The 115343-nt window shown below is 65.9% G+C and carries 110 protein-coding genes, 1 tRNA gene and 1 other RNA gene (2 of these 112 only partly in view); 39 read left to right on the plus strand and 73 right to left on the minus strand.

What is annotated here, in order from left to right; all coding sequences use genetic code 11:
* A protein-coding gene (locus tag IT361_10440; protein ID MCC6318097.1) for a hypothetical protein crosses the window boundary here: on the plus strand, positions 1 to 363 show its 3' portion. Its footprint begins 207 nt before the window's first position; the window shows 363 of its 570 coding nt (coding positions 208–570); the start codon falls outside the window, past its left edge; it ends in the stop codon at positions 361 to 363.
* A 63-nt stretch (positions 364 to 426) separates the two neighbouring features.
* On the opposite strand, the gene IT361_10445 is transcribed toward IT361_10440, so the two are convergent.
* Positions 427 to 1809, minus strand: a complete 1383-nt coding sequence (locus IT361_10445; GenBank protein MCC6318098.1) for a phosphodiester glycosidase family protein — start codon at positions 1807 to 1809, stop codon at positions 427 to 429.
* Between the two features lie 120 nt (positions 1810 to 1929).
* Between IT361_10445 and IT361_10450 the strand changes: the two genes are divergently transcribed.
* Entirely contained in the window at positions 1930 to 4725 is a 2796-nt protein-coding gene (locus tag IT361_10450) for a TonB-dependent receptor (protein MCC6318099.1), read from the plus strand.
* An 88-nt stretch (positions 4726 to 4813) separates the two neighbouring features.
* On the opposite strand, the gene IT361_10455 is transcribed toward IT361_10450, so the two are convergent.
* Complete coding sequence (locus tag IT361_10455) at positions 4814 to 6442, minus strand: hypothetical protein (protein MCC6318100.1); 1629 nt, start codon at positions 6440 to 6442, stop codon at positions 4814 to 4816.
* 81 nt (positions 6443 to 6523) lie between these two features.
* Between IT361_10455 and IT361_10460 the strand changes: the two genes are divergently transcribed.
* Both IT361_10460 and IT361_10465 read left to right on the plus strand, forming a co-directional pair.
* Positions 6524 to 7576, plus strand: coding sequence for a proline racemase family protein (locus tag IT361_10460; GenBank protein MCC6318101.1), 1053 nt, complete (start codon positions 6524 to 6526; stop codon positions 7574 to 7576).
* Between the two features lie 27 nt (positions 7577 to 7603).
* Positions 7604 to 8365, plus strand: a complete 762-nt coding sequence (locus tag IT361_10465) for a creatininase family protein (GenBank protein ID MCC6318102.1) — start codon at positions 7604 to 7606, stop codon at positions 8363 to 8365.
* A gap of 1 nt (position 8366) precedes the next feature.
* Here IT361_10465 and IT361_10470 read toward each other — a convergent pair whose 3' ends face one another.
* Both IT361_10470 and IT361_10475 read right to left on the minus strand, forming a co-directional pair.
* Positions 8367 to 10424 (minus strand): protein kinase, encoded by a 2058-nt coding sequence (locus IT361_10470; GenBank protein ID MCC6318103.1) that lies wholly within the window; start codon positions 10422 to 10424, stop codon positions 8367 to 8369.
* Positions 10399 to 11070, minus strand: a complete 672-nt coding sequence (locus IT361_10475) for a methylamine utilization protein (protein MCC6318104.1) — start codon at positions 11068 to 11070, stop codon at positions 10399 to 10401. Before IT361_10475 ends, IT361_10470 begins: the two co-directional genes overlap by 26 nt.
* Between IT361_10475 and IT361_10480 the strand changes: the two genes are divergently transcribed.
* Genes IT361_10480 through IT361_10490 form a run of 3 tightly spaced genes read left to right on the plus strand, consistent with a single transcriptional unit; the run spans position 11069 to position 14925 of the window.
* The gene (locus tag IT361_10480; protein MCC6318105.1) at positions 11069 to 12292 is read left to right on the plus strand and encodes a hypothetical protein; all 1224 of its coding nucleotides are present in this window, start codon (positions 11069 to 11071) and stop codon (positions 12290 to 12292) included. The two genes, IT361_10475 and IT361_10480, sit on opposite strands and share 2 nt — an antisense overlap.
* 34 nt (positions 12293 to 12326) lie before the next feature.
* Complete coding sequence (locus tag IT361_10485; protein MCC6318106.1) at positions 12327 to 13157, plus strand: hypothetical protein; 831 nt, start codon at positions 12327 to 12329, stop codon at positions 13155 to 13157.
* A gap of 19 nt (positions 13158 to 13176) precedes the next feature.
* Complete coding sequence (locus IT361_10490; GenBank protein ID MCC6318107.1) at positions 13177 to 14925, plus strand: M28 family peptidase; 1749 nt, start codon at positions 13177 to 13179, stop codon at positions 14923 to 14925.
* Here IT361_10490 and IT361_10495 read toward each other — a convergent pair.
* Positions 14922 to 15707 (minus strand): class I SAM-dependent methyltransferase, encoded by a 786-nt coding sequence (locus IT361_10495; GenBank protein ID MCC6318108.1) that lies wholly within the window; start codon positions 15705 to 15707, stop codon positions 14922 to 14924. The genes IT361_10490 and IT361_10495 overlap by 4 nt on opposite strands.
* A 355-nt stretch (positions 15708 to 16062) precedes the next feature.
* Here IT361_10495 and IT361_10500 point away from each other — a divergent pair, with 355 nt between their 5' ends.
* A complete protein-coding gene (locus IT361_10500) occupies positions 16063 to 17283 on the plus strand; it encodes a metallophosphoesterase (GenBank protein MCC6318109.1) in 1221 nt (406 codons plus the stop codon).
* A 124-nt stretch (positions 17284 to 17407) separates the two neighbouring features.
* Here the strand turns inward: IT361_10500 and IT361_10505 are convergent, their stop codons facing one another.
* The 8 genes from IT361_10505 to IT361_10540 form a co-directional block, all read right to left on the minus strand.
* Positions 17408 to 18343, minus strand: a complete 936-nt coding sequence (locus tag IT361_10505; protein ID MCC6318110.1) for a hypothetical protein — start codon at positions 18341 to 18343, stop codon at positions 17408 to 17410.
* 112 nt (positions 18344 to 18455) lie between these two features.
* Positions 18456 to 18842: a PIN domain-containing protein gene (locus IT361_10510; protein ID MCC6318111.1), complete on the minus strand. Its 387-nt coding sequence runs from the start codon at positions 18840 to 18842 to the stop codon at positions 18456 to 18458.
* Positions 18839 to 19126: a prevent-host-death protein gene (locus IT361_10515; GenBank protein MCC6318112.1), complete on the minus strand. Its 288-nt coding sequence runs from the start codon at positions 19124 to 19126 to the stop codon at positions 18839 to 18841. The genes IT361_10510 and IT361_10515 overlap by 4 nt, the downstream gene beginning before the upstream one ends.
* 219 nt (positions 19127 to 19345) lie before the next feature.
* Complete coding sequence (locus tag IT361_10520; GenBank protein MCC6318113.1) at positions 19346 to 19714, minus strand: nuclear transport factor 2 family protein; 369 nt, start codon at positions 19712 to 19714, stop codon at positions 19346 to 19348.
* A 142-nt stretch (positions 19715 to 19856) separates the two neighbouring features.
* Entirely contained in the window at positions 19857 to 20327 is a 471-nt protein-coding gene (locus IT361_10525; GenBank protein ID MCC6318114.1) for a MarR family transcriptional regulator, read from the minus strand.
* Positions 20328 to 20454: 127 nt separating this feature from the next.
* Positions 20455 to 20652, minus strand: coding sequence for a hypothetical protein (locus IT361_10530; GenBank protein ID MCC6318115.1), 198 nt, complete (start codon positions 20650 to 20652; stop codon positions 20455 to 20457).
* A 151-nt stretch (positions 20653 to 20803) separates the two neighbouring features.
* The gene (locus IT361_10535) at positions 20804 to 21556 is read right to left on the minus strand and encodes a hypothetical protein (protein ID MCC6318116.1); all 753 of its coding nucleotides are present in this window, start codon (positions 21554 to 21556) and stop codon (positions 20804 to 20806) included.
* Positions 21557 to 21788: 232 nt separating this feature from the next.
* Positions 21789 to 22712, minus strand: a complete 924-nt coding sequence (locus IT361_10540) for an alpha/beta hydrolase (protein ID MCC6318117.1) — start codon at positions 22710 to 22712, stop codon at positions 21789 to 21791.
* A 391-nt stretch (positions 22713 to 23103) separates the two neighbouring features.
* On the opposite strand from IT361_10540, the gene IT361_10545 reads away from it, so the two are divergent.
* A complete protein-coding gene (locus tag IT361_10545) occupies positions 23104 to 24189 on the plus strand; it encodes a homoserine O-succinyltransferase (GenBank protein ID MCC6318118.1) in 1086 nt (361 codons plus the stop codon).
* On the opposite strand, the gene IT361_10550 is transcribed toward IT361_10545, so the two are convergent.
* The 8 genes from IT361_10550 to IT361_10585 form a co-directional block, all read right to left on the minus strand.
* Positions 24190 to 25359, minus strand: coding sequence for a PLP-dependent transferase (locus tag IT361_10550; GenBank protein MCC6318119.1), 1170 nt, complete (start codon positions 25357 to 25359; stop codon positions 24190 to 24192). It abuts the gene before it with no gap.
* 337 nt (positions 25360 to 25696) lie between these two features.
* The gene (locus IT361_10555) at positions 25697 to 26035 is read right to left on the minus strand and encodes a type II toxin-antitoxin system PemK/MazF family toxin (protein MCC6318120.1); all 339 of its coding nucleotides are present in this window, start codon (positions 26033 to 26035) and stop codon (positions 25697 to 25699) included.
* The gene (locus IT361_10560) at positions 26020 to 26262 is read right to left on the minus strand and encodes a ribbon-helix-helix protein, CopG family (protein MCC6318121.1); all 243 of its coding nucleotides are present in this window, start codon (positions 26260 to 26262) and stop codon (positions 26020 to 26022) included. Before IT361_10560 ends, IT361_10555 begins: the two co-directional genes overlap by 16 nt.
* A gap of 246 nt (positions 26263 to 26508) precedes the next feature.
* Positions 26509 to 26775: a HigA family addiction module antidote protein gene (locus tag IT361_10565; protein ID MCC6318122.1), complete on the minus strand. Its 267-nt coding sequence runs from the start codon at positions 26773 to 26775 to the stop codon at positions 26509 to 26511.
* A gap of 80 nt (positions 26776 to 26855) precedes the next feature.
* Positions 26856 to 27302 (minus strand): nuclear transport factor 2 family protein, encoded by a 447-nt coding sequence (locus IT361_10570; GenBank protein ID MCC6318123.1) that lies wholly within the window; start codon positions 27300 to 27302, stop codon positions 26856 to 26858.
* 529 nt (positions 27303 to 27831) lie between these two features.
* Positions 27832 to 27904: transfer RNA gene (locus tag IT361_10575), tRNA-Phe, on the minus strand.
* Positions 27905 to 28038: 134 nt separating this feature from the next.
* Positions 28039 to 28332, minus strand: coding sequence for a hypothetical protein (locus tag IT361_10580; protein ID MCC6318124.1), 294 nt, complete (start codon positions 28330 to 28332; stop codon positions 28039 to 28041).
* Positions 28329 to 28946: a PepSY domain-containing protein gene (locus tag IT361_10585; protein MCC6318125.1), complete on the minus strand. Its 618-nt coding sequence runs from the start codon at positions 28944 to 28946 to the stop codon at positions 28329 to 28331. Before IT361_10585 ends, IT361_10580 begins: the two co-directional genes overlap by 4 nt.
* Before the next feature lie 314 nt (positions 28947 to 29260).
* Between IT361_10585 and IT361_10590 the strand changes: the two genes are divergently transcribed.
* Positions 29261 to 30625, plus strand: coding sequence for an insulinase family protein (locus tag IT361_10590; GenBank protein MCC6318126.1), 1365 nt, complete (start codon positions 29261 to 29263; stop codon positions 30623 to 30625).
* A complete protein-coding gene (locus tag IT361_10595; GenBank protein ID MCC6318127.1) occupies positions 30622 to 32097 on the plus strand; it encodes an insulinase family protein in 1476 nt (491 codons plus the stop codon). The genes IT361_10590 and IT361_10595 overlap by 4 nt, the downstream gene beginning before the upstream one ends.
* 5 nt (positions 32098 to 32102) lie before the next feature.
* Here IT361_10595 and IT361_10600 read toward each other — a convergent pair whose 3' ends face one another.
* The 18 genes from IT361_10600 to IT361_10685 all read right to left on the minus strand — a co-directional run bounded on the left by IT361_10600 (position 32103) and on the right by IT361_10685 (position 50269).
* On the minus strand, positions 32103 to 33614 hold the full coding sequence (locus tag IT361_10600) for a M28 family peptidase (GenBank protein ID MCC6318128.1): 1512 nt from the start codon (positions 33612 to 33614) through the stop codon (positions 32103 to 32105).
* Between the two features lie 46 nt (positions 33615 to 33660).
* Positions 33661 to 34056 (minus strand): NADPH-dependent 7-cyano-7-deazaguanine reductase QueF, encoded by a 396-nt coding sequence (queF, locus tag IT361_10605; protein MCC6318129.1) that lies wholly within the window; start codon positions 34054 to 34056, stop codon positions 33661 to 33663.
* Positions 34057 to 34325: 269 nt separating this feature from the next.
* Positions 34326 to 35234: a rhomboid family intramembrane serine protease gene (locus IT361_10610; GenBank protein ID MCC6318130.1), complete on the minus strand. Its 909-nt coding sequence runs from the start codon at positions 35232 to 35234 to the stop codon at positions 34326 to 34328.
* A gap of 82 nt (positions 35235 to 35316) precedes the next feature.
* Positions 35317 to 35976: a hypothetical protein gene (locus IT361_10615; GenBank protein ID MCC6318131.1), complete on the minus strand. Its 660-nt coding sequence runs from the start codon at positions 35974 to 35976 to the stop codon at positions 35317 to 35319.
* A gap of 17 nt (positions 35977 to 35993) precedes the next feature.
* Complete coding sequence (locus IT361_10620) at positions 35994 to 36992, minus strand: D-alanine--D-alanine ligase (GenBank protein ID MCC6318132.1); 999 nt, start codon at positions 36990 to 36992, stop codon at positions 35994 to 35996.
* A gap of 58 nt (positions 36993 to 37050) precedes the next feature.
* The gene (locus IT361_10625) at positions 37051 to 37485 is read right to left on the minus strand and encodes an energy transducer TonB (protein MCC6318133.1); all 435 of its coding nucleotides are present in this window, start codon (positions 37483 to 37485) and stop codon (positions 37051 to 37053) included.
* A 21-nt stretch (positions 37486 to 37506) separates the two neighbouring features.
* Positions 37507 to 40131 (minus strand): DNA mismatch repair protein MutS, encoded by a 2625-nt coding sequence (gene mutS, locus IT361_10630; GenBank protein MCC6318134.1) that lies wholly within the window; start codon positions 40129 to 40131, stop codon positions 37507 to 37509.
* 20 nt (positions 40132 to 40151) lie between these two features.
* The gene (locus tag IT361_10635) at positions 40152 to 41042 is read right to left on the minus strand and encodes an SPOR domain-containing protein (GenBank protein ID MCC6318135.1); all 891 of its coding nucleotides are present in this window, start codon (positions 41040 to 41042) and stop codon (positions 40152 to 40154) included.
* A complete protein-coding gene (holA, locus tag IT361_10640; GenBank protein ID MCC6318136.1) occupies positions 41029 to 42081 on the minus strand; it encodes a DNA polymerase III subunit delta in 1053 nt (350 codons plus the stop codon). The genes IT361_10635 and holA overlap by 14 nt, the downstream gene beginning before the upstream one ends.
* Positions 42082 to 42125: 44 nt before the next feature.
* Positions 42126 to 42704, minus strand: a complete 579-nt coding sequence (locus IT361_10645) for a zf-HC2 domain-containing protein (protein ID MCC6318137.1) — start codon at positions 42702 to 42704, stop codon at positions 42126 to 42128.
* A gap of 175 nt (positions 42705 to 42879) precedes the next feature.
* On the minus strand, positions 42880 to 43518 hold the full coding sequence (locus IT361_10650) for a sigma-70 family RNA polymerase sigma factor (GenBank protein ID MCC6318138.1): 639 nt from the start codon (positions 43516 to 43518) through the stop codon (positions 42880 to 42882).
* A 254-nt stretch (positions 43519 to 43772) separates the two neighbouring features.
* Complete coding sequence (locus IT361_10655; GenBank protein ID MCC6318139.1) at positions 43773 to 44318, minus strand: NUDIX hydrolase; 546 nt, start codon at positions 44316 to 44318, stop codon at positions 43773 to 43775.
* Positions 44319 to 44377: 59 nt separating this feature from the next.
* Complete coding sequence (locus tag IT361_10660; protein ID MCC6318140.1) at positions 44378 to 45718, minus strand: insulinase family protein; 1341 nt, start codon at positions 45716 to 45718, stop codon at positions 44378 to 44380.
* Entirely contained in the window at positions 45715 to 46998 is a 1284-nt protein-coding gene (locus IT361_10665) for an insulinase family protein (protein MCC6318141.1), read from the minus strand. The genes IT361_10660 and IT361_10665 overlap by 4 nt, the downstream gene beginning before the upstream one ends.
* 12 nt (positions 46999 to 47010) lie before the next feature.
* Positions 47011 to 47637: a hypothetical protein gene (locus tag IT361_10670; GenBank protein ID MCC6318142.1), complete on the minus strand. Its 627-nt coding sequence runs from the start codon at positions 47635 to 47637 to the stop codon at positions 47011 to 47013.
* On the minus strand, positions 47625 to 48227 hold the full coding sequence (locus tag IT361_10675; GenBank protein MCC6318143.1) for a YdcF family protein: 603 nt from the start codon (positions 48225 to 48227) through the stop codon (positions 47625 to 47627). The genes IT361_10670 and IT361_10675 overlap by 13 nt, the downstream gene beginning before the upstream one ends.
* Positions 48228 to 48278: 51 nt before the next feature.
* Positions 48279 to 48866, minus strand: a complete 588-nt coding sequence (locus tag IT361_10680) for a TetR/AcrR family transcriptional regulator (protein MCC6318144.1) — start codon at positions 48864 to 48866, stop codon at positions 48279 to 48281.
* A gap of 14 nt (positions 48867 to 48880) precedes the next feature.
* Positions 48881 to 50269: an MBL fold metallo-hydrolase gene (locus tag IT361_10685; GenBank protein MCC6318145.1), complete on the minus strand. Its 1389-nt coding sequence runs from the start codon at positions 50267 to 50269 to the stop codon at positions 48881 to 48883.
* Positions 50270 to 50325: 56 nt separating this feature from the next.
* On the opposite strand from IT361_10685, the gene upp reads away from it, so the two are divergent.
* Both upp and IT361_10695 read left to right on the plus strand, forming a co-directional pair.
* On the plus strand, positions 50326 to 50973 hold the full coding sequence (upp, locus tag IT361_10690; GenBank protein MCC6318146.1) for a uracil phosphoribosyltransferase: 648 nt from the start codon (positions 50326 to 50328) through the stop codon (positions 50971 to 50973).
* Between the two features lie 126 nt (positions 50974 to 51099).
* Positions 51100 to 52038: a hypothetical protein gene (locus IT361_10695; protein ID MCC6318147.1), complete on the plus strand. Its 939-nt coding sequence runs from the start codon at positions 51100 to 51102 to the stop codon at positions 52036 to 52038.
* A gap of 4 nt (positions 52039 to 52042) precedes the next feature.
* Here the strand turns inward: IT361_10695 and mnmE are convergent, their stop codons facing one another.
* From mnmE to rpmH, 5 genes are all read right to left on the minus strand, one after another.
* Complete coding sequence (gene mnmE / locus IT361_10700) at positions 52043 to 53392, minus strand: tRNA uridine-5-carboxymethylaminomethyl(34) synthesis GTPase MnmE (protein MCC6318148.1); 1350 nt, start codon at positions 53390 to 53392, stop codon at positions 52043 to 52045.
* A gap of 91 nt (positions 53393 to 53483) precedes the next feature.
* Complete coding sequence (gene yidC, locus IT361_10705) at positions 53484 to 55172, minus strand: membrane protein insertase YidC (protein ID MCC6318149.1); 1689 nt, start codon at positions 55170 to 55172, stop codon at positions 53484 to 53486.
* Positions 55173 to 55187: 15 nt separating this feature from the next.
* Entirely contained in the window at positions 55188 to 55397 is a 210-nt protein-coding gene (gene yidD, locus IT361_10710) for a membrane protein insertion efficiency factor YidD (GenBank protein MCC6318150.1), read from the minus strand.
* A complete protein-coding gene (rnpA, locus tag IT361_10715) occupies positions 55397 to 55750 on the minus strand; it encodes a ribonuclease P protein component (protein MCC6318151.1) in 354 nt (117 codons plus the stop codon). Before rnpA ends, yidD begins: the two co-directional genes overlap by 1 nt.
* Positions 55751 to 55753: 3 nt before the next feature.
* Positions 55754 to 55918, minus strand: a complete 165-nt coding sequence (gene rpmH / locus IT361_10720) for a 50S ribosomal protein L34 (GenBank protein ID MCC6318152.1) — start codon at positions 55916 to 55918, stop codon at positions 55754 to 55756.
* A gap of 162 nt (positions 55919 to 56080) precedes the next feature.
* Between rpmH and dnaA the strand changes: the two genes are divergently transcribed.
* Positions 56081 to 57454, plus strand: coding sequence for a chromosomal replication initiator protein DnaA (gene dnaA / locus IT361_10725; protein MCC6318153.1), 1374 nt, complete (start codon positions 56081 to 56083; stop codon positions 57452 to 57454).
* Positions 57455 to 57684: 230 nt separating this feature from the next.
* The gene (gene dnaN / locus IT361_10730) at positions 57685 to 58791 is read left to right on the plus strand and encodes a DNA polymerase III subunit beta (GenBank protein MCC6318154.1); all 1107 of its coding nucleotides are present in this window, start codon (positions 57685 to 57687) and stop codon (positions 58789 to 58791) included.
* An 827-nt stretch (positions 58792 to 59618) separates the two neighbouring features.
* Here the strand turns inward: dnaN and rnpB are convergent.
* Positions 59619 to 60020: RNase P RNA component class A (gene rnpB / locus IT361_10735), an RNA gene on the minus strand.
* A gap of 181 nt (positions 60021 to 60201) precedes the next feature.
* Between rnpB and IT361_10740 the strand changes: the two genes are divergently transcribed.
* Positions 60202 to 61131: a helix-turn-helix domain-containing protein gene (locus IT361_10740; protein ID MCC6318155.1), complete on the plus strand. Its 930-nt coding sequence runs from the start codon at positions 60202 to 60204 to the stop codon at positions 61129 to 61131.
* Here IT361_10740 and pyrE read toward each other — a convergent pair.
* Together pyrE and IT361_10750 are read right to left on the minus strand one after the other, a co-directional pair.
* Complete coding sequence (gene pyrE / locus IT361_10745) at positions 61055 to 61588, minus strand: orotate phosphoribosyltransferase (GenBank protein ID MCC6318156.1); 534 nt, start codon at positions 61586 to 61588, stop codon at positions 61055 to 61057. The two genes, IT361_10740 and pyrE, sit on opposite strands and share 77 nt — an antisense overlap.
* A gap of 32 nt (positions 61589 to 61620) precedes the next feature.
* Positions 61621 to 62541, minus strand: coding sequence for a serine/threonine protein kinase (locus IT361_10750; protein MCC6318157.1), 921 nt, complete (start codon positions 62539 to 62541; stop codon positions 61621 to 61623).
* A 308-nt stretch (positions 62542 to 62849) separates the two neighbouring features.
* Here IT361_10750 and IT361_10755 point away from each other — a divergent pair, with 308 nt between their 5' ends.
* The 3 genes from IT361_10755 to IT361_10765 all read left to right on the plus strand — a co-directional run bounded on the left by IT361_10755 (position 62850) and on the right by IT361_10765 (position 67644).
* A complete protein-coding gene (locus IT361_10755; GenBank protein ID MCC6318158.1) occupies positions 62850 to 64085 on the plus strand; it encodes a GWxTD domain-containing protein in 1236 nt (411 codons plus the stop codon).
* 99 nt (positions 64086 to 64184) lie between these two features.
* Positions 64185 to 67055: a DNA polymerase I gene (gene polA, locus IT361_10760; protein MCC6318159.1), complete on the plus strand. Its 2871-nt coding sequence runs from the start codon at positions 64185 to 64187 to the stop codon at positions 67053 to 67055.
* 193 nt (positions 67056 to 67248) lie between these two features.
* Positions 67249 to 67644 carry a prepilin-type N-terminal cleavage/methylation domain-containing protein gene (locus tag IT361_10765; protein MCC6318160.1) on the plus strand — a complete coding sequence of 132 codons (396 nt, stop codon included), beginning with the start codon at positions 67249 to 67251 and terminating at the stop codon, positions 67642 to 67644.
* Positions 67645 to 67969: 325 nt separating this feature from the next.
* Here the strand turns inward: IT361_10765 and IT361_10770 are convergent, their stop codons facing one another.
* Complete coding sequence (locus tag IT361_10770) at positions 67970 to 69319, minus strand: 1-acyl-sn-glycerol-3-phosphate acyltransferase (protein MCC6318161.1); 1350 nt, start codon at positions 69317 to 69319, stop codon at positions 67970 to 67972.
* Positions 69320 to 69334: 15 nt separating this feature from the next.
* Positions 69335 to 70702 carry an MFS transporter gene (locus IT361_10775; protein MCC6318162.1) on the minus strand — a complete coding sequence of 456 codons (1368 nt, stop codon included), beginning with the start codon at positions 70700 to 70702 and terminating at the stop codon, positions 69335 to 69337.
* Positions 70703 to 70770: 68 nt separating this feature from the next.
* On the opposite strand from IT361_10775, the gene IT361_10780 reads away from it, so the two are divergent.
* On the plus strand, positions 70771 to 71703 hold the full coding sequence (locus IT361_10780; GenBank protein MCC6318163.1) for a hypothetical protein: 933 nt from the start codon (positions 70771 to 70773) through the stop codon (positions 71701 to 71703).
* Positions 71704 to 71712: 9 nt separating this feature from the next.
* On the opposite strand, the gene IT361_10785 is transcribed toward IT361_10780, so the two are convergent.
* From IT361_10785 to mnmG, 12 genes are all read right to left on the minus strand, one after another.
* Entirely contained in the window at positions 71713 to 72630 is a 918-nt protein-coding gene (locus IT361_10785; GenBank protein ID MCC6318164.1) for an ABC transporter permease, read from the minus strand.
* Entirely contained in the window at positions 72627 to 73673 is a 1047-nt protein-coding gene (locus tag IT361_10790; GenBank protein MCC6318165.1) for an ABC transporter permease, read from the minus strand. The genes IT361_10785 and IT361_10790 overlap by 4 nt, the downstream gene beginning before the upstream one ends.
* Before the next feature lie 13 nt (positions 73674 to 73686).
* Positions 73687 to 74109 (minus strand): hypothetical protein, encoded by a 423-nt coding sequence (locus tag IT361_10795; protein ID MCC6318166.1) that lies wholly within the window; start codon positions 74107 to 74109, stop codon positions 73687 to 73689.
* A gap of 13 nt (positions 74110 to 74122) precedes the next feature.
* Positions 74123 to 75301 carry an MFS transporter gene (locus IT361_10800; protein MCC6318167.1) on the minus strand — a complete coding sequence of 393 codons (1179 nt, stop codon included), beginning with the start codon at positions 75299 to 75301 and terminating at the stop codon, positions 74123 to 74125.
* Between the two features lie 44 nt (positions 75302 to 75345).
* A complete protein-coding gene (locus IT361_10805; protein MCC6318168.1) occupies positions 75346 to 76728 on the minus strand; it encodes an ATP-binding cassette domain-containing protein in 1383 nt (460 codons plus the stop codon).
* 44 nt (positions 76729 to 76772) lie between these two features.
* Positions 76773 to 77546, minus strand: a complete 774-nt coding sequence (locus IT361_10810) for a Nif3-like dinuclear metal center hexameric protein (protein MCC6318169.1) — start codon at positions 77544 to 77546, stop codon at positions 76773 to 76775.
* Positions 77547 to 77548: 2 nt separating this feature from the next.
* Complete coding sequence (locus IT361_10815) at positions 77549 to 78577, minus strand: BMP family protein (protein MCC6318170.1); 1029 nt, start codon at positions 78575 to 78577, stop codon at positions 77549 to 77551.
* Between the two features lie 33 nt (positions 78578 to 78610).
* Complete coding sequence (locus IT361_10820; GenBank protein MCC6318171.1) at positions 78611 to 79060, minus strand: polymer-forming cytoskeletal protein; 450 nt, start codon at positions 79058 to 79060, stop codon at positions 78611 to 78613.
* A gap of 29 nt (positions 79061 to 79089) precedes the next feature.
* Entirely contained in the window at positions 79090 to 80031 is a 942-nt protein-coding gene (locus IT361_10825; GenBank protein ID MCC6318172.1) for a ParB/RepB/Spo0J family partition protein, read from the minus strand.
* A 39-nt stretch (positions 80032 to 80070) separates the two neighbouring features.
* Positions 80071 to 80889 carry a ParA family protein gene (locus IT361_10830; GenBank protein MCC6318173.1) on the minus strand — a complete coding sequence of 273 codons (819 nt, stop codon included), beginning with the start codon at positions 80887 to 80889 and terminating at the stop codon, positions 80071 to 80073.
* Positions 80890 to 82168: 1279 nt separating this feature from the next.
* Positions 82169 to 84178 (minus strand): hypothetical protein, encoded by a 2010-nt coding sequence (locus IT361_10835; protein MCC6318174.1) that lies wholly within the window; start codon positions 84176 to 84178, stop codon positions 82169 to 82171.
* A complete protein-coding gene (gene mnmG, locus IT361_10840) occupies positions 84168 to 86117 on the minus strand; it encodes a tRNA uridine-5-carboxymethylaminomethyl(34) synthesis enzyme MnmG (GenBank protein ID MCC6318175.1) in 1950 nt (649 codons plus the stop codon). Before mnmG ends, IT361_10835 begins: the two co-directional genes overlap by 11 nt.
* Positions 86118 to 86201: 84 nt before the next feature.
* Between mnmG and IT361_10845 the strand changes: the two genes are divergently transcribed.
* Positions 86202 to 86453, plus strand: coding sequence for a hypothetical protein (locus IT361_10845; GenBank protein MCC6318176.1), 252 nt, complete (start codon positions 86202 to 86204; stop codon positions 86451 to 86453).
* Here the strand turns inward: IT361_10845 and IT361_10850 are convergent.
* The 3 genes from IT361_10850 to IT361_10860 all read right to left on the minus strand — a co-directional run bounded on the left by IT361_10850 (position 86450) and on the right by IT361_10860 (position 88351).
* On the minus strand, positions 86450 to 86725 hold the full coding sequence (locus IT361_10850) for a hypothetical protein (protein MCC6318177.1): 276 nt from the start codon (positions 86723 to 86725) through the stop codon (positions 86450 to 86452). The genes IT361_10845 and IT361_10850 overlap by 4 nt on opposite strands.
* A gap of 5 nt (positions 86726 to 86730) precedes the next feature.
* Positions 86731 to 87291 carry a hypothetical protein gene (locus IT361_10855; GenBank protein MCC6318178.1) on the minus strand — a complete coding sequence of 187 codons (561 nt, stop codon included), beginning with the start codon at positions 87289 to 87291 and terminating at the stop codon, positions 86731 to 86733.
* 76 nt (positions 87292 to 87367) lie between these two features.
* Entirely contained in the window at positions 87368 to 88351 is a 984-nt protein-coding gene (locus IT361_10860; protein ID MCC6318179.1) for an alpha/beta hydrolase, read from the minus strand.
* A 112-nt stretch (positions 88352 to 88463) separates the two neighbouring features.
* Between IT361_10860 and IT361_10865 the strand changes: the two genes are divergently transcribed.
* The 3 genes from IT361_10865 (at position 88464) to IT361_10875 (ending at position 91923) form a co-directional block, all read left to right on the plus strand.
* On the plus strand, positions 88464 to 88826 hold the full coding sequence (locus tag IT361_10865) for an arsenate reductase (protein MCC6318180.1): 363 nt from the start codon (positions 88464 to 88466) through the stop codon (positions 88824 to 88826).
* Positions 88823 to 90790: an ABC-F family ATP-binding cassette domain-containing protein gene (locus IT361_10870; protein MCC6318181.1), complete on the plus strand. Its 1968-nt coding sequence runs from the start codon at positions 88823 to 88825 to the stop codon at positions 90788 to 90790. Before IT361_10865 ends, IT361_10870 begins: the two co-directional genes overlap by 4 nt.
* Positions 90791 to 90915: 125 nt before the next feature.
* A complete protein-coding gene (locus tag IT361_10875) occupies positions 90916 to 91923 on the plus strand; it encodes a TerC/Alx family metal homeostasis membrane protein (GenBank protein ID MCC6318182.1) in 1008 nt (335 codons plus the stop codon).
* Between the two features lie 139 nt (positions 91924 to 92062).
* On the opposite strand, the gene IT361_10880 is transcribed toward IT361_10875, so the two are convergent.
* Positions 92063 to 92275, minus strand: a complete 213-nt coding sequence (locus IT361_10880; protein ID MCC6318183.1) for a cold-shock protein — start codon at positions 92273 to 92275, stop codon at positions 92063 to 92065.
* A gap of 209 nt (positions 92276 to 92484) precedes the next feature.
* The gene (locus tag IT361_10885) at positions 92485 to 92832 is read right to left on the minus strand and encodes a hypothetical protein (protein ID MCC6318184.1); all 348 of its coding nucleotides are present in this window, start codon (positions 92830 to 92832) and stop codon (positions 92485 to 92487) included.
* Positions 92833 to 92996: 164 nt separating this feature from the next.
* Between IT361_10885 and ispG the strand changes: the two genes are divergently transcribed.
* Complete coding sequence (gene ispG / locus IT361_10890; protein ID MCC6318185.1) at positions 92997 to 94220, plus strand: flavodoxin-dependent (E)-4-hydroxy-3-methylbut-2-enyl-diphosphate synthase; 1224 nt, start codon at positions 92997 to 92999, stop codon at positions 94218 to 94220.
* Here the strand turns inward: ispG and IT361_10895 are convergent.
* From IT361_10895 to IT361_10905, 3 genes are all read right to left on the minus strand, one after another.
* A complete protein-coding gene (locus tag IT361_10895) occupies positions 94217 to 94819 on the minus strand; it encodes an HD domain-containing protein (protein MCC6318186.1) in 603 nt (200 codons plus the stop codon). The genes ispG and IT361_10895 overlap by 4 nt on opposite strands.
* Before the next feature lie 58 nt (positions 94820 to 94877).
* Positions 94878 to 96554 (minus strand): hypothetical protein, encoded by a 1677-nt coding sequence (locus IT361_10900; GenBank protein ID MCC6318187.1) that lies wholly within the window; start codon positions 96552 to 96554, stop codon positions 94878 to 94880.
* 113 nt (positions 96555 to 96667) lie between these two features.
* Positions 96668 to 97162, minus strand: coding sequence for a hypothetical protein (locus tag IT361_10905; GenBank protein MCC6318188.1), 495 nt, complete (start codon positions 97160 to 97162; stop codon positions 96668 to 96670).
* Positions 97163 to 97552: 390 nt separating this feature from the next.
* On the opposite strand from IT361_10905, the gene IT361_10910 reads away from it, so the two are divergent.
* Genes IT361_10910 through IT361_10950 form a run of 9 tightly spaced genes read left to right on the plus strand, consistent with a single transcriptional unit; the run spans position 97553 to position 104765 of the window.
* Positions 97553 to 98419 (plus strand): ATP phosphoribosyltransferase, encoded by an 867-nt coding sequence (locus tag IT361_10910; protein ID MCC6318189.1) that lies wholly within the window; start codon positions 97553 to 97555, stop codon positions 98417 to 98419.
* A complete protein-coding gene (gene hisD / locus IT361_10915; GenBank protein MCC6318190.1) occupies positions 98416 to 99723 on the plus strand; it encodes a histidinol dehydrogenase in 1308 nt (435 codons plus the stop codon). Before IT361_10910 ends, hisD begins: the two co-directional genes overlap by 4 nt.
* On the plus strand, positions 99720 to 100775 hold the full coding sequence (locus IT361_10920) for a histidinol-phosphate aminotransferase family protein (GenBank protein ID MCC6318191.1): 1056 nt from the start codon (positions 99720 to 99722) through the stop codon (positions 100773 to 100775). Before hisD ends, IT361_10920 begins: the two co-directional genes overlap by 4 nt.
* Positions 100766 to 101362 carry an imidazole glycerol phosphate synthase subunit HisH gene (gene hisH / locus IT361_10925; GenBank protein ID MCC6318192.1) on the plus strand — a complete coding sequence of 199 codons (597 nt, stop codon included), beginning with the start codon at positions 100766 to 100768 and terminating at the stop codon, positions 101360 to 101362. Before IT361_10920 ends, hisH begins: the two co-directional genes overlap by 10 nt.
* Positions 101359 to 102072, plus strand: coding sequence for a 1-(5-phosphoribosyl)-5-[(5-phosphoribosylamino)methylideneamino] imidazole-4-carboxamide isomerase (locus IT361_10930; GenBank protein ID MCC6318193.1), 714 nt, complete (start codon positions 101359 to 101361; stop codon positions 102070 to 102072). The genes hisH and IT361_10930 overlap by 4 nt, the downstream gene beginning before the upstream one ends.
* On the plus strand, positions 102069 to 102611 hold the full coding sequence (locus IT361_10935) for an imidazoleglycerol-phosphate dehydratase (GenBank protein ID MCC6318194.1): 543 nt from the start codon (positions 102069 to 102071) through the stop codon (positions 102609 to 102611). Before IT361_10930 ends, IT361_10935 begins: the two co-directional genes overlap by 4 nt.
* A gap of 2 nt (positions 102612 to 102613) precedes the next feature.
* On the plus strand, positions 102614 to 103372 hold the full coding sequence (gene hisF / locus IT361_10940) for an imidazole glycerol phosphate synthase subunit HisF (protein MCC6318195.1): 759 nt from the start codon (positions 102614 to 102616) through the stop codon (positions 103370 to 103372).
* Positions 103369 to 104154 carry a histidinol phosphate phosphatase gene (locus tag IT361_10945; GenBank protein ID MCC6318196.1) on the plus strand — a complete coding sequence of 262 codons (786 nt, stop codon included), beginning with the start codon at positions 103369 to 103371 and terminating at the stop codon, positions 104152 to 104154. The genes hisF and IT361_10945 overlap by 4 nt, the downstream gene beginning before the upstream one ends.
* Positions 104151 to 104765 carry a bifunctional phosphoribosyl-AMP cyclohydrolase/phosphoribosyl-ATP diphosphatase HisIE gene (locus IT361_10950; GenBank protein ID MCC6318197.1) on the plus strand — a complete coding sequence of 205 codons (615 nt, stop codon included), beginning with the start codon at positions 104151 to 104153 and terminating at the stop codon, positions 104763 to 104765. The genes IT361_10945 and IT361_10950 overlap by 4 nt, the downstream gene beginning before the upstream one ends.
* Before the next feature lie 11 nt (positions 104766 to 104776).
* Here the strand turns inward: IT361_10950 and IT361_10955 are convergent, their stop codons facing one another.
* Together IT361_10955 and IT361_10960 are read right to left on the minus strand one after the other, a co-directional pair.
* Positions 104777 to 106090, minus strand: a complete 1314-nt coding sequence (locus tag IT361_10955; GenBank protein ID MCC6318198.1) for an insulinase family protein — start codon at positions 106088 to 106090, stop codon at positions 104777 to 104779.
* The gene (locus IT361_10960; GenBank protein MCC6318199.1) at positions 106087 to 107484 is read right to left on the minus strand and encodes an insulinase family protein; all 1398 of its coding nucleotides are present in this window, start codon (positions 107482 to 107484) and stop codon (positions 106087 to 106089) included. The genes IT361_10955 and IT361_10960 overlap by 4 nt, the downstream gene beginning before the upstream one ends.
* A gap of 107 nt (positions 107485 to 107591) precedes the next feature.
* Here IT361_10960 and murB point away from each other — a divergent pair, with 107 nt between their 5' ends.
* Positions 107592 to 108548: a UDP-N-acetylmuramate dehydrogenase gene (gene murB / locus IT361_10965; protein ID MCC6318200.1), complete on the plus strand. Its 957-nt coding sequence runs from the start codon at positions 107592 to 107594 to the stop codon at positions 108546 to 108548.
* 127 nt (positions 108549 to 108675) lie between these two features.
* Positions 108676 to 109425 carry a CHAP domain-containing protein gene (locus IT361_10970; protein MCC6318201.1) on the plus strand — a complete coding sequence of 250 codons (750 nt, stop codon included), beginning with the start codon at positions 108676 to 108678 and terminating at the stop codon, positions 109423 to 109425.
* Here the strand turns inward: IT361_10970 and IT361_10975 are convergent.
* A complete protein-coding gene (locus IT361_10975) occupies positions 109422 to 110591 on the minus strand; it encodes an aminotransferase class I/II-fold pyridoxal phosphate-dependent enzyme (GenBank protein ID MCC6318202.1) in 1170 nt (389 codons plus the stop codon). The genes IT361_10970 and IT361_10975 overlap by 4 nt on opposite strands.
* Here IT361_10975 and IT361_10980 point away from each other — a divergent pair.
* The 3 genes from IT361_10980 to IT361_10990 all read left to right on the plus strand — a co-directional run bounded on the left by IT361_10980 (position 110590) and on the right by IT361_10990 (position 114793).
* Complete coding sequence (locus IT361_10980; GenBank protein ID MCC6318203.1) at positions 110590 to 111936, plus strand: dicarboxylate/amino acid:cation symporter; 1347 nt, start codon at positions 110590 to 110592, stop codon at positions 111934 to 111936. The two genes, IT361_10975 and IT361_10980, sit on opposite strands and share 2 nt — an antisense overlap.
* 572 nt (positions 111937 to 112508) lie before the next feature.
* On the plus strand, positions 112509 to 113447 hold the full coding sequence (locus tag IT361_10985) for a hypothetical protein (protein ID MCC6318204.1): 939 nt from the start codon (positions 112509 to 112511) through the stop codon (positions 113445 to 113447).
* Between the two features lie 137 nt (positions 113448 to 113584).
* Positions 113585 to 114793, plus strand: coding sequence for a hypothetical protein (locus IT361_10990; protein ID MCC6318205.1), 1209 nt, complete (start codon positions 113585 to 113587; stop codon positions 114791 to 114793).
* A gap of 24 nt (positions 114794 to 114817) precedes the next feature.
* On the opposite strand, the gene IT361_10995 is transcribed toward IT361_10990, so the two are convergent.
* Positions 114818 to 115343, minus strand: partial view of a fasciclin domain-containing protein gene (locus tag IT361_10995; protein MCC6318206.1) — the 3' portion only. The gene runs 17 nt beyond the window's last position; 526 of the gene's 543 nt are visible here — the last part of the coding sequence; the start codon falls outside the window, past its right edge; it ends in the stop codon at positions 114818 to 114820.

Genomic DNA, 115343 nt, shown 5'->3' on the forward strand with positions numbered 1-115343 from the left:
ATCGAAGACGCCGCCGGCCGCGGGATCTGGTCGCTGCACGTCAACGACATCACCCGGCTCGAACGCAGCGACGGCGAACGTCGGGTCAACAGGCCCTACATCATTCGCGGGGCACTGGTGGGGACCGCGGCCGGCGCCGCTGGTGGATTCCTGATCGCCGCGTCGCTCAAGCCCAGCGACAGCAGCAAGAAGTACAGCCGCGCCGCGAGCGGAATCGCCGGAGCGGCCGTGGGCGCGCTGTTGGGCGGAATCGTGGGGTCGCGCTTTGGCGCCGAGCGATGGACCGGCGTCGCATTGCCACGCCGCGTCTCGGTACTGCCTCAAGGCCACGGGATCGGCGTTCGGTTCGGCTTCGACTTCTGACGCTCCCGGCACTACGCACGGCGCCCTGCCTGGAGCGGGGCGCCGTTGGTGCTTCAGGCAGCGTCAGCGCGTTGCGGGCGAGACAAACAGCGCGTTGCCAACCGCGCGCTCGCCGCCGGGGTCGGACGGATAGTTGACGACGTGCCCGCGGATCCAGAGCGCCGACGACCCACCGCCGTCGAGGTTCATGGCGTCCCACGCGCCAAGCGTGATCAGCTCGGCGCCAAGTTCGCCCAGGGACATGCCGACGCTCCACGGTCGCCGTCCGTCGACCACGACCATGTAGAGCGTCCGGCCGTCGCGCGAGATGCCTAACGCGCTCCGCGGATGTCGCGCTTCCGAAAACCGCGGGAACGTGCCCTCGACGCTGTCGGCCACCACGCCGACGTTGCGACCGGCGTCGACCACTCGTGGCCACCCGCCCACGATCGCGCGCGGTGTCCTTCGGAAACCGGAGATGCCGGCGACGAGCTTGACCGTCGAACGACGCGCCGCGACCTCGCGCACGAAAGCGAGGGCTTCGTCGCCGGTGGCGCTGAGCACGGCACCATGGGCCGGAATCGCGGTGCCACCGCCCATCGTCGGCACGCGAGAGGTCACACGATAGAGAATCGTGTCGCCTCGCTGACCCAGGCGCGTGAGCACGATCTCGGCCGCGTGGCGCGTGGCCTGCGCCGCAAGGCGATGCGCGCTGTCGGAACGCGTGGCCGCCGTGGACGGCGGGCGAACCGTGTCCACACGCATGCCGGCCGGCGTGGCGTCAGGATCGCGCGGCCCCTCGCCGCCGATGCGCGCCGAGGTATCCTGCGGCGTGCGTACGCCGTACCACGGCGTGTACACGACCAGTCCCGCCCGACCCGCCGGACGATAGTTGATGCCCACGAGACGCCGAGCGGCCGACGCACTCACCACCGTGCCATCGAGCTCGAACCGACCGATCCGGGGGCCACCACGCGCGTCGATCGCGAACTGCGTGTGGGCGTTGTCGAACCCATCGTGCGGAGAATCCGTCGAGAGCGCACCCTTCACCCACGCGCCGCCGATCACGTGGTTGTTCTCCACTTCGCCGGAGCGCAGGTCGAAAAAGTCGGCGTTGATGCCGACCAGCGGCGCGCGGCCGGCCGCCGCAAGGCGAGCCGCCATCGCACTCACGCGCTCGCGACCGAAAAAGGCGCCTAACGCGCGCGCCGCATCGACGATGAGTCCCTGCGCGTGCAGATCCACCTCGACGACATGCACCACCCATGGCCCGCGCGGGTCCACGAGGCATCGATACACAAGCCCGGGAGCCACGGTGTCGACCGTCGTAGCCGCCACCGGGGCGCGGAGGGTGTCCGCCAGACACTGGCGCGGCGTCCACTCCGACTGTCCCTGCATCGCCCGGGGAACGGCGGCACTCAACAGGGCAATGGCGACCACCCCGCGCATCCTGGCACCGAGCGTCATGGAAATCCTCACTCGCTGAGCAGCGTGGGATTGTAACTTGGTGACACTCACTCTTCACCGTGCGGATTCGCCACCCGGATCGATCCGCGCTCACCCTACCATACAGGAGACGAAACCGCGATGCGACGTTTCGTTGGCTGGACCCTTGCCCTGGCCGTCTGCTCCGGTGCGCTCGCGCCCGCAGCCGTAGCCCAGAACACCATCACCCTCGAAGGACTGGTCCAGTCGCAGGACGGGCAACCCGTCAGCGGCGGCCAGGTCGTCGTCACCAACACGAGCACATCCGAACGGCGCACGGCGACGACGCGCCCCACTGGCGAGTTCCGCGTGCTCGGCCTCTTCTCGGGCACCTACACGGTCGAAGTCCGTGCCCTCGGCTACAAGCCGGTGCAGGACTCGGTGCAGCTCATCATCGGCCAGCGCGCCAGACTGAACATCACCATGGAACGCGGCGCGGCCGAGCTCGCCGGAGTGTCGGTGACCGCGGAGCGCGTCAGGCAGGTGGAAGTGCAGCGCGTCTCCATCTCGGCGCCCGTGCTCAAGGAGGAGATCGAGAACCTTCCAATGAACTCGCGCGGCGTGATGAACCTCGCCGCCATCGCTCCGGGCGTGAAGAGCTATGCCCCGCAGTCGGGCCGCGCGCTTCCGTCGTCCGGCGGCGCACCTGACCTGCGCTTCATCAACCTGTACATGGACGGCGTCGAGATGAAGTCGCTGTTCAACGGCAACCTGGTCGGCATCCCGCAGACCGGATCGCCGCTGCCTCAGGAAGCGCTCGAAGAGTTCCGGGTCTACGTAAACCCGTACGACGCCGAGTATTCCCGCGCCGCCTCGTACGTGATCTCCGCGGTGAGCCGCCGCGGGACCGACAAGTGGGAAGGGTCGGCGTTCGGCTTCTACCAGGGCAAGGACTACATCGCCCGGACGTTCATCCAGCAGCGCAACAACACGCAGCTGCCCAAGTACGGGCGCCAGCAGTTCGGGCTCAACCTTCGTGGCCCGTTGGCGCGCGGCAAGCTGTTCTTCGCCGGCAGCTACGAAGGTACGATGACCGACAACTACATCGATGTCGTGCCCGCAACGACGTTCCAGCCGTGGCAGCAGTTCCGCGGATCGTTCCTCGCGCCGCAGCGCAACCACACCGTGTTCGGCCGCCTCACCGCCACGCCGACCGACAAGAGCACTTACGACGTCATGTGGTCGACGCGCATTCTCGATGGTGAAGGCAACTTTGGCGGGCGTTCGGCGCGCGAGGCCGGCATCTCGCAGGAGTACCTGATCAACACGGCGCAGCTGCGCCATCGCTGGCTGCCGACGACCAACCTCGTGAACGAGCTGTCGCTGCAGTACGTGCAGTGGGATCACACCGAGGCGCCGCTCGTCGCCGGACCAACGAAGAGCTATCCCGGCATCATCACCGGCACGGCAGGCTTCCCGCTCGAGCTGCGCGAGAAGCACTACCGCATCGTGAACCGGTCGACCTACAACCTCGACAACGTGGGCGGCAGCCACCTCATCAAGTTCGGTGGCGAACTCTCCCGCATCAGCGCCTCGCAGTTCCTCCCGAACAATCGCGACGGCGCCTTCACATTCACGACGGATACGTCCACGAACCCGGCGTCGGCGTCGGTGGCGATCGGCTTCACGAACCCCACGGGCGTCTCCGATGCCCGGGCGTCCGCGACGGGTCACACGGTGGGCTTCTACGTCAATGACGAGTGGCGGCCGATCCCGAACCTCGCCATCAACATCGGTCTGCGCTACGACGCCGAGCTCAACACGCTGAACAACGAGTACACGGTGCCGTGGGCAAGCGACCCGGTGCTGAGCAACGTCGCTTCCCTGCAACCGTACCTCAATCGCGGCGATCGCGAGAACGACCTGAACAACGTCTCGCCGCGCCTCTCGTTCATGCTCGATCCGTTCAAGACCAATCGCACGTTCCTGCGCGGTGGTTTTGCGATCATGTTCGACCGCGTGACGTCGTTCATCGGCTTCCAGGAGCGGCTGAACTCGGAGTGGCGCACGTACAACTTCGTGAACCCCGGGACGACCGACCCGGCGGTGCTGCGTCAGCGGGTGGCCCAGGGCGGCGTGAACGCGGCCGCGCAGCCCATCCTCGTCAAGCACCTCATGAAGACGCCGGAGAACCGCCAGTTCTCGCTCGGCATCGGGCACCAGTTCACCGAAGCCCTCGGCTTCAACGTGGACTACGTGCGGCAGGACATCAGGAATCTGTACGTGCGGATGAACGCGAACTGGTTCAGCCGCTCGCAGAATCGCCGTATCCTCACGCCGACGTTTGGCGACATCATCCTGTGGGATGACTTTGGCCGCGCGAAGTTCAACGGTCTCGTCACCCAGGGCACGTACAGCAAGAACGGCCAGCGCGTGAACCTCGCCTACACACTCGGCTTCTACGAGTCGGAGTTCGACGGCAACATCTCGGCGGTGTTCCCCAACCGCTCGTCGTTCGAGATGCAGCCCACATCGGGCGACGAGCGCCATCGCTTCGTGGTCTCGACGATCAATCGCCTGCCGTTCGGCATCCAGTTCTCGTCGGTCGGCACGTTTGCCTCGCCGCGACCGTTTGCCGTCACCGACGGACGGCAGGTGAACGACAACAACGTCACCTTCGACGACTTCCCGAACGGCAAGCGTACGCAGCGCCCGGACAACAGCTGGGAGAACTGGTACAAGACGTTCGACCTGCGCCTGCAGCGTGCCCTCGTGCAGCGCGGGACGCAGAAGATCACGCTGATGGCCGAGGTGTTCAACCTCTTCAACAGCAAGAACATCTCGGCGTTCGGCGGGCAACAGTTCCAGGCCAACGGCAACGCCATTCCCACGTTCGGCCAGTCGACCGGCGCCTTCGCGGCCCGCCAGGCGCAGCTCGGCCTCCGCGTGGACTTCTAGGCTCCCGTTTTCCACAGGAGCAGAGCGGGCGGGGTGGCGAGATCCTTCGCCATCCCGCCCGCGTCACATCCGGGCTCGCCGAGCGTGCCTAACGAAGGCCGGTCAGGCGCGTGCGCCCGTTGGCGTCCACCTCCCACGCCACGTCGGCCGCACCCGCGGCGGCACGCGCCAGCGCGGCGCCACGTTCCGACGGCGGAAGCGCGTCGAGCACCGGCAGCGAAGCCGGCGGCACCTGCGCCACGATTCGCGCGTCGAGTTCCTCGGCGAGCGGCATCAACGGAAGCGCCGGCCCAACCACGAGCACCGTTCGCCGGGGAAATCCGCGTGACGTGCGCTCGGTCCCGGTACGCATCTCCTCCACGTACGGAGGCGTCAGCGCGGCCAGCCGCTGCTCGTACACCGCGACGCGACCCGTGCCCACCAGCGCGACCACGAGCGGCAGTGCCACCAGTGCCGCTCGCCAACCACGCGCCACGGTCTGGCGAGCCGTCGCCACTCGTGGCGCAAACACCACGGCCGCGGCGCACATCATGACGAAAGGCGCCAGCGTTCGTGTGACCGCCTGAACCGCGAGAAACTGCCCCAAACCTGCACATGCCGCGAGCAGAAGCGCCGGATCGGCGAGTCCCGTCACCGGCCGCCACGGTCGCCGCGCTCGCCAGTGCCACAGCGCCAGCGCCAGCAGCGGCCCCAGCACCAGGTAGCTCAACGTGTATTGCGCCGCCACCCGCACGTTGCGCGCGACGATGCCAGCGTAGCGCGTCGCGGTGAGTGGCGTTGACGCCATCGAACGAACGCCACGCGACCACCCGTCGGGGTCGGACCATGGCGCGTATGTCCACACGCTGTCGCCAAACCGCACCCGGGTGATCGAGTCACCGCGAGGCAGCGCGATCTTCTCGTAGGCCACGTGCGTTCCGCGGTGCGTGTCCGGCGACTGACTGTCACAGTCACGCAGGTACCAGCACGCGTTCAGCGCCCCGGTAACGCCAAGCGTTGGTCGACCGGCCTTCACGCTCAGGGGCGCGACCCACGTCAGTACGCCAACGCTCACGGGAACGAGGTAATGAGCCAGCGTCCGGATTTGGCGCAGCGAGGGTCGCAGCCAGAGCAGCAGCACGGTGCTCACCGCGAGCCAGGGCCAGAGTGAGGTCTTGGCAAGAAAGCCTGCACCCAGCCACGCGCCGGCAACTCCCCATCGAACGTTCTCGCCGTCTGCAAGTACCGTAGCCCATCCCGTGAGGCATACCACGAGCAGAATGTCGGGCGTGATGGCGCTCAGCCGAACGAGCACGAACACCGCAACCGCATACGCTCCCCACGCCGCCGCGACGCGCACGATGTGGCTGCCATCGTCATCACCAGAGGTCATGAAGCGGCGCAACGCACGGGAGAGGAGCCAGGCTCCCGCGATCGCGGCGAGGCCGTTGACCAGATGCGCCGTGACGATCGTGGGTCCGGCCACCGCAAGGAGCGCCGAGTAGAGCGGCGACCAGTACCCCTGCACGGCATCCGACCACCGGCCCATGCGCATCGCGCGCGCGAGGTCGAGGTACGCCACGCCGTCCGGGTTGACCGCGTCGCGCGAGATCCACGTCAGCACCACGGCGAGCGCGATGGTGGCCGCGAGGCACAGCACGTTGAGCGTGCCGGCGCCCTGGGAAACCGGCGCCGCTGACGCGTGACGGTGCGAACGTCGAGAGGAGCGAGCAGCCATGCGGGAGATCGAGGGGATGCGCATTGGTGTCGCGGCGCGACACGAAGTAGCATTGGGGCCTCTCTCTCCGCAACGCGTCCCGTGCAGATCTCCAGCGTCATTCACGCCGTCGACGTCCACGCCTGTGGAGAGCCCGGCCGCGTGATCGTGGGCGGCGTCGCCCCCGTGCCCGGCGCGACGATGTTCGATCGGATGCGCTGGATCGAAACCAACGCCGATCACATCCGGCGCCGCATGCTCAACGAACCACGCGGCTATCCGGCGCTGTGCTGCAACGTGCTCGTCCCACCCACACATCCCGATGCGCACGCCGGCTTCGTGATCATGGAGCACGAGGAGTACCCGGGCATGTCGGGCTCCAACACGATCTGCGTGGTCACCGTGCTGCTGGAAACGGGCATCCTGCCCATGCATGAGCCGGTGACGGAACTGGTCCTCGAAGCGCCGGCTGGGCTCATCCGCGTGCGCGCCGACTGCGCCGCCGGCAAGGTCACCCGCGTGACCTTCCGCAACGTGCCGGCCTTCGCCGTACACCTGGACGCGTCGATCGAGGTGCCCCACCTCGGCACCGTGCGCGTCGACGTCGCCTATGGCGGGATGTTCTACGCCATCGCCGACGCCACACAGTTCGGCCTGCGCCTTACCCCCGACGAAGGCCGCGACATCGTGCGCATCGGCGCCCTCGTGCGCGCAGCCGCCAACGAGCAACTGCCGGTCGCCCATCCCGACCAGCCGGGATTCACCGGGATCACCATCAGCCAGCTCGCGGGACCGGCGCATGACCCGGCACACCACGGGCGCAACGCGGTGGTTGTCGCCACCGGCGCGGTCGATTTTGCGCGACCATCCACCTTCACGGGTGCGATCGATCGATCACCCTGCGGCACCGGCACCTGCGCACGTCTGGCGACGCTGCACGCGCGCGGCCGCCTCACCCGCGCGCAGCCCTTCCATCACGAAAGCGTCCTCGGCACGGTGTTCACCGGCGAGATCGTCGACGAGTGCCGCGTTGGCGATCACGACGCCATCGTCCCCACGCTGAGCGGCCGTGGGTGGATCACCGGGTTCAGCCAATACGTGCTCGACCCCACCGACCCCTTTCCCACCGGATTCCGCGTCGGCGATCTCTGGTAGCCGCCGCCCACCCTGTCACTCAATCACATGGCCAGACCATTCGTGCTCGCCGAGACCACGTGGCGCGCCATCAAGGACGTCACCATGGAGGTCGCGGTGCTTCCCTGGGGCGCCACCGAGGCGCACAACTACCACCTGCCGTACGGCGCCGATGTCATCGAGTCCGAGTCCATCGCCATCCTCGCGGCCGAACACGCGTGGAACCGCGGAGCCCGTGTGATCGTGCTCCCCACAGTGCCGTTCGGCGTGCAGACCGGCCAGCTCGACATTCCCTTCTGCCTCAACCTCAACCCCTCGACGCAGCACGCCGTTCTTCGTGATCTCCTCGACGTACTCGGCACACATGGCGTGCGAAAGTTTGTCATCCTGAACGGTCACGGCGGCAATGACTTCCGGCAGATCATCCGCGAGCTGCAACCTGCCACGAGCCTCTTGCTCACGCAGGTGAACTGGTATCAGGCGCTCGATGCGCGTCGCTGGTTCGACGAACCTGGAGACCATGGCGGCGAACTCGAAACGAGCGTCATGCTCCACGTCGCGCCCGACCTCGTGCGGCCGCTGAACGAAGCCGGGCCCGGAAGCGCTCGCATGCCGCTCGTGCGCGCGATGCGCGAGGGCTGGGCCTGGACGCCACGCCGCTGGACACGCGTCACCGATGACACCGGCGTGGGGAACCCGGCGCGCGCTACACGGGAAAAGGGTCAGCGATACGTCGAGGCCCTCACCGTGGCGATCGGGGAGTTCCTCGCAGACCTTGCCGCGGTGGACCCCGAACGACTCTACGAGTAGGTCAGTCGTTCGCGCGCCCGGCGGCGGTTCCCATCGTTCGCATACCCACCGCCTCGAGCGCCGCGAGCATCTCGCGCGCCGAACCGAAGCGCCGATCCGGACGAGGGGCGAGCGCGCTCCGCACGACTGCAGCCAGTGCCGGCGGCAGCTCAGGACGCAGCGTCGTTGGGTCAGGCGCGGACGCGTCAGTCACTGAACGGGCAAAGACCTGCTGCAATGTGAGATCGTCGTGCGGCCCCTTGCCCGTGAGGCATTCGAAGAGGACCGCCCCCGCCGCGTAGATGTCCGCGCGCGCGTCCACCGGATCCCCCGCCAGCTGCTCGGGCGCCATGTACGCGGGGCTGCCGACGATCATGCCGGTCGACGTGAACTTCCGCTGGCCCAGCGTTGCGTTGACAAGTCGCGCAATGCCGAAATCGGTCACCTTGAGCAGGCCGCTCCCGCCCAGCAGCAGGTTGGGTGGCTTGATATCGCGGTGCACGACGCCGACCTCGTGTGCGGCCTCGAGCGCGCGCAGCATCTGCATGCCGATGCTCTGCACCGCGCCCACGGGCAGGCGACCTTCCTGGGCGATGAGATCGTCCAGCGACCGTCCTTCGACCAGCTCCATCGTCAGGTAGTACACGTCGTCGACCACGCCGAGGTCGTGCGTGCGCACCACGTTGCGGTGCGTGATGCGCCGTGCGAGGCGAATCTCCTCACGAAAGCGATCGAGGAGCCCCTGGTCCTGGCGCAGATCCTCGCTGTGGAGCGTCTTGAGCGCCACGGTCTCCCCGAGTTCGCGGTCGACCACGCGATACACGGCGCCCATCCCTCCCGCGCCAAGCAGGCCCACGATTTCGTAGCGATTCGCGAATATTGCCCCCGGGGCAAGCCCGGCGGCCGGCGACGACCCCGGCGCGCGCGCCCGGTGCTCGTGCTGCAGCACAGCGACCAGGTCGTCCTTCGCCCGCAGGTCGTCGAGCAGGGCGTGGAACGCGTCCGCCAGTTCCCCGATCTCACGCGGCGCGTGGTCGGGGAGCGACACGCCGTATTCCCCCTGCCGTGCCCCACGCGTGGCGCGGACCAGTGCGCGAATCGGCGCGGCGATGCGCCGAGAGACCACGAGGCCAGCCCCCAGCGCGAGCAACAGCCCGGCCACAAACGCGACCAACACTGACGTCGGCAGCGGATCCACTGCGGCGAGCGCCTGTCGCCTCGAACGCAACCCTACCAGGAGTCCGACCGTGTCACCGCCCGCGGTCACCAGCGGGTTCGCCGCACCGATGTACCCGTCGTCGAGTCCATCACCCCGTACCTCGACGTGCCCATCGGCGCTGCGCGCACTCAAGGCGCGTTCGAGCGCCGGCCTGGCACTGCCGGCCATCGTGCTCGTGGCCACGTGGGCACGGCGGCTGGAGTCGATCACCGCGAGCACGATCTCCGAGCCGGTCTGTCGGCGCAGGGACGCCGCGTCACGCGTATCCACGGCGAGCGCGGCGATGAGCGCTCCCGCCACGGCGCCGCCACCGGGAGGGCGCATGGGCACGGCGATCGTCTGATAGATCGCGTCGCCCTGGTCTCCCGGCTCGAGCCACGCGCCCGAGGCGCTGTCACCGGCCAGCGCGCGGCGCACGAGTGCGCCACTCGAGAAGTCCTCGCCGGTGCGTTCGGGGTGAAGACTCCACGCGGCCAGCGTTCCCTGTTGGTCCACGAGCATCACCCACGACGCTGCAAGCTGCTGCTGATACTCCTCGGCCTGGTCCAGCAAGCTCGCCAGGTCGCGTCGAGCCAGCGCAGCCTCGTACCGCGAGTAATACGTCGGCACGGCGGCGAGCCCTGCGGCTAGGCGCTGCACGCTCATCGTTCGCTGCCCGAGCGCGTCCTCGATGGCCGCGCGCGTCGTGTTCAGCTCGCGGGCCAGCGACCGCTCGGCGACGGCACGCGCCCGCGTGACGGTCAGCAGAAAGACGAGGCCAAGGGCGCCCGCGACGACCAGCGCGCCAGCAACGAAGATCTGCGAGGCAACGCTGCGGGGTCCCGGACGTGCTGGCTTAGTAGCGGCGGCCCCGTGCGTCATACGATTTGCCGTTCTTGTCGAGGTGCTGCACGAAGGTGTAGCGACGGGCATCGAGCGCCACCACGAGGTCGGCGGCAGCGGGAACCGACACCGGGATCGCGCGTTCGCCCCCACGTTCGTGCCACACCCGCAGCGTGTAGCGACCCGGCGGTACCTGGTCGAACGCAAAGCGACCCCCACGGTCCGGCCTCGTGGCGAACGGCGTGGATTGCACGAGCACAAACGCCGACATGCGTGCGTGGACGTTGCAGTAGATACGCGCGAGCCCGGGCGACTCGAACGTCACCGTTCGCGTCTGATTGCGACCGTAGAGCCCGAGGTCGAACGGCCGGGGCGTGGACGTCGAAAAGACATTGTGATCGAACGGGTCGTGGTTCGGGAACGCGACGGTGGATCCCACCGGCACGATGGTGATCCGAGGCACAAACGTCTTGTCTTCCGTGAGGACCTCGACGCGACGCGCCGGCGCCGCGGCAACCCCGCCCTCGAGCCACACGAGCGCCTCGTCCACGTCGGTCGCGCGACCGGCCCGGTCCAGAACCTCGACGCGCCCGCTCACCGACGTCGACTGTGCGCCGCCGTCAGGCGCCGCACCCCCGATGACAAGGAGCGCCGTGCAGGTGATTCTTCCCAGTGTCATGGCCATGCGTATCTCGTCCGTGCTTCCCGACAACAACATGCAATCCACCGCCGCGTCTCCGCGATGCCCCGTTTGGCTGACTTGCGCGCTCGTCCTGGCGCCGTATGCCGTTCCGGCCGTGCTGCACGCCCAGGACGCGTCACGCGTCGACGTCCGCGTAAGCGCCACGGTGCTGCTCAACACCTTCTTCACCAGCACGCGCACGAACAACTTCGACATTCCGCAGGTCGCGCTGCGCCCCTCGGCGGCCGACTCCCTTGGTGAGGGCGGCGGTGTGGGACTCACCGTGCGCCAGACGCGGGTCGGCGTGCACGCGTTCTGGCCCGACGTGCACGGCGCCGAGGTCCGCGCCGAAGTCGATGCCGACTTCTATGGCGGGCAGCAGCAGAGCGGCTTTGGCGACCTCATGCCGCTCCTTCGGGTGCGGCGCGCAATCGTCGATGTCGCCTGGGACCGCGCCTCGCTGCTCGTGGGTCAGGAGGTTCCCCTCATCGCCGAGTACAATCCGCTTTCGTTTGCCACCGTCGGCTTGTCGGGCCTCTCCAACTCGGGAAACCTGTGGCTCTGGGTTCCGCAGCTCCGCGGCGGAGTACGCCTCGTGCGCACGGAGCAGCTTCGGCTCGATGTCGACGCCGCGATCGTGGGCGCCGGCACCAATGAACCAGCCGGCGAACTGCTCGTGCAACCTGACCGCGCCGAACAGAGCAACCGACCGGCGCTCCAGGCACGCGCGATGCTGCGGTGGGGCACCGCCGAGCGCCCGGGAGATGTGAGCGTAGGGCTGCATCGCGGTTGGCTGGCGACGGCTGGTGATTCATCGCTGGCCTCGTCCGCCGTGACCGCGGCCCTGCGCCTGCCATTGGGCACGCGTGCCACGTTCACGGGCGAGGCCTTCACCGGTCAGGCGCTCACCGGACTTGGTGGCGGCGGCGTAGGCCAGTTCCTCGGCGTGAACAATGTTCCGGTGCAAACCACGGGAGGCTGGGGCCAGCTCGTCGTGGAGCTTCCTCGGCGCGTCGCCGTTGCCGGGGCGTGGGGCATGGACGACCCTGACGACAACGATCTCGACGCCTCCGGACGTCTGCGCAATGTGACCACGATGGGTGCCGTGCACTGGACGCCCGCACCGTTCATCGTTGCGCTCGAAGTCCGACGCATGACGACGACGTACCGCTCCGGTCTGCGATCGGGCACACATGTGAACCTCGCCGTGGGCATCGGGTTCTGACGGGGGACGGCGCGCACACCGTTATCTTGGGCGTGTGCCTCCTTCCACCCTCCTCGTCGATCACGCGCTCTCCACTCGGCTCGAGGCCGCGGAGGGCCTGAGCGGCGCTGACTTCGTGTCCGCCCGCGCCGCCCTTGCCCCGCACGTCGGCGCAACGTCGCTGGAGCTCGGCGGTACGTACGTGCTGTTCGACGGCGCCACCTCTCCAGTGACGCAGACCTTCGCGCTCGGGATGACCGCGCCCGTCACGGCTGACCTGCTCGATGAGATCGAGGCGTTCTTTGCGGCGCGCGGCGCGCCGGTCTTTCACGAGGTCAGTCCGCTCGCCGACGATGGTGTACTCGCGCTGCTCGCTGCCCGTGGCTACACGCCCATCGAGCTGACGAGTGTGATGTTCCGTGAGCTGCACGCCGACGTCGTGTTCTCGCCTGACGCCGTCGGTTCGCCTGTCACCGTGCGGCGCGCGGAGCCCGGCGACCACGACGCGTGGATCGACACGGCGGTTGCTGGCTGGGCCGAGTTCACCGAATACGCTGGCGAGATCCGCGAGCTCTCGCGTATCACCTTCGCCCGTGCGTCCGCGCGCAGCTATCTCGCCATGCTCGGCGGCCGCCCGGTCGCTACCGGAGCGCTCGGCGTCAGCGGGGGTGTCGCCCTGCTGGCCGGTGCGAGTACGATTCCCGAGGCGCGCCGTCAGGGCGCGCAGCTCGCATTGCTCAACGCACGGCTGCGGGATGCCGCGCTCGCGGGCTGCGACGTGGCGATGATGTGCGCCAGGCCCGGGAGCGCCTCGCAGCGCAACGCCGAACGCCACGGATTTCGCATCGCCTACACGCGCATCAAGTGGGGCCGGCGCCCCGCGTGACCCATTGCTTTCCACGATCATGATCACCGCTTCGCGCTCGCTGCTTGCTCTGCTGATCGCCGCGCCCTCTGTTGCGCTCGCTCAGGCCAGTCCGTCTGCAGCGCTCTGGTCGCTGGTGCGTCCGCGATACTCCGGCGAACGCGCTCGAGAGACTGTCGCGTTTCTCGACCAGTATGTGCGCTGGCCCGGCAACCGGGGATTCGACGCGAGCATTGCCCACATCGTGGAGCGGCTCCGCGCCGCCGGTTACGTCGCGGAGTCTGTCGCCACCGCGCGTGACCGGCTGGTCTATCGCGTCGAACGGTACCCGATGACGAACCCCGCGTGGGAGCCGACGGATGCTTCGCTGTCAATCGTTGGGGACACGTCGCCCGTGCTGCAGTTCGCCACCAACCGCAACATGCTCGCGACCAACTCGTATGCCACGCCCGCTGATGGCGTGGAGGCCGAGCTGGTGGACGCCGGTGCGGGCACTGCGGCGCGCCTCGATTCTCTCGACGTGCGCGGCAAGATCGTGCTGGCCGAGTCGGGGATCGGTCGACTGTTCACTGAAGCCGTGGCGCGCCGAGGGGCCGCGGGAGTGCTCGCCTATTCGCTCCCCGCGTACCTGCAGCCCACGAGGAACACCACGTCCATTCAGTTCGGCGGCCTGCCTCGCGGCGCCCCGGCCGGTTCGTGGGGGATCCTCCTGTCGCATGAGGCATTGACCAGGCTGCGCGCCGCCTTGGGTCGCGGTCCCGTGCGGGTGCGGGTCTCGACGAACGTGACGTGGACGCCAAATGCCGTGGAGCAAGCCGTGGTCGCCGAGGTGCGCGGGTCGCGCGCACCCGAGGAGCGATTCGTGTTTTCCGCGCACGTACAGGAGCCCGGTGCGAACGACAATGCATCGGGCGTCGGCGCGCAGGTAGAGATGGCGCGCGTCGCTGCTCAACTCGTGAAGGCCGGACGCGTGAACCCCGCGCGCACCATCACCATGTTGTGGGGCCTCGAGATCACGTCGACACGGCGCTACATCGAGCAGGACTCGGTACGCGCGCGTGGTATTCGCTGGGGGCTTTCGCTCGACATGGTCGGCGAGGACACCGAGAAGACCGGAGGCACCTTCCTCATCGAGAAGATGCCGGATCCCTCCGCGATCTGGACGCGCGGCGACGACAAGCACTCGGAATGGGGTGGCTCGCCGATCACCAAGGACCGCCTGACACCGCACTACTTCAACGACTTCGTGCTGCAGCGCTGTCTGGAGCAGGCGCGCACCAACGGCTGGGTCGTGCGGACGAACCCGTTCGAAGGTGGGAGTGATCATACACCGTTCCTTCAGGCAAAGAAGCCAGGGCTCCTCTTCTGGCATTTCACCGATCAGTTCTACCACACGGATCGCGATCGCCTCGAGATGGTGTCGGCAAGTGAGCTGCGCAACGTTGGCATGTCGGCCCTGGTCAGCGCCCTCGTGCTCACGAGCGCTTCGAGTGCCACGGCGCGCATGGTGATCGACGAAACGGAGCGGGCCGCGATCGCGCGCCTCGCGGTCGAGACCACGCTTGGCGCCGGCGAGCTGGCCAGGGGCGGCGATGCTGCGCTCCAGCGCGACATCATCGAGACGTGGGCGGCCTGGTATCGCGATGCGGTCGGGACCGTGTCCGACATCGAGATCGACGGCCCGTCGCCGGCTGTGCGGCAGCGCATCGCGGCGGCGCAGGCGCGCCTCGACGCTGCGCTACGCACCTCGCTGGCCGGGCTCGGCAAGCGACCGGGAACCAGCGATTAGTTGCTGAAGATGTGCCGCGCGAACGCGGGCGGGCGCTTGCGGTATGCCACGTGGAGCACGTCCGAGCACGAAGCCCACTGCAGGCCGAGCCGCTTCATGAGGGCGTCCATCGCCGCGCGCGAGTAGAGTGACACGTGGCCGTTGCGCGGCGAGGCGTACCACCAGCTGAGCCCCTGCGCGTCGATGTCGGCCGGTTGCAGGAGCGTCGAGAAGAGCAGGAGCCCGCGCTCGCTCAGGAACCAGCGCATGTCCCTGAGCGTCTCGTACGGCGTGGGCGAGTGTTCGAGCACTTCGAATGAGGTGACCAGGTCAAACGTACCCGACGGTCGTGTCGATCCCTCGTGGAACGGGTCGTAGCAGGTGGCGCGGGCAAATCCGCGTTGCGCGAGTTGGCGGACCAGCCGGCCATTGCCGCCGCCGTAGTCGAGCACCGCGATGCCCGGCGTCTGTGCGAACGTGTTTGCGACCATCTCACCGTTCCTGATCGGTCGGCGCTCGACGAAGTCCGGGTCGGCGAGGACGTAGTCGTCGTTGTAGATGTCGCGTTGCCAGTCGCCTGGGGCAAAGTGGTCGAACGCTGCGGTAAAGATGAAGCCGCAGCGAATGCAGCGATGGTATGGCACGGGGCGGTTCGCGTCGCCAAAGACGCGGCCCTTGGAATCCTCGCAGGTCCGGTTGAAGTCGACCGTGCCCATGGCGACAGACGCCTCACCACAGCACTTGCATGCCGTGGTGCCGGGGATGGGTTCGGTGGCGAGTGGTGCGTCGGCGTCCTGGAGCATCCCATGGAAGGATCGGCCCGCGCACGGGCTTCTTGAGGCCGTCTCGCGGATGTGCTCGTCACTTTCAGGGACCGAGTGTCCACGCGCGCCTGCCGGTTGGCGGTGTGGCGGCTTCGGTTCGTCGTTCTCGGAAACCGTTAGGCGCCGGCGCCGAATGAGTGCGCCAGCTCCGGGGCATGCCGAAGAAGGGGCGCGCTGTCGTGAGCGCTGTCGGCCGACAGCGTCCCTCGGGCTTCCTGGCGTTGCCGTTAGGCGCCGGCGCCGTGAAACCGCGCCGACGCCCGGGCAGTACGGTGCGAAGGCCCCTGTCGTGAGCCTCTCGGCCGGCCGTTGCCTTCGGACCTCCTCATCTCTCGTGACCCTCTTGTCTCTCCCCCGTGTCCGCGCCTTTGTGCGCGTCGCCCTCACCGGGATGCGACACTTTGCCGTGTCCATTCTCGTGCTGCTGGCGGCACTGGTGACGTTCGGTTTGGCCATTGGTGCTGAGGCGCACCTGTTCGAGGACCGGTTGGCCTACCAGCTCGATGGCGAGGTTCATGTGTTTTTCGAGGGCGATTCCGCCGTCGCCCACGTGGTGCGCGGTGACAACGACCGCGGCTTTCGCGTCGACACCGCCGCGCTACCGAGCGACGGAGCGGCGAGCGTCCGCGTGGAATGGCCTGCCGACGGCAGTGAGTTTGATGTGCCCGTGATCCAGGAGGTGATGACTCCGGCCGCCGTGTACGATGACAAGGAGCCCATCGTTGCCATCTCCGACCTCGAGAGCGGCTTTGGTGCGCTGCGGACTTTTCTGGTTGCCCACGGTGTCGCTGATGAAAGGCTGAACTGGACCTTCGGCAAGGGGCACCTCGTCGTCGTGGGCGACCTCGTCGACCGCGGCGCATCGACGACCCAGGTTCTATGGGGCGTCTACAAGCTCGAGCAGTCCGCGCGGCAGGCCGGTGGCACGGTGCACGTCATCATCGGCAACCACGAGATCAAGAACCTTCAGGGCAACTATCAGACGGCCAACGAGAAGTACTTCCACATCGCAGGGATACTCGGCAAGCAGCAGCACCAGCTGTTCGACGACAGCTCAATACTGGGCCGATGGCTCGCATCGAAGAACGTCGTGGAAGTCATCGACGGCGTCGCGTTCGTTCACGGTGGCCTGCACCCCGATCTGGGGAAGTACCGGTTGTCGGTCGAAGAGATCAACCGTGTGGTGCGAGCGGGCTATCGCACGCCGTATTACACGCCGGTCACGGCGACGGGGGAGTCGTTCCTGCGCTCCAGCACGACCGGGCCGGCCTGGTACCGCGGGTACCTCAAGGACGACCTCTCGCCGCAGGCGGTGGAACGCGGCCTGAGCGCCGTGGGCGCCAGGGCGGTCGTGGTCGGCCACACCTTGCAGGGCAAAGTGAACGTGCGGCACGGGGGACGGGTCGTCGCCATCGATGTCAGGCATCCAAAGGACTACTTGAGGAGTTTCCCTCTCCGTAGCAGCGAGGGGTTGCTGATCAAGGACGGAGAGTTCAATCGGCTGCTGGAAGGCGGAGGCAAGCGCCCCCTCCGCGTGAGTGTCCAGCGAGATTGAGCCAGCGTTCCATCGTCGGCTCATCGGCCAACCCCTTCAATTGCCGCAGGCGTGCCTAAGGGAATGCGACGGCGGCCACCGCCAGCGCGCGCTGAGCCGGCTCATGGTCGGATCATTGATGCCGCTATCGCTTGCGAGGTGGTGGCATGACCGGACGTTTCGCGCTCCAGTTGAACGTGATGGCGCGGCCAAAGAGCGGCGTCTGTCTGAACTCCGGCTCTCGTGCCCCGGCGCGAACGCGGCCTTCGAGCAGGTCGAGCTGCACGAGCGGCTGCAGCACGAGCACCGCCAGCGGCACCGTGCGCGCCTCGACCGGCAGTTCACCGAGTGAGCGAAACAGCTCGAGCGTGTTGGGATGCAGGACGCGCTTCCAGAGCCATGTTGGCGCACGCCACTTGCCCGCCGTCTCCTCGTGCAATCGGAACATCGTGAACGGAAGCCCGTGCTCGATGGGCTCGAACACCGGTGGCGCCTCCATCTGCTCGCACAGTCGAAGATCTCGCAGGTAGGTCACGAGGAGCGAGTGATAGAGCGCCCCGGCCTGATCGTCGGCAAGCAGTCGACGCGAGGCCTGGCGAGCGACCAGACGCTTCTTGCTCTTGTGCAGGTGCCCAGCGGCGAAGAGCAACGCGAAGACCTCGCTGAACGTGATGTCATCGACATCGGGAGGTCCTGCAATCAGCTCGAGCCGATGGAGGCCGCGATCGCCCACCGCGTTGGCCACCACACTCGCCATCGCTTCCAGGGCGCCGTCTACAAGCACGCCTCGTGACTGTTCTGCGTACCCGCCGCACGCATCGAGATGCGCAAGCAGCGCGCGCGCACCGAGATACCACGCGGAGTTCGCCACGTCCGACAGCGCGAGGTTGGTAGCGACCTGCGACACGGAGTCGTGACCCCACTCGGTGACGAGCAGTGCGCCCATCTGCGTCGGTGAGAGTCCCCCGAAGTCCGCCTGCGGCGCGTCGTTGTATGCGGCCGCGCGGCGAGACAGCCATTCATTTGCGGCATCGATCGATTCGAACGGGATGGACTTCAGCTCGTCGAAGATCGCCTGCATGGGAGCGCCGGGACGCGGTGGGCGAGGCATGATCGACTATAGCACGATTCGCCAACCTTTGCTGTCGAGCTGGTGCGTGCGTAGCCCGTGGTCGAACCCTCCGGGCGTTGACTCAGAGCTCGAAAAGCCTGAATCCCATCGCGCGCGCCGCAGTGGCCATGCGCCCATCGTACGTGGCCACCGTCACGTCCTGCCTGCCATTTCTGAGGTAGTCCACGGTCGACAGGTGCAGTGCGTCGAGCGTTCGCACGACCGTCGGGAAGGGCTCCAGGCTGCGGGCGAGGACCGTGGGCAACAACTCGACCAGGGCAAGCCGCCCAAGCATGTCACGAGCCAGTTGCCCATGCGACTTGCCGAGCCCGAGTGCATTGATGCGATTCCAGAGCTCGTACTCAAGCAGTCGACTGCTGACCAGGAACTCGCCCCACAGCGTGGACGGGGGCACACGAGTCTCCGAGAGCAGGTGCGCGAGTACCACGGATGTGTCGATGTAGATCAACGGTCTGCGCGGTCTCCCTCGAGGCCGGAGAGGATGTGTTCGAGGGCGCCGATAGGCTGGCGATCCGGAGGCCCATCGCGCGTCAGAAGAGGCGGCGTCATGATGCCCTCGCGCACTGCGCTGGCCAGGTATGCATCGCTCACCGACGGCCCGCGGCCGGATGGCGGGCGCAGTTCAGCGACCACCCGGTCGTGATCGGTGACCAGCACGGTCTCGCCGCCAGCCGCGAGCCGTACGTACTCGCTCAGGCGATTCTTGAGAACCTTGAGGCCAACGGATCGCATCTCAAAAAAGAAGCTACGAGAAGCTCCTTTTGCAAGGCTAGCCTCCCAAGGTGCTGCCTCTGACTGCGAGATCGAGTGCCTGACGGACGGCGGAAACCAGCCTGAATATCCTGCACAATACGTTGTGTAGCTGGAGCTTACGGCGCCCCTGCGCAACCGATCCGGCCAGTCGCGGGCGCGGGCTCCAGGAGCCGACGCGCGGTTACGCAACGGTGCCGTCTAACCGGCCGCCCGAGTGGCGGCGCTGTCGTAAACGAAGCGCTCGTGGACGATGCGACCGTTCTTCCACTGCTGGGTGGCCAGCTGGTCGATGACGTAGTGCACCCCGTCGCCCCCGGTGAAGTCCAGCACCCAATTGATGACGGCGCGATCGCGGCCGACGGTGATGGACTTCGCCGTGTTGCCGTGAAGCGTGATGCCGCCAAAGAAGGCGCGCTCGCGGGCAAGGTTGGCGTCCCGCCCGACCACGGGTTCAGCCTGGTTCTCCTGCATCGCTACGTCCGGGTCATAGAACGCGTGCAGTGCGTCGTCGATGCGACCGGCTTCGACCAGGCGAACGAGTTCGTGGACGTTGGGTTCGATGGACATCGGTGAGATCCTCCGTGTTGAGTGCAGTGTTGGCGTAGTTTGGTCGCGCCTCGCCGCTCGCCGGAGCATTGGCTGGATTGCTCCTCGCAACGAGCGTTGCGGAATAGCCCGGGATGGCGCGTCGGACGATGACGGAGTTGCGTCAGCCCCCGCGCGTACGCGCGGCTTCCAGCAGCCCCGAGAGCTGCTCGAGTTGGCGACGGCTCAGGTGCGCCAGCTGATCGCGGTGTACGGCACTCACAGGGCCATCCAGGTCTTTGAGCAGCTGGAGCCCATCCCTCGTGATGGTCGCGAGCACGACTCGGCGATCCGCCGAGTCTCGCGCGCGTTCGACGAGCCTGCGTTGTTCGAGGCGATCCAGGAGCCGCGTCACGTCCGGATCCCGGTTCACCAGCCGTTCCGCGATGGCGCTGCAGGGCAGCCCGTCCTTTCCCGCCCCTCGGAGGACGCGGAGCACGTTGTACTGCGCGAATGACAGGTCCGCGGTGCGCAGGACGGCGACCTCTCCCTGCAGCAGGTCATCCGCGGTACGGAGGAGGTTGAGGAAGACGACCTCTTCAAGGCTGCCGAAGGGCTTGTCCTGGCGGAGGTCGCGCTGAAGGAGCGATTGCATGGCGGGAGGATAGTCGTTGTGAGGCGCTTTTGTCAAGAGGCGACTTGCACGCAGCGATGCACCGGGAGGGGCGCCCCAGGTGGGCTGCAACCCTCGTTGGTCGGTCTGGGCAGCGCCGTACCGTTCGTCAGGCAGCGCCGCGCCGATCGCGGGCGCGCCACCTGGCGAGCAGGTGGTCGGCGAGCGCGTAGGGGCCCAGACCGGCGAAGAAGCCGGAAACTGCGATCACAACGCTCACGGCCGCGGGGATCTGTTCGATTCGCGACAGCGCGGCATTGAGCATGGTGAACGGCAACCAGACCAGGTACATCGGGACGATGAGCACCCGCAGGAGCGTCGCGGGCGTCCCCGCGACGTCGCCAGCGCCTCGCTTTCGACCTCTTACGTCGGTAGGGATGCTCCCACATGCAATCGGCGCTGCCGCCTTTCGGGCACGAACTCTCGCAGCTGCACAGCGCGAACAAGGTGGCGGCCCATCATGTCAACAGCCACGACGCGAACGACCGCCAAGCCGCCGACTCTCCGATCGGCACCCGGACTCCCGACGCCAGCAGCACTGCGAATCCCCAGAGGTACGCACGATGCACACGCCCATGTACGCGGAGGTCGAACACCATGCCCGCCGCAATCGGTAGGAAGCTCCCGAGTACCGGTGCCGCCGGCCCCATGGCGCTCACCGCAGTGATGCGGCTAAGCGTGGCGACGAGCAGGCAGGCGTACGCCCCGACCATCAGGCGCTTGTGAGCGTCGGTGTTGCGGCGCAGCAGAATGCCCGCGGCGACGAACCCGCCAAAGAGTACCATATCGCCCACGGGGACGATCATGAACGACACCGGATCTCCGCCCGCGGGCGCGATCCCTGCGCGTGCCGTCTCAATGGCGACCAACAGCCCAAGTATCACCATCGCCGCCGCCACGACGGCGGCGGCGTAACCGAGTCGGCGATGGAGTGCAACGCGGCGATTCGCAATCAGCAGCGCCTGACCGAGGAACAGTACGACCCAAGCAGTGAACACCGCGCCGTGGACATGGAAGATGCCGGTGAACCGGACTCCAAGCGCCGTATGCGTGACGCCCTCACCGAACGGAGTCCAGTAGTAGGTGGGTCCGAATGCGACGAATACGAGCAGCGCGAGCAGCACGGCCAAGCTCGAGAAGAAGATGCGCTCAGCGGCGTGGCGGGCGTGAGCAGCGTTAGTGTCGAGCGAAGTCGCGGAACCCTGCCTCATGGAAGCTTGCAGTAGAAGGGGACGGTGCTCGGTAACCTGGGCGACGGCCGAGCGTCCGACGTTCACTTGCGGACCGGGTCCACAAGGGCCACTCGCCCTGGCCGTACTCTCAAGAGTCTATCGCGGCCCGGGCGGGGCAGCCAGACACGCCCTCGGGTCAGCCAAGTGCAGTGTGTTGTTAGGCTCACCTCCGCGCGACCACCGTCCCAGGCCCCCCGACCCGCACCAGACACTACTCGTCGATCATCCCAAGCGTTCTGAGCCACGCCTCGGCCAGCGTGGGCCATTGCGCGGCCGAGAGCCCGGTCTGCCGCAGGCCAAAGGCATGTCCCCCCGTGGCGTATACGTGGATCTCCGCCGGCACCCCCGCCTTTCGCAGGGCGGTCGCGTAGAGCAAGGAGTTCTCCACGGGGTTCATGTCGTCATCATACGCGTGGACCAAAAACGTGGGGGGCGTTCGAGCGGTGACCCGAATGTCAGGATTGGGGACGAAGTTCGCGTGTCGGTACGCCATGCGCCCCGGGTACAGCACCAGTGCGAAGTCGGGGCGCGACGTCACGCTGTCGGCGCGGTCGACCGCCTCGTACAGCCGGCGGTAGCGTGTGCTGCTCATGATCGCCATGTGGGCCCCGGCGGAGAACCCCAGCACCCCGATCCGGCTCGGGTCGATGCGCCACTCGCGCGCGCGCGACCGCACCAGGCGCATCGCGCGCTGGGCATCCTCGTGGGCCTGGGCGCACTCGCGATACGCCCCCACATGCTTACATGGCACGCGATACTTCAGGAGGACACATGTCACCCCGGTCGCGGTAAACCACTCGCACACTTCCGTGCCCTCGATATCCATCGCGAGGACATTGAAGCCGCCGCCCGGATAGACGATGACTGCCGCGCCCGGCGTGTCACGCTTCGGCGAATAGATCGTGATCGTCGGACGCGTCACGTTCTCCACGTACACGTAGGGTTTCCCGCCCACCAGCTTCCTGGTCACGCCGTCGGCGTCGACCGCGTAGTGCACCGCTTCGGGTCCGGCAGTCGATCGCGGTCGCTGGGGATCCACGGGCCACAGCTGAAGCTCGACGTGGCCCGGCGGCGGGCGCCAACCCGCCTGGGCGGCCGCGGTGTGCGCGGAGCACGCCAGGACGGTGAGTACCATCGTCACGAAGCGCCAGTGAGGAGTGCTCGTGGTCACGCACGTTTCCGGTTGAGGTCCACCTGCCCCAGCAGGATGACTCGCTTCCTGCTGCTCGGCTGCGCCGAGCTCAACCCACGGCTGCCGGATGCTGATTGCTCGCATTGCCATGATCGACGGGTTGCGGTCCTGTATCTGGTACTTGAGAGAGCTTGGCCTCAACATGGGATCTGCGCCAGCTCGGTGCGGTCTGGGTGGAGTGGACACCGTCCATTGGGACAGCGCAGAGACCCGTCGCCCAATCGAGCTCGGTCGCCTCGCAGAGGCCGGATTCATCCCGGGGGCTTCGCTGCACATCATCAGGCCCCACACTTATGATGTACAGCGTCGCTCCAACACCGGCTGACACTCGCCAATGCCTATCGTTGCCCATACGTCGCTCCCGTCCTTCGAAGACCTGCGCCGAGCCGGTCAGGAGGTGCTGTCGCTCGACGGCGCGCTCCACCAGGACATCCGCGAGCTGCACATCGGGCTACTGAACATGATGCCCGACGCGGCGCTGCGCGTCACGGAACGGCAGTTCCTGCGCATGGTCGGCAACTCCAACAAGATCGCGCAGCTGTATGTGCACCTGTTCACGGTGCCCGGCCTCCAGCGCAACGACGAAACCCGCGCCTACATCAACGAGCACTACACCACGTTCGACGCGTTGCGCAACGACGGGCTCGACGCGCTCATCATCACCGGCGCCAACGTCGCCAATCCCACCCTCGTCGAAGAACCGTTCTGGCAACCGCTCGAGGAGGTCGTCGAGTGGGCGTCGAAGCGGGTGACATCCGTCCTGTGCTCCTGCCTCGCCACGCATTCGCTGCTCAAGCACTTCCACGGGATCGACCGCGTCCTGCTGCCGAGCAAGCGCTGGGGCGTGTATGAACATCGCGTGACGACACCTGAACACCCGCTGCTCCGCGACGTCAACACGCGATTCGACGTCCCACACTCGCGACACAACGACATCGACCGGTCGCAGTTCGAGCGGGCAGGCCTCACCGTGCTCGCCGAGAGCGCGGAAGGCGGCGTGCACCTCGCGGTGAGCGCCGACCAGTTCCGCGTCGTGTACTTCCAGGGTCACCCGGAGTACGACATCAACAGCCTGCTCAAGGAGTACGTGCGCGAAGCGTACCGATGGTTCGCGGGTGAGCGGGACGACGAGCCCCCGTACCCCGAGCACTACTTCTCCGCGGCCGCTGCCGCCTTGGCGGAACGGTGGTGGGAGGAGGCGCGTTCGGCACGGTTGGAGGGTGCGCCGTGTCCAGGCTTTCCAGAGCAGGACGTCTTACAGCTGCTGGACAACACCTGGGGCGACAGCGGCAAGGCGTTCTTCAACAACTGGCTCGGAGCCGTGTATCGGCTCACGCACCGCGATCGAGGGAAGGTCTTCGACGACGGCGTCGACCCGGAGGATCCGCTCGGACTGCTCAAGCGCGGTGCTGGCCGGTGATCACCTGGACGCCATGAGCGCCTGATCGAGATCCGCCACGATATCCTGGGTCGCCTCGAGGCCGACGGACACCCTGACAAGTCCCGGGGTGATGCCGACCGCGAGGCGCTCGTCTTCGCTGAGTTTGGCGTGTGTGGTGGACGCCGGATGCGTCGCGATGGTCCGCGTGTCGCCGAGGTTCGCCGTCAACGAGCAGAGACGGAGTGCGTTCAGGAAGCGCCGCCCCCGATCGATGCCGCCCTTCACGGTGAACGCCACGAGCCCGCCTCCCGCAGCCATCTGTCTGGTCGCAACGTCGAAGTGCGGGTGGGAGCGCAGGAACGGATAGCGAACCTGCTCCAGATCCGCGCTCCGTTCCAGATGTTGCGCAACGGCGAGCGCGCTCGCCGCGTGACGCTCCATGCGGAGCGAGAGCGTCTCGAGGCTCTTGGAGAGCACCCAGGCGTTGAAGGGAGACAACGCAGGTCCGGTGCTCCGGCAAAACGCGTAGATCTGCTGGATGAGATCCTTTCGGCCGACCACAACGCCGCCCATGACGCGCCCCTGCCCGTCGATGAACTTGGTCGCCGAGTGGACGGAGAGGTGCGCCCCGTGCCGGAGGGGCTGCTGGAGAATGGGCGTCGATAGGCAGTTGTCGACGACCAACAGCACGCCCCGCGCCGCCGCGAGCGCGCCGAGCGCGTCCAGGTCGGCGATGTCGAGCCCCGGGTTGGTCGGTGTTTCGACGAAGATCATGCGCGTAGCCGGTGTGATCGCAGCATTCCACGCGTCGATCCCGTCCGCGACGTCCACATAGGTGTGCGTGATCCCGAATCTCGGAACGATCTTCGTGAGGATCGTGTGCGTCGATCCGAAGATCGCGCGCCCCGACACGATGTGGTCGCCGACGCCAAGCAGCCCCGCAAATGTGGCAAAGACGGCTGCCATGCCGGTGGCCGTGGCATATCCCGCCTCGGCGCCCTCGAGATGGCACATCTTGTCGACGAACTCCGTGACGTTCGGATTGGTGAAGCGACTGTAGATGTTGCGTTCGATCTCGTCGGCGAACGCGGCGCGCATCTCTTCGGCATCGTCGAAGACGAAGCTCGAAGTCAGGAAGAGTGGTACGGAGTGCTCCTGATGGGCCGAGCGCTCCGCCTGCGTCCGAATTGCGTCTGTGTCCCTGTGCACCCGGTACCTCCAGCGAGCAGTAGTCGGTTCGTCATCTGGGACGACCCGCGGTCCCAAAGCGGGTCGTTCACCATCGGTCAGACCGTCGTGATCATGGGGATATCATGACGCCGGCATCGCCCATCAGCGCCTGGCGTGCGCGCCCCAGGGCGAACCCGACACACCACCATCCTACCGGTGTTCTCGCGCTTCCGACTCGTCCACTTTGGGGCAACGCGGGATTCGGGATTGTTGGGAGTCGGTGCGGTATAACGACCGTGAATCAACTGCGGCCGCTGCCCAACCAGCGCGAGCGGAGCGAGCCGTCCGCAGTGTAGCTGTCCGTTGCATTCACTTGTTAGGCGCCCAGCAGCTCATTCAGTCCCTCCAGGATCTGCGCCAACTCTTCAGGCGTGGCACGCCCCAGCCGCTTGCCGATACGCTCGACCGCCAGGGTGCGAACCCGGCTGATCTTCACCCACGATCGCTTCGGGAGCCGGGTCGACGTCAGCTCCAGGGTGAGCGGGAATCCGGCCCGCTGAGGTTGACTGGTCAACGCAACCGCTATGACGGTCCCGGATCGTTCATTGAAGACATCCTGGCTGAGGACGAGGACCGGTCGAAGGCCGGCTTGCTCCTGCCCGCGCGTCGGACTCAGCTCGGCCCAGCGTATCTCGCCTCTCAGTATGCCGGCCACGCCGCCACATCCTCCGCGAGGCCTTCTTCCGCCAGCGCCTGCTCTTCCGCGGGGTCCAGCTGCGCGCACGCATCGATCAAGCGGCGCCGCTCCATCCGCTCGAGGTGCGACACAATCGCCGCCTCGATCGCCTGACTGCGGTTCGGGTAGCGCGCATCGCGCACGAGCCGATCGACCTGACGGAGCGTCTGTGTATCCAGCGTGACCGCCACCTTTGCCTTCGGCATCGTCCACCTCCGATGGTAGGAGGATATATCATACCCGAATGCCTCGCAAGGGCCCTCGGGCGTAGCTGAGCCGAGCCGCGGTGAGTCCGGTCTCGGCGGTTGATGTCGTGGGCTTCCTGGGCGCGCGTCGCCTCTCGGAGGTGCGCCTAACGTCAAGTTCAGCAGCTGCCGAAGGAGATAGTGCGAGCGGAGCGAGCAGACCCCACCGGCTGATTGCTGCACGCGCTGTTGGGCTGCCGCGCGCCGCTACGTCGCGCTCCCCGTCCACGGCTTGATGCGGCGCAGCACCAGCGCGAGCGCGCGGGCGGCGACTTCCGTGTCGTACGCCGCCTGCGCCCGCAACCAATAGCCATTCGACAAGCCGAAGAACCGACACAGCTTCAGATCCGTGTCCGCGGTCACCGCACGACGCCCCGCAATGATCTCGCCAATACGCTGGGCGGGCACGTCAATCTCCTTGGCGAGCCGATACTGCGACAGCTGCATCGGCACGAGGAATTCCTCGAGCAGCAGCTCCCCAACGGCCGGCGCGCGACGGTAGCGGGTGCCATTCCCTTGGCACGGTCATCAGCACCAGCCAGCGTTAGGCGGCCCTAGCGTGTCGTGAAGACGCTGAGCTCGACTATCCGCCATCCCGCCGGAAGACGCTCCCACACCGCCAAGTACGTACCCACGGCCTCGGCGCGACCTTGAGGAGTGTCCACGCCAGCCGTCCACCTCCCACGCGAATACGCGAGGTGCTCGGACGCCCGCATCACCTCCACCGTCATGGTGTGCGCTGGGTTGCCGCCGCGGAAGAAGCGCGCCCAAGCCTCGCGATTCGCATCCCGTCCGAGCACGGGCTGCCGACCTTGTGGCGAGACAACGTAAACGGAGTCCGCGAAGTACGCGGCGATCGCCGCGGCATTCGGTTGCTGAGTCGTGCGCGCGAACGCCTGTGCTGCGCCCTCGAAGCTCGCGCTCGGCGCCGCGCTCGGCCCTCGTAGCGCGCATCCGGACGTCGTGACCAGTGCTATCGCCAGGACCCATTGTGTTCGCATCGAATCCTCCTTCCAGTCTCCGGTCGACTGGGTCCGCCTAACGTGAATCGGGCTGCGCTGTGATAAGTCTTCGTAATTGCGCCGAAGCTCTTATCCAACACGCCCGCTGCAGCATACGACACGCTCTCGACCTCGGCAACACGACGCCAAGTCCATCGAAATACGCCTGTTACGCGCCGACGTTCCTGAATGCCCATCGTCTTATGCTGCACGCGAAGTGCGTATGGGGCTCTCATCCTGAGAGCCTCAGCGGGAAACGGCGCAGCGCCGCAGCCTCCTCTCCAGGGCCCCGCAACAGCGCGGCTCCACCCGGGCGGGTGCACACAAGTGTTCACCATCAACCCATTGACGCGGCCGAACGCAGCCCCGGCGGGGACGCGCGCGCAGCCCACGAGCCGTCAGCGGCACGCAGCGCCCGGTCGCTCAGCAGAACTCGCGCACGCACCCGACGCCACGCAAAAGGGCCGGCTCCACGGCCGGCCCTTCGTTGCCCTCTCTCGCTCCAAATTCACACCAAGGCTCATCAAAGTGGCTAGGGACGGAATCGAACCGCCGACACGCGGATTTTCAGTCCGCTGCTCTACCAACTGAGCTACCTAGCCATGCTCACAACCCGTTGCCGCACAACCTCTTACCGATGCGCGACCGATCCCACCACCCCGCCGAAGCTCGGAGAATCTAGTCGACCCCACGCACGATGGGAATGCGCTCCGAGCCCCAGCACCCTCGACGCGAGCTACGCAGCCCCCCGCCTCCCCCGAACCGCTCCCACCACCGCACCAATCGCCGGCGCGACCGCAAACGACCAGTACCCAAACACACCACGCCACACGTCAGCATCCGACCACTCGGCCGCCGGCTTCATCGCCGCGATGCTGCCAATCACCACCGCGACGACGTGACCGAGCACGGCACCCCAGAACGCCTGCCGCCACGCCGGAGAGCGACGCCTGAGCTTGTGACCCGCCCACAACAAGATCGCGGGCACCACGAACACGCCAAACAGCATCACGCCAAGCCCTGGGGTCATGCGGCCTCCTCCGAACCAGCACGCCGGAGTTTGGGCGCGAGCCACAGCCAGTATCCCGAAATCAGCGTCACGACGAGCGCGATGGCCGCAAGATCGCTCAACAGCACATACGACCCGCCAAAGATCTCGCCGGAGTGGAGCTTCTCGAGAAAGACATCGCCCCGCGAACCGACGTGCAGCACGGCACCGGTCGCGATGTCGACTGTTACCTCGGTCGACGCGGCGTCGCGCAACCGCACCTTCACGAACCCGTTGCGCGGTCGCACATCCATGCGGTCGATGTCGCTCACCGCATCGCCACCAGCGCCACGCCGACCGGCGACCTCGGCGAGCGCGATGTCGGCCAGCTGCGCCATCGAGAGCGACGACGCAAACTCGGCCGTCGGCGTGTGCGCCACATCAGGCATAAGCCCCAGGGGGCGCTTGTGGTTGAGCAGAATGCCGCTGACCGCGATCACCAACAGCGCGACGGTGAAGACCACCCCGAGCCAGAGGTGGGCATGAAAGGCGACGCGCGAAATGCTCGCGCGCCGATCCCTCGTCGGACGCGGCCGAGCCTCGGGCCTCGACGGGGGCCGCCCGGAATCAACACCACGTAGCGTACTCGACGTCATCAGCTCCTCTGGAAAGGGGGCCACCCGACCCCTCGAGTGCAACGTGCGGCACGGCTCGGATGCTGACCAGTCCCGAAAGCCCGGACAGACGCGGCCCGCGCCGGAATCGCTCTCGCGCAGCGACCGCTGATGACGTTGGCTGGATCAATCCCGGACCGATCCCAGGTGCCGGCTCCCGCGTCGCCACCGTGAAAGCAATGACGCGCTGAACCTCGCCCTACCGCATTGGCACCGACGACGGCCGTCAGGGCCGCACCGGCGTGGGCACTCCCGGGCGACCTCACGGGTATGTTTCGCCCGACACCAGCCCCTCCGTGATGCGACCCTCTCCCTCGCGAATCGTACTCGCGCTCGCCCTCGCCGCCCCGGCGCTCGGTGCGCAGGGCGTTCGGCTCAAGGTGCCGGCGACCGTCGACACGCTGCCCAATGGCCTCACGCTCATCGTGCACGAGGACCACTCCGTACCCACGGTCTCGACCAACGTGTGGTACCTCGTCGGATCCGGCGACGAAAAGGTCGGGCGCACCGGCTTCGCGCACCTCTTCGAGCACGTGATGTTCATGGGGTCAGAGCACGCACCCTACCCGGAGTTCGACACACGACTCGAAGCCGCCGGCGCCAGCAACAACGGCACGACGAGCGAAGACCGCACGGCCTACTACGAGTGGGGGCCGAGCAATGCGATCCCGCTCATGTTGTGGCTCGAGGCGGATCGGCAGGGCTACCTGCTGCCGACGATGGACAAGGCCAAGCTCGACGCTCAGCGCGACATCGTGAAGAACGAACGACGCCAGGGCGTCGAGAACCAGCCCTACGGCATCAGCGAGGACCTGATCGCGCCAGCGCTGTACCCGCCTGGACACCCGTACTCCTGGCCGGTCATCGGCTCCATGGCCGATCTCTCCGCGGCGTCGCTCGATGACGTGAAGGACTTCTTCCGCACCTACTACGCGCCCAACAACGCGGTCATTGTGGTCGCCGGCGCGGTCAGGACGGATTCCGTGCGCCGAATGGTGCGACGCATGTTCGGCGACATCCCCCGCGGCCCCGCCATCACTCGGGCAACGCCGGCGCCGTTCACGCTGCGCGACACGGTGCTGGTCGCCGAAGACCGCGTGCAGCTCCCGCGCGTGTACATGAACTGGCACACCGTCAAGGCGTTCGACCGCGACGACGCCGCGCTCGAGCTCGTGGCGTACCTGCTGACCGGTGCGCGCAACGCGCGACTCACGCAGGGGCTAGTCTACGAGCAGGAACTCGCCACCGGCGTCAACGCGTTCAACGGATCCAAGAAGCTCGACGGAGATTTCGCGCTCGTCGCCACGGCGCGACCGGGCAAGCACCTCAATGACGTGCGGCGCGCCATCGACTCCACCATCGCCGTGCTCGCCAGCAACGGTCCAACGACGCGCGAACTCGAACAGGCGAGGAATGCCTTCGAGTCGCGGTTCCTCAACCGCCTGGAGTCCGTGAACTCCAAGTCGGAACAGCTGAACGCCTACTACTACTTCACGGGAAAGCCGGATGGGTTCCAGGACGAGCTCGATCGCGTACGCGCCGTCAGCGCCGACGACATCAAACGCGTGGTGCAGCAATACCTCCGCGGCCCGCGCGTCATGCTGAGCATCGTGCCGATGGGCAAGAAGGATCTCGCCGCAACGCGGGAGACCGTGCAATGACCGCCGCATCGACGCGCCGCTCCGGTGGCAGCTTTCACTCCCGTATCGCGCCCTTCACCGCGCTGATGCTCCTTCCGGCCGCCCTCGGCGCTCAAACCCGGTACGATCCCGCCAAGCCGCCGCGCCTGGGAAAGCCGGCGCCGCTCGTCGTCCCGCCCGTGCATCGCTCGATCCTCGCGAACGGTGTCGCGCTCCGCATCGTCGAGCAGCGCGAACTCCCGCTGGTACAGATCACGGCCACGATCGATGGCGGCGCACGGCTCGACGGTCGCACGCCGGGGCTCGCGACGTTTGTCGCTGGCATGCTCGATGAAGGCGCCGGTTCGCGTGACGCCGCCGCGCTCCAGAGCGAACTCGCCTACCTGGGCGCTACGCTGGGCTCGGGTGCGTCGTGGGATGACTTCACCGTCTCCCTCAAGGTTCCCGTGCGGTCGCTGGGACCGGCGCTCGACCTCATGGCCGACGTGTTGCTGCGGCCGACGTTTGCCGCGACCGACGTGCGCCGGCAGCGCGACCTGCGCCTTGCCGCTCTCCTCCAGCAGCGCGATCAGCCTAACGCCGTCGCCGCGCTCGCCTTCAACCAGGTCGTCTATCCGGAGGGGCATCCGTATCACCAGCCGATCGGAGGCGACAGCGCGTCGACCGCCGCGCTCGACTCGACGACCGTGCGGGCGTTCTACGATCGCGCGTATCGGCCGGAACGCACCACGTTCATCGTCGTGGGCGACCTCTCCGTGGCCGACGCGCGCAACGCGATCCAGTCGCGGTTTGGCTCATGGGTCGCGCGATCGACCGCGGCGCCGATCCCGGCCGTCACCAGGGCGCCGACGCCACTCACCGCAACCAGGGTCTACCTCGTCGACAAGCCCGATGCGGCGCAGTCGGTGATCCAGGTCGGCTGGCCTGGTGTGGACCGCCGATCACCGGACTACGCCGCGCTCATGGTCATGAACACCATGCTCGGTGGCTCGTTCACGTCGCGCCTCAACATGAACCTTCGCGAGACGCACGGATATTCGTACGGCGCCCGCTCAGGCTTCACGTTTCGCAAGGCGCCGGGCCCCTTCGTGGCTTCGGCCGCGGTGCGCACCGACGTCACCGACTCATCCCTGGTGGAGTTCTTCCGCGAACTGCGTCGCGTGAGGGACGAGCGTGCCACGGGAGATGACGTGGCGCGCGCCAGGAACTACGTGGAACTGGGACTCCCCGGCTCGCTCGAAGGCACCACGCAGGTCGCCTCACAGGTCGCCGAGCTGCAGACCTTTGGACTCACGCTCGCCGAGTTGCCCCGTTTCGCTGCATTGGTTCGCGCGGTGACGCCTGCCGACGTCCAGCGCGTGGCGCGAACGTACCTCACGCCCGATCGCGCCACGGTGGTCGTGGTTGGTGACCTCGCCAGAACCCGCGCCAGCATCGACGCATTGAAGCTTGGACCCACCGCGGTGCTCGACATCAGGTCCGTGATGCGGTAGATCGCTCAGCGCTCCAGTCTGAACCCGGGATCGAGCCGCGGACGCTCACGCGCGTTGGCCACCAACCACCCGGTGGCGTACATCCACTGCGTCATGCGCGTGAGCTTGCCGATGTCGATGCGCTGCCACTCGTCCCGCGGCGTGTGGTAGTCTGGATGCAGGTTGCTCGAGTACTCGACGGCGGGAATGTTGAGGCGCGCGTAGGGCAGGTGGTCGCTGCGGAAGTACCAGCCCTCCGGATGCGTCGGCCGATCCCAGGTGGAATCGAGCACGAACCGGCCCGTCAGCGCATTGGCACGCAGGGCCATCTCCACCAGGTCGGACGAGTTGCGATGCGGGGGCTGTACGCCGAGCAATGATGCGGTGTCGGGGCTGTTGCGCCCAATCATGTCGGCGTTGAGCACCGCGACGATCTGCTCGCGCGGTACCGTCGGATTGGCCGCGTGGTAGCGCGAGCCGAGGAGCCCGCGCTCCTCGGCGCCGTGCCAGACGAAGAGCGCCGACCGCTCGCCGGGTTGCTTGACGAACGCGCGCGCGATGGCCATCAGCGCCACGCTCACCGTGGCGTTGTCGTCAGCGCCGTTCCAGATCGAGTCACCGTCGACCGGAAAACGCACGCCGTCGTGGTCCTGATGTGCGCTGTACAGCACGTATTCGGCCGGCTTGGACGTACCGCGCACGCGGCCCACGATGTTCACCGACGGGTACACGAAGCTCTCGGTCGTTAGCTGCACCGTGAGCTGCGCGCCACTCCCGCGCACGCGCTCGAGCATGTCGCCGCGCACCAGCAGAACCGGCGGCGTCCGGCGCGGGCGCGTCTGGATGCCTGCGGAGTCCACCCCGTAGGTCCCGCGTGCCGCGTTGGCCGCGTAGAACGGCATGCCCTCCTCGGCGGTCGCGTCCGCGACGAGCACCACGGCGGCCGCGCCACGGCCAAGGAGGCGCGTGGACTGTGCCCGCACCGCCGCGATCGCGTATCGCCAGGAAGCGAGCGACATGTTGCGTCCAGGCGGGTTTGGCGGCGCAACGATGCGTGCGGCGGCGGCCTTGCCGGTGAGATCAACGCCCTGCAACTCGGCGTCGCTCCCCGTGCCGACATAGACCAGCGGGACCGAGAGCGACACGTCCGTCGGCGTGGAGACGATGACGTCCTTCCACATCGCGAGCGGGGCGCCCCCTACCTGAACCTCGCTGGCGTCCGACAGACGGATGCGGCGCATGTTCCACCACTGGTAGTACGTGCCGTCCTTTCCCGCCGGCTCGAGCCCGATGGCACGGATCTGTTCGACCAGCCATCCGCTTGCACGCAACTCGTCCAGCGTGCCTGCCTCGCGCCCTCGCAGGTCGTCGCTGGCAAGAACGGCAATGTCACGACGCAGGTCTTCGCCCCGTATCGCATCGAGCGCCGGCAGCACTCCGTTGGATGCGGGCGCACCGGCAGCGGTGCTCGTCCTTCCCGCGCCGGACGCGCACCCCAGCGTGAGTGCCACGCAAAGAACCGATCCTGATCGCCGCATCAGATGCTCCTGGCATGGCACACCCCACACGCCCCGTCGTTAGGTGCTACGGTCGCGTCCCGACCTCCGCCGAGATGACGGACTTGATCCCGCCGCGCACGTTGAAGTCTCCGGTCACGCGCATCCAGCGCGGCTTCACGCACGCGGCCAGATCATCGAGGATCCGGTTCACCACGCGCTCATAGAAGATCCCGTCGTTGCGGAAGCTCCAGAAGTAGAGCTTGAGACTCTTGAGCTCGACGCACGCCTGGTCCGGGATATAGGTCACACCGATCGTCGCGAAGTCCGGGGCGCCGCCCTTGAGGAGCTCGAGTTCGTCAGCATCGGTTTCTATACCGCCGAGCGGACACAGCGACGTGAACTCCGGGCAGGTCATGTGGACCTCGTAGTTCCGCCCGGGATAAGGATTTGGGAAGGTTTCGAGGAGTTCTGGCCTTGGCATGATGGCGGGCAATGTGGGGGCCTCGGCACCCGGTGGCAATCGTTCCGGGACTGCCCGTGGTGTTGCGCTCGCGAGGGCTGAGCCGTGTATCGAATGGAATCTCGCGGGCGGTATGGACAGCCCGCAGAACCAACCGTACCTTCTCGAAAGGCCGACGCTCTGAGCGCTGGCCATTGCCGCCGCGAGAACGGCGTGGCGGCACCGCCCCTCGGGTCTGACCCGGGGGGCTCTTCTTTGGGGGGTGGCCAGTTGTCGTCGCGCGCGCGGAGCTACTCTCCGCGCAACTCCCGCGATCGTTCCTCGAGCAGGCGACGCTCGCCGCTCGTGAGGCTCTCGAGCCCGTGCTGCGAGATCTTGTCGAGCACGGAGTTGAGGTCGAGTTCGCGCGGACCCGAGGGCTTGGGCTGCGACATCGGCGGCTCCGGCGACGGCCGCCGCGCCATCGACGCGTTGCTGCGCGCCACGATCTCGTCGATACCACCGCGCTGCTCGCGCGCGCCACGCGTCGAACGCGGAATCGCCCGCGGGGATTCGTCGGGCTGGTCGGGCACCGAAGACACCCGCTGCCGAAGCCGACCAAGGCTCGCGCCGGTCCCGGACGAGCGCAGATAGAGCCACGCCGCCGCGATGCCGCCCAGGTGCGCGGCGTATGCCACGCCGCTGCCTCCGCCACCCGAGGCCATGCCCGCAATCAGGTTGATGCCCACGAGCAGCGCGACCATCCACTTCACCTTGAGCGGAATCACGCCAAAGAGCAGAACCTCGTCATCGGGCCACTGCATCGCGTAGGCGAGCGTGACACCAAATACCGCCGCTGACGCACCAACCAGCAACGCCTCACGGGCAAAGATCAGGTGAAACAGCCACCCACCGAGCCCTGAGACCAGGTAGAACTTGGCAAACTCTCCGGTCGACCAGGAGCGCTCGACCCGAGGCCCAAAGACGTAGAGCGTGTACATGTTCAGGGCGAGGTGCCAGAACCCCGCGTGCACGAACATGTAGGTGCCGATCGTCCACCACGATTGCGAGAAATCGCCCGCCTGAAACCCGAGCGCACCCAACATGTTGGGCGCGCCCACCACCGTGAGCTGCAGGAAGTAGATCGCGACGTTGATCGCGATCAACCACTGCACTCCTCGGGTCAGGCTCGGGCGGTCGCTCTCGTCGGTAAAGGGCACGGCGTGTCCGGGTCCATCGGGAAAGCCTCGTACTCTATGTAACGCGGACGTCCGGGCGTGTGTTCCGGACTCCGGGTTCGACTCACCGAACGGTCGCGGGCCCTGACAGACGGTTGGCCACCCGAACGTCCGGGTGACGCGCCATCGCGTGCTCCATGAGCACGCTCCACCGGCGGTCCAGCAGGTGCTTCTCCGTCGACGGACCGGGGTGGATCACCACCGACGCCTGGGCGCTGGCAGCGTGCGACTGCTCGACGATCTGCAAATATTCGGCGTCACTGGTCTCGTCAGTCCCCGCGATCACCACGGCGTGCGCCACGCCCACGTGCGCGGCCGCCCGAACGGTTTCCATGGCGCGCTCGAGCGTGGGTGCCAGAACCGGGGGATCTACGGTCACCTGAACGAGTTGTATGTACTCGTGGAGCACCGCGATCGCTTCGGGACGCTGACCATCCGTGTCGACCATCACGGGCACCTTTCCGGCCACCTGTCGCAAGGCGGCCAACAGGTAGTCCGAGTTACCCAGGGCGTCCCGACCCGCGACGCAGATCGAGTGAATCACCGAGCGCTCGAGTCCGCGCACCAATTCCCTGGCCAGCGCATCCGCTGAATACATCGTGGCGGTCTCGGCCGGCCCGGCAAAGCGCACGAATAACTGCCGCCGACCGGACCAGAGTCCGTGGCGCTGGATCCCCAGTGGAACCCCGGCCAGAGCCGCCGTGAGCATCGGCGTTGATCCCATGGTCGCGTAACTCCTCGTCAGGTCAGGGCCAGCGTCACAATACGTTCGCACAACTCGGGAAACGAGATCCCGGCCGCCGCGGCCGCCTGCGGCACCAGGCTCAATTGCGTCATCCCTGGCAGCGTGTTGGCCTCGAGGCAATAGAACTCTCCGTCGGGGCCCAGTCGGAAATCGATGCGAGCACAGCCACGGAGCTTGAGGATCCGGAACGCCTTGAGCGCCAGGGCCTGGACCCTCGCCGTCTCCGCTTCGGTCAGCGCCGCAGGAAAGATCTCGCGCGCCATCCCGGGCGTGTACTTGCACTCGTAGTCGTAGAGCTCGTGTTCCGGCACGATCTCCCCGACCGGAAGGGCCACGTCGCCCAGCACCGCGACGGTCAGCTCCCGGCCAGGAATGAACTGTTCGATCATCACCTCGTCATCGAACGTGCCAGCCAGCGTGATCGCTGGCTGAAGCTCGTCCGCCGATTTCACGAGCGAGAGACCGACCGTCGACCCCTGCTTCGACGGCTTGACGATGCAGGGGAAGCCGAGCGTCGCGGCCACTGTTGCTGTGTCGGCTGGCGCCATGATCCAGTTCGCCGTTGGCACGCCGGCACGTCGGAACAGGTGCTTTGACAGGTCCTTGTCCATCGCGAGCGCGCTCGCCAGGTGCCCGCTGCCGGTGTAGGGGACGCCGGTGAGGTCGAGCAGCGCCTGGATCGTGCCGTCCTCTCCACGTCCCCCGTGCAACGCCAGCATCACCACGTCGGCGCTCGGCAGTTCCGACATGGCCTGCGGCAGCGAACGATCGAGTCGTGCCAGCGCCTGCGTATCCGGCGGGACGGTGCGCATGACGCCACCGGCGAGCATCGCGGACTGATCGGCGGCACTCAACACGCCGGTGGCCGTATCGATCGCCGTCACCACATGCCCACGTGCGCGCAGCGCTTCGGCCATGCGAAGGCCGGACGCGAGGGACACATCGCGTTCACTCGACGTGCCCCCCATGAGGAGCGTGATCCGCAGGGAGGTCATGCGGCGCGCCGCTGCTCGACTGCAGGCCGTGCGTTCACCAATGGTGAGGTGACGTGCTTCACGGCTTCTTGAGGGTGTCACCCGGCTGGCGGGGCACCGTGGGAATCTTGAACTGAATCGGGAACAACACGGTGTAGGCGATCGGCTTGCCTTTGCGGATCGCGGGGCGAAAGGCGAGCGCACGCGCGCCGTTCACGGCCGACGTGTCAAACTGCGCGTATTTCGCCGGGACTTCCACGCGGGTGCTCTCCGGCACCGGACGCCCGTATTCGTCGATGTGCAGCCGCAGGGTGACACTGTCATCGACCAGCTGCAGGTACAGGCCAATGGGATACTGGAATGGCAGCGAGTCGTTGAGCAGCAACGGGAGCGAGTCGGGTGGCGACGTGTCGGGGCCGCGCAGGCGGTCGAGCGTGCCCTGAACCGCGTCACACCCGCTGAGGGTGACGACCAGGCCAAGGACACCGAGCCACGATGGGAAGGGCGATCGCATGACCCAATGTACTCGCACTCGCTAGCCCTCGCGGGCCTGTCGCACCAGCTCATCGACCAGGCGGAGTGCTTCGAGCGGCGTCATCGCCTCGGGCTCGAGGTCGCGGAGGCGCAGCACCACGGGGTGCGGATCGACCGTGAAGAGCGCAAGCTGCGCCGGCGCGGACTCTGCTTTCACCGGCGCCGGCCGGCGCCGAGCCGCGCCGACCTGCAGGGCGGCGGCGAGCTGTTCCCCTTCGAGCGAACGCAGCACCTCGCGCGCGCGCTGGATGACCGCGTTGGGGAGCCCGGCGAGTCGGCCGACCTCGATCCCGTAGGAGCGATCCGCACCACCGGGCTGCAATCGGTGCAGAAAGAGCACCTGATCGCCCACCTCGCGAACGGCCACGTTGAAGTTCCGCAGCGCGCCCAGCTCGTCGGCCAGTTGCGTGAGTTCGTGGTAGTGCGTGGCAAACACCGTCTTGCATCCCACGCGGTCGTGCAGGTGTTCACTCACGGCCCAGGCGATCGAGACGCCGTCGTAGGTCGACGTGCCGCGACCGATCTCGTCGAGCAGGACCAGGCTCCGCCTGGTGGCGGTATGCAGAATGGCGCTCGTCTCGGCCATTTCCACCATGAACGTCGACTGGCCGCGCACGAGGTTGTCGCTCGCGCCAACGCGCGTGAACAGGCGATCGACGATGCCGAGTCGCGCGCGGGTTGCCGGCACGAACGCCCCGACCTGCGCGATGAGCTGGATGAGACCGATTTGCCGGAGGATGGTCGACTTGCCGGCCATGTTGGGGCCGGTGAGGACGATCAGCCGCGCATCTTCGGTGAGCCGCACGTCGTTCGGAATGAACTTGTCGCGCGGCATCATCCGCTCCACCACCGGGTGTCGCCCTCCCGTGATCTCGAGGTCGAAGCCGTCGGTGATCTCCGGACGCGCGTAGCGCTCGCTGGCCGCCACCTCGGCAAAGGTGGAGAGCACGTCGAGCTGCGCGACCTTGGTCGATACGGCCTGCAGCCGGCGAATCTCCCGGGCGATCGCCACACGCAGCGCTTCGAAGAGTTCGCGCTCGCGCGTTTCGATACGCTCCGTGGCCGTGAGAACCTTCTCCTCGTACTCCTTGAGCGCCGGCGTCACATAGCGCTCGCCGCCCGTCAGCGTCTGGCGGCGCTGATAGTCCGCTGGGACGAGATGGCGATTTGCGTTGGTGATCTCGATGTAGTACCCGAAGACGCGATTGTAGCCGACCTTGAGCGACGGGATGCCCGTGCGCTCGCGCTCCTGCGCCTGGATGCGCGCAATCGCGTCCTTGCCACCGTCGCGCAGCGCACGCAGTTCGTCGAGAGAGCCGTCGACGCCGGCACGAATGGTGTCCGTGTCGCCGATGGCCACGGGCGCATCGTCGACGAGCGTGGCGCCGATCGACCGCGCGAGGTCATCGCACGAATCCCAGGTGGCTGCCAGTTCTGCGAGCCACCCACCGCCCGCGACGCGCTGCGCCGCATCGTGTACCAGCGGCAATCGCCCGAGCGAGGTTCCCAGAGCACCAAGCTCGCGCGGACTCGCGCGGCCGGCGGCCACCTTGCCGGCAAGTCGCTCCACGTCGCGAACACCATCGAGCGCTTCGCGCAGTGCCTCACGCTCCACTGGACGTCCGACGAACGCCTCCACGACGTCGAGCCGAGTCTCGATCGCGGCCCGTTCCACGAGCGGTGCCAGGAGCCATTGACGCATGAGGCGAGCGCCCATCGCCGTTTGCGTCCGATCGAAGACGCCGAACAGCGTTCCCGCTCGCTCTGCCGCTCCGCGTCCGTTGGGCTGCTCGGGTTCACCGCGGAGCGACTCCACCAACTCGAGGTTTCGCCGCGTCATCTCGTCGAGCGGCATCACACCACCCACGCGCTCGAGCGATGGACGCGCGAGATGCGGGATGCCCGATGGCTGCAACTCCCGCAGGTACCGCAGCAGTGCGCCGCCGGCGCCGACCGCGACCATGGCGTCGCTGCCGATGCCGAGCCCGTCGAGCGAGTGCAGTGCGAAGTGGCGCGTGAGCTCTTCGCGAGCCAGTTCGGCATCGAACTCCCACGCGTCGCGCTCCGTGACCAGGGCCCCGTCGGCGCGCGCTGGTGTGTTGGCTCCCACCACCGTCGCCCCGCGCGCCACGACGATCTCTCGCGGTGCAAACCGTGCCAGCACGGCGTCCGCATCGCGTGACGCCGCCAGCGTCAGGGTGAAGGCCCCCGTCGAGACATCCGCCGCAGCAATGCCGTACCAATCATCCACACGGTGGACGGCGCAGAGAAAGTTGTGGCGCGCGCTCTCGAGGAGGTCATCGGCAAACGCAGCGCCGGGCGTGATGGTCTCCACCACCTCGCGCCGCACGATGCCCTTGGCGAGCCTGGGATCCTCCACCTGCTCGCAGATCGCGACGCGAAACCCCTGGTGCACGAGCCGGCGCAGGTATTCGTTCACCGCCTTTACCGGAACGCCGGCGAGGGGAACTTCTGCTGCACCACCGTTGTTGCGACTCGTCAACGTGAGCCCGAGGATGCGCGAGGCGGTCTCCGCATCTTCGTAGAACATCTCGTAGAAGTCCCCCATGCGGAACAGCAGGATCGCGTCCGGATGCCGGGCCTTGATGTCCCGGTACTGCTGCATGAGGGGGGTCCCTTCGCGGCTCACCGTGCCTCGGCCTCGACCACGATGCCGTTGACGCGTGACCGCTTCATGCGGCCCTGTGCCGCCACCGCTTCGTCGCGCGTTGGATAGCGACCTACACGTACGCGGTACGGCGCGCGCACGCCAACGACGCGCACCTGAAATCCGCGCGCCTTGAGACGCGACGAAAGCGCCTCTGCGTCCCGCTTGCGCGCAAACGCCGCGACCTGCACGCTGTACTCCCTTGCGGGTTCAGCGCTCGGCGGGGGACGCGGCGGTGAGGACGACGCCGTGGTGTCAGCCGCCACCGAATCCCGGGGCGGCGACGCCGGCGAGGTCGGCATCATGCATCGGTTGCGCTGGTACTCCACCTGATTGCGCAGCTCCACGTCGTCGCGTGACACGCGTTCGCTGGCCACAAACAGCAGCTGGCACCCCGCCGCGAGATCCCCGTCCTCCAGCGCGAGCTGACCCGCCCAATACGCCGCGCGCGCGACGTGTGTGCCCGTCGGGAATTCGCGCGTGATTCGCTCGTATTGGCTGCGCGCGCCGGCGCGGTCACCCCGCGATTGCCGGAACTGCCCGACCATGTACATCGCGTCTTCGGCACGCGGCGAAAAGGGATACTCGATGCTCACCCGGAGGTAGTCGCGCTCGGCCGCGCCTGCGTCACTGGAGGCGTAGGCCCTCGCATACAGCGCTTCGCCGTATGCCATCGTGCCCGGCGTACGCACGGTCAGCGCGGAATCGGCGAGAGCGCGCGCACCGATTCGGTTTCCCGCGTTCACCAGTTGCTGCACCTGTGCGAACAGCGCATCGCCCTGCTGCGCCGAGGCCCGCGCTACAGGCCAGGCCAGGGTCGCGAGCAACAGCGCGACCGCCCACCGCGAAGCGCGTTCAGCGCGCACCATGACCCGCCGGCGCGCACATCGCGCAAAGCAGTGTCGACAGCAGCTGTTCATCAGAGGACAGACGAGAATCCTTGGCACCCAGGTCGGCGGCGCGCAACGCACGAACGGCGCGCGCGAGGCTCACACGGTCCCAGCGCGCAACGCCCCTGGCCCACGCGCGCGTGGCATCTCCCCAGGGCCGCATCGGTGACATGCCTGTGGCCTTGAGCAGATTCATGAACTCGCCCTGCATCCGATGCGGCGCGAGTCCGCGTTCGCGCGCCGCGACCCCCCATTGCAGGGCCAGCGTCTGCGCCGTGAGGGCCATGATCACGCTCACCGCCGTCGAGCGTGGCTGGGCCAGCACCGGCTCCACGGCCGCCAGGGCGCTGGGCAGGTCACGCACCGCGACGTGGTCGAGCAGTTCGCCTAACGACGCCTCGGCACGCTTTCCGACGACAGTGTCCACCGTACGCTCGTTAATGGACGCGCCGTTCGCGTAGCTCACCACCTTGTCCAGCTCCGCCGCCAGCAGCACCGTGTCGGCACCCGCGTTGCTCACCAGCGCCGACGCCGCCGGTTTGGACAGCGTCACGCCGTGTACCGCGCGCGCGTGCTCGATCAGCCAGGCCTGGAGCGCCTCACCCTCGAGCGGCTCCACCAGCACGGACACGGCCCGGTCGGCGAACGGCTCCTCCTTCTTGGTCCCGGCCAGGGCCACGAGGACGAGCACACTGTCAGGGGAAGGCCGCTCGAGGTAGCGCTCGAGCGTGGCACGCGTGTCCTTCTTGAGGGAACCGGTATCGCGAATTGCCACGGCCCGACGCGACGCCATCATCGGTGGCGTGCGCAGCAGCGATTCCACCTGCTCCGCATTGGCATCGGCGCCGCGAAAGCTGTCAAAGTTGAAGTCGCGCGTCGCCGGCTCCACGACGGCCTGTGACAGGCTTCGCAGAAGGTCATCCTTGCGAAACTCATCCTCACCGTGGATGTAGTACGCGGCTGCGTACCGGCCGCTCTGCATCGCGGCGCGCAAGTCGCGCAGGGCCGTCTTTGTCATGGCCCGGAATATAGAGGCCGCGGCCCGGTGGAACGGTGCCGCGCTCAGCGCGGCTCGGTCGGGTACGTGAGGCCTGCGGTGCGCAGCGTCGTTCCTGCGTCATCGCTCGCGCTAAGACGCAACGGAACTTCCTCCGCCAGCATCAACGCCGGAAAGATCGCCATCCCCGTCGACATGCTTGCCATGAAGGCTGGCGTCGCGTACGGCAGAGACGCCTCGGCAGCATTTCGCGGCGGCGTCATGACCACCGCAGGAAGCCGCACCACACGCGACGACGGCGGGTTACTGCGCCACATGGTGGCGGTCGCGCCAACGACCGCGAGCACGCCGGCGACCACGATCACCGATCCCCAGCGGCCCATGGGCGGGGGGATCGCGGGCCGCCAGGTGGCCGCCCGTCGCTCGGCGGCCAGGCGCTGGGCCAGACGTTCGCCGAAGTCCGCGGACGGTTCGATCGTGTGCAGGTGGCTCCGCGCAACCATCAGGCTGCGACGCACCCGGTGATCCCAGGTCGAACACACAGCACATCGCTCCAGATGTTCGCGCATTCGCCTGACGTCCACCCCGGGGAGGGTGTCATCTACAAACGCCAGATGCCTCTTGCGAAACGCGCGACAATCCATCGACAGGTCCAGGAAGCCAGCGACACTCGTTACCCACCGACGAGCGAGCGGTTCCCAAGTTGCAGCCTCGGCCATACCCCCTCAAGCTCCCGCCTTGCCAACGGTCGGACCGGAATCGAAACGCGGCGCGAGCCCCGGCAGGGACCCGCGCCGCCTGTTTCAACCCCGCGGGACGTCAGCCCAACGCAGGGCCGATGATCGACGCAAAGGCGTTGCGTGCCCGGTTCAGGCGCGACTTTACCGTGCCCAGGTTGCACTTCGTGATCTCGGCGATCTCCTCGTAGGACTTCCCTTCCAGCTCGCGCAGGACAAAGACTTGGCGATGGTGCTCAGGCAGACGGCCCACCGAGTCGTCCACCAGCTCCTTGAGATGGCGCTTCCGGTACAGGTCGTCCGGACGCCCCTGGGGATCCTCGAACTGCAGCGGGCGCTCGTCGTCTTGCCACGTCTTTCGGATCGCCTGGAAGAGCACAAGCGGGTTTCGCGACCGGTTCCGCAGCTCGTTCTTCGCCAGGTTCGACGCAATCGTGTAGATCCAGGTCGAAAACTTCTTGGACCGGTCGAACCGGTGGAGGTGCCGATACACCCGGATGAACACCTCCTGCACGAGGTCTTCCGCGCGCTCACGATCACCGATGGTCCGATAGATGAAGTTCAGGAGACGCGTCTGGTAGCGATCCACGAGTTCCTGAAACGCACGCTCCTCGCCCTCGAGGAACGCGCTCACGACGCCGGAATCATCCAGTCGGCGCAGCTGCTCCCGAACGACAGCGCCGGATGAGACAGGGGCCAGGTTATACGCGACGTCAGACATGATGCTCTCCAGTCAAGGACCGCTTACACCGACGGAGCTGCGTGCGCACTGCGGCGCTTCACGTCGGCAGACTTTCCAAAGGCACGCGCCGTGCCTCTGGAACATTGGTACGCTGCCGAGTGGTAAATGGTTTGCTCCACGATACTTAGACCGACGCACCTCGTCTGTATCCCTTGGGGCCTATCCTTCGGCGTCCCTTGGGGAGGACGATCTGTCAGTGCCCGATTCCGAAAAGTGGACACCGAGGAGTCGGTTCACCCCAGCCGGAAGCCGGCGGCGTAGAGCAGCGCGATGATGGTCTTCCCGTCGCTGATCGATCCGTCCTGAATCAGCCGGAGCGCTTGGGTGATCGACATCCGCTCCACCTCGATGAACTCGTCGTGCTCTCTGCTGGCGGCCCCGACCGTGATGTCCATCGCCATGAACAGGTGGATACGCTCGTCAGTGAATCCGGGCGTCGTGTAGATGGTGGTCAGGTGCTCCACCGTCTCGGCGTCACAACCGGTCTCCTCCCGCAGTTCCCGACGCGCGCACGCCTGCGGTGACTCCCCGACATCCAGTCGCCCAGCAGGGATCTCGTACATGAACTGCTCCGCCGCATAGCGGTATTGGCGGATGAGCATTACCTGCGGGTCCTCGCCCCTGGGGTCCGAGAGAAACGGAACCACCGCCGAGGCGCCGGGATGCCGGATCATTTCCAGCTCGCCCTCGCTGCCGTCGGGGAAGCGCACCTGATCGACGTCGAGGTTGATGATGCGACCGCTGTACGCCCGTCGCGATGCAATGCGTCCTGTGGCCATGTCGATGTCTGCCTCAGTTTCTCCGTTCGCGCCGGGTTCGCGGGCCCTGCACTGGTACCCTAGGCCAGGCGCTCCACGTCGCCCAGGTCCAGCGCGGCCAGCGGTTCACTGACCAGCCGTGCGTCGCCGACGATCACGTGTTGAAGTCGCTCCGGCCGCAGGTGGGTCTCGGCGACCCGCTGCACCTCGGCGATCGTGATCCGCGAAAGGCGCGTGCGGTACTCGTCGTAGTAGGACCGACCGAGCCCGAAGTGCTCGCGAAAGGCGATGGCATCGGCGATGGCCGCGGTCGTCTCGAAGCGCAACGGGAAGACCCCGGTGAGGTAGTCGATCGCAAGGGAGAGTTCTTCGCGCTGCACCGGCTCGTGGCGCATCCGGTCGATCTCGCGCAGGATCTCACGCACGGCGTCGGCCGTGACGTCGCTCTTCACCGCCGTCGACACTTCGAACACGCTCCCGTGACGTCGCCAGTCAAACGACGAAAAGGCTCCGTAGGTGTACGCTCGCTCTTCCCGCAGGTTCAGGTTGATGCGGGAGTTGAACACGCCGCCCAGAATCGCGTTCATCACGGCGAGCGCCATGAAGTCCGGATGCGTGCGCTCGACGCTCGCGTGACCCACACGAATCTCGCTCTGAGGCGCGTCCGGCTTGTGTGCGACGTACACCCCACGACCTGCGCGCATCATCACCGTTCGAGGCGTCGTGACCGGCGGCTCACGATCCTCCCATGCGCCAAATGATGCCTCGGCCAGTCGGATGACTTCATCCGGAATCACGTCGCCGCTCACGATCAGCAAGCTCGATCGCGGCGTGTGGCGCGCACGGTGGAAGGCACGGAGTGTGTCACCAGTGCATGCGGACACGCTCTGCTCCGACCCGGCGGCCGGAATGCCGTAGCGATCGGTGCCGCCGAAACACACGCTGGCAAACAGGTCGTCCGCGAGGCCTCGCGGTTCTGCCCGTTGCTGCAGCAGGTCGGAGAGTCGTTCCTTGCGCAACCGTTCGAGACCTGCTTCGGGGAACGACGCCTGCTGCACCACCTCGGCAAGTATCGCCATGGTCGCCGGAAGGCGCGCGCTCAGCACCGTCGTTCCGGCTTCGGCGTGCGTCCATCCGGCGTCGGCCACGAGTTCTCCGCCGAGACGCTCGAACGTCGCCGCGACCTCCGCCGCCGAGCGTGTGTCGGTGCCCTCGCCCAGGGCCTGCGCCGCCAGAGACGCCGCACCGGCCGTGGCCGCGTCATCGCGTTCTGCGCCGGCATCGGCCGTGTACAGCACTGTGGCCGCAGGCAGCCGGGACATCGGAACGATCGCCACCCGAAGACCGTTCGCGAGCGAATGCTCGATGGAGGCAGGAAAGCTGTAGGGGCGTGGCACCCCGGGCCCCGGACGCTTGCTCATGCCACCGCCTCCGTGCCGGCCCGCGGCACGAACACCAGCGACACGCGATTGTCTGTGCCCAGCCATGCGCGGGCGAATTGCGTCACCGCGTCAGCATCTACTGCGTCAAGGCGCGCCACCTGACTGTTCAGCAGGGCCGGGTCGCCCAGGTAGGTCGCGTACTGCGACAGTCGGTCGGCACGTGCCTGCGCCGACTGCATGGACGTCACGAACTCCGTCGTCGTCAGCGCCACGGCACGCTCGATGTCGCTGGCGGTACACCCTTCGCGCGCCAGCGCGTCCACTTCGCCGGCCACCGCCGACTCCAGCGTCGCGGCGTCAACACCAGCTCGCGCAGTCACCTCGAGAATCAGCAGGTCGCTCCCTCGTGCGAGGTCAAACGTGTACGCCACCGCCGACGTGGCGAGCTGCTGTTCACGCACCAGGCGCTGGTGGAGCCGGCTCCCCTTCCCGCTGCCAAGGACCGCGGTCGTGATGGCCGCCGCCGCGTGGAGCGGCGTCCCGAACGGTGGCGTGCGAAAGGCCAGGTAGACGCGTGGCACCATGACGTCGTCTTCGACCACGTCGCGGATCCATGAGCCGACGCGTGGGGCGATGTCGGTCGATGGAGTTGCCGGGCGACCCGGTCCTCGTGGAATGCCGCCAAACGTGGACGAGGCCAGCGACACGGCGTCGGCGACGTCCACGTCACCCACGATGGTCAGCACCGCATTGTCCGGCGTGTACCACGTGGCGAAGAACTCCTTCACGTCGTCGAGCAACGCGGCGTCCAGGTCTTCCATCGACCCGATCAGGCTGTGGTGAAACGGATGTTCAGGCGGAAAGGCCAGCGCCGGAAGCCGCTCCCACCAGGTACCGTATGGCTGGTTGTCCACCGACCAACGGCGCTCGTTCTTCACCACGTCGCGCTGCGTGTCCAGCTTCTCCTGCGTCATTGCCGGGAGCAGCCGCCCCATGCGATCCGCCTCCAGCCAGAGCGCCAGCGCGAGTTGGTGGGACGGAACGGTCTCGTAGTAGTTGGTGCGTTCGATCCACGTCGACCCGTTCACAGTGCCCCCGGCACGCTGGACCAGTTCGAAATGTTCGTTGGCCGCCACATGCTCCGATCCCTGGAACAGCATGTGCTCAAACAGGTGCGCAAACCCCGTGCGTCCTGGTCGCTCGTTTGCGCTGCCCACGTGGTACCAGACGTTGACGGCCACGATTGGAGCCGTCCGGTCCGGGGAGATGACCAAGCGGAGTCCGTTGGCGAGGACGTGTGTGTGAATCGGAAGCTGCACGAGGAGGTCGGGTCAGGGCGAGGCGCGCCCGGTGCCGAAGGGCAGGGTCACTCCATAATACGCCACTGGATTGAAGCGGTCGCGCGTCCCCTCGAAGGTGGTGTTCGGCGTGAGGGTCTGCTCCAGCATGCCGTACAGGCGCAACCGCGCGAGCGGACCATCGAAACCGGAGAGCAGGCGACGGCCCACGTGTACGGTGACGCTCGTCCCGAGCGCCACGTCGCGGCCATACACGCGAGGATTGTGTTGCCCACCGCCACCAAACGTGTAGGTCAGGAGAAGCGGGGCGTCGAGGCTCAGCCATCCGGCCGTTCGCCCCGCGCCAAGCACGGGAAACACGTTCCCGACAAACAGGACCGGTGTGTTGGTGTTGCGCCTCGAGGCGCCGCTGGACCCGTACGGCGTCACGCTCCCGCCCACCATCAGCGTGAGCCACGGCCATCGCGTTGGCACTACGCCGCTGAAACGCAAGTTGAAGCCGGTGGTCGCCGGCTCTCCACTGGGGGCAGAAACGAAGTCGGCCGTCATCATGCCTGGCTGCAGGAGGACCGTAGGGGCACGGGGATCCTGCGCCCGGGCCGATCCAGCCATCACCAGGAACACCGCGAGAATCCCGCCACGGATGGCTAACGGCCCCATGCGTGCCACCCCATCAGCAGCGAAGCCGGAACCTTGACGGACTCACTCAGCACGTAGGCCAGCGTTTCCGCCCGGTTGGCCGAGATGGGACTCGTTCGCGTGGGGGACGCCGAGACGCGGAGCCCGCGCTGCCACGACAGCAGCTGGAGCCGCAGCATGTGAAACGGGTCGCTGACGAGGATCGCATGCTCCAGCCTGGCGCCCCGCATCAACTCCACGACGGCATCGAGCGATTCGTCGGTGTTCCGACCCTTGGTTTCCAGCAGCATCGAGGCCGCCGGGATGCCGCGTTTGCGAAGGTAGGCGCGCCCCACTTCGGCTTCACTGGTCGTGTCGCCCTCCCCTTGGCCGCCGGTGAGAATCACCGCGGGGGCCATTCGTGCCTTCCAGAGGTCGAAGGCGTGATCCAGGCGCGATCGCAGGACCGGCGACGGCCGGCCTGCATACTGCGCAGCGCCCAGCACGACGATCACGTCGGCCGGGTCCACAGCATCGCGCCTGCCCCAGAGGATCACCGCAACGACCGACAGGGACCAGCCGACCAGCACCACGACCAATACCTTGAACAGGACGCGCGGCATCTTCGTCACACCGCGAACTATATCGACGCTGCGGGGCCCCCGCAGCGGGCCACACGGATGTCACGCACTCTGGCTCAGGACCGCCAACCAGAACATGTCGAACGCCGCCCGGGGGGTCGCGATCGCCCCCTGCGCCATGCGCAGCAATAGGCCCTCTCGAAACGCTTGCTCGACTTCGGTGAGGTGCGCCAGCGGCAGTCGCGGGATCAGCTGCAGCCGTTGAAAGATCCCTTCCACGCTCCGCTGCGCGTGTGAACGGCGCTGCTCGAGGGATCGCGCGGCCGCGTCGCGAAGTCCGGGGAGCCCGGCGTCAGCGAGCACAAGCAGGATCGCGTATTCGCCCTGCTCGTGTTCGGCATCGAGATACTGCCACAGGTCATCGAGGACATGCGTCGTCGAGTCCCGGTCCATCATGCCTCGCTCGCGCGCGAGCACCCGATGTGTGAGCCACTCGACCATCGCAGCAAGCAGCGCGGCTTTCGTGTGAAAATGATAGATGACGAGCGCTTTGCTCACACCTGCCTGAATGCTCGCACGCTGGAGCGAGAATCCGGTGAGCCCGTCGACGCGCAGGCTGGCGAGCGCTCCGGCAAGAATCCGCGCCCGGCCATCCGACGGCGACGGCGTTGCCTGGAGGACGTGGTCCACCGTGGCCACGCGCCTCAGACGACGACGCGCTGGCCGCGAGACGGGATCGACACGGGAAACCCATCCCCGCTGAGGACACCACCCAGGGTTTCCTGGGCCGCCTGCTCACCATGGACGAGAAAGACGCGGCGTGGCGCCTGACGACCGCCATCACGCAGGCTGTGCATCCATTCGCGAAGATCCGTGCGATCGCCGTGCGCGCTATACCCGTTGATTACCTCGACCGCGGCGCGCAGCGGAATCTCGTCTCCAAATACCTTGATGACGGCCTGGCGTTCAACGATCCGGCGACCGAGCGTGTGCTCCGCCTGGAACCCCACGATGAGGACGGTGTTGCGTGGATCGGAGGCACCGTTCGCCAGGTGATGCACGATGCGTCCGGACTCCGCCATGCCCGAGGCCGCGATGATGATCATGGGCCCGCGCATGCTGTTGAGCGCCTTGGATTCGCTCGCGTCCCGCGTGTACCGCACGAGGTCGAACCGAAAGAGCTGATCGACCGACCGCACCAGACGCTCGCCGCGGTCGAACGTATCGGGGTGTAGCTCGAACACCGCCGTCGCATTGATCGCAAGCGGGCTGTCGATGAAGATCGGCACCTGCGGAATCCGGCCCGCGCGTGCGAGCTCGTGCAGCTCGTAGACGATCTCCTGTGTGCGCCCCACCGCGAAGGACGGAATCAGGATCTTGCCGCCACGCGCCGCCGTCTCCGAGACCACGGTCGCCAGTCGGTTTTTCGCATCGCTCACGGCCGGATGGTCACGGTTCCCGTACGTGCTCTCCATGATGACCACGTCCGCGCCACCCGGAGGCACCACGGGATCCCTGATGATCGGAAGCCCCTTGCGACCCACATCTCCGGAGAAGACCAACCGCGTGGTCTGCCCCTGGTCTTCGCACTCGAGAACCACGGACGCACTCCCGAGGATGTGGCCGGCCTCGATGAACGTGAGGCGGATCCCCGGCAGGATTTCCTTTGGGCGATTGATCGGCAGTCCGATCATCTGCGCGAGCACGCGGGACGCGTCGCGCACCGAGTAGAGGGGCGCCACATGTTCTCGGTGGCGCCGCGTCAGAAACTCCGCATCCTTTTCCTGGATGTGGGCAGCATCGGCCAGCATGTACGCACTCAGGTCGCGAGTCGCCGGCGTGCACCAGATGTCACGTCCGTACCCGCGCCCCACGAGCATCGGGAGCCGACCGGCGTGATCGATGTGCGCGTGCGAGAGCACCACCACGTCCACCTCCGCCGGGTCGATCGGCATCGCGCGATTCTTCGCGTCTGACTCCGCACGGCGCCCCTGGAACAATCCACAGTCGAGCATCACCGTGCGCCCGCCGACGTGCACGAGGTGGCATGATCCGGTAACCTCGCGCGCCGCTCCGGCGAACGTGATCTCCATTGCGCGACTCCTCGCCTCGGGTTGCTGACGCGGGCGAAGATAGTACCTTGGCCGTCATGGACACCACCCTCACGAGCGCGAACCTTACCGTCGTCAAGCATCCGCTGGTGAAGCACAAGCTCACCATGCTGCGCGACCGTCGGACACCCAAGAAGATCTTCAAGGAACTCGTCGACGAGATCGCAATGCTCATGGCCTATGAGGCCACTGCCGACCTCACGCTCGAACGCGTAGAGGTACAGACGCCACTCGAGCAGGCCCTGGGATGGCAGGTCAGTGGCAAGAAGCTCACGCTCGTGCCGATCCTGCGCGCAGGGCTCGGAATGGTCGAGGGTATCCTGCGACTCGTGCCCTCGGCACGCGTCGGCCACGTGGGTTTGTATCGCGATCACGACACGCTCGAACCCGTCGACTACTATTTCAAGGTTCCCGCCGATGCGGCCGAGCGCGATTTTTTTCTTCTCGATCCCATGCTCGCCACAGGTGGAAGTGCGGTCTCGGCGATCACGTCGCTCAAACGCGTGGGCGCGACGCGCATTCGCCTGCTCTGCCTCGTCGCGGCGCCTGAAGGCGTACGTCGCCTGCATGCCGCGCATCCGGAGATCCCCATTTTCTGCGCCGCACTCGACCGCGAGCTCAACACGCACGGGTACATCCTGCCCGGCCTTGGCGACGCGGGCGATCGCCTCTTCGGTACGCGCTGACTTCGACTTGCTCGCTTTTCATCGCCCGCGGCGTGACAGCGAAAGCCTGTCTTGTTCGCATTCACGTGGACCCTTACATTCCGCCGCGTTCCGACACGCCGCGTCGTCACCCGCGCCCGATCGCTGATGCTCATCAACCTGATTCCGGACTTCTTTGCGGTCCTGAACAGTTCCGATCGAGTCGCCGCGTATCAGCAGTACTTCGAAGCGCACCGGGCCCGGTTGTCGGCCTACTGGAACAACTACGTCTTCGATCCGGAAAGCGAGCATTTCCTGGATGTGGTCCGCATGACCGTGTATGCGGATCGTACCGACCTCCGAGCCATGCTCGAGCGCACGGACGTGGTGCAGCTGGCCCAGCAGACGGAGGCGCGATGTGCGGAGTTGTTAGGTGCCGACACTGACCTCGATGTGGTTCTCATGGTTGGTGTTGGTGGCGCCAACGCTGGCGAGCTCGTCGTCGCGGGTCGCGGAACTGCATTTGTCTCGCTCGAACACTTCACCGGCGTGGCCAATCCCGAGACTCAGGGCCTTGGCCTCGACCCGGAGCTGATTCCGCTCTGGCTCGCCCACGAAATCGCGCACGTCATTCGGTACACGTCACCCTCGAGCCGGAGCGAGATCCGGGAGCTCGTCTCGGAGGCAGAGGGTTACTACTCGTATTGGGAGACGGGGCGTCGCGCGTCCTTGCGGGAACTGCTGATCAACGAAGGACTGGCCGTGACCGTATCGCGCGAGGTGAGCCCAGGTCACGCCGCGTGGGAGTACTACGGGTACGGGCGTCGACAGTACGCGCGTGTCCGGGAGCTCGAACCCGGGATTTCCCGCGCGGTGCAAGCTGACCTCGACAACCGCGCATTGGGCCTGCGAATCCGGTACCTGCTGGGTGGCACCAGCGAAGAGACCAGATCCCTGGACCGGATGGTTATTCCCGAGCGTTCCGGCTACTTCATCGGAACACGCATGGTGGAGAGCGCCATCGAGCATCACGGGCTCCCCTGGGCGCTCCGCGCCAGCGCGGAAGAGATCGTGGGTGTGCCGCCAGCTTCTGCCGCGACGGCCTGATCCGCTATTTCCCCACGCAAAAGGTCCGAAAGACCCGCTCGAGGACGTCCTCGATGTCCACGCTCCCGATCAACGCATCCAGGCAGGTCACGGCAGTCCGAATGTGAACCGCCGCGATGGTTGCCGGTAGATCCGCTGCCTCCCAGACCTGCACGAACTCGGCAAGCTCTCGGCGTGCGGCCTCGAGGCCGGCTTGCTGTCGTGCTCGCGTGACCAGCACACCATCAATCGGGACGGAGCCCAGCGTGTTACCGAGCTGCTGGTCCATCAGCAGGAGCAGACGGTCCAGTCCCGTACACGTGGTTGCCGACACGTGAACGTCTGCGCCGTCGAGCGGCTTCGTGTCGTGTCGATCAGCTTTGGTTGCGACACGAATCGCTGGCGCCGACGTGCGCGCTCGCACATGCGCCAGGGCGCGATCAAGCTCTTCCGCCGTCTCACCACAGACCAGTACCAGGTGTGCGTTGGCGATATGTCGCTCGCTCACCTCGATGCCAAGCCGCTCGAGCTGGTCCTCTGTTTCGCGTAGCCCCGCCGTGTCGACTAGCCGGATCGGCCACGCCGGTCGATCCACGCGCGCTTCGATCGCATCACGCGTGGTCCCGGCGATCTCGGTGACAATCGCGCGCTCCGTTCCGAGCAGCGCGTTGAACAACGACGATTTGCCGGTATTCGGCTCACCGGCAAGGACGACGAGCGCACCATCCCGGGCGACTTCGCCAAGCGGCACGGTGGCCACCAGCGCGGTGATGCGGTCCGCGGCATGTCGCGCGGCATCGGCGATTCGGACCCGCGCCACGGGCCCGTCATCTTCCTCTGGAAAGTCCACGTCGTAGGCCAGCAGGGCCTCAATATCCAGCATCGCTTCTCGCAACTCCTGGACAAGGGCCGACAGGCCCCCGTGAAGTTGCGCAAGTGCGATCTGCCGATGGGTGGTCGTTGTCGCATCCACGAGGTCGGCGATCGCCTCGGCCTGGAGCAGATCCATCTTGCCGTTGAGGACAGCGCGTTGGGTAAACTCCCCGGGATCCGCCGGTCGTGCACCGAGGTGAACCATCACGGCCATGAGGTCACGCACGACGCTGAGGCCGCCGTGACACGAGAACTCGACGATCGGCTCCCCGGTATACGAGCGTGGGGCGTCGAAACGCGTCACGATGGCGTCGTCGATCGGTCGCTCGGTTTCCGGGTCCATCACGAGCGTGCGCACGGCGCTCCGCGCCTCGACAGGCCACCGCGCACACACTCGCCGACCGAGGACATGGGCATCGGCCCCGCTCAGGCGCAGCACGGCAATAGCGCTTCGACCCGGCACAGTGCCCGGTGCAACGATCGTATCCGAGCGGAGTTGCATGGGCACGGCAGTGCGTTCAGCCCCTGGGATTCAGGGGCTGCCGTGGGTTGCGCCCAGGGACAGCGTCAACAGGTTCACCGGAGTTGCGAGGCTATTTCCTGGCTGCTTTTGAGCGTTCGTTCGCAATCAACCACTGCTGTGGCAGAGCCGCGACGTTCTGCACCGCATAGTACAGGTTGAGCCCGGACGCAAAATTCGCGAACAGAACAGTCATCATCACCGGCATCACGTACGCCATCATCTTGGCCTGCGGGTTCGGTGGCGAATTGCGTAGTCCGATCCACGACAGGACAAACATCGACACGCCCATGAGCAGCGGAACGATGTAGTACGGATCCTTGAGCGAGATATCCGTCAGCCACAGGAAGGGCACGCCCCGAAACTCGATCGTGTTCTGGAACACGAAGAACAGCGCGAACAGAATCGGCATCGGGAGCAGGATCGGCAGGCACCCGGCAAATGCGCTGAACGGGCTCATGTTATGATCCTTGTACACGCGCATCATCTCTGACTGCAGCTTCTGCGGGTCGCTCTTGTACTTCGTCTGGATGGCATTCAGCTCGGGCTGAATGCGCTGCATCTTCATGGTCGTGCGCATGGCGCCCTGGTTCAGCGGCCACATCAGCAGTCGCACCGCGACCCCAAAGAGCACGAGCAGCGCGCCGTACGACCACCCGAGCGTAGCTTTCATCCACAGCAGGATCTTCATCACGATGGTCGCGAACGGCTGTACGACGCCCTGTAGCCAACCACCGTACGGGTTCGAGTTCTCGAAGTCGCGCCCCAGCGCGGCCAGGCGTTGGTACTGCTGTGGCCCCGCGTACAGGTCAAAGGCAAAGCTCCCCTCAGCCGTGGGACGTGCTACGAGCGTGCCGTGCGCTCGCGTTGGTGTTCGCGACGTACGTGCACCACCAGTGACTTGCGCTTCGACAAATTGCTGATTCCCTGAATCAGGCAGCAGACCCACGATGAAGTACTTGTTCTTGGCTGCCGCCCAGGTGATGGGCCCGGGGATGATCTTGCGTTCCCCCGGATCAAGGGATCGAAAGGTGACGCCCTCCGCGCCACGATCTCCTGCCTTGATCGCATAGGCCAGGCTTCCGTGATCGGCGTTGGTGTCCGCCTCGAACGAATCCAGGGTCTCCGGCATTTCCACCAGGACGAATGCACCCTTTGATTCCGGTCCGTTGACACCACCGGTCACCCGCAGCAGGAAACTATCTGGAATGATCTCGTAGCTGATACGAACGGCGTGCGGGCCTGCCTGGCCGGAGAACGAGACCACGTCCTGACCGGATGCCTTCCGTGTTCGCGCAACTGCCAGCACGTGGTTGGCCAGGGCAACAGTGTCCCCATCGGCCACGACCCGGAAAGAAAGTATTGGGGTTCGCCCAGCTGAAAGACTCACATGTCGATTGCTCTTGTCGAGAGCTGCATAGCCTTTCAATTCGACCAACTGCAATGACCCCCCAGCTGTACTGAACTCGAGATTCGACAGCGGACCGTCAACCACGACATCCTCAGCGTTTGCTGCCGGGCTCCCGGAGAGGAGAACCGAGTCAGTCCGAGGAATGGAGATGGCCGGGTTTGGGTTTACCGGTGCAGTGGTTGGAGCAGTGGCACCTGCACTGCCCTGTCCCGCAGGAGTGTTGCTCTCCAGGTTCGGGGTCGCAGCAGAGACAGGTGCTGCCGCGCGTGGTCGGGTTGATGGAAACAGCTTCGGGGTCACGAGAATTACCCCGAGCACGAGAAGCAGCGCGACTACGGTACGTCGTTCCATTGCGGCAAGCAAAAGTCAGGGAACCGGGTCGAATCCACCCGGATGAAACGGATGACACCTGCCAATACGCTTGATCGCAAGCAGACTCCCTCGCCACGCTCCGTGGCGCTCGAGTGCTTCAAGCGCATACTGCGAACACGAGGGATAGTACCTGCATGCTGCGGGGAGGAGTGGACCGAGGAACAGCTGGTAGCCCCGCACGATGCTGGTCAGGAGAACACGCATCACTCACGAGTTGTGGATACCAGATCCATACGGTCTATCACCCGCTGAAGTGCCGCGCCCAGGGCGTCAAAGGTCAGGCGATAGGCGGAGGGCTGCGCCCAAAGCACGATGTCAAGAGTGATACCCAGCGGCAGAAGCCTGCTCCGAACATGCTCTCGAAGCCGGCGCTTCAGACGATTCCGATCCACCGCACTTTCCCCAAATCGCGGGACGACAACACCGACCCGCATTTTCGAAAAGCGGGAAGGACTCCAGCGAACGACCAGCGCGCTGGTCCGCAGAGTCCTTCCCGCTTTCCGGATGTGCTCAATATCCTGGCGTCGAGTGACCCTCGCCGCACCGGGATACTTCAAGGATCACGCGGCGGCGTACTTTGACGGCAGCTTCACCGTGAGCCGCTTGCGGCCCTTCTTGCGGCGACGGCTGAGTACCTCTCGCCCCCATCGGGTCTCCATCCGCGCGCGGAATCCGTGCTTGCGAATGCGTCGCTTGTTACGCGGACGGTATGTCGGCTTGCCCATTTCAACGCTTCTCCAAACTGCGGCTTCGTCAGACTACAAGAGGGCGAAGGATAGGTCGTTACCCATTGACTGTCAACGGCTTAGCCTTGCTCGCAATCGCGAGAGATTGACTTTTCCACAGGGAGGGCCTAAGGTAGGCCCGCGAACTTTTCCACACCCCTGATGAGCCTCACTCCAACCGAAGCGTGGGACCGTTTGCTGCGCGTCGCGCGGGACCGGGTGTCGGAACAGACGTTCCGAACATGGCTAGAACCTGCTGTACCACATGAGTTTAAGGCCGGGCGATTAGTGGTAAGAGTGGCCGACCAGTTTGCCGTGGACTGGAACGAAAAGAAGCATGCGGCGCTGCTCACAGCTCTGGCCCCTGTCGCGCTTGGTGAGCCATGTGAAGTCATGTTTCGCGCGGATGAGGAACGCCAGCAGCGAACCGGACAAATTGATTTGTTCTCGCCGTCTCGCTCCTCCTCGACTCCGGTCGCGATCGCGAAGCCTGTACTCAGCAGTCGGTATACGTTCGACCAGTTTGTCATCGGCACAAGCAACGAAGTGGCTGCGGCTGCAGCTCAAGCGGTCGCCAATGCTCCGGGCCGCATGTTCAATCCGTTGTTCATCTATGGGGCAACGGGAGTGGGGAAGACACACCTGATGCAAGCTGTAGCTCATGCAATCAATACACATGACGCAACACAGCGTATCGTCTACTTGTCCACCGAGCAGTTCACCAACGAATACATCACAGCGATCAAGTCCAACACAATGTCGGACTTCCGGAGAAAGTTCCGGGAGACAGATCTGCTACTCGTTGATGACGTACACATCCTCAAAGGAAAGGAAGCAACACAGGAGGAGTTCTTCCACACCTTCAACGCCATCTATGAAGCGGGGCGGCAGATCATTCTCACAAGCGATCGCCCACCTGGTGACCTGGGAGGAGTAGAGGCTCGCCTTGTCTCCCGATTCCAGTGGGGTATGGTTTCAGACATTGCTCTACCCGATCTTGAACTTCGCATCGCTATTCTGCGCAAGAAGGCCGAACTGGATCAACTACAACGCACCATTGCTGATGATGTGATCCGATTCCTGGCTGAACATATCCGATCAAATGTTCGCGAGCTTGAGAGTGCAGTCATCCGACTCCTGGCCTATGGATCTCTCAAGCGTCGAGAGATCACCGTTGCACTGGCTCAAGAAGCGCTCCGCGATAAGCTGCGACGAAGTACCAGCAGCAACACGCTCGAGGAGCTTACTCCCATTACTGCACTACGCATCCAGGAGACCATCGCCACTCAGTGGGGTGTGACGGTTGATGCGCTCAAGTCAAAAGCCCGCACGAAGTCACTAACCATACCACGCCAAGCTGCCATGTATCTCTGCAGAGAGCTTCTGGGAATGCACTTGATCGACATTGGCACAGCTTTTGGTAATCGAGATCATTCAACCGTAATCCACAGTCTCGCTCGAGCATCTGAACAACTTCTTACTGACACCATGTTCCTTCAACGTGTCGAACTGGCAAAACGAGCATTGACCACATGAACCATACGCACCCAAACCTCGTCCTCCCTACAGTTTAGGTGCTTTCTTCACATATCCACCTCATCTACTGTCACTTCTGAATCTCTCTCTATCCCTATGAATACAGGAGAGAGCTCTCCTGTGCCCGTATCTCTTCCTTCCCAGGTTCAGTCACCTGAACCGGCGTGAGGTTCGTGTTCTCTCGTGTTCATCAGCTGTTCTTCCCTTTCTCCCTTGTCTTCGGAACCCACATGCGTCTGACAATCAGTCGTGAGAAGCTTCAGGAGGCTCTGGTTGCGGTGTCAGCTGCGGTACCTACAAAGACTACCCTTCCAGTCCTGGGCAATCTCCTGCTGGAGACAACGGAACGAGGATTACGTATATCCGGGACAGATCTGGATATCAGTGTCTCAATGGAAGTTGCAGCAGAGGTAGAAGTGTCCGGCGGTATAACGGTTCCTGCTCGGAAGCTCAGCGACATTGTGCGGGAACTACCACCAAGTCCTGTGAAGCTTGCTACATCCGGTGAACAACGGATGACGCTTGAATGCGGGAAGACAAAGTTTCGTCTGTTCGGGTTGCCTCGAGATGAGTTTCCGGCGTTTCCGACGGTGGATTTCAAGAATGCCTGGAGGCTTCGAAGTGCTGAACTTCAGAAGCTGATATCACATACAGCATTTGCTGTCTCCGTTGAAGAGAGCCGACCGATTCTAAACGGAGTGCTCTGGGAGGTTCGTGAAGACATTCTGCGTATGGTTGCTACCAACGGACATCGTCTGGCGAAAATGGAACTTCCGTTCAAGGGCAGTGGAAAGGCGGAGTTCATTATTCCACCCAAGGCTCTTGACCAGGTCCGCAAACTATTTCCTGCCGATGAGGAGCTCGAAGTTGGCAGAGCAGAGAATCATATAGGCTTTCGGAGCCCCTTCATCTCGGTCTTCACGCGTTTGATTGAGGGCCCATACCCGCCGTATGATGCGGTCATTCCTCGAGACAATGATCGCGCGGCGATTGTTGGTAAGAGTGAGCTGGTAAGCGCGCTCAAGCGTATGTCGATCGTTGCTTCAGATCAGACACATCGTGTCAAACTCTCATTTAACGCCGCATTGCTGAAATTCTCGGTACAGACACCAGACCTTGGTGAAGGTCAGGACGAGATCCCTATCAAGTACAATGGTGATCCACTTGATATCGGCTTCAATGGCGTCTATTTGCTGGAGATTCTGCGCTACATGCCAACCGAGGAGGTCAGGCTGACGTTCAAGCATGCTGAACGTGCAGCAACGATGGAGCCAGAGGGCTGGCAGGACTCAGCGAACTACATGTGTTTGGTGATGCCCTTGCGTCTGGTGGACTGACTACTGAACTCGGTTAAAACGCAATGTCGTCGTCTGTGTCACGACTTGCTCTCGCAGTGTACTTGTCGCGATCAGACGCAGCTCAACAAATGACATCCCTGATAACGGCTGAACTGTCTCAGGCTCGAGCTGGATAGTGGCGTGGCCAAGTAGTGAGCCCTGTAGGCGGACAGGCAAAGTACGAGTGGAGTCTGCAACCAGGGTTCCGGCAATCACCATCGTCTGTTCCCACACGTGTGAGGAAGCCAGGTAACGAGGCGCTTGCCATGTAAAGGAGAGGTTGACTGAAGAGAGAGTTCCCTGGTTGCACGTCGTGTAGCGCAGAGACTCCTGTTGCGGCCAGCTTATTGCATAACGAGGGGACAACAGCCGTACCAGGAGCGCTGATAGTTTGGAGGAGCTGCATTCATTAGTAACAGAACGCAAGAGTGCTCCGTCCGTCCGGAGGACGAATCGCCGTAGCGTATCCGTGGACGCCCTTATGGTGTCCAGCTTGGAGATCACCGAAAGCTGTATATCGCTCGCACTCAGAAGTTCGGGCAGGAACTGGACCAGCAAGGTGTCTTGTGTACTGTCTTTCATGACAGCGTCTGAGCTGACTACCATGAGTGCTACCTGATACGTTGTTGCTTGCCAGGTTGGTGGTTGTAGTACAGGGCTTGATGCGGAAATGGACAGGCTATCGGCAGATAGGACCGGTGCTGGTGAAGCTATCGGCTCCGGTAGGCGATGCCGTACAGGTTGACATGCGTACAACACCGTCAACAGCGCTCCAAGAAGCCGCCACGACGCAGGGTTCGAGGCTACACCACTGTACAGAAGCATCAGGAAAGCACTGGCCTGTAAGCCGGGTTCTGTCAGCGCTCTGAATTGCAGACGCTGGATGGTCATTCCTCTCGGAGCATGATCACTCATGCTCTCCAGCAGCCTACCCGCGGCGTCTGTGTCGAGTTGGGCGCTCTCGCCGCATACTTGGCCTTGCTCCAGCTGGGGTTTGCCATGCCATCACCGTTACCGGTAATGCGGTGGGCTCTTACCCCACCATTTCACCCTTGCCAGTCCCAGATACGTCCTCAGGAACTGGCGGTTTGCTTTCTGTTGCACTTTCCATCACGCTGCCTGACGGAGCGCAACGTGTCCAGGCGTTACCTGGCAGCCTGCCCAATGGAGCCCGGACTTTCCTCGAGTATGACAATGCTGCTCATGCTCGCGACCATCCGGCCAGTGCCTACCTGATATGGCAATATACTCGTGGGACGGTAGATGGGCCTGCAGTGAACGGTGGAGTGACCGAGTGGGAGTCTTGCTGGTCGGATCTGTGACGTTCCTGTGACATCAGTCGAAATCCTGTGTCAGGCCCAACAGAAGACACAGGGGAACATGCGACTCTCGGCTCCGCCCATCTCGACCATGCTTACCCGTGATGAGCAACTGCGCCTCGATGCTGCTGGCACAGGTCTCTTCCAGGTCACACACAGGGAATGTGTGGAAGATGTCTTGCGCGATTTGCGCCAGCTCCGAGCACGTGCTGTCGTAGTATCGACGGCGTTCTGTCAATACACCGAAGACATGACCCGGGTTGCCCGGGTTGTTCGCGAGTTTCCCCAGGTACCTACGGTTGCTCTGATTTCGCAGCTGGATCGTGGAACAGCTCGTGCCGTTCTCACGCTTGGGCAGTGCGGAATACGTACCTTAATCGATGTGCGGGAACCATCTGGCTGGCGGGAGCTGCGAAACCTGTTGCTGAGTGAACACTCAAGTGAGCTTCGCCAGCTCGCCGTTGCGCATGTCGCGGCTGATCTGATATCAGCACCCGCCGGTGCTCGTCGTTTCTTCGAAGTCCTTTTTGCCGTAGCCCCAAGAACGGGAACAATTCGTGAGTTGGCGAGTGGACTTCAGGTACTACCAAGCACACTGATGAGCCGCTTCTTTCGGGCACAGCTTCCGCCACCGAAGCGGATTCTTGCGTATGCTCGTCTGATCTTTGCAGCTCGGCTCTTCGAGAACCCCGGGCTATCCATGTCGACCGTAGCCATTCGTCTTGACTACTCCTCGTCACAGAGCTTCGGCCGGCATATTCGCACGACGCTTGGACTGACAGGCCGGCAGTTTCGAGACCACTACGATGGCCGCGGCATGCTTCAGCGATTCCGGGACGATCTTATTGCCCGCTACCGCCAGCAGTGGCTCACGTTTGACCCAATGGCAACAGGTCGAGGCGCGTGGCGAACGTCTTCCCTTTCGACCACCACGGGTCGGGGACTTACGGCGTTGGAAGTAGACGCAGGAGCTCTGACGCCGTCGCCAAGGCAACCACAGGGATCCCCAGAGCCTCGATAGCGTTTCGGCCACCCTCTTCGCGATCTACCACAGCCAAGACACCAAGGGCGTGCAAGCCATTGGCATTCAGCACCTGGATGGCGCGTAACGCTGAGCCTCCGGTGGTGATAACGTCCTCGATGACGACGACCTGATCGCCAGGATTCACAGGACCCTCGATCTGGCGCCCGGCACCATGGGCCTTCGCCTCTTTCCGCACGGTAAAAGCTCGCAGGGGATTGCCCGTGGCTGCGCTGGTCAAGGCAATGGCGTACGAGACAGGATCCGCCCCAAGCGTGAGTCCACCGATGGCTGTGGCGGCATAAAAGTGCTCCTGCACGGCGGCGAGCCCGAGCTGTCCAATGAGCTGCAGCCCATCCGGACTCATCGTTGTCAGCCGAGCGTCGACGTAGAGATTTGAGCGCTGACCTGACGACAGGAGAAAGTCCCCTCGCTTGGTGCTACGCTGTGCCAGCATGGTGACCAGGAGGCTGCGATTCTCGACCTTACTCACCGACGGAACAGGCCTCTCACCTTGGATAAGAGTCCTCCGTCCGACGCGTCGGCAGCCTCCTCACCACTGGTCGCAGGTGCCAAGAGGGACTCGCGGAGTGCGGAGGCAAACGCTGCAACGTCCCGGTAACGATCGGACGGCTGGCGTGCGAGGCCGCGCATGACCGTCGCCTCCACAGCGGGCGCGAATTCGAGGTTGGCGCGTGCCTTGTTGAGAGGTACCGGAGGCTGTGAGAGGAGCTGAGTAAACATCTCGCGGGGTGATTTCGCGAGATAGGGGAGCATGCCTGTCAGCAGCAAGTACGCAATGGTGGCCAGGGAGTACTGGTCCGCAGCGGGTGTCACCAACTCCCCCGAAAGGGCCTCTGGAGCCACATACATGAGCGTGCCTACAAAGTATCCTGCCCGCGTCAGCCGCTCGTCCTGCCGGGTGTCGGTCGCTGCTGCAATGCCGAAGTCCAGGAGCTTCACCACGCCCGACTGCGGGTCGTACATGGCGTTATCGGGCTTGAGGTCACGATGAATGATGCCCGCATCATGGGCGGCCTTCACCGCAGCACCCATCTGATCGAGGATGTGAGCGACCTCGGATGGAGGAAGAGGTGCCTTTCGTTTCGCGAACTTCTCAAGCAGCTCACCGCTCGCCCATTCCATCACCAGGTAGTGCAACCCGTCCGCGATGCCGATTTCAATGGTTCGGATGACATTGGGATGCACGACCCGCTTGCCAAACTCCGCTTCCCGCGTAAACCGAGCAACCGCGGTTTTTTCCTGCCGGAGCTTGGGACGTAACAGCTTGAATGCCACGGTGCCGTGCGTCGGGTGCTCCGCGCGATAGACAACAGCGGTGCCTCCCTCGCCCACGAGCTGACTCAGTGCATAGCCGGCGATTGAACGGCCTTCGAAGTTTTCGGACACGGGGCCGAACCTAATGGTCGCATGGGAGGGCAGCAAGGAAGTAGGGAACGTGAACGGCGGAGGGTAGTATTGGAGGACGCAAGCCAGTCACTGCTCTGGAGTTATCTATGATCGAGTGGGTATTACCATGGCGTGCACGCGGCGTAGCCGGCGCGATGCTCCTCGCGGCGGGCGCCTGCGGGCCTCGGAACACGGGAAACCCGCCAGGCAACGCGCCGGGGCCTCAGGCTGCCGGAGGTTCGGTGGGGGGTGGAGGTGGTGCTGCCTTGGGCGGAACGGCGAGGCGTGGTCCCATTCAGCCCGATGTCGTGGGGCTCTACCGGCGGCTTGGACTCCTCGCAGAGGCAGGGGAGACGCCGTTTGTCGGGAGTCTCGCCTTCTTCTCGGGTCGAACACTCGATTCGACCGTCATGATGCTCACCGTCTCGATCCCGAACCGCTCGCTTCGATTCGCGCGGGAGGGAGACCGGTATCGTGCAGGCTACCGGGTTGGACTGGAGGTAAAGCGCGGTGCCTCGGTAGTGCGTTCCGTGACGACGGACGAAATGGTGCGTGTCCTTGCGTTCCGGGAAACTCAGCGAGGCGATGAGAGCACTCTGTTCAGGCGGACCATCACACTGGCACCCGGAACCTACGATGTGCGCCTCACCGTACGGGGTGACTCGGTGAACAACGGGAGTGCCATTGAGGCGACCGTTGGTGTCCCGCAGCTGGGCGCCGGGACGGTCTCGTCCCCTGTCGGATTCTACGAGGCAACTCCACGGAGCTCTCGTGACTCACTGCCACGCCTCGTCGCGACCCCGCGATCAACGGTGATCTTCGGGCGAGATTCCACTTTTCCGGTCTACGTGGAGGGTTATGGGGACAGCCCGGAGTTCCCGGTGCGAATCGAGGTCAGAAATGAGGGATTCTCGAACGTGGTGTGGACCGACTCCGCGTCGCTGCCTCGGCGTCAGAACCTCTTTGCCGGTGTGGTCAACATTCCACTGCAGCGCCTTGGTGTTGGGGTGATGGTGATCCGCGTGAATCGAATTGGGGGCACCGACACGCTACAGACACCGCTGTTCATTGCGTTTGGCGATGACCTGCCAGTTGCAACCTTTGCGGAGATGCTGGAGTACCTTCGCTACTATGCCTCGCCAGCCAGGATCAACGCGATGCGTGAGGCGCCTCCGGAGCAGCGTGCGACGCTGTGGGCCGAGTTCATTCGGGACTCGGATCCGGTGCCGCAAACGCCACTTCACGAAGGACTGCGAGACTACTTCGGGCGTATTGCACAGGCCAACCTGCGCTTCCGCGAGGAAGGAGGACCCGGATGGCTCACGGATCGCGGGCGGGTATTCGTCGCGCTGGGGAACCCCGATCAGCTGCTTCAGCCAAACATGAACGACCTGAACCAGCGTGGGCGCACCGAGGTCTGGGAGTATCGCGAGCATCGGTTGTCGCTCGTATTTGTCGATCAGACCGGGTTCGGTCGATGGCGTATGACGCTGAGCTCGGAGGCAGAATTCGAGAGCACCGTACGTCGGGTGACCGTGCAATAGACGGCTTGGCCGAGTGAAGCGTTGAGAGGTTTGACCCCGGTGATACGTTGAGTGCACGCATCCCTGTGACTCTCATCGCTCGCCCTCCCTGCTGATCTCGTGCCTCCGTCGGTCATCCCTCCGTCGCATCCCACGCTGTTCCTCGTCGATGGCTACGCACTGATCTACCGTGCGTTTTTTGCGCTGCTCTCGCGCCCGCTGCGCACCGCCAAGGGAGAAAACACATCGGCGGCGTGGGGCGTGGTGAATTTCGTGCAGCGCCTGATCGAGAAACATCGTCCGGAGTACCTGGCGTGGGTACACGATGCCGGTTCGTCATTTCGGCATGAGGTGTTTGCCGAGTACAAGGCCACCCGGCAGAAGCTCAACGAAGAACTGCAGGCGGACTTCGATCGGGGGCTCCAGCGTATCGAGGAACTGCTCGCGGCCTATCGGATCCCGATCATCGCGATCGAAGGCTACGAGGCGGATGATGTCATCGGAACCCTGGCCCGCCAGGCCGTGGAGCGACAGCTCAACACGGTCATCGTTTCCGGCGACAAGGATTTCCAGCAGTGTGTTCGCCGCGGCGTATGGCTGCTGAATCCGGGACGTGGTGGTCCCGCGAGCGTGGAGGAACAGTGGGTTGGCATGGAGAACGCCTCGGAACGACTTGGCGTGCCGCCAGAGTATGTGACGGACTACCTCGCGTTGCTTGGCGATTCCTCGGACAACGTGCCTGGCGTGCCGGGCGTCGGCGACAAGACGGCGCAGGAGCTGATCACCGCGTATGGCGACCTGGACGCCATTCTTTCTCGTGCGAGCGAGGTGACAAAGAAGCGACCCCGTGAGGCGTTGCTGGCGTTCGGCGATCAGGCACGTCTGTCGAAGGAATTGGTAACGATCCGAGACAATGTCCCGGTCACGCTCGACCTGCCGGCTCTGCGCCGGCAGTCCGCTGATGTTGTGCAGCTCCGTCAGCTTTTTCTCACGCTCGAGTTTTCCACCCTGCTCAAGACACTCGACGCCCTGGAAGCCTCAGAGGCACCAGCCAGACTCGTCGAGAAGAAGGAACGCCAGTTCACGCTCGTCACGACGACAGCACAGGTGGCGAAGGCGGTGACACGCGCCCGGGAGCTGAACGCGGTCACACTGGCCGTCGAAACCGTGCCCGCAGGTGGAGATCCACAGCGTGCCAGACTCGCCGGGATGGCGATCGCGTTGACAGCGGGCGAAGGCTTGTACCTGCCGTTTGCCCATCGGTCATGGCGTCCGCCGCAGGGTGACCTTCTGCTCGTGCCCGATCGTGTTCCCTCGGCGCCTGAAGGTTCGCATCTCGCGGCACAGGCGCTGGCACAGGACAATTCCGCCGAAGTGATGAACCTGCCATCACTCGAGAGCGCCCCCATGGCACCACTCCGTGACCTCCTGGAGGATGCTGCGGTCGCGAAGTCGGGTCACGACATGAAGCACATCATGCTCGTGCTCCGGACGCACGGGATCCACCTTGCCGGTGTCTCGTTCGATACCATGCTGGCCAGCTACGTGCTTGATCCCGGACGTCGGGAACACTCGCTCGCCATGCTGGCTCTCGAGCACCTCGACCATACCCTCACGACGCACGAACTCCTGCGAGGGAAGGGCAAGCAGGAGATCGGATTCGACGAGGTCCCCCTGGACGTCGCGTGTGAATTCATGTGTGAGCAGGCCGAGGTGTCACTCAGGCTCCAGGGCCAGCTCGCTCCCCAGGTGCAAGCGATGGGCGCTGAGCCCTTGTTTCGGTCGATTGAGCTGCCGCTGCTGAACGTGCTGGCCCGCATGGAGTGGACGGGTGTCGCGATCGACATCCCGTGGTTTCGGTCGCTGAAAGCAAGATTTCAGCGTGAACGCGAACGCGTTGAACGTGAAATACACGATGCTGCCGGGGAGCGGTTCAACATCAACTCCAATCCACAGCTTCGAGTTATCCTGTTCGAGAAGCTTGGGCTGCCAGTGAAGAAGCGCACCTCCACGGGGCCATCAACGGACGCCTCGGTCCTCCAGGAGCTGGCGGAGGAAGGTCATCAGCTACCGACCCTGCTGATGGAGTATCGCGAGTTGGCGAAACTCGAATCCACGTACCTGGACACATTGCCCGGACTCGTGCTGCCGCGTGACGGGAGGCTGCACACGTCCTATAACCAGACGGTGGCGGCAACCGGGCGCCTGTCGTCGAGCGATCCCAACCTGCAGAACATCCCGATTCGTCGCGAGCTGGGGCGAGACATCCGCCGCGGCTTTGTTCCCATCCCCGGCTGGACGCTGATCGCGGCTGACTACTCCCAGGTGGAGCTCCGGCTGCTGGCGCACCTCTCCCGCGATCCGGCATTCGTCCAGGCATTCAACGCCGGAGGTGACATCCATCGGGAGACCGCGGCCATCATCTTCGCGGTGCCGGTTGGTGAGGTCACGAGCGACATGCGTGCGCGGGCCAAGACCATCAACTTTGCGACGATCTACGGCCAGGGAGCACTGGCGCTCTCACGTCAGCTCAAGATCACCCTCGTGGAGGCGCGTGAGTTCATCGCGACGTACTTCGAGCGCTTTCGAGGAGTGCGCGAGTACCTTGATGGCATGGTGGCCTTTGCGAAGGATCATGGGTATGTCGAAACGATCTTTGGTCGCCGTCGCTATATCCCGGAACTCAAGGATCGCAACTTCAACATCCGGGCGTTCGGTGAGCGTGTGGCGACCAACGCGCCGATCCAGGGATCGGCGGCGGACCTGATCAAGATCGCCATGATTCGGATCGACGCCCGACTCCGGGCTGAGTCTCTGCAGAGCCGGATGATTCTCCAGGTGCACGACGAGCTGGTGTTCGAAGCCGTCGCGGAAGAGGCTCCTGTGGTGGCAGCGCTTGTCCGAACCGAAATGGAAGGGGCCGCTGACCTGTCCGTGCCACTCGTCGTGGACCTTGGAATGGGTGGAAACTGGGTCGACGCCAAGCAGTAGTGTGGCAGGCTCCTGGATTGCAGAGTGCCGCACGTGGCGCGATTCGACGCGCATCGAAAATGTGATGCGCGTCACGAGAACGCGGCTAAGTGGTTGCGTATGAGCAGGTTGCGCGTCCCACTCATGCAACGGCCCCAGCATTGCCAATGGAAGGGGCATTCACCGACTCTCCATTCACCCGCACGTCCGACAGGTGCTCAAGATGCGCCAATCTCGAGCCGGCTTCACCCTCATCGAGCTGCTGATCGTTGTCGTGATCATCGGCATCCTGGCTTCCTTCGCTGTCCCGAAGTTCCAGAACACGAAGGGCAAGGCCAACGCAGCAGCCCTGCGCTCGGACCTTCGCAACATGGCCACGGCCCAGGAAGCGTACCTCTACGACTATGGGACGTACACGACCAGCGTTGCCGCGTTGAACGCCTTCAAGCCCTCGCCTGGTGTGACGTTCACCTTTGGAGCGGCTACTGCCGGAGGCTGGTCAGCCTCGGTGACGCACCCGCAAGCCTTCCCGATCAAGTGCGGTCTCTTCATTGGCGGGGTCGCGCCGATTGCACCTGCGACCATCGAAGGACTCATCGCCTGCCAATAGGTCCAGGGCTCGGCTAGCTTCCGAGCCCCATGAGCAATGTGCGTGATGTCCGGACTGTCGAGTTCACGCGCCGCCGTGACGGAATGATCCACGCGATGGATGGCGGCCTCTGGCTCCATCGACACACTTGGAAGGGCCATGCGATGGCGCATCTCGTGTCCACGGACCGGGGGCGCCTTCTTGCATATGGTGCCATGGTCGGCCTCCCAGCCGATCGCTTGCAGTACAAGCCTCTCAAGGATCCTCGCACCGGTCGGCGTCAGGATGCCTGGCACTGGGATCTTGTTGGGCGTTTCCTCCCACCGCCGGAGGAGAACAATCGCGTCTAGAAGGCCAGGTCCTCGATCGCCTTCGCCTCCCGTCGCAATCGGGCGCGCTCACGTACCAACGACGCGGCACGTTCTGGTCGTGCGCGCTGGCTGAGGTACCCCCGTGCTCGACGCCACACCGCGACGGCGCGGTCACGCCACCAGAAGTTGATCGATGCCGCGAGCGGGAGCGTCACGAGATACCCCAGGGCCCAAGCCCACCCGAACCACCGATCGAACAGGGCGGCGAGAAGTCCGTAGGTCAGCAGGACCAGGCCAAGTCCACCCACGAGCGTATGCATGGCCGGTTCATCGGCATTCTTTGCTGTGACTCGTCCAAGCGCCACGGCAAGACGAAGGGGAAGCAGATGGTTGAGCCAACCCCACACGGCGAGCGGCGCCGACGGCAGCAGAACCAGCACCTCGCGAACGGTAAACCATGTCCCAGAGCCGCGTCCGAGCGGCATACCCACGTCGCCGAGTGGTATATCAAGTCGCTGAGCCTCGGCCGCCCATCGAGCGAGATCGGAAGCAAAATGCTCGATGCGCTGAACGTGTTCCAGTGGGACTTCACTGATGCGTCGGCGAACACGATCGACGCGTTCTGCCAGTTCGATCGTATCGGCAAACGAAGGTCGAGGGTCGCCGATCGATCGAACGTCCTGAAGGACGCGCGTCAGGGTATCTGCGACGTCGAGCACGCGCGCCGCATCGTCGTGCGTGGAAAAGTTGAGAGTCACGTCGCGAAGGCCCGCGTCAAGCCTGGTGGTCAGCTGCTTCACCGCCGTGTCCAGCGCGACCAACTCCTCATTGACGGGGATCGGCTGACCGACGAGGAGCGCGACTCGTGAGCGCGGTGTTCCCTTGGCCTCGAACGAGATGCCAATCGGGACAATCGAGACATCACGCACGCCCTCCCGAACAGCCTGAATTGCAATGCGTGCACAGCCGCTTTTCAGCGGCGCGAGCATTGATCCGCTATGACTGATGCCTTCAGGAAAGATCAGGACCACGCGATTCTGAGCGAGGGTGCTGACGATCGTTTCAAAGGCGCCATGGTTGCGGGAGGATGACGGATGGTCGCCCGTCGTGGACTCGTCTGCCACACGACGCAACGGCACGATGCCCAAACCGCGCACAAGCACGCGCGTGAGGGGATGCTCGAGCAACGTGGCCTTGGCTGTGAGTCGCACCTCTCGATGGATCACGCTGGCCACGAGGAGGGCATCAACGAGCGCATTGTTGTGATTAGCTGCGAGGATCACCGGTCCTGCGACCGGGATACGCTCCACATGCCGGGCAGCGATATCACGGTAGAACCAGCGGAGCGCTACGCGTGCGATGGCGCGGATGGCAGCGTAGAGCACGGCGAGGGGCTGGTCCTAGCTGGCAGGCTCGGTCACGAGGTCACGCTCGGCTTCACGGGCCTGGCGGCGCCCTTCTTCGACGTTCACACGGGTCAGGATCAGGGCACCGACGGCGAAGAATACAATCACGCCGAGAATGGCGCTGCGACTGCTGAATCCGAGTGCGAGCGTCACGGCGAACAGCAGCGGGCCAAAAATGTTGGCGAACTTCTCGAAGACAGAGTAGAAGCCAAAGAACTCGCCGGACTTGTGCGCGGGAACCATGCTGGCAAACAGCGAACGGCTCAACGCCTGCGTACCACCCTGCACCATCCCCACCAGGACGGCCAGGATGTAGAAGTCGCTGGCATTCTGCATGAAGTAGCCAATGATGGAGATGCCAGTGTACGCGAGCAGGCCGATGAAGATGCAGGCCCGCGCGCCGAAGCGATCGGCGAGAAGGCCAAACAGCACGGCAAACGGGATCCCCACGAACTGCACGATGAGAATGGCGATGGTGAGTGACTCGCGTCCGATGCCGATCGCCGTGCCATACGCCGTGGCCATGCGAATGATGGTCTGGATGCCGTCATTGTAGACAAGGAATGCCAGCAGCATGAGGAACGCATGCCTGAACGTGCGCAGGGTACGTACCGTCTCTCCAAGTCGCACGAAAGGCGTGACGAACATGCGCTGGGCGCTGGTTTCGTCAGCCTCACGGGTACGTGCAGGCTCACGCACACGGCGCAGGAGCGGGAGCGAAAACACAAACCACCAAACGGCGACCGAAACGAAAGCGAGTCGTACCGGCAGGGTCCCTGTTCGACTCGCGCCATCGTCGCTCACCGGCAGGCCGAAGGCCGCCGGGGCAAGGATCCACGCGAGGTTGAGGGCGAGAAGGACACCGCCCCCGACGTACCCCACCGCGTAGCCTGCGCTCGAGACGCGATCGATCTCTCGAGGATGTGCGATGTGCGGCAGCAGGGCTTCGTAGAAGACGACGCTTGCGGTCGCGCCGACGGTGGCAATCACGTACAGGCACCCGGCGAGCAGATGCTCTCCACGATCGATGAAGAACATACCGGCCACGGCCGTGACCCCAACCACCATGAACCCGGCCAGCATCCGCTTCTTTGCGGCCGCCACGTCCGAGATGGCACCGAGGATTGGCGAGAGGATCGCGACGATCACCGCCGAGACGACATTGATCGTGGCCCAGGACTGCAGCGCCCGGTCCGGACCGAGGTCGGCCGCCGCGACACCCATGAAGAAGATCTGGAAGACGGCGACCTGGATCGTCGTCTGGAATGACGAGACTGCCCAGTCATACATCGCCCAGGCTCGAAGCTCCGGCCGGTCAAGACCGATACGGGCGAGGAAGCCCTGGGATGTGTTAGGCGCCATGCCGCACACCCACCAGGGAGCGTGATGAGCGATTGACGCGGGTCACCGGAGAGACAGATTTGGGCGTCATGAGGCTCGCGCTGCGTCGAAGCTGGTGGTTGATGGCCGTGGCGGGTATCGCCTGCGAGCGTCAGGCTCCGGCGCGGAGCAACGATACGACCAGCCTGACCACGCCGCCACCGGACTCCGTGGTCACGGTAATCGATGTACCTGCTGCCGCCTGGGATTCCGCTGCCGGACCAATCTTCCTCGTTATCGGCGCCAACCCACAGCAAGCCGCGGTCATCGTACCCGGACTTGATACCACCGCTTCACTCGATACGGTCGACTTCAAGGTGGATGCCTATCGTGCCATGCCCGTCGAGCTCTTTGCCAATGGTCGGCGACTCGGCACCGCGTCCCTGGGGCCTGCTATCTCCATCGATGTTCCAGAAGACTGCTCGGCGTGGCCCGTGGTTGGTCTGACGGGAACAGATACATCGACATGGACGGTCGCCTTCCGTACGGATCGATTCCAGCCGTTGACCATCGACTCGCTTCCAGAGCTGACCCGCGCCGATTCCCTCAAGCAGGTCATGGAGCTCGCGCGGGTCGCCTCGGCGGCTCCGGGTGATACGGTCGAAGCACTCAAGGGCCTGCCCTTTGTCGTGAAACGCGCTTACTCGACCAGACTTCCCAATGGCATTCCCATGGTCATCGCGGAGGTGAGTCGCGCGCTCAACCAGGAGGCGAACCCGATCCAGGAACACCTGCTGCTGATCGCCGAGCGCGATACGACGCGGGCTCGCGACCTGCGCCTTGCATACCTGGAGCGGTCTGCGGGTGGTGAGGAAACGCTCGAATCGAGCGAACTGCTCTTGGCCGGGGTGCCTCGGGGGCGCACGGAACCCGTGGTGCTCCTTGCCCGGTACGTCGGGGATGGTGTGGTCTACGCCTTGCTCGAACGTCAGCCCGAGGGGCGGTGGCGCCTGCGCTGGTCAAGCCCCTATGCTGGCTGCTGACGGCTCGACCTAACTCGCCAGATCATCGGAACGCCCGAGTGCAGCCGGTGCGCGGGACCGGCCACCACCAACGGCGAGGACAACGAGCGTGAGCACGTAGGGGAGCGCGAGAAAGGCCTGGTAAGGGATCGCTGATCCTGCCGCCTGAAAACGGTACTGGAGCGCCGAGGCGGCGCCAAACAGGAGCGCGGCGAACGCGGCACCGTGTGGCGTCCAGCGTCCGAGCGCCACAATGGCGATGGCGATGAAGCCCCGACCCGCCGACATCTGCTCCGTGAACGTTCCCACGGTCAGCACGAGAGTTGCGCCAGCCAACCCGCCAAGTGCCGTGCCCACGAGAATGCCCAGCCACCGAACGCGACTGACACGAACACCCGCGGCGGCAGCCGCTGGCGGAAACTCGCCAACCGCACGGAGCGAGAGTCCGGCATGCGTGCGGTAGAGCCACCACCAGGTGAGCGGCACGAGCCCGACCAGCAGGTACGTCATGGCGGATTGCGCAAAGACGGCGCGGCCGATCAGGGGAATTGCCGCGAGCCGAGGCGCGTCGATGGGAGCCAGTGTCGGGATGCTGAGCGCGACGCCATGCGCGCCGAACACGAGCGGAGACAGGGTGCCCGTGGCGCCATAGGCCGCGAGCGTGAGCGCGGTGCCGGTCAGGATCTGGTCGGTTCGAAGGCCCACGACCAGCGCCGCCATGGCCAGGCCGACGAGCACTCCCGCGGCAAGCCCACCAAGCAGCCCGAGCGACACGCCGCCCGCGGCTGCTCCGACGACGGCGCCAAAGCAGCCCGCCATGATGGCGCCTTCCAGGCCGACGTTGATTACCCCGGTGCGTTCGCTCACGCTCTCACCAAGCGCGGCGAGTGCCAGCGGCGTCGCTGTGCGAACGGTGGCTTCGAGGAACGCGGCAATCTGGTCCGTCATGCCCGCCCCATCGCCATGCGCCGGCGCATCCAGATTGCCCGACTGCCCGTCACCCCAAGGATGACGGCGGCCTCGAGGACGGACACGAGGACCGCTGGCACTCCGGCTTCGCGTTGCATGGCCGATGCACCGGCTGCGAGTCCACCAAAGAATATGCCGCTGACGGCGATACCGAGAGGTTCGAGTCCCCCGAGCAGCGCGACGGCGATGGCAGTGAAACCATAGCCGGGCGAAAGGTTCTCGTAGAGCGCCAGCGTTACCCCCGTCACCTCAACGCCGCCGGCGAGGCCGGCGAGCGCGCCACTCGTGAGAAAGACGCGCATCCCGAGTCGTCCGACATTGATGCGACTCGCGACGTGCGCCGCTTCGGGGTTCGCTCCGACCACACGCACCCTGAAGCCGGCGGCCGTGTAACGCAGGATCCAGGACAAGGTGATGGCGAGCACCACGGCAAGCACGAATCCGGCGTGCAGTCGTGTGCCCGGGACCACGAACGGCAGTCGAAAGGCGGCATCGAGCGCAGGCGACTGCGGGTAGATGCCCGTTGGTTCCTGCAAGGGTCCGCGGACCAGGAACCCAACGGCGTACAGCACCACGAAGTTCATCATGATCGTGGTGATGACTTCGAGCACGCCAAAGCGCTGGCGAAGAATCGCCGGCCCGAGCGCCACAAACGCTCCCGCGCCCGACGCCGCCAGGAGAATGAAGGGTATCGCGACAATACTCGGGGCGCCGTGCAGCGCGTAGCCCATCGCCGCCGCCGCAGCGGCACCGCCGAGCAGTTGCCCATCTGCCCCGATGTTGATGATGCCCGTGCGGAACGCCAATCCGACCGCAAGCCCGGTGAGGATCAAGGGGGTGGCGCGTACGAGGGTCGACGAGGCAAACGTGCCGGGAGAACCAAGGGCTCCCTGAGCGAGCGCGCTCATCGCGCGTTCGACATCGGCACCCGCGGCGGCGAGGAGCAGGGCCAACATGGCAAGGATGCCGCCCGCAAGCGCCAGGGCGGTCACGACCTCCCGGAGCACCGCCCGGATGCGCATCGAAACGCCTCGCCTAACGACCGCGCCGAGAGAGGCGCGAGTATACGATGGCCGTGTCGCACAACATCCGGGCCTCGCCGTACGGAATCCCGAAATAGGTGTACGCGCGCACGGTGGCCTGCAGGTGACCACACGATGCACCCGCGGCGCTATCCGCCGGGGTCGCGGCTCGTACCGTGTCGACGCGCAGCACTCGGGTGGCTCGCACGAGGCCAAGGCGCTCGATGGGCAGGTTCCAGAGCGGGAGTGCGAGGGCCTGGGCGTGCTGCGCGTAACCACGAACGCCGGGGGGCAGGTGGGCAACGCCATCGCCGACCATCCAGCGGGGAACCGCAGCGCCGAGTGTGAACACGACCACCTTCCACGCCACGCCGATCATCAGGAGAAACACCCAGGGCCGCCAGCGCGAGCGATGAAGGGGGGCTGGGGCGGTCACCATGGTCAGGAAGCTACTCCCCACCCGCTGCTGGAGTTCCGATGTGCGCTCGCGCAGCCTCGATCGTGGAGAGACGCCACATCGCAACCATGCCGAGCAGCGGCCCGATCGCCAGCGGCATGTAGGCGTAGCGCCATCCCCATGTGGCGCTCCACGCGGGCACGAGGCCGATCGTTACCATCGTGAGCAGGAATCCGAGTGCTGTCTGCACGGTGACGGCAGTGCCCACGTAGTCATGCGGCGCGAACTCCGTCACAGCGGCAGAGAACTGCGCAGAATCGGCCACGATGCTCATGCCCCACACGATGGCAATCGCGACGACCACCAACGTTGGCCCCGACGTGGCCGGGCCAATGAGCAGGCTGCAACACCCACTGATCGCCATGGCCAGCATGGCGACGCGACTCCGCCCGACACGATCCGCGACTGTGCCGGCCCACAAACACCCGGCAGCGCCAGCTCCGACCGTTGCAAAGGCCAGGGTTGACGTCAGCGGGGAAGCAAGCCCATGGGTCGCGCCAAACGCCGACCAGAAAAGCCCGATGCTGCTCCACATCGCGTAGAGCTCCCACATGTGGCCCAGATAGCCACCGGTTGCCAGCACAACACCGCGGTTTGCGAACACAGCGCCCAGGGCGCGAGCGCTGAAAGGTGCCGATGGCGCCTGGTAGGGCCCCTCACGCACCACGCAGGTGAAGAGGGCCGCGCCCGCGAGCGCACAACTCGCCGCTAACCACTGCAACGCTCTCCATTCATCTGGCGCCACGGCGAGCCGCAGCAGGTGAGGGACGGCGGAGCCAAGCGTTGTTCCCGCGACCAGGGCACCAATGGCGAGTCCACGATGCTGTCTCGTCCAGCCGGCGGCCAGCTTGATTCCCGGGGGATACACTCCCGCGAGCGCGGCGCCTATCGCGAGGCGCAGGAGCACCGCGGTCTCGAGCTGCACAGCTGGCAGAGCGAGCAAGGCCGTGCCGACCGCAGCGCCCAGCGCGCTCCAGGCCGCGAGACGCTGTGGTCGCAGCCGATCGCTGAGCAGAAACACCGCGCTCACGAGAGATCCGGCGACAAAGCCCGCCTGTACGGCGAGCGTGAGCCAGAGACCGCCGGTATCGGTCGCGTCCCACTCGCGCACTATTGCGGGCGCGACGACCGTTGCGCTGAACCATGGCGACATGCCGAGGACGACCGCCACGACGAGAACGCCGATCTGGCGCCGCGACGCTCGTGCCGCGACGCTCAAGAACCGACGCCGAGCATGGCGCGACCCACAGCCTCGCGGTTGCTCGGCACCTGGCGCACCAGGCCCGCGTGCACCACAAAGACGCGATCGGCAAGCGCGAGGACCTCGTCCACATCATTCGAGTAGACCACCACAGCGGCACCTGCACGCCCCGCGGCTCGCAGTCGTTCGTGCACGGCGCGTGTCGCCTTCACATCAAGTCCACGCGTCGGGTTCTCCGCGACAATGGCCGGTGGGAGAGGATCGAGTTCCCGGGCAAGGACAAACTTCTGTTGATTGCCACCTGAGAGCGCCCGCATCGGCGCTTCGGGGCCCGTGGCACGAACGTCGAACCGCTCCAGCGCCGACGCCACACGATTCCGCTCAGCGCTCCAGTCCATGCGACCATGCCGCGTGCCCAATCCACGTAGTGCAGCATTTTCGGTGAGCGAGAGGTCGAGGACCACGGCATCGCGATGGCGATCTCCGGGAATGAACGCGACGTCTGCCGGGACGTCGGCGCGCCCGGTCACCGGAATGACGCGACCGGCGAGGGCACGAAGCAGCTCGTGATGGCCAGAGCCCTCCACGCCGGCGACTCCGACCACCTCACCGCGCCGCACCTCGAGCGAAGCATGGCGCAACGAGACGCGCTCACCCGGCACATGGACGTCGACCAGCCGCAACACGACGTCGCCTGGCGTCGATGCCGATGTCGCGCCATGACGCTCCTCACGCGCGCTTTCGCCGATCATGGCGTCGACGAGCGCGCCTTGGGTGACCTCGGACGCCGGAGCCTGCAGGACCGTACGCCCGGCGCGAAGCACCGTCACGTCATCCGCGACGGCCAGGGCCTCGCGCAACTTGTGCGTGATGAGCACGACCGTGTGTTGTGCCGCGGCAAACCTGCGGATCCACGCGAGGAGATCATCCACCTCCGAGGGCGCCAGGACCGCGGTCGGCTCGTCGAGAATCAGGACACGTGCGTCGCGGGCAAGGGCCTTGAGGATCTCCACCCGCTGCTGTGCGCCAATCGGCAGGTCACGGACACGCGCCGATGGCGATACCACGAGTCCCGTGCGTTCACCAAGTGCCTGCGCTCGTCCGGCCGCGACGTGGGGATCGAATCGGCCCACACGTCCCAGCGCAATATTCTCTGCGACGGTCATGGCGGGGATGAGCGTGAAGTGCTGGTGCACCATGCCCACGCCCCTCGCAAGGCCGTCCAGTGGCGACCGCAGACGCACGACGCGGCCGTCGATGGATACGGTGCCGGCGTCGGGCTGCACCATGCCAAACGCGATGCGCATGAGCGTCGTCTTGCCGGCGCCATTTTCGCCGAGCAGCGCATGCACGGTGCCTGGCCGAACCTCGAGATGCGCGTCACTCAGCGCGGTCACGGCCCCGAAGCGGCGGCTGATTCCGTGAAGTGCAATTGCTGCGTTCACGATCCCGTGGGGAGCGACAGGAACTCCGCGTGGATCCCAAACCGGGCCTCCAGCGCCGCGGCAATCGCCTGCACTCCAAGCGTCTCTGTTGCGTAGTGTCCGGCATAGATCACGACCAGGCCAAGCTCTGAGGCATCGACGGTCGTGTGGTGCGGTCCCTCACCCACGATCAGCGTGTCGATCCCTCGGCGCGCAGCGTCGTGCAGCGTGTTGCTGTCGGCGCCTGCCCCGGTCAGTACGGCCCAGCGCTTCGTTCGGGCGCCGTCGGGGAACGGAGTCGCGCGTGCCATGCCACCATGCGCGCTCGCAAAGCGCTGCGCGTGCTCCAGCAGGATCCGAGTCTCGACGTCAGTGACACCCGACGCACCAATAGCGCGGCCCTGGTACTCATGGAACGTGGCTGATGGCTCGAGCGCGAACTCGCGTGCCAGCAGCGCGCAGTTGCCAAGGTCGGGGTGCGCGTCGAGTGGGAGATGTACCGCGTAGACCGCAACGTCGTGCCGGACGAGGGCACTCAGCCGCTGCCACGCTGGCCCGACGATCCGCTGCGCACCGCCCCAGAACATACCGTGGTGCAGTACCAGGAAGTTGGCACCGGTCGCGATCGTGGCGTCGATCGTGCGTTGCGAAAAATCCACCGCCGTTGCAATGCAATGCACGGGCCCTCGGTGATCGAGCTGGAGGCCATTCAGGGCGGCGGGATAGTCGGGAAAGCCCGGCACGTCGAGGAGCGCATCGAGCCAGTCGGCCAGGTCACGAGCGGCGGGCATGCCTAACGACCCGCGTCGCGCGAGGCCACGGGAATGCGCAGCGACCCGTCGGCAAGACCGCGACTCACGGAGTCGATGGAGGCGCGAGCAGCCGCGGGGAGCTGGTCGACGATCGCCGGATTCAGTACGAGCCGTACCACGCGGCTCGATGTGCCGAGGACAATTACGCGCGGGGTGAAGGCGCGGTCGCGGATCTCGCGGCCAACCATCAGGAATGCGAGCGGAAGGTCGATGAGCACGCTGCCGAGGGTGACCTCGGGGGCGATGCGATTCTGATCGGCGTTCGAACCAATCACCCACGCCTTCCGGCCCTCGCGAGCAGCCTGGAAGACCCCAAGACCAGCGGCGTCGGCGTTCTGGAAGATGACGTCGACCCCTCGCGAGATCTGGGCAAGCGCCTGTTCCTTGCCTGCACCAACATCATCCCAGTTCCCGATGTAGGAGACCGCTACCTGTATCGAAGGGTCCACGGACTTCGCTCCCGCCGTGAACGCCTCGAAACTCGCCTTCACCGGCGGAAGCTCCGTTCCTCCGATCGCACCAATCCTTCGGGTCTTCGTCATTTGCGCGGCCAGGATGCCGGCCAGGTATGACGGCTCCTCAAAGGCAAAACGAATCCCGGCCAGGTTGGGCCCTGTGGTGGTCCCGGATGTCGTGATGTAGATGGTTCCCGGGTACTCCGGCGCGACGCGCACCGCGGCGTCCTGGAACTCGAAGCCGTGACCGAACACCACCGTGTACCCCTGTGCCCCGTACTGCCGGAAGTTCTCCTCGAATTCCGCTGGCGTGCGCGTCTGGATGTGGCTGATCTGCGCGCCGAGCGAATCGCGGATCTCGAGGAGCCCCTGATAAGCGCCGCCGTTCCAGGACTGATCGGAGATTGGCCCCGGCGTCAGCAGGGCAACGCGCAGGGCCGTGGCGCCGGACCCACTATCCCGGTTGGCTGACCGGGTTTCGGTCGAACACGCCGCAGCCAGAGCGAGGCCGCAGGAGGCAACACATCGCAGTGCGCGGACGATGGGTGCGGTCATGAGCAAAGGATCCGTCCGGTTCTGTGCACGCGCCTAGGCATCCGCGGCAAGTCGGACCGGAGGATGGCCCGCGGACGGCGTCACGACACGGGCGCCCTGCTCTCCCACACGCACCATGCCGTTGATCGTCCCCCCTTCGTGAACGACGATGCTACGTGTTTGTATGTCGCCCTCGACCGACGCCGTTCCCTGAAGCTCGACGCGACCGGCGGCGCGGACGGTACCGACCACCGAGCCGCCGAGGACCGCGTCGCCGACGGTGACATCACCATGGATCACGCCGGACCGCCCGAGGAGCACTTGTTGCGCGCTCCGCACGCCGCCTTCGATGACGCCCTCGACCTTGATGACACCGACTGATTCGACGTCACCGATGATGCGCATCCCGGCGCCCACCACGGAGACACTGCCTTCACCTGCGGGAACGCTGCCTTCGTGGCGGGCGACCGTTCGATCACCGGGCGCTTTCTGGAAGATGGACATGGAGCCTCCTGTGCGTGGCGAGCGTCCGGCTACGCGTCGTTGTAGGATGGGCCGAGGACCAGTTCGATGAGGCGATGCAGGTCGTCGATGGAATAGAAAGCCATCGAGACCGTTCCGCGAGCCGTGCCCTGCCCATCGATACGGACGTCCGTCTGGAGCTTGCGACGGAGGAGTTCGGTGAGCCGCTTCACCTCGGCGGTCTCCGCCGATGGTGAGGGTAGCGTGGCACGGGTGCGCCGGCTCGCGGATGTCGGGGAGGGTCGCTGTTCCTGCGCCAGGCGCTCGACCTCTCGCACGCTGAGCTGTTCCTCGACCACCCGCCGCGCCGCATCGAGCATGGCACGCTCGTTAGGCATGGCGAGCAGGGCCCGGGCATGCCCTGTGGTGAGTTGCTCATCCCGCACCATGCGCTGGATCCCTTCGGGAAGCGTCAGGATACGCAGGAGGTTGGCGATAGTGGAACGATCCTTCCCCACGGCCTCGGCGACCTGCACCTGCGTATGTCCGAACTCGTTGATGAGACGCTGGAGACCTCGCGCTTCGTCGATGGGATTGAGGTCCGCGCGCTGGAGGTTCTCGACGAGGGCGAGCACCAGCATCTCGCGATCCTCGAGGGGCTTTACGATGGCCGGGATCGTGGTCCAGCCCAGTCGCGACGCCGCTCTTAGGCGTCGTTCGCCGGCAATGAGCTGATACTGACCAGTACCCGTGGCCCGCACCGTGATAGGCTGCAAGAGCCCCGAGGCCTGGAGGCTGCGCTCCAGATCCACGAGATCCTCCGGGCGAAATACGCGACGTGGCTGGAACGGGTTTGGCGAAATGCTGGTCAGCGGGAGTTCGCGGAATGGCGAGAGCGACTCTGCGTTGGTCGTTGGGGCACCTTGGGAAACGGGTGCTGGAGCTGGAGATGCCACCGGGCCCATGAGGGCCTCGAGACCTCGACCCAGGCGTTTCGGCTTTTCCGTGGTCATTGCGAGCCAGTCAACACGATGTGGAAAATCACGGGACGTCTAAGCGACCACTTCGGCATCGGGTCGAGCGAGCCGATGAGTAGAAACATGCGTTCCTGTGCGCGCGATAACCTCTTTTGCTAATGCGATATAGGCCAAAGCACCAACCGACCCGATATCATATGAAATGATGGGCTTGCCGAAGGATGGTGCTTCTGCGAGCCGAACGTTTCTGGGAATCACGGTCTCGAATACGCGATCGCCAAAGAAGGCTCTGGCGTCCGCGGCCACCTGGCGCGAGAGGTTGAGTCGAGCGTCGTACATCGTGAGCGCAACCCCGTCCACCACGAGCGCGGGATTGAGCCCTTGCTGGACCAGTTCAATGGTCTTCATCAGGTGACTGATGCCTTCGAGGGCGAAGTATTCACACTGAAGCGGGATCAGGACGGCATCGGCTGCCGCGAGCATATTCAGCGTGATCAATCCGAGCGATGGCGGGCAGTCGATGACCACGAGGTCATAGGATGTCGCCAGGGTAGCCATGGCATCTCGCATCCGGAACTCGCGTCGAGGGAGCTCGACGAGTTCGACCTCCGCCCCGGCCAGGTCGGGGGTCGCCGGGAGCACGTCGAGTCCTTCAAACTGGATCGCGCGCTGGATTGCAGCCTCCGGTGGGCACAACCCAAGGATGACGTCGTAGGTCGTCAGGCGCACGTGCTCCTGATCAACCCCAATACCGCTCGTCGCGTTGCCTTGAGGGTCGGCGTCCACCAGCAACGTGTGCTGACCAGCGGCAGCCAGGCACGCGGAGAGGTTAACAGCAGTGGTGGTCTTGCCGACGCCGCCTTTCTGGTTGGCGACCGCGAGTATTCGTGCCACGGGAGAGCGGTTCAAGGTTCACCCCTTCCGGAACGACAGGAACGTATCGCTCGATGTGGAAGGGGGCGGAATATAGGCGCTGCAAGCGCTACGGAGCGAGACGTGTTTCACGTGAAACACGTGCGCCCATCACTGCCAAGGGAGCCGCCAGTAGCGGGCCAAACTGATTGACCACCTTGGTTCGGCAGCGTTTCACGTGAAACATGGGACCGTAGCTCACGCATCGGATCCTCGGTGCGCTCAACCTCAGGATCAACCCGGCACCCTGCACGAGGCCCGCGCCGAAAGCACGCGCACGGCTCGTTGCGCGTGTCCACGTCCTTGTGGCAACGGGAACTACCGACACCATCCCTTACGCCGGACCTCCTCGGCACCGTCCCCCGGCCCGACACGACCTCTCGCTAGCAGCGGCGCGGTGAATGAGGCCGCCGGTGCCCGGACTCCGGGCGGGAGGCACCGCGGTCCTCAGCGGCGGATACAGAACCCCGAAACCTAGACACGTTCATGACGCCGTCCCAAGCGAACCCGATCCTGTCGGACAGCGATGAACTCGGAAGCCGGAAAGCGATCGCGTGGTGACGATGGCAGTGCGCGACCCTCTCACTCAAGCCAGAACCATGAGGGGACGCACCAGTAGCGGAGAACGTGCCTCCGGTAGCGCCAGTCCCACCGAGCCCAACGCTACGGCCCGAACCCGATGCAGGAGTTCGGGTGCACTCGACCGCATCGCGCTTGCTTCCGCCGCCGCTGCCGCCAAGGAACCGACCGCCGCAAAAAAAGCGCCCCGAGGACGCCATCCGCATCCCGCCAATGGTCATGATTCGACCACGCACATCCCGCAGTCTGCCACGCGCATCCGTCCACCGGGCATGACGGTCGAGCCCGCAGCTGGGGCTGTGAGCGTCGATTGAGGTTCACACCTCCGGTGATCCAGAATCGCACCTTCGATCGGTAGGCAATCTGGGAGTGAGCGAGTCGCGGCGTGCAAGATGCCGGAGGGGGCCGTGGGGAACCGCGCTCCAAGCCTCGCCAATCAAGCGCACCCGGAGACGGTGACTCCCGAGCGAACGTTCAGCCGAGCCAATCGCCTCGCACGGACCGAAGCACGGAGCGCACCGTGCCGTTGGTCACGCCCACGCACTCATCCGGCCGCGACTGCGGCCACCGGCTCGGCGGCATGCACAACCCGCGCACGTCAGGCCGAACTCCATCCCTTGCCCGCAGGAACACTTTCGTAGCAGATCGATACTAATTCTGCCAATTTCGTAACCGATAGACCCTATTTCAATGCCCACTCGGCACGAAGCGAATCCAGACGCACGGGCTCCAACACGAGGGCCGCGTCAGCGGCAGGCCCGTCGCTGCGCAGCAGGAACAGCGTGCGGCCCGCGTGTCGCGAAAGCAGCACCGAATCCCGGGCGTGAAGGTCACGCACATAGGTGTTGCCTCCATCGTCACGTGCCAGCACCGGCAGGAACACCGTGAATCCGGCACGATCTTCAAGAATGCGACGTCGGCAGGTGGCGTCATACCCATGACCGGGGAGCACTCGTTCGCTGGCGTCGGGCGACCACTGGCTCCGCTCGAGGCGGAGCGAGTCCTTCATTAGCGGCAGTAGCGCAGCGACGGCAGCCGGTCCGCGGATCCCGCGCAACTCGAGATCGCGCACGCCCGCCTCGAGCACACAGGCATCCGTGCGCCCATACAACGCTTCGGTGAGGGGACGAGAGACACCAAGTGCCCAGAGGCGCGGAACGAGCTGCGCGCCCCAACTCTCCCGCACCAGGATCAGCGCTCCCCGCACGCCGAGTTCGCGCGCGGGCCTGGTCGGATCCTGCCGCATGAGCGACAGACCGGCACGGTACTGGGCAAACCTGGCAGGCGCGTTCACGACGATGGCCATGCCGGCGGCCAATCCCAGGGTCCACATTCCCGAATTCCGCCACAAGCCGGGGGACAGCTTCGCCGAGAGCGTCCGTACACCGTCGACGGTCGCCAATACCAGGCCCGGAACAAGCAAGTACAAGAACCGAGGGCCCAGATAAAACCCATCGTGCCAGTAGGCCCAGTAGCCCGCCACCAGAAGCGCACCGCTGGCCAGCCAATACCGCACGACAGGACCGGCGTGAGCACCAAACGCCAGGCCGGCCGCGGCAAGCAGCAAACTCGGGAATGGAGACTCGAAGAGATAGGTCTGGAGGCGGAGGAAATAGAGGCTGAGCAGCTCGAGACCACGGGCAGGGGTATGCGGCTCGCCCCACGGCGGCGTGTGAAAGCCCAGGCCATGACCAGGACCCCACAATGCGTCGTATGCGAAGAGGGTTGCCGTGCCGGTCGTGCGCGCATTGTACCAGAGCAACACACCCAGCATGACCGCGACGCCCATACCTGACGCCACGAGCTCGCGCCATCGAACGGGTCGTGTGACGACACGCCAGGCGATCCACAGGGCTGCAGGAAGTCCGAACGCGGCCGCATCGAGCGGCCGAATCGTGGCCATGGCGCCAATTGCGAGCCCGACCCCCGCCGCGAAGCGCAGCCCGTCATCAAGACGACAGAGCATCAACGCGGCGAGAAGGGAAAAGCACAGCGCACCAACGTGATTCATGTGCGAGGCGGACATGAACACGATGAACGGCGTGACGGCAAAGAGCAGAGCGGCCGCCAGGGCAACGGGCGCATCACACGCGCGACGTGCGATTCCCCAGAATGCCGCCACGCTCACGGCGCCAAGCGCCGGCGCAATGAGCCACGTGGCGTGCAGCCACACGCCCACGGCGAGCAGGGCCGGCCATCCAGGCGGGAACTGCGAATACCAGCGCCCATGGTCATCGAGGAAATGCAGGGCACTTCGGAATTCGGGGTAGGGCCCCGTCTCCATCCACAAACGACCCGACGCAAACACCCTGGCCTGCGCCACCTGTGCAAGCTCGTCCAGGTGCAGGGGCACACCATCAAACGCGGCATGCGCCATGAGGGCGTAGAGCGCAAAGGCAGCGCCGGCGAGCAGCCACCCTGTTCGCGATGGGCGCGACGCGCTCGACCGGGCGATTCGCGATAGGCCATGCGTTGGTGGTGACCAGCCGCGCGTAAGCATCGCGAGCACGATGCCTCCGCCAAGCACAATCAAGGATCCCGAGAGCCAGCCAGTGATGACCGTGTCGTACCAGGGAGCCTGACGACCTCCGGGGATCCAATTGACGACTGGCAGCGTGCCCATCGTGAGAATGACCCCTGCGGCCAGACGGCCGAACCAGCGGTTGGGTGTCGGAGTCGAGTCAGGGGTCACGTGGTACGGACTGCTGGCCGCCCGCGGCTGCAACTCGCCGGTGGCGCTCGACCTCCAGCACCAGGTTCTGCAGATCCGATGGGCTGACGCCGGGAATGCGTGCGGCCTGCGCGAGCGTGCGCGGCCGCTGGGCCGCGAACTTCTGCCGCGCCTCGAAAGAGACCGAACGCATGCTGGCGTACGGCAGCGTCTCCTCGAGCGCGAACGCCCCCATGCGTCGAAGCTTGTCGGCCGCCGTGCGCTCTCGCTCGAAGTATCCCGCGTACTTGATCTGCAGCTCCGCCGTTACCACGGCGTCGAGCGGAAGAGACGCACCCACCCCCCCCGCGTCGAGCAGACCGCGCAGCGTCACGTGCTGGCGCCGCGTGAGGTCGACGATTCGCGTGGACTGGGTGATCGCCGCGCTGCCCACCTGGGCCAGGACGGCGTTCGCTTGGTCCGCCCGCAGGCTCGTATCGGTGGCAAGCGAGAGCGCCTCCTCCTCGGCGCGGAGCCTGGCGTCGACCATCGCGTCCTCTCGTGGGCTATAGATCCCGAGCTCACGCGCCACGCCGGCAAGCCGACGCAGGGCATTGTCCTGCCGCACGGTCAGCCGGAACTCGGACCGCGACGTGAAGAGGCGATAGGGCTCGTCGACCCCCCGAACCACGAGATCATCGACCAGAACGCCGATGTAGGACGACTCCCGGCCCAGATACAGGGCCGGCCGCTCGAACGCGGCAAGCCCGGCATTCAACCCCGCCACCAGTCCCTGCCCTGCAGCCTCCTCGTACCCGGTCGTGCCATTGATCTGCCCGGCAAACCAGAGCCCCGGTAACGCACGCACCTGAAGCGTCGCATCGAGCTGTGTCGGCGGGAAGAAGTCGTACTCGATCGCGTAGCCGGCCCGCGTCATCCTCACATGCTCGAGGCCTTTCACGCTGCGCAGGATCGCCACCTGTACCGACGCGGGCAACGACGTGGACAGCCCGTTCACATAGAGCTCGGAGGTATCGTGGCCCTCGGGCTCAAGGAACAGTTGGTGGCGCTCCGCGTCCGGAAACTTGACAATCTTGTCCTCGACGGACGGGCAATAGCGCGGCCCCTGTGCGGCAATCGCCCCACCATACATCGCTGACTTTCCAATATTCTCGGCGATGATCCGCTTACCATCCCCCTCGAGGTGGGTGATGAAACACGGGAGTTGCTCTGGATGTCGACTGGCGCCTAATTGGCGCCGATCTGTCGCCCAAAAGGCCGACCAAGAGTAGTCAAAGAAGTCTACTTCACTCTCCTGGCGCTCCATCTGTGAGTAGTCGACGGACCGACCATCGATGCGGGGTGGCGTACCCGTCTTGAACCGCGCGACCTGAAGACCGGCATCTTCAAGCTGCTCAGCGAGTTGGATGGTGGACGACTCGCCAGCACGACCGCCCGCGATCCTCGTATCGGTGCCGATGTGGATACGGCCGCGCAGGAACGTCCCGGTGGTGATCACGACGGAACGGGCACCGAACCGGCGGCCCTCGAGGGTCTCTACGCCGCGCACCCGACCCTGATCGAGCAGGAGCCGAGCAACGGTGCCCTGCAGTGTCGCGAGTTGGTGGTGCGCTTCCAGGAGCTGACGGACGGCTCGGCGATAGAGCCCCCGGTCGCATTGAGCACGTGGAGCCCAGACCGCGGCTCCCTTGCTCCGATTCAGCATACGGAACTGGAGCATCGCGAGGTCCGTGGCGCGCGCCATGATGCCGCCCAGCGCATCGACCTCCCGCACCACGGTTCCCTTGGCCACGCCGCCGATCGCCGGATTGCAGGACATTTGCCCGATGGTCTCGAGGGCGCTCGTGACCAATCCGACGCGAGCGCCGAGCCGAGCGGCCGCGACGGCGGCCTCGGTACCGGCGTGGCCCGCTCCGACCACGAGAACGTCGAAGTCCTGCTCAGTATCTACGTGGGTCACGGGAGGGGTCTGGTGCTCGTGGACGACCGTGGGGACGATGTAGACTGCATCATGCCATTGTCGATCCCGTCGCAGCACCCCTGTTTGATCATTCGCAAAGTCGCCTTCGAGCGAGCACACCTGACCCGGAGCGCCATCGACCAGCGGCTCGGCCTGACGGACGAGGAGTTCAGGGTGGAGGGCGGGCTGGTGGTGATCGGTCCGATCATCGCCGCTGATGACTTGCAGGGAGTGATCGACGACCTGGAGGGCGCGGGACTCGAGTACTTCGAGGACTTCTTTGATCTGAGTGGCAACTGGCCCTCCTGGCTGCGACTGCTGGCCATGGGCGCCTAGCGGCGAGCGGCGGGTTCGCGAGCGGCGGGCTGTTCGGTGAGCGGTCCACGTCGGAGGAGGCCGGTCCAGCCGCAGGTCAGGCACCAGCTCTTACGGAACCACGGCATCAGGCGGTCGAACAGGAACGAAGCCACGCGGAGCGTTGGCTCGTCGCACATCGGGCAGCGGTCGCCGCGCGGAAGAAGGACGAGAAACACGATCGTGGCCGCGATGATGCGCAGGACGAAGAGTCCACCGAACACGACCGCGAAAAGGACCGCGTCGGATGACATGCGTCTCAGAGGCGCTGCTCGACGCGCGCCCAATCTTCGACGAACACCACGCCCTCCTCGACCCGGTCGATGACCACGTCGGTCCCTCGTGCGAGCGGCGAGTCGTCCACACTGCGAGCCCGCGTGGTGAAACGGCGGTCGTCAATCTGATACGCCACCTCCCCTTCTGCGCCAAACGGAATCTCGGTGGAGACCGTTGCGAGCTGTCCCTGCAAGGCGAAGCGCTCGTCTGGCGCGTCGCGCAGCGCGTGTGGCACGGCCCATTGCTTGATCGTGAGCACGGCACTGATGACCGCGACCGCGGCAACGCTCGCCGCTACCGCGACGGTGGTGAGGGTTCCGAGCGCCGTGAAACGCGTCAGCAGGTATCCGGTCAGGCCAAAGGCACCGGCCATGGACGCCGCAATTGGCGTCCGAAGGGAAATGCGTCCCAGGCGCAGCTCACGTCCGAACGCATCCAGTCGTCGGACGACTTCACGGCGAGACCAGCGCTCGGTACCGCGGATGAGCAGGATGACATTGAGAACGAGGCCGGCGACGAACGCCAGGAGAAACAGGGAAGACATTCGACAAGATCTGCAGGAGGGCCCGCGACGGCCGAACGGGCACGCGCGCTACACCTGCATCCTACCGGGTAACCGATCACGGCGACATGGCCAACTGCTGCTCGCCAAACTCGACCACACGGCGGTCGCTGTACGAGGTGGTGGCCCAGGGCAGGAGGCCTTCAACAAAGCCGACGTGGCCCCCGACAGGGACAAACTCCGTCTGCACGCACGGGTTGCTCTCGACGACCGCGCGCACCTCATGGAGGATCTCCGGGGGGTGGAACGGGTCGTCGAAGGCGCTGAGGAGGAGCGTGGGAACGCGGATATCGCGAAGGAATCCGAGGGAACTCGACTGGGCATAGTAGTCGGCGGCATCGCGGAAGCCGTGGACCACGCTGGTAAAGGCGTCATCAAAGGCCCAGAGGCTGTTGGCGCGCTGCACCGCGGCTGCATCAGCCAGGCCTGGGTGTCGCTGAATCTTGTCGAGGGCCTTCTCGCGCAAGGTTGCCAGAAAGCGTCGGCTGTAGAACGAGGCCGTGGCGTCGATGTGGGCACAGGACCGGGCGAGGTCGAAGGGAACTGAAACCGCGGTGGCCGCGGCGACGACGCCAGTGAGTGCGGTACCCTGCTCCCCCAGCCACTTGAGCAATACGTTGCCGCCTAACGAAACGCCCGCCAGCACGAGGGGTGCGTCGGGCCGCTCGGCGCGAAGCCGCGAGACCACGAAGTCCAGGTCCCGTGTCTCGCCGCTGTGATAACTGCGGGCAACGCGATTGACCTCGCCGCTACAGCCGCGGAAGAAGAGCAGGTTCGCCTGCCAGCCACGGCGCCGCGCCTGCTGCAACGTGCCCGCGATGTAGTGCGAGCGATGTGATCCCTCCAGCCCGTGAAGGAGGAGAAACGTTGGTGCGTTGGGCTCGGGCGTGTCGACGCGCAGCAGGTCGACGAAGTCCCCGTCCGGCGTGTCTCGACGTTCCTGTCGCCAGGGGAGCTGAGCACGGCGTCGAAAGACGCGTCCCCACACCGTATGCAGGTGCGGGTTGGTGAGCCAGGGAGCGGGGCGATAGGGGCGCGACATGCTGGGCTCGATTACAATCCTCCACGGCCCGACCACGATCACCAGGGTTGGGCCCGGACCGACGGCACGCGAAGGATAGCGGTTCGAAGGCCGGCATCATCCCCCTGCAGTCATGGAAGTCCAGATCTTCGGTCACAAGAAGAGCGCCGAGACCCGCAAGGCCCTGCGGTTCTTTGCGGAGCGCCGCATCAAGACCCATTTCGTGGACCTGCATGAGCGAGCCGCATCACCGGGCGAACTGCGGCGATTTGCGCAACGGTTTGGCGTCACGGCGCTCGTCGACCGGGAGGCGCGGCGCTACGCCGAACTTGGCCTCGGTCCCGCGCGCTATTCGGACGAGCGGTGGCTCGCCCTCCTTGCCGACGAGCCCCTGCTCCTCCGCGTGCCGCTCGTCCGGTTCCAACAACACCTGACGCTTGGCCTCGATGAGGCGGCGTGGGGAACGTGGCTCAAGGCACCGGGCAGCGCGAAATGACCCAGCTGTCGCTCTCTGCGGTCAGCGTGCAGTACGGCGCGACCACGGTGCTGCACGACGTGACCTGCACGATTGGTGAGGGTGAGCGGTGGGGTGTGGTAGGACGCAACGGATCCGGCAAGACGTCGTTGTTTCGACTGCTGACTGGTGACCAGTCGCCGACCAGCGGGTCGATCGCCCGCACGCCGGGGCTCCGATTCGCCGTACTCGACCAGCATCGCGACTTCCCCGGAGCGACGACCGTATGGGGTGCGGTGGCTGAGGCGTTCCGGGCGCTGATCGACCTCGAGGACGACCTCGCGCTCCAGGCCAACGGCCTCGCCGAAGCGGGAGAGGGTGCCAGCAAGGCACAGCTGGATCGTTACGCGCGCGATCTCGAGCGCTTCGAACACAGCGGTGGCTACACCTACCAATCCACCGTCGACGCGGTCCTCGAGGGTCTGGGGTTCAACGCCAGCGGGGCGCGGGAGATGCCGTTGGCGCACCTGAGTGGCGGCGAACGCGGCCGCGTGGCGCTCGCTCGGCAGCTGGCCATTCCCGCCGATGTGTTGCTGCTCGACGAGCCAACGAACCATCTCGATCTCGAGACCACCAGGTGGCTCGAGGAGTTTCTGCGAGGCTCGCGCGAGACTCAGTTGATCATCTCACACGATCGCGCCTTTCTGGATCGGGTCGTCGATCACGTCCTGCACCTCGAAGACACCACGGCGGTTGCCTATGGTGTCGGCTACGCCGACTTCATCAGACAACGCGCGGAACGCCGGCTGTCACAGCAGCGCTCGTTCGACCGACAGGCGAAGGCGATCGCGCGCGAAGAAGACTACGTGCGCCGCAACATCGCGGGACAGAACTCGAAGCAAGCCAAGGGGCGGCGCAAGCGGCTGGAGTGGCTGCCCCGACTCACGCCGCCGCCCGATGACGAAACCGCGATGAGCGTGCGGTTTGAGGCCCGCGAACGCGGCGGCGACCAGGTCGTCGTGTGTGAGCGCGTCGAGGTGCACATGGGCGATCGCGTGCTGCTGCGGCCGTTCACCGGATGGGTCCGACGTGGCGACGTGATTGGTCTGGTCGGACCCAACGGCACCGGCAAGTCCACGCTCCTCCGTTCCATTGTGGGCGCGCGCGCGCTGACCAGCGGTGAGATTCGCGTCGGTGGGGCGATCCAGACGGCGATGTACACGCAGGACTTCGCGAACGTCCCGCGAGACAAATCGCTCTACGACATCATTGCCGACCTGCGCCCGATGTGGGAACGCGGTGCGGTGATGGGCCACCTGGGCCGGGTGCAGTTCTCCGGCGACGAGACCCGACGATCCACGTCATCACTTTCCGGTGGCGAGCTTGCGCGCCTTGCGCTCGCCATGATGATGCTGGACGGCGCCAACTTCCTGATCTTTGACGAGCCGACAAACCACCTCGATGTGGAGTCCATCGAGGCGCTCGAGGACGCGATCGAGCGCTACGACGGGACCGTCCTTCTGGTGAGTCATGATCGCGAACTGCTGCGGAAGCTGACCACACGCGTGTGGGACCTGCGTGACGGCCACATGCGTGTGTTCGACGGCCCATTCGACGAGTGGGAGGAGGTGCGCGAGCGCGAAGAGGTGGCAAGGGTCGCCCGCGAAGCCGAACGCACGGCGGCGGTGCGGGAGCGCGAACGCGACATCGAGCGGCGCCATGCGGACGCGACGGCGCGGGCACGAACCTCATCGCGCGAGCTCCGCCGCGCCGTGGACACGGCCGAGGCGGATGTGCTGTCCCTGGAGGTTCGGGTGACCGATCTGACGACCCGGATGGCGGACCCCGAACTCTACGATGGCACGCCGGGCGCGATCAGCCGTGCCGAAGCGCTGGCGCGGGAGCTCGAGGAAACGCGCCGGGCCCTCTCGCGGGCAATGGCGGTGTGGGAGCAGGCCATGGAGGCGGCGGACCATGACGCCCAGACATCGCCCCAAGGCCGATAGAGAAAGCCTTGAACACCGATAACGATTATCAGGTGAACGACCAGCGCGGGTCGCGGTAGTTTTCCCGAAGCGTCTGGCAGGACACCGACAGTCACACACGCCGGAGATTGGTCATCACACAGGAACTGTTGGCCTGGGTCGGCTTCATCGTTTTCGTCGTCGTGGTGCTGGCGGTGGACCTCGGCGTGCTGAACCGCAAGGCACACGTCGTCACGATTCGCGAGGCGCTCACGTTCACGGCTGGACTGGCCGTGCTTGCCCTGGCGTTCAACGCGCTCGTGTACGTGATGTACGAACATCACTGGCTCGGGCTGGGCTCCCACGTCGACAAACTCGACGGCCTGACCAACGATGGCCGACTGGCCGCCGTGAAGTTCTTCACGGGCTACATCATCGAGATCTCGCTCAGTGCGGACAACGTGTTCGTGATGGCGATGATCTTTCAGTACCTGCGCGTGCCGTCGCAGTACCAGCATCGCGTGTTGTTCTGGGGCATCCTCGGCGCCCTCGTGATGCGCGGCGTCATGATCGTGCTTGGGGCGACGCTGATTGCCCGGTACCACTGGATCCTGTACGTCTTCGGCGCGTTTCTGGTGTTCACGGCCGTGCGGATGCTGGTACAGAAGTCGTCCGACGATGATGTAAGCGACTCCGCGGTGATCCGATGGGTGCGGCGATTCTTCCCGGTGACGCCGACGTACCACGGGCAACGGTTCGCCATCCTGCAGGACGGGCGACGTGTGCTCACACCGCTGGCTGTGGCGCTGGTACTCGTGGAGACGACGGATCTCGTGTTCGCCGTGGACTCGATCCCGGCCATCTTCGCGATCACCACCGATCCCTTCATCGTCTTCACGAGCAACGTCTTCGCGATTCTCGGGCTGCGGTCCCTGTACTTTGCCCTGGCGGGAGCGATGGAGAAGTTCCGCTACCTCAAGGTGTCGCTCGCGGCGATCCTGGCGCTGGTGGGCATCAAGATGCTCGTCGCCGACCTGCTCAAACGCTACATCGGGCCCTCGTTCAACTTCTACCTGCTGGGCATGGTGGCCCTGATCCTCCTCATCGGTGTTCTGGCGAGCGTGGTGGCTGCGCGACGCGAGACCGGACAGGACCAGGGCGTGCTGACTGACTGAGCACACCGGGGCGCGGATCGAATCCGCCTGCCGATTGCCCGGCCTCGCAAGCAGCGCTGTACGACGGCACCGAGGCTGAGGGATGAAACACGAACGGGGGCCTCGGTGAGAGGCCCCCGTTCGTGCAGACTCCTCGGGCTTACGCGCTGAGACGCGTAACACCTTCCGCAGCCGGACCCTTCTCGCCCTGCACGATCTCGAACTCCACCGCGTCGCCTTCGGCGAGCGTCTTGAAGCCGGAACCCTGGATCGCGCTGTAGTGCACGAAGCAATCCTTGGTACCGTTGTCGGGCGTGATGAAGCCAAAGCCCTTCGCGTCGTTGAACCACTTCACCTTGCCGGTCGTACGCATACATCTGCTCCTTGGAAGTGTTGCTTGTCGTCAAGGAGCGCGCAGCGCTGAGCCCTGACAAAAGCTGTTCTGCGGAACCCAGAGGCTCGTTAGGCGATCCCTCCGCATTGGATCACGGCGCCAGGCAGCGGCGACGAGCGGCACGAATATACGGGCCCCAGGCGACGTCAACAATGCGGCGGGTTCGCGGTCGGCCGGCATCGACCGGGTCAGGGCTGCTGAATGGGGCGCGCACCGACGCCGTAGTACTGGGTCTCGCCAAAGCAGGACAGGATCACGCCCTTGTGTTCCTCATACGTCAGCTCCACCTGACGCCCGATCAACTGCCCGATGGCGGCTGCCGTGCGATCGTTCCGCACGGTGAAGGGGAACGTGACCGGGAGGCTGCCGGGGACCGGCGCGACCTGCAGCTCGCCCTCCCACGTTTTGCAGATCCAGCCCTTCTTCGAGAGCTTCATGAGCACACCGGCGCGATGACCCGATGAGTAGGTGAAGGTCATGGCGGCGTACGACCAGACGAACAGCGCCAACAGCGGAACGCCAAAAAGCGTCAGCAGCGTGAGCTTCCCCCAATGCCGGCGGGCGAAGCTCTTGCGGGGGGGAGGGGCGAGGGCCGCGACGTCTTCGGTGTTCAGTTCGCGGTCGGGAAGTCCGGGATCCTGGGCCATGATGCGGGCGAGGGCTGCTACCTTTGACCGGTCAGCAGCATGGGGAAGGCAGAGTGACGTTCAAGAGACGTCGGCATACGGTGACGGTCGCGGTGGGTGGGGTCAAGGTTGGATCGGGCCATCCGGTGGTCGTCCAGTCGATGACGAACACCGACACGGCCGATGCCGCCGCGACGGCTGATCAGGTGCAGGCCCTGGCGGAGGCTGGTTCCCAGCTCGTGCGCGTCACGGTGAACACCGATGAGGCGGCGGAGGCGGTCCCGGAGCTGATCCGGCGTCTCGAAGACCGAGGGTGCCAAGTCCCCATCGTGGGCGACTTCCACTACAACGGTCATCTCCTGCTGACTCGCCACCCGCAGTGTGCGCGTGCCCTCGCCAAGTACCGGATCAATCCAGGCAACGTCGGGAGCAAGCGACGGGACGAGAACTTTCGGACCATCGCGCAGGTGGCCGCCGACGAGGGAAAGCCGGTGCGAATCGGCGTGAACTGGGGGTCGCTCGACCAGGATCTCCTGACGCAGATGATGGACGACAACGCCCGTGATGCGCAGCCGCGTGACGCGAGGGACGTGTACATCGAGGCCATGCTGGAGAGCGCGCTCCGGTCTGCGGCTCTCGCCGAGGACGTGGGGCTCGCGCACGACCGCATCATCATCTCGGCCAAGGTGTCGCAGGTGCAGGACCTGGTTGAGGTGTATCGTCGCCTTGGGACCCGCTGCGACTTTCCGTTGCACCTCGGCCTCACCGAGGCCGGTCTGGGGAGCAAGGGGATCATTGCGAGCACCGCGGGTCTCTCGATCCTGCTCGCCGAGGGGATCGGTGACACGATTCGCGTTTCGCTGACGCCGCGGCCCGGGGGCGACCGCACGGAAGAGGTGTTCGTGGCGCAGCAGGTGCTCCAGTCCCTGGGCCTGCGTGCCTTTGCGCCGCAGGTCACGGCCTGCCCCGGGTGCGGGCGAACAACCAGCACCTTCTTTCAACACATGGCAGAAGACATTCAGCACTTCCTGCGCGAGCAGATGCCAGAGTGGCGGCAGCGGTACACCGGCGTGGAGGAACTCAAGGTCGCCGTGATGGGGTGCGTGGTGAACGGGCCCGGTGAGTCGAAGCACGCGAACATCGGGATCTCCCTGCCGGGTACGTTCGAGGAACCCAAGGCACCCGTGTACGTGGATGGGGCGTTGCGCACCACACTCAAGGGCGACCGGATCGTCCCGGAGTTCCTGGAGATCCTCGAGTCGTACGTCGCCGAACGCTACGGCGGTGGAGCCCGCTAGCCGGGAAGCGACTCCAGTTCGCGCACGACCTGCGCATACTCGTCCATGATCGGCGCGTCAAATCCCATGGCCACGAGGCGGTCATGAACCCGGCGGTACCAGCGCACCGCAGTGTCACGCCCACCCGAGAGGCGGCTCCACACGGAGGCCGGGTCGACCGTGCGGCGAACGTCGGCCACGAGTGAGGCGGCACCGTGCAATTTGTCAGCGGCGCAGACCCACCGGGCCGCGGGCGTCGCGGCCGCCAGTCGAGCGAGCAGATCATCGCGCCGTTCGTCAGGGGTGAGTTCGACGCCTTCATCGTCGGCGCGACGCTGGGTGACGCTCACCAGCGTGGTGAACACGCCCGCGCCGAACTTCTCGGACAATCGCTGTTGCAGCACCTCGCGTGAATAGCCGTCCCGCGACCAGTCGTCAACGACGTCGTGCAGGATCCCCGCAATGACGATCGACTCGTCCTGGCCATAGCGCGTGAGAATGATTGCCACGTTGGCCGGCTGCGTCAGGTACGGGGCCCGCATGCCCCGGCGCACCTGCTGATCGTGGTGCTTGGCCGCAAAGGCCAGTGCGTGGTTGATGCGGTCGGAGTATCCGGTCACGACACGTCGAGGGAGGGTGCGGGACAACTTATGCCGTGAATCGCAACCGCGGCAAACCTCACCCAGCGAGCGCGACGACGGGGACGCGACCTTGCCAGAGCACCACGCCGCGCACGCGCGCCCCGGCATCGATCAGCGTGGCCACTGCGCGTGCCAGCGTCGCGAGTCGTGTGGTGCCCTGGACGGCACAGACGATCACGTCATCGCCCGCACGAACCTTCTGCGCCAGCAGGGATGGCGAGACGATCACCGTCGCATCATGGCGCCGCGCGGCGCGCACGACATCGGCGACGAGTGCCTGACCTTCGGATGGCCCGAGAGAACGGTCGCGCGTCCCGCTTGGCAACACATCCATCGTGCGGCTGCGGCCGACGGCGACGGTGTGCAACGATTCTGTCCACCTGCGCAGGTTGGCGACCACCGCGGCAAGGCCCGGTGAATCGGGAAGCTGGAGGACGTGACGTACGGGGCTCGCTGCAAAGTCGGTATCGACCAGCAGCGTTGACCGCGCGTCCACGGCGAGGACGGCCGCGAGATTGGCGCCAACGATTGCGGAGACCACCGAGTCGTCGCCGGTGACCGTCACGATCCCCTCGCGCGGCCAGAGCGACGTGAGATGCCACGCGAGGATGCGGTACTCGTCCGACGTGGGGTCGAGCAAGGGCGCGATCGAACGATCGGCCGCCCGTCGCGCCCGCTGTGCAGGAACCTCCCGGCGGCTGGCCATCGTCAGTACCCGCAGTCCGGACAAGCGCTCCGCTTCAGCGGCATCCGCCACGCGTGGGCTGCGCATTTCATCGGTGAGCGCGAAGGCGAACGCCAGGAACACTGCGACCACGGCAGCGCCCGCGAGCATCACGGGCAGCGGGGCAAGCTGCGTCCGACGGCGCTCGACGGCCGCGGCGCTGTCGCGGGCGGCGTTCGTGAGATGTGCGCTCGCCAAGGTTCGGTCAGCGGCGACCGCTGCCACGCGCGCTCGGCCGAGTGCGAGCGACGCCTGCAAGGTGTCGGGCAGCGGACCCACGACTGGTGCATCGCCGGTCGTGGGCGAAGGGGTCGCGGCCGCCATGTCGTGGCGCAAGCGCGCGAGTTCCTCCTCACCAAGCGCCTGAAGCGAGCGGCCCAGTTCGTTGGCGCGCGTAGTCAGCGCCACAAAGACCGGATCAACGGTCGCTCCGCCACCGAGGTCGTCACGCTCGCGCTCGACATCGATGAGCGAGTCGACCAGCGCGCGCGCGCGGACATCAGCACGTAGCGCAGCGGATTCCCCAAGCGCGCGATAGCTGGCAGTGAGCGGAGCCGCAGCTACGCGCTGGAGCAGGGCTGACAGCGTTCGCACCAAACCCGCAAGCGAATCGCTGCGAACCGAGTCAGCCGCTGGCGCTGGCAGCGCGGTTGCGGCCGCCAGGGCGCGAGCGTGGGCGACGCGCGCGGCTGCCAGGAGCGCTTCTGCGTCGGCAACCGCAGTGCGCGCCGCTGCGGCGCGGCGGCCCAGCGCCACGGTGTCGAGACGTGTGGTGGCCGGAGGATTCACCAAGGTCCGGATGCCTTCGACGCCGCGTGGCAACACCAGGTACAGGACAAGTAGCGCGGTGAAGGCGACACCTCCGAGTACCAGCAGGCGCCGCCCGCGCCGCAGCACATTCGTCGCGCGTGCGCCGAGCCAGGCGCCGCGCGAGGGAAGGCGCAGGCGGCGTGAGACGGACGGAAAGCGAGTAGCGGCGGACGAGTCCATGAGGGGACGACAGCACTGTGGTCCCTTACAGACTCACCATTGTCTCGCCGGGTTGCAAGAAAAAGCGCGGGGGTGCCCGAGAGCACCCCCGCGCCGTGCGCCGTGTAACGCGCTTACTCGACGGTGATGACCATGGTCATGCCCATCGCGAGGTGCGGCGTGCAGATAACGTTGTACTTGCCGGGCTTGATGTTGCCCAGCGAGACCTGCCACGCTTCGTTCGCGTTCATGAGCATCGGGCTCGAGAACTCGCCCGGCGAGTTGGGCATGTTCGCCTGCAGCTGCGCCTTCTGGTCTTCCGGTATCGTGGCCGCATCAAACGCAATGTTGTGTGGGCCACCCGAGACCATGATGAAATTGATCCCATCACCGGACTTCACGGTGAGCGTAGCGGGGTCGAAGCGGTACCCCTTGTCGTCGCCGACCATCTTCACTTCGTGCACGGTGCCGGTGACCGGCGCCGCTGCGACCGTGCCCGTCGGCGCGGCCGCGGCGGCCGGAGCGGGAGCCGCCGTGGTGGCGGCGGAGTCAGTCGTCTTTGTCTCGCCACCGCCGCACGCAGCCAGCAGCGCGGCGCTCGCGACAACAGCCATTCCGATGAAACGCATGTGCTAGAGGCCTCCAGAGCCGTCCAGGAAAACACCCGAGGATGGGTTGCTCGCAGGGCCCTGCGAGCATTGTGAATTTATTCACAATCACCCAGAAGTTGTAGTGGCAATGTTGGAATCCCAACTACCAGCGCAAGGCCTGCGGAGGTCCCTGAGGGCGACCCCCATCCCCCGGAGGCCGGCACTGTCCGCACGCATTGACCGTCGCCACCAGCGCGGATAGGTTGAGCGCCTCATGCGCCACACACTCCGCCACCACCATGTCCATCACGTCCACGGCCTCCCGGGCCGCGGCGGTGACGGCACACGGTAGGACTCGACGCGAGTTCCCTGCGCCACGCACTCCGCTACGGCCCGTCGACGACGGGCCGTTTTCTTTTCCACTCCTCCATGCTCCGAATCGCACTACCCAACAAGGGACGACTCGCCGAAGAGACGCGCGATCTCTTTGGGGACGCTGGGCTCGAAGTCCGGGCGCTCGGGGATCGAGCGCTCACGGCTCGGCTCGGTGAAGACTTCCTCGCGCTGTTCGTGAGGGCGCAGGACATCCCGGAGTTCGTCGCCGACGGAGCGGCTGACGCCGGCATCACGGGCTGGGATCTCGTCTGCGAGTCGCAGCGCGACCTCGACGTGCTGCTCGACCTCACGTTCGGTCAGTGTCGCCTGGTCGTGGCGGTCCGCGACGAATCCCGACTGCGGAGCGTGGCCGAGATTGAACCGGGCACGCGCGTGGCCACCGCATTTCCGCGCTCGACTCAGGCATACTTCGAGCGTCGAGGTATTGGCGTCGAGGTGGTGCCCGTGAGTGGAGCAACGGAGGTGGCTCCGCACCTCGGCATCGCCGACGTGGTGGTGGATCTCACCAGCACGGGATCCACGCTCCACGTGAACGGCCTCCGCGAACTGGAGACCGTGCTCGCCTCCTCGGCGCGACTCGTTGTTTCTCCGGCTACGATGCAGGCGAATGGCGTGCGCGCCGCCGCGCTCCGCGATCTGACGGCCGCGCTCGAGTCCGTGCTGCGCGCTCGCGGTCAGCGGTACCTGATGGCCAACGTTCCGAAGGACGCACTCGACCAGGTCACCGGGGTGCTTCCCGGGCTTCGGGGGCCGACGGTCATCGACATCATCAATGGCGGCGCCCACGCGGCCGTCCACGCCGTCGTGCCGGCGCCGGGCGTCTACCGAACCATTGCCGCACTCAAAGCCCTTGGCGCTGAGGGTATCCTCGTGACCCGAATCGAGAGGCTGATGCCGTGAGTCTGATTACCCTGCGCTACCGCGGTCCCGTCACGGGCCTGCGCGAGGCCGAGCGCGAAGCGCTGTTCGATCGATCCTCACCGGACGACGATCTGGTGCGTGATACGGTGGGCGCGATCATCGACCTGGTGCGGCGAGAGGGCGATCCCGCGTTGCGGTCCCTGGCGCGCGAATACGACCACGTCAAGCTCGAGTCCCTCGAAGTGCCCCGCGCGGACTGTACCCGGGCGCTCGAGCGCATGGTGCCGGAGCTCCGGGCCTCGATGGAGCGCGCGGCCCACAACATCACGACGGTGCATGCGGCGATGCGGCCGACCGCGATGGAGGTGGAGTCGGAACCCGGGATCGTCATCGGTCGCCGACCGGACCCGTTAGGCAGGGTTGGTGTGTACGCGCCCGGCGGCAAGGCGGCGTACCCGAGTTCCGTGCTGATGGGCGCCATCCCGGCGCGGGTGGCCGGGGTCGGCGAGGTCATCGTCTGCTCTCCGCCGGGCAGCACCGGCCAACCGCCCACGGCGGTGCTGGCCGCGTGTGCGATCGCCGGTGTCGACCGCGTGTTTGCTGTGGGTGGCGCCGGGGCGGTGGCGGCGATGGCGTACGGGACGGCGTCAATCCCGCGCGTCGACCGAATCGTCGGGCCCGGCAACGCGTATGTCGCCGCCGCCAAGCTCATGGTGGCGGGAGCGGTGGCGATCGACTCCCCAGCGGGGCCATCGGAACTACTCGTGCTGGCGGACGACAGCGCCGACCCCGCGGCGGTCGCGCGCGAGCTCGTTGCGCAGGCCGAGCACGACGAGCAGGCGTGCGCCGTGGCGCTCGTGCTTGGGGATGCGCTCGCCGATCGCGTCGAGGCATCGGTGTTGGCGCAGGCGGCCGCCACGAAGCGCGGCGACATCGTCCGCAAGGCGCTCGAAGGCCAGGGCGGCATCCTCGTGGCCACGTCGCGCGAGCAGGCCACCGCGTTCGCCACGCTCTACGCGCCAGAGCATCTGCTCATCGCGATGCGGAACCCGTCGGAGATTACGCGCGCGGTGCGCAACGCGGGCACGGTGTTCGAAGGTCCGAGCAGCTCGGCGGCCTTCGGCGACTACATGACGGGAGCGAACCACGTGCTGCCGACCGCCGGACTGGCGCGTGCCTATTCAGGGCTCTCCACGCTCGACTTCGTGCGCTGGACCACGTGGCAACGGATCACGCCCTCGGCGGCGGCTCGTCTGGCGGAGGCGGTCGGGGTGTTCGCGGACGCCGAAGGGCTCGATGGTCACGCCAGGGCGGCACGCGCCTGGCACGGAGCGGGCCAATGAGCGCACCTCGGTATGCGCCGCGGGCGGCCTACGCGTCCCTGCGCGCGTACGATGCTCAGCCGGTGACCTGCGACATTCAGCTGGCGGACAACACGTCGTCCTTCGGACCTCCGCCTTCCGCGCTACGCGTGCTGCGGGCAGCCGATGCAAACAGTCTGGCGCAGTACCCCACGACGTACTCGCGACCGTTACGCGACGCCCTCGCGCGGTACATCGGCGTGGCGCCCGACGAGATCATGGTCGGCGCCGGGTCCGACGACGTGATGAGCTGTGCGTTCCGCGCGCTGGCCGACCCCGGTGCGCGACTGGCCTACATGCATCCCACCTTTGTCATGACCCGCGTGTTCGCCGAGTCGAACTCGCTGGTGACGATGCCGATCGGGCTGACCGCCGACTTTGACGCCGATGCGGAGGCGTTGCTCGCCGAGCGCGCCGAGATCACGTACGTGTGCTCGCCGAACAATCCCACGGGCACGCCGGTGCATCCGGCGACGCTCTCCCGCATCGTGACGGGGGCGCGCGGTGTCGTCATGATCGATGAAGCGTACGCCGAGTACGCCGGAACCAGCCTCGCGGCGTCTGCGCCGAGTGAAGACGGCGTCCTGGTGCTCCGCACGTTTTCCAAGGCGTTCGGACTCGCGGGTCTGCGCGTCGGCTACGCGGTGGGCGCGCGACGTCTGATTGCCGAGTTGGAGAAGGCACGCGGGCCGTTCATGGTGACGTCGGTCAGCGAGCAGGCGGCGTTGGCGACTCTCACGCACGATGTGCCGTGGGTGATGGAGCGCGTCGGGGAGATCCGTGATGCGCGCGACTGGTTCGTCGGGGAGGTCGAGCGCGCAGGCTACGCGCCGCTGCGGTCGAGTGCGAACTTCGTGCTGCTTCGCGTGCATGGCGCCCGGGCGGCGCACCAGGCCCTGCGAGACCGCGGGGTTCTGGTGCGGCCGTTCGAGCAGCTCCCCGGCATCGGCGACGCCCTGCGGATCTCCGTCGCGGGGTTGCCCGTCATGCACCGCGTGCTCGATACCCTGCGAGAGGTGGTTCCATGCGCGTGAGCATCCTGGACTACGGTGTGGGCAACGTGCATTCGCTCGCCAAGGCCATCACGGCCGCGGGCGGTGAGCCACGCGTGGAGCGCGACGTACGCGTGGCGATGAAAGCGGACGCGCTGGTGCTCCCCGGGGTCGGCGCGTTCTCCCCGGCGGCCGAGTGCCTGGCACCCGCACGATCGGTCCTTCGCGACACGATCCTCGGAGGGTTCCCGACGCTGGGCATCTGCCTCGGTATGCAACTCCTCTTTGACGCGAGCGATGAAGGGCCGGGAGCGGGCCTTGGCGTGTTCGAGGGAAGGGTCACGCGGCTCCGGGCGCGCGCGGTGCCGCAGATCGGATGGAACGCCGTCGATGGAACGGAGGATCCCTTCATCCGTGGCAGCGCACTGCGTGAGGCCTACTATGCCAACTCCTATGCCTGCCGGCCGCACGACGCGTCCGTCGTGTGGGCGTGGACCGACCACGACGGCGACCGCTTTCCCGCGGTTGTCCGTCGCGGCCGCACGCTCGGCGTGCAGTTTCATCCGGAGAAGTCGTCACGGCCAGGCGTGGCGTTCATCCGGGCCTTTCTGTCGGAGGTAGCCGCATGATCGCCATTCCGGCCATCGACCTTCGTGGCGGGGCGTGCGTGCAGTTGGTCGGCGGGTCGTATGCGGCCGAACGCATCCGCCTCGACGACCCTCGCGCCGTCGCTCGCGAGTGGCAACACGCAGGGTTCACGCGACTGCACGTGATCGACCTCGACGCGGCCACGGGCCGGGGATCGAACGCGCGCGTGGTGCGCGCCGTGCTCGACGAACGGACGGCGGACGTGCAGGTGGGAGGCGGGTTGCGAGCCACGGGCCAGGTCGACGACGTGCTCTCGGAGGGCGCGTCCCGCGCGATCGTTGGCACGCGCGCGCTGGAGGATCTCGACTGGCTCGCCGAGCTGGCCGATGATCACCCGGGCGAAATCATCCTCGCCGCCGACGTGCGTGAGCGGCGCCTCGTGACGCAGGGATGGCAGCGCACCTTGCCGCGCACGATTCTCGACGTGACGGAGGAGGTGGCGTCGCTGCCGCTCGCCGGGCTGCTGGTGACGGCGGTGCACAAGGAAGGCCAGATGCTTGGCGTTGACCTGCCGCTGATGGAGGATGTCGTGGAAGCAGCGGCGTTTCCCGTCCTGGCCGCGGGCGGCGTCGGCGCGATGGCTGACCTGTACGCGCTTCAGGATCGGGGCATCGCTGGCGCAGTGCTGGGCATGGCGCTCTACACTGGTGCGCTCGATCCCCGCCGTGTGGCCGAGGAGTTCTCTCAATGATGCTCGAACGCGAGACACGCGAAACCAGCGTGAAGGTGGCCTTGTCGACCACGGATCCAACGATCGCCGTCGACACGACCGAGCCATTCCTCACGCACATGATGGAAACACTCGCCCGGTACAGCGGTCTCGGGCTTCGCCTGGAGGCCCGCGGCGACCTTCGGCATCACCTCATCGAGGATGTAGCCATCACGCTCGGCACCGCGCTGCTGGACCTGGTGCCTGCTCACGCGGTGCGCTACGGACATCGGGTGCTTCCCATGGATGACGCGCTGGTGGCGGTGGCGCTCGACGTAGGCGGCCGACCCTTCTATCGCGGTCCGCTGCCCAGTCGCCTCTGGGATCACTGGATGCGGTCATTCGCCGACCACGCCCGGTGCACGTTGCACGTCGTCGTCGAGCGCGGGACCGATCGGCATCACGTGGTGGAAGCAGCATTCAAGGGTTTGGGACTGGCCCTTCGCGATGCGCTGGCTGACGGCGGCGTCGTGTTCTCCACCAAGGGAGGCGTGGCGTGGCGTCGCCACGGGTCCGCGTGACGCTGCGCAAGCGCGTCGTGGTGTGCCTCGACGTTCGCGAGGGGCGCGTGGTCAAAGGCACGAACTTCGTCGACCTGCGTGACGTCGGGGATCCGGCAGACCTTGCGGTGCACTACGAGCGTGAGGGCGCCGATGAACTCGTGTTTCTCGACATCGCGGCGAGCGCCGACGCGCGCGGTACGCTGTTCGACCTCGCTCGCCGGACCGCCGAACGGCTGTTCATCCCGCTCACGGTCGGTGGCGGCATTCGCAGCGTGGACGACGTGGGCACCGCGCTGCGCGCCGGCGCCGACAAGGTGGGACTCAACTCCGCCGCCGTGCAGCGACCCGAGGTGCTGGCCGAATGCGCCGCGCGCTATGGCGCGCAGTGCATCGTGGCGAGCATCGATGCCCGGCGTGCCGGGGACGGTTGGGAGGTGGTGGCAAAGGGCGGGCGCGAACCCACCGGGCGTGACGCGATCGCCTGGGCACGCGAGTGCGAAGCGCGAGGCGCCGGCGAGATCCTGCTCACGAGCATCGACCGCGACGGCGCGCGAACCGGCTACGACCTCGACCTCACGGCCGCCGTGACTGCCGCGGTACGCATCCCCGTGGTGGCCTCGGGCGGTGCAGGAACGGCCGCTCACGTCTGCGACGTGCTCACGGCAGGTCAGGCCGACGCCGCGCTCGTTGCGGGAATCCTGCACGCGCGCCTGACGAGCGTGCGCGTGATCAAGCAGGCCATGGCACATGCGGGGATTCCCGTGCGGATGGTCGCATGAGGCTTCCCGCGCGTGTGCTCCTCGACGCGGTCGCTGAGGCAGCCCGTCTCGCCGGCGAGCTGGCGCTCGACCACTACCGGCGTGGCGTCGGCGTCGAACTCAAGGGCGACGGGAGTCCGGTCACCGCTGCCGATCGCGAAGCCGAACAGGCGGTACGTGACTGGATCTCGGTGCGCTTTCCGGGGGACGAGGTGCTGGGCGAAGAGTTCGGCTACACACCGGGAACAGGCCGACGCTGGTTCATCGATCCGATCGATGGCACGAAGTCCTTCGTGCGGCACGTACCCCTGTGGGGTTCGATGATCGGTGTGGCCGAAGGCGAAACGGTGGTCGCCGGTGCCGTGTATTGTCCGGCGGTGGGCGAAATGGTGGCTGCGGCGCTGGGTGAGGGCGCCTGGTTCAACGGTGTGCGCTGCCACGTGTCGGACGTGAGTGACATTGCCCGTGCGACCATCCTCCACACCGACGATCGATTTGCGTGGAACCCGGAGCGTGGGGTTGCCTGGGGCGCGTTGGGTGCGCGTGTCGCGGTCGCCCGAACGTGGGGCGACTGCTACGGCTACCTGCAGGTGGCCACGGGGCGCGCCGAGCTGATGGTCGATGATCGACTGAGTCCCTGGGACGCCGCCGCGCTGATCCCGATCGTGCAGGAAGCGGGTGGTGTGTATTCGGACTGGAAGGGAGGCACCAGGGTCGATGGTGGCGACGGCTTTGCGAGCAACGCGGCCCTGGCGCCGACGTTCCGTGCGGCGCTCGGCATTCCCGAGCCCTCGGCGTCATGATCGATCCGGATCAGCTCGACTTCGCCAAGGGCGGCGGGTTCGTCACGGTGGTGTGCCAGGACCAGCGCACCGGCGGCGTACTGATGGTGGCGCGCGCGGATCGCGCGGCCATCGAGCGCACCGTCACTACCGGCGAGATGCACTACCACTCCCGTACTCGCGGGCTGTGGCACAAGGGCGCCACGAGCGGCAACGTGCAGCGCGTGGTGAGTCTCACCGCCGACTGTGACGGCGACACCGTGCTCGCACGAGTGATCCCCATGGGGCCGGCGTGTCACGCAGGCTCGATGTCGTGTTTTGATACGCCGGGCGCTGCCGGTGATGCGCTTGGGGAGTTGCAGCAGATCATCGGCCAGCGGCAGGCCGCGGCAAGCGTCGGGAGCTACACCCAACGACTGCTCAACAACCGCAACCTGCGCCTCAAGAAACTCGGTGAAGAAGCCGCTGAGCTCGCGGTAGCCTGCGCCGACGGCGACGCCGCACGCGCTACGGAAGAAGCGGCGGACCTGGTGTATCACGCGATGGTCGCGCTCACGGGGCTCGGCGTCCCGTGGCTCGAGGTGCAGCGCGTCCTGGCACAACGCCAGCGCCGCTCGAGCGACGGCGCGTAGCGGGACCGCTGCTACCAGCGTTCCATGCTGGCCTTCGGCAGGCGCGAGAGATCGCCGATGTAGGTCCACTGGACGTCGCGGATCCAGCGCTGTGCCACGCGCCGGATGTCGTCCGGTGTGATCGCTCGCAACTGCTCCTCGAAGTGGCCCACCGCGCGAATGTCGCCTTCGTACAGGTATGACTTGGCGAGAAAGTCCGCCTGCTGCGTGTTGGTTTCGTTCTCGAGGAAGAACTGCGTGAGAAACTGGTGGATGAGGCGACCGAGGGCGTCTTCGTCCACGTTGCTCGTGCGAACCGCGGCGAGCTGCTGGCGCATGATGTCGACGGTGAGCTGTGGCTGTACCGTCGTCACGTAGAGACCACCGCCGCTGATGCCGTGGTCGATGAACGGCGCCTCGACCGCGTAGGTCAGGTTGCGGCGCGAGCGGATCTCGCCGAAGAACTGGCCGGAGAGCACGGCGGTCGCGATCCGGAGCGCGTAGTAGTCGCGCGTCCCGGCGCGCGGGCCGGCGTATCGCCCGAGGATGTAGTTGGTGGGCAGATCGCGCTGCAGTCCGTACACGGACGCCTTGCGTCGAGGCAGCGTGTCGGGAAGCGTCCACGCGTAGGACCCGGCCGGCAGCCTGGCGATGCTCTGCGTGATCAGCCTCGAGATCTTCTCACGGGGCACGTCGCCCACTACCACGAGCAGCATGCGGGATTTCACGAACTGCTCGGCGTGATACCGCTTGACGTCTGCGAGTGTGATGCCGGCGATGGAAGCACTCGTGCCGGTCGGGGGAATCGCATACGGGTGCCCGTCGTACCCCACGGAGTCGGCCAGATATTCGGCCAGCGCGTCCGGAGAATCCTGGCGCTGGCTCACGGCAAGCAGGAACTGCTGCCTGACGAGTTCGACTTCGGCGGGATCGAGCGTGGGCTCCATCAGGCGGCTCGCGAAGATCGCCCAGGTGGAGTCGAACGTCGCGCGCGTGGCACGAATGCCGAACGACGTCCAGTCCGTCTCCGCGCCGATGGCGATCGACGTCCCGAGCCGCGCCATCGCGCGGCGCAGGCGCTCACCGGAATACGACTTCGTCCCGCGCTCGCTGGCGTCGAGGAGCAGCAACTCGATGCCGGCGTTCGCGAATGTTACCTGCCGCACACCGCCCAGCAGGTAGAGGTTGGCGACGACGATGTCGCTCTGCGACGGGCGGTGGATCACCTTGATGCCCGCCACGTCGTAGAGCGTCGTGGCACTATCGGCCGAACGCTGCCCACGGGCGAGGACCGGCGCCGCGATGAGGCCGGCGATCGCGATGGCTCGAAGCAACGGAAGCCTCACGGCGCGATCCTCGGCAGGAGGTCCGACACGGTGAGCGCGAGCTTGCGACGCGACTCCGGATCCAGCTGCACACCCACGACCCGGGGTCTGCCCACGACGTACTTGCGGGCGTAGGCCTGAAGGTCCTGCAACGTCTGCTTGCCCATGTTGTCCACGTACCCCATGTAGTACTCGAGGTCGGCCACGCTCCACCAGAACCCGAGTGTGTGAGCAAACTCGCTGGCGCGGTCCATGCCAAAGGCGGTGCTCACGACGCGTTCGGCCTTGGTGGCATCCAGCTGCTCCTGCGTGATGTATCCGGGTGCTGCGAGCTGGGCGATCTCCCGCTCGAGCGCCGCGAGCGCGTCCTTGAGTTTGTCCGGTGTGGTCTGCCCGAGCACCGAGATCGGCCCGGCCTGGTCCAGCGTGTAGTAGTTGAACCCGATGGACTGAAACAGCCCCGTGTCGACCAGCCGGCGCTGGAACGTGGAGACCGACTGGTTGACGGCGTCGGAGAATACGTCGGCGGCGTAGGTCGCTCCCGGATCCTTTCGCACACTCGGGCCCTGCCACTTCATGAACACGGTGACCGCATTGACCGGCTGCTCGGAGATGATCGCGGTGGACGCGGCCAGCGGTGGGATCGGAGGTATCGGGTCGTTGGTGAAGGGATCCGGACCGGCGGGCCAGTCGCCGAACGCCGCCTCGGCCAGGCGAAAAATCTCGGCGGGCTTCACGTCGCCCGCGACGATGAGCACCGAGTTGTTGGGGATGTAGTACTTCCGCTGGATCTCGCGGAGCTTCTCGGGCGTGACCGTCGCCAGCACCTGCCGTTCGCCGATGATGTTCTTGCGCCCGAATTGGCCAGGGTAGAGGGCCCGATCCAGATCATTGTTGAACGCGAACCCCGGACTGGACTCGTTGCGGTCGTACTCTCCGAGCACGACCTGCCGTTCACGCTCCAGTTCTTCCCGGAGGAACTTCGGGTGACGGAGCGCGCCGGCCATGAGTTCGATGGCGCCCGCCACGCTGTCCCTGGGGAGCGTCATGTAGTAGTTCACGCGCTCTTCCTGCGTCTGCGCGTTGAAGACCGCACCAAGCTCGGAAGCCCGGGCGATGAACTCGTCGGGTCGCGGCAGCACGTCGTTGGCCTTGAAGAACATGTGCTCGTACATGTGCGCGAGCCCTTCGTAGCCAGGCGCCTGGGTGAACGAGCCGTTGCGCACGTCGATCTCCACCGTGACCAGCGGAACGCCGTGGTTCTCGAGGACGATGACCTCCATCCCGTTCGCGAGCACCTTGCGCTGGAGCACCCGTTCCAGCTCGGCGCGCTGCGCCGACGCGAGCGTCGGCGCCCCGAGGAGCAGCATGGGGACCGTGCGCCACCACCGGCGCCACGTCGTGCGTCGTGCCATCGAACCGTGCACTGCGGATCTCCTGAGAAAATGAGGGCGTCGATTGCGCCGTCCGGGGTGGCCGTCGCTGCTACCGCCACTTGTGCGTGCGACCCAGATTCCTCGCGATGACTGCGACCGAACGCGCCCTCGATGCCTTTCGCGCCCTGGCGCCGGGCCGCCTGACCACCCAGTCGCTGCGGACCGGCGTTTCCCTCGCCCCATACACCACCTTCCGTATCGGCGGTCCCGCCGACCTCCTGTACGATGCCACCTCGGCGGATGAACTGGCAAACGCCATAACGTTGGCCAGGGAGACCGGTGTCCCTTGGTTCGTGCTCGGTCTCGGGGCAAACATCCTCGTCGGCGACAAGGGATTCCGGGGCGTGGTGATCCGGAACCGTGCCGGGGCGCACCGATTTCTCGACCGTACCCGACTCTGGTGCGAGTCGGGCATGATCGTGAAGGATCTCATCTTCGCGGCCGTGAACCACGGCCTCAGCGGGTTGGAGCACTACATCGGCATTCCGTCCACGGTCGGCGGCGCCGTCTGGCAGAACCTGCACTTCCTGTCGCCCGCGCCCGAGCGGGAGCGCACGATGTTCATCGCCGAGCTGGTGGAGTCGTGCGAGATCCTCGCGAGCGACGGGTCGCGACGCACGGTCGACCCCGACTATCTCGCGTTCGGGTATGACGACTCGGTATTTCATCACTCGCGCGACGTGGCGCTGGCCGTGACGTTTCGCCTAACGCCCGGCGATCCGGCGCTGATGCACCGGGTGATGCAGGAGAACCTGGGCTGGCGCGGGGCCCGTCACCCCTGGCTCGACATCCACCCGAGCGCCGGCTCGATCTTCAAGAAGATCGAGGGCGTTGGGGCCGGCCGTCTCGTCGATCAGTGCGGCCTCAAGGGCCATCGTATCGGTGGAGCCCAGATCTCCCACCTGCACGCCAACATCATGGTCAACCTCGGCGGAGCCACCGCCGCCGAGGTCCGGGCGCTGATCGCACACGCACAGCGCACCGTGGAGGAGCGCTTTGGCCAGCGGCTGGAGCCCGAGATCGGGTTCATCGGCGAGTTCTGAGGCCTCGCGCCTAACGGCCCTCGGTACTCCCGGAAGCCCCCGCGCGCGCCACCCGGGCATCCACATTGCAAGGAGTGCCAGCGTCGCGAACGATGGAGCGACTCCACGCACACCCGAGGCTTTGGACATGACATACACGGCAGCGCAGGCAGGGGCCGAGATCGTCCGGCTGGCGAGCGAGTTCCTGAATCTCCGGGAGACGTCGAACAATGCCGCGTGGGACAACCCCGACACGGCCGGGCAGGATCCCGCCGCGACCAGGCTGCGCCAGCTGCTGGAGACTACCGGCTGGCAGGCGGGTTGGCCCTACTGCATGGCCTTCTGCAAGGCGATCTACATGCAGGCGTATCGCAACCTCGGCGCGTCCCCCGGCGTGCTTCGGCTCATTGCCCAGCGCTTCACGCCAAGCGTCATGATGAGCTATCGGAACAGCGGCGCCTTCGCGCAGCGCAAGGTGGCGATCCAGGGCGCCATCTTCTTTATGCAGAAGGGCGACACGCCCTACGGCCACGCCGGGCTCGTCGTCATGCCGGGCCAGGTGAACTTTTCGACTATCGAGGGCAATACGAGCCCTTCACCCGGCAGCGCACAGGCCGATCGCGAAGGCGACGGCGTCTACAAAAAGGTGCGCTCGCTCGATTTCACAAAGAAGTCCGGGCTCTGGCTCCGCGGGTTCCTGAACCCCCTGAGCGCTGACGAGGTCGCTGGCTTGCCGTCGATCGGACCCAAACCAGGTACGCGAAGTCGCGGTGCGAGCGCCGCGCAGCGCGGCAAGGTGACGCGCTCCAGCCGGAAGGTCGCGGCGTCGGGCCGCACGAAAAGGACGCCGGCCCGGCGCCGGAGCGCGCGATCACCGGGTCCGCGAAAAAAGCGCTAGCGTCCCAGGAATGCGCGAATGGCGGCGACCCCGGCCGAGAGGTCGGGCAGTGATGACGTGAACGAGATGCGCACGAACCGCGAGGCGTCGTGCGCGCCGAAATCGCGGCCGGGTGTCACGGCGACCCCCGTGGCATCAAGCAACGAGACGGCAAACGCCCAACTGTCCTCCGTGAACGCGGAGACGTCGGTGTAGCAGTAGAACGCGCCATCGGGCCGGCAAGCGACGTGCAGGCCGGCGTCATCGAGCGCGGGCACGAGGTAATCGCGTCGTCGCTCGAGCTCGGCGCGCTGGACCTCGAAGATCGTCGTGCTGGCTGGCTGGAGCGCCGCGACGCCAGCCCATTGCGAAGGCGCCGGCGGACAAATGAAGAAATGCGACTGCATGCGCTCCACGGCAGCGTGGTACGCCGGTGGCACCACGAGCCAGCCCAGCCGCCACCCGGTCATGCAGTAGTACTTGGAAAACGAATTGACGACGAACACGTCGTCGCCAAGGGCTACCGCGCTTGGCGGACGGTGTCCGTACGTGAGCCCGTGATAGATCTCGTCGACGAGGAGCACCCCACCCCGTGAGCGGACGACGTCATGGATCGCCGCCAGCTCCGCCGGCTCGATCGTGGTTCCCGTCGGGTTGGAGGGCGATGCGATCATCACGCCACGCGTGCGTGGGCCCCAGTGCCGGTCGACGAGTGCCGCCGTGAGCTGAAACCGCTCTTCAGGCCCCACCGCGATGAGCCCAGCGCGGGCCCCGCAGAACGTCAGGCATGCGCGGTTCGACGGATAGCCCGGATCGGCCATGAGGATCTCGTCCCCGGGCTCGGCGATCGCGCCAAAGGCGAGGGTGAGCGCACCGGATGCCCCGACCGTCACCACGATACGCTCGGGGTCGATGTCGATCCCGTGGCGATCGGCATACTGCGCGGCTATGCCCGTGCGCAGCGGCGGGATGCCTAACGGCATCGTGTAGTGTGTCGCGCCATTCTGCGCGGCGTGGGCAGCCGCTTCCACCACGTGGGCCGGCGTAGGAAAGTCGGGCTCGCCGATGCACATCAGCACCGTACGGCCACTCTCGGCGCGTGCCAACGCCCGGCGATAGATCTCGACCGCGTAGAACGGCTCGATCTCCTGGGCGCGTGTGGCAAGGCGGGGTCCGGGCCCGGTCATGCGAAGAATCTATTCGTTCGGGGCGCACCACATCGTGCTTGACGGCGTGTGGAGTGGAGCGCAGCATCCCGCTCCCGTTCGCCGGAACGCTGTGTCGCTCACCACCAAGGTTCTCCTGGCGCTGGTCGTCGGTCTCGTCGTTGGCCTGGCGATCCAGCCGATCGCCGCGAACGCGCCGTTCACCCAGATGCTCGCTGCCGCCGACACCATCGGCACGCTCTGGGTGAATGCGATTCGCATGACGGTCGTTCCGCTCGTCGTGTCGCTGCTGGTCACCGGAGTGAGCACGACGGCGGACGCGCGCACCGTGCGTGGTGTGGGGCTGCGATCACTCCTGACCTTCGCCGGGCTGCTGACGGTGTCGCTGTTCGTGGGCCTCGTGTACGTCCCGCTGCTCTTCACCTGGCTCGAGATCGATCCGGTCACCAGCGCCACCTTGCGCGCCAACGCCCTGCAGGGCGCCCGCGAGGTGAGCGAAGCCGCGCGCAGTGTGCCGACGTTCTCGCAGTTCCTCGTGAACCTGGTCCCGGTGAATCCGGTGAAAGCTGCCGCCGATGGCGCCATGCTCCCGCTCGTGCTGTTTTCCATTGCGTTCGGCTTTGCCCTCCTCAAGCTGGACGACGATACGCGGGCGCCGGTCCTCGGGTTCTTTCGTGCGGTACGCGATGCGACGCTCGTCGTGGTGCGCTGGATCATCTCCGCGGCGCCCGTTGGCGTGTTCGCACTCATGTTGCCGCTGGTTTCACGCGCAGGGCTCGAGGCGGCTGGCGCCCTCACCTACTACGTGGTGGCGATGGCCATCGCGTGCACCACGCTGCTGCTGCTGCTGTACCCGATCGTGGCGATCGGTGCACGCGTGTCGATGCGGGACTTCGCGCGCGCGGTCCTGCCCGCGCAGGCCGTGGCGGTGAGCACCAGCTCTTCCCTCGCCTCGCTGCCCGCGCTTGTGGAAGGCGCCGAGCAGCGCCTGAAGCTTCCCAAGGATGTGAGCAGCGTCTGCCTGCCGCTGGCCGTCAGCGTCTTCAAAGTCACGGCACCGGTCGTCTGGACCGTGGCCACGATCTTCCTGGCAAAGCTGTACGGCGTCGACCTGCCGGCATCGGCCCGGGTCTCCGTTGCCCTCACGGCGATGTTGTCCAGCTTCAGCGTGCCCGGCATTCCGCACGGCTGGCTGCTGCTCATCACACCGTTGCTTGCGCACAGCGGCATCCCGGTGGAGGGGATCGCGCTCCTGTTCGCGGTGGACGTAATCCCGGACATGTTCGCCACCACCACCAACGTGACGGCGGACATGGCCGCCGTCACGTTGGTGGCGCGTCGGTCCGCAAGGATCGGGGATGTCTGAGCGGCGCCGTCAGATATGCTCCGCAGCATCGGCCCGTCACTACCGAGTCCGTGTCGGCGCCTCGACTCGCGGGCGGGTCGTGCGGGGACACGGGCTCGCTTCCAGACGCACTCGGCCGTATGGCAAATGGACAGCGCGTAAAGGGAGGCTCTGGGGAACTCGGTGTCTCGCCCCGCACCCTGCGTAGGCGTTTTAGGGAGAGTTGTCTTCCCCGCCTGGATTTGTGTTGCGATGGCGGCGAGTTGTCGCGGCGCTTGCCGGCATCAATGCGGGAAGTACCATATGTCTTGCAGCCACGACCCAAGGCTACGCGTCCGCCAATTCGCTACGACGCGCAGTGAGGTGCATGACGGGTCTGAGTCTTAGCCAATCCATACGGAGTCCGCGCCGTGCACCATCGATATCGCGGTGGAGCTTGCCTCCTGCGAGCCGGTTTGCCTCGGTCCGACCCCGCCAACATTGGTGCCGCAGGGCGTGCGCGACCCCCGCGGCTGCGCAACCTCGGGAGTGCCCCGACGCGGATCCTCAGGATGAGAGGGAGCTGCCGCAGGGGATTGCGAGTAGCGGCTGCGATGCTCGAGAGGAAGCAGGTTGCCCCGCCCTCGATGGTATCCCCGGACGATCTCAAGGACATGGATGAGGCGATCGACGGTGCAGCCCCTTGGCGCCATCCGTGGCGTCAGAATCTCCGCCTGTTCATCGTGTCTGGTGTGTTGAACGCTGCGGCGACCTTCGGACTTCGCGCGCTGGCGGCCGGCGATACCTCGCAAGTCGTGTGGGTCGACGTTCGTGATGCGACGAGCCTGGGCCCCCTCGAAGGCGCGCGCGTGCGCTCCCTGCAGGATTCGCTCGTGCGTACCGTCACGGATGAACGTGGCATGGCGGCGATTGCCCTGCGTTCGACCGCGAGAACCCTCGTGACGACGCGCCTCGGCTATGCACCGGACACCACGCGCCTGAGCGATGGGGCGTGGGCCGCAGGCGTCGTGACGATCGCGCTCGCGCGCAACGCGCAGCCACTGGCTGCGCTCCGCGTGGAGCACCCCGATGCACGGCGCAATGCGATGATGATGGAGTTCGAGCAACGTCGCGCGCGCCGGGCCGGAGGCGCCTCGTTCATCGGCCCCGCGGACATCGAGCGATCGCCGCACAGCCGCCTCACGGACTTGTTGCGCCGAGGAATCCTCGGCATCGAACTCGTCGACAGCGGTGGCGTCCTGCTTCCCGTCTCCTCGCGTGGGGCAGTCCTCCGACTCAATCAGGACCGTCCGACGGCCACGCAGCGAGCACAGGGGCGCCAGGCAGGAACCATGGAACGCGTCCTATGCACCCTCAGGATCGTCGTGGACGGAAGCGCGAAAGAATGGGGGTTCGATCTCACCACAATCGACCGAAACGAGGTGTACGGCATCGAGATCTACGCCGGACCAGCCACGCTCCCCGCGCAGTACGCGAGCATGGGTCGCGACGGGTTCTGCGGTCTGGTCATGATCTGGACCAGGCCGCGGTAGCACGCGGACCCAACTCCACGCCCACTCGATCACCCGGCTCATCTTGCCGATTCCGGTCGTCCGCGCCAACGTGCTCGCACGAGTGGTTGTTCTGGCCGTTCTCGTCCGAGTTCGGCCAGGTGCCGCGAGGAGGCGCGATGCGTGCACGAGTGCGTTGGAGCCAGTGGAGCCGTAGGCTCGCCCCGTGGGACTCGATCACCCAGCGAGTCGAGGCGGCACGCCTCGCCGTCGGCACTCTCGCCGTCGTGGGCGTTCTCGCCGCCAGTGCAACCACGGCGCCACCCGCCCACCGGCCCATCCCGGATCGCCTGTCCGACAGCGCCTTCTGGGCCCTGAGCGCCGAGTTGTCCGAGCCGGCCGGCTATTTCCGTTCAGACAACCTGGTCGGGAATGAGGTGACGATGCAGCACCCGATCCCTGAGCTCGTCGCCGGGACACCGCGAAACGGCGTCTACCTGGGCGTCGGGCCGGATCAGAACTTCACCTACATCGCGGCCATGCGTCCGCGCATTGCGTTCATCGTCGACATTCGACGGCTGAATGTGATGCAGCACCTGTTCTACAAGGCGCTGTTCGAACTCAGTCCCACGCGCGCCGATTTCCTCTCGCGCATCTTTGCCCGACCGAGGCCGGCCGGTCTCGACACCACCATGTCGATCGAGGCGCTGATCACAGCCTACGCGACTGTTGCTGCCGACTCCCTGCTCTACCAGCGGTCGCTGCGCGAGATCCGGGACCACCTCACCAGGACGCGTGCCCTGCCGCTCACCGACGAGGAGTTTTCCGGCATCGAGTACGTCTACACGGCGTTCTTCGGCGCCGGGCCCGAGCTGACCTACAACTTTGGAACAGGACGTGGCGGCTGGGGCGGTCGGCGCTACATGCCGAGCTATGGATCGCTGGTCATGGAAACCGACGCCAACGGCGTGGCCCGCGGCTACCTCGCCACCGAAGAGAACTATCGCTTCATCCAGGACCTCGAGACGCGTAACCTGATCATCCCGGTGACCGGTGACTTTGCCGGTCCCAGCGCGCTGCGCGCCGTGGGCCAATGGGTCCGTGCGCACGACGCGACGATTACCGCCATGTACACGTCGAACGTCGAGCAATACCTCTTTCAATCCGATGTCAACTGGCGGCGGTTCTTCGAGAACGTCGCGACGTTCCCCACGACGCCACAGAGCACGTTCATCCGGGCGATCTTCAACATGGGGTATGGCTATTCGCCAGGCACTCCCGGGCCACGCTCGGTCACCCTGCTCTGCCCCATCGACCGGCACGTGCGGCAGTTCAGGGAAGGCGGGCTGATGTCGTACTACGATGTGACGGGGTGCCCGGCGCACTGAGTCCGCGGGCACCCCGGCAAGCCTCTATTTGGCGGGCAAGACGACGCCATCGATCACGTGGACCATCCCGTTCGATCCGCGAACAGAGCCCACGATCTTCGCTTCGCCCACGTACACGTCGCTGCCCTTGTGGGTGATCGTCACACGGCCGCCGTCGGCCATGCCGAGTTCGAGACCGTCGGTCAGCTGATCGATCTGGAACGCGGACACCGTGACGTGATGCTGCAGGATGCCCCGCAACTTGTCCGCATTCGCCGGTTTGAGCAGCTCATCGAGCGTGCCCGCCGGCAGTCGATCGAACGCGGCGTTGGTGGGGGCAAACACCGTGAACGGGCCGGCGTTCGAGAGCGCATCGACGAGACCGGCGGCCTGGACCGCTTTGACCAGCGTGGTGTGGTCGGGTGAACCGACGGCGATCTTCACCACATCCTTCTCGGAAGCGTCGTCCTTCACGCCCGATTGGCCCGCGAGCACAGCGGGCGCGGCACCGGGCTGGTCAGCCGGCTGCTGATCTGCAGGCTGACACGCCAACAGCAATCCAAGGGAAACG

The sequence above is a fragment of the Gemmatimonadaceae bacterium genome, from assembly GCA_020846935.1.
Lineage (GTDB): Bacteria > Gemmatimonadota > Gemmatimonadetes > Gemmatimonadales > Gemmatimonadaceae > RBC101.

Excerpts from the sequence above, each read along its gene's own strand:
- IT361_10445 (MCC6318098.1), bottom strand. The coding sequence starts at position 1,809 with ATGACGCTCGGTGCCAGGATGCGCGGGGTGGTCGCCATTGCCCTGTTG.
- IT361_10450 (MCC6318099.1), top strand. The coding sequence starts at position 1,930 with ATGCGACGTTTCGTTGGCTGGACCCTTGCCCTGGCCGTCTGCTCCGGT.
- IT361_10455 (MCC6318100.1), bottom strand. The coding sequence starts at position 6,442 with ATGGCTGCTCGCTCCTCTCGACGTTCGCACCGTCACGCGTCAGCGGCG.
- IT361_10465 (MCC6318102.1), top strand. The coding sequence starts at position 7,604 with ATGGCCAGACCATTCGTGCTCGCCGAGACCACGTGGCGCGCCATCAAG.
- IT361_10470 (MCC6318103.1), bottom strand. The coding sequence starts at position 10,424 with ATGACGCACGGGGCCGCCGCTACTAAGCCAGCACGTCCGGGACCCCGC.
- IT361_10480 (MCC6318105.1), top strand. The coding sequence starts at position 11,069 with ATGCGTATCTCGTCCGTGCTTCCCGACAACAACATGCAATCCACCGCC.
- IT361_10475 (MCC6318104.1), bottom strand. The coding sequence starts at position 11,070 with ATGGCCATGACACTGGGAAGAATCACCTGCACGGCGCTCCTTGTCATC.
- IT361_10490 (MCC6318107.1), top strand. The coding sequence starts at position 13,177 with ATGATCACCGCTTCGCGCTCGCTGCTTGCTCTGCTGATCGCCGCGCCC.
- IT361_10495 (MCC6318108.1), bottom strand. The coding sequence starts at position 15,707 with ATGCTCCAGGACGCCGACGCACCACTCGCCACCGAACCCATCCCCGGC.
- IT361_10505 (MCC6318110.1), bottom strand. The coding sequence starts at position 18,343 with ATGCAGGCGATCTTCGACGAGCTGAAGTCCATCCCGTTCGAATCGATC.
- IT361_10515 (MCC6318112.1), bottom strand. The coding sequence starts at position 19,126 with ATGCGATCCGTTGGCCTCAAGGTTCTCAAGAATCGCCTGAGCGAGTAC.
- IT361_10520 (MCC6318113.1), bottom strand. The coding sequence starts at position 19,714 with ATGTCCATCGAACCCAACGTCCACGAACTCGTTCGCCTGGTCGAAGCC.
- IT361_10525 (MCC6318114.1), bottom strand. The coding sequence starts at position 20,327 with ATGCAATCGCTCCTTCAGCGCGACCTCCGCCAGGACAAGCCCTTCGGC.
- IT361_10535 (MCC6318116.1), bottom strand. The coding sequence starts at position 21,556 with ATGAGGCAGGGTTCCGCGACTTCGCTCGACACTAACGCTGCTCACGCC.
- IT361_10540 (MCC6318117.1), bottom strand. The coding sequence starts at position 22,712 with ATGGTACTCACCGTCCTGGCGTGCTCCGCGCACACCGCGGCCGCCCAG.
- IT361_10545 (MCC6318118.1), top strand. The coding sequence starts at position 23,104 with ATGCCTATCGTTGCCCATACGTCGCTCCCGTCCTTCGAAGACCTGCGC.
- IT361_10560 (MCC6318121.1), bottom strand. The coding sequence starts at position 26,262 with ATGCCGAAGGCAAAGGTGGCGGTCACGCTGGATACACAGACGCTCCGT.
- IT361_10570 (MCC6318123.1), bottom strand. The coding sequence starts at position 27,302 with ATGCGAACACAATGGGTCCTGGCGATAGCACTGGTCACGACGTCCGGA.
- IT361_10580 (MCC6318124.1), bottom strand. The coding sequence starts at position 28,332 with ATGACCCCAGGGCTTGGCGTGATGCTGTTTGGCGTGTTCGTGGTGCCC.
- IT361_10585 (MCC6318125.1), bottom strand. The coding sequence starts at position 28,946 with ATGACGTCGAGTACGCTACGTGGTGTTGATTCCGGGCGGCCCCCGTCG.
- IT361_10595 (MCC6318127.1), top strand. The coding sequence starts at position 30,622 with ATGACCGCCGCATCGACGCGCCGCTCCGGTGGCAGCTTTCACTCCCGT.
- IT361_10600 (MCC6318128.1), bottom strand. The coding sequence starts at position 33,614 with ATGCGGCGATCAGGATCGGTTCTTTGCGTGGCACTCACGCTGGGGTGC.
- queF (MCC6318129.1), bottom strand. The coding sequence starts at position 34,056 with ATGCCAAGGCCAGAACTCCTCGAAACCTTCCCAAATCCTTATCCCGGG.
- IT361_10615 (MCC6318131.1), bottom strand. The coding sequence starts at position 35,976 with ATGGGATCAACGCCGATGCTCACGGCGGCTCTGGCCGGGGTTCCACTG.
- IT361_10620 (MCC6318132.1), bottom strand. The coding sequence starts at position 36,992 with ATGACCTCCCTGCGGATCACGCTCCTCATGGGGGGCACGTCGAGTGAA.
- IT361_10625 (MCC6318133.1), bottom strand. The coding sequence starts at position 37,485 with ATGCGATCGCCCTTCCCATCGTGGCTCGGTGTCCTTGGCCTGGTCGTC.
- mutS (MCC6318134.1), bottom strand. The coding sequence starts at position 40,131 with ATGCAGCAGTACCGGGACATCAAGGCCCGGCATCCGGACGCGATCCTG.
- IT361_10635 (MCC6318135.1), bottom strand. The coding sequence starts at position 41,042 with ATGGTGCGCGCTGAACGCGCTTCGCGGTGGGCGGTCGCGCTGTTGCTC.
- holA (MCC6318136.1), bottom strand. The coding sequence starts at position 42,081 with ATGACAAAGACGGCCCTGCGCGACTTGCGCGCCGCGATGCAGAGCGGC.
- IT361_10645 (MCC6318137.1), bottom strand. The coding sequence starts at position 42,704 with ATGGATTGTCGCGCGTTTCGCAAGAGGCATCTGGCGTTTGTAGATGAC.
- IT361_10650 (MCC6318138.1), bottom strand. The coding sequence starts at position 43,518 with ATGTCTGACGTCGCGTATAACCTGGCCCCTGTCTCATCCGGCGCTGTC.
- IT361_10655 (MCC6318139.1), bottom strand. The coding sequence starts at position 44,318 with ATGGCCACAGGACGCATTGCATCGCGACGGGCGTACAGCGGTCGCATC.
- IT361_10660 (MCC6318140.1), bottom strand. The coding sequence starts at position 45,718 with ATGAGCAAGCGTCCGGGGCCCGGGGTGCCACGCCCCTACAGCTTTCCT.
- IT361_10670 (MCC6318142.1), bottom strand. The coding sequence starts at position 47,637 with ATGGGGCCGTTAGCCATCCGTGGCGGGATTCTCGCGGTGTTCCTGGTG.
- IT361_10685 (MCC6318145.1), bottom strand. The coding sequence starts at position 50,269 with ATGGAGATCACGTTCGCCGGAGCGGCGCGCGAGGTTACCGGATCATGC.
- upp (MCC6318146.1), top strand. The coding sequence starts at position 50,326 with ATGGACACCACCCTCACGAGCGCGAACCTTACCGTCGTCAAGCATCCG.
- IT361_10695 (MCC6318147.1), top strand. The coding sequence starts at position 51,100 with ATGCTCATCAACCTGATTCCGGACTTCTTTGCGGTCCTGAACAGTTCC.
- mnmE (MCC6318148.1), bottom strand. The coding sequence starts at position 53,392 with ATGCAACTCCGCTCGGATACGATCGTTGCACCGGGCACTGTGCCGGGT.
- yidC (MCC6318149.1), bottom strand. The coding sequence starts at position 55,172 with ATGGAACGACGTACCGTAGTCGCGCTGCTTCTCGTGCTCGGGGTAATT.
- yidD (MCC6318150.1), bottom strand. The coding sequence starts at position 55,397 with ATGCGTGTTCTCCTGACCAGCATCGTGCGGGGCTACCAGCTGTTCCTC.
- rpmH (MCC6318152.1), bottom strand. The coding sequence starts at position 55,918 with ATGGGCAAGCCGACATACCGTCCGCGTAACAAGCGACGCATTCGCAAG.
- dnaA (MCC6318153.1), top strand. The coding sequence starts at position 56,081 with ATGAGCCTCACTCCAACCGAAGCGTGGGACCGTTTGCTGCGCGTCGCG.
- dnaN (MCC6318154.1), top strand. The coding sequence starts at position 57,685 with ATGCGTCTGACAATCAGTCGTGAGAAGCTTCAGGAGGCTCTGGTTGCG.
- IT361_10740 (MCC6318155.1), top strand. The coding sequence starts at position 60,202 with ATGCTTACCCGTGATGAGCAACTGCGCCTCGATGCTGCTGGCACAGGT.
- pyrE (MCC6318156.1), bottom strand. The coding sequence starts at position 61,588 with ATGCTGGCACAGCGTAGCACCAAGCGAGGGGACTTTCTCCTGTCGTCA.
- IT361_10775 (MCC6318162.1), bottom strand. The coding sequence starts at position 70,702 with ATGGCGCCTAACACATCCCAGGGCTTCCTCGCCCGTATCGGTCTTGAC.
- IT361_10780 (MCC6318163.1), top strand. The coding sequence starts at position 70,771 with ATGAGGCTCGCGCTGCGTCGAAGCTGGTGGTTGATGGCCGTGGCGGGT.
- IT361_10785 (MCC6318164.1), bottom strand. The coding sequence starts at position 72,630 with ATGACGGACCAGATTGCCGCGTTCCTCGAAGCCACCGTTCGCACAGCG.
- IT361_10790 (MCC6318165.1), bottom strand. The coding sequence starts at position 73,673 with ATGCGCATCCGGGCGGTGCTCCGGGAGGTCGTGACCGCCCTGGCGCTT.
- IT361_10810 (MCC6318169.1), bottom strand. The coding sequence starts at position 77,546 with ATGCCCGCCGCTCGTGACCTGGCCGACTGGCTCGATGCGCTCCTCGAC.
- IT361_10815 (MCC6318170.1), bottom strand. The coding sequence starts at position 78,577 with ATGACCGCACCCATCGTCCGCGCACTGCGATGTGTTGCCTCCTGCGGC.
- IT361_10820 (MCC6318171.1), bottom strand. The coding sequence starts at position 79,060 with ATGTCCATCTTCCAGAAAGCGCCCGGTGATCGAACGGTCGCCCGCCAC.
- IT361_10825 (MCC6318172.1), bottom strand. The coding sequence starts at position 80,031 with ATGACCACGGAAAAGCCGAAACGCCTGGGTCGAGGTCTCGAGGCCCTC.
- IT361_10850 (MCC6318177.1), bottom strand. The coding sequence starts at position 86,725 with ATGTCATCCGACGCGGTCCTTTTCGCGGTCGTGTTCGGTGGACTCTTC.
- IT361_10855 (MCC6318178.1), bottom strand. The coding sequence starts at position 87,291 with ATGTCTTCCCTGTTTCTCCTGGCGTTCGTCGCCGGCCTCGTTCTCAAT.
- IT361_10860 (MCC6318179.1), bottom strand. The coding sequence starts at position 88,351 with ATGTCGCGCCCCTATCGCCCCGCTCCCTGGCTCACCAACCCGCACCTG.
- IT361_10865 (MCC6318180.1), top strand. The coding sequence starts at position 88,464 with ATGGAAGTCCAGATCTTCGGTCACAAGAAGAGCGCCGAGACCCGCAAG.
- IT361_10870 (MCC6318181.1), top strand. The coding sequence starts at position 88,823 with ATGACCCAGCTGTCGCTCTCTGCGGTCAGCGTGCAGTACGGCGCGACC.
- IT361_10880 (MCC6318183.1), bottom strand. The coding sequence starts at position 92,275 with ATGCGTACGACCGGCAAGGTGAAGTGGTTCAACGACGCGAAGGGCTTT.
- IT361_10900 (MCC6318187.1), bottom strand. The coding sequence starts at position 96,554 with ATGGACTCGTCCGCCGCTACTCGCTTTCCGTCCGTCTCACGCCGCCTG.
- IT361_10905 (MCC6318188.1), bottom strand. The coding sequence starts at position 97,162 with ATGCGTTTCATCGGAATGGCTGTTGTCGCGAGCGCCGCGCTGCTGGCT.
- IT361_10910 (MCC6318189.1), top strand. The coding sequence starts at position 97,553 with ATGCTCCGAATCGCACTACCCAACAAGGGACGACTCGCCGAAGAGACG.
- IT361_10920 (MCC6318191.1), top strand. The coding sequence starts at position 99,720 with ATGAGCGCACCTCGGTATGCGCCGCGGGCGGCCTACGCGTCCCTGCGC.
- hisH (MCC6318192.1), top strand. The coding sequence starts at position 100,766 with ATGCGCGTGAGCATCCTGGACTACGGTGTGGGCAACGTGCATTCGCTC.
- IT361_10930 (MCC6318193.1), top strand. The coding sequence starts at position 101,359 with ATGATCGCCATTCCGGCCATCGACCTTCGTGGCGGGGCGTGCGTGCAG.
- IT361_10935 (MCC6318194.1), top strand. The coding sequence starts at position 102,069 with ATGATGCTCGAACGCGAGACACGCGAAACCAGCGTGAAGGTGGCCTTG.
- IT361_10945 (MCC6318196.1), top strand. The coding sequence starts at position 103,369 with ATGAGGCTTCCCGCGCGTGTGCTCCTCGACGCGGTCGCTGAGGCAGCC.
- IT361_10950 (MCC6318197.1), top strand. The coding sequence starts at position 104,151 with ATGATCGATCCGGATCAGCTCGACTTCGCCAAGGGCGGCGGGTTCGTC.
- IT361_10960 (MCC6318199.1), bottom strand. The coding sequence starts at position 107,484 with ATGGCACGACGCACGACGTGGCGCCGGTGGTGGCGCACGGTCCCCATG.
- murB (MCC6318200.1), top strand. The coding sequence starts at position 107,592 with ATGACTGCGACCGAACGCGCCCTCGATGCCTTTCGCGCCCTGGCGCCG.
- IT361_10970 (MCC6318201.1), top strand. The coding sequence starts at position 108,676 with ATGACATACACGGCAGCGCAGGCAGGGGCCGAGATCGTCCGGCTGGCG.
- IT361_10980 (MCC6318203.1), top strand. The coding sequence starts at position 110,590 with ATGCGAAGAATCTATTCGTTCGGGGCGCACCACATCGTGCTTGACGGC.
- IT361_10975 (MCC6318202.1), bottom strand. The coding sequence starts at position 110,591 with ATGACCGGGCCCGGACCCCGCCTTGCCACACGCGCCCAGGAGATCGAG.
- IT361_10985 (MCC6318204.1), top strand. The coding sequence starts at position 112,509 with ATGCTCGAGAGGAAGCAGGTTGCCCCGCCCTCGATGGTATCCCCGGAC.
- IT361_10990 (MCC6318205.1), top strand. The coding sequence starts at position 113,585 with ATGCGTGCACGAGTGCGTTGGAGCCAGTGGAGCCGTAGGCTCGCCCCG.